This is a genomic window from Amycolatopsis sp. MJM2582 (assembly GCF_000754115.1).
GTDB lineage: Bacteria > Actinomycetota > Actinomycetes > Mycobacteriales > Pseudonocardiaceae > Amycolatopsis > Amycolatopsis japonica.
This window is the reverse complement of sequence record NZ_JPLW01000001.1, coordinates 749894-862000: the sequence shown is the minus strand read 5'-3', so window position 1 is coordinate 862000 and position 112107 is coordinate 749894. Positions and strand designations below refer to the sequence as shown.

At 68.7% G+C, this 112107-nt stretch carries 118 protein-coding genes, 3 tRNA genes and 2 pseudogenes (2 of these 123 only partly in view); 73 read left to right on the top strand and 50 right to left on the bottom strand.

Annotated features, from left to right (window positions below):
• Together ED92_RS04260 and ED92_RS04255 are read left to right on the top strand one after the other, a co-directional pair.
• Positions 1–999: the 3' portion of an ABC transporter ATP-binding protein gene (locus ED92_RS04260; RefSeq protein ID WP_037333180.1), read on the top strand. It extends 669 nt beyond the left edge of the window; 999 of the gene's 1668 nt are visible here — the last part of the coding sequence; the start codon falls outside the window, past its left edge; it ends in the stop codon at positions 997–999.
• A complete protein-coding gene (locus ED92_RS04255; protein ID WP_037333178.1) occupies positions 996–2732 on the top strand; it encodes an ABC transporter ATP-binding protein in 1737 nt (578 codons plus the stop codon). The genes ED92_RS04260 and ED92_RS04255 overlap by 4 nt, the downstream gene beginning before the upstream one ends.
• Here the strand turns inward: ED92_RS04255 and ED92_RS04250 are convergent.
• Together ED92_RS04250 and ED92_RS04245 are read right to left on the bottom strand one after the other, a co-directional pair.
• Positions 2688–3107 (bottom strand): thioesterase family protein, encoded by a 420-nt coding sequence (locus ED92_RS04250; protein WP_081975695.1) that lies wholly within the window; start codon positions 3105–3107, stop codon positions 2688–2690. The two genes, ED92_RS04255 and ED92_RS04250, sit on opposite strands and share 45 nt — an antisense overlap.
• The gene (locus ED92_RS04245; protein ID WP_037333176.1) at positions 3101–4333 is read right to left on the bottom strand and encodes a hydroxyacid-oxoacid transhydrogenase; all 1233 of its coding nucleotides are present in this window, start codon (positions 4331–4333) and stop codon (positions 3101–3103) included. The genes ED92_RS04250 and ED92_RS04245 overlap by 7 nt, the downstream gene beginning before the upstream one ends.
• Positions 4334–4504: 171 nt before the next feature.
• Here ED92_RS04245 and ED92_RS04240 point away from each other — a divergent pair, with 171 nt between their 5' ends.
• The 9 genes and pseudogenes from ED92_RS04240 (at position 4505) to ED92_RS04210 (ending at position 12888) form a co-directional block, all read left to right on the top strand.
• Positions 4505–6166 (top strand): thiamine pyrophosphate-binding protein, encoded by a 1662-nt coding sequence (locus ED92_RS04240; RefSeq protein WP_255355312.1) that lies wholly within the window; start codon positions 4505–4507, stop codon positions 6164–6166.
• A gap of 260 nt (positions 6167–6426) precedes the next feature.
• On the top strand, positions 6427–6597 hold the full coding sequence (locus ED92_RS42960; RefSeq protein WP_162836881.1) for a hypothetical protein: 171 nt from the start codon (positions 6427–6429) through the stop codon (positions 6595–6597).
• Between the two features lie 264 nt (positions 6598–6861).
• Entirely contained in the window at positions 6862–7065 is a 204-nt protein-coding gene (locus ED92_RS04235) for a cold-shock protein (protein ID WP_005163378.1), read from the top strand.
• Positions 7066–7205: 140 nt separating this feature from the next.
• Complete coding sequence (locus tag ED92_RS04230; RefSeq protein WP_052120252.1) at positions 7206–7916, top strand: hypothetical protein; 711 nt, start codon at positions 7206–7208, stop codon at positions 7914–7916.
• Between the two features lie 78 nt (positions 7917–7994).
• Positions 7995–8864: an ATP-NAD kinase gene (locus tag ED92_RS04225; RefSeq protein WP_052120249.1), complete on the top strand. Its 870-nt coding sequence runs from the start codon at positions 7995–7997 to the stop codon at positions 8862–8864.
• 76 nt (positions 8865–8940) lie between these two features.
• Positions 8941–10191 (top strand): GAF domain-containing protein, encoded by a 1251-nt coding sequence (locus ED92_RS04220; RefSeq protein WP_200882666.1) that lies wholly within the window; start codon positions 8941–8943, stop codon positions 10189–10191.
• 66 nt (positions 10192–10257) lie between these two features.
• Positions 10258–10431 (top strand): annotated as a pseudogene (locus ED92_RS41765) (response regulator transcription factor); the annotation flags it as partial.
• Positions 10432–10537: 106 nt separating this feature from the next.
• A complete protein-coding gene (locus ED92_RS04215) occupies positions 10538–11923 on the top strand; it encodes a hypothetical protein (protein WP_037333170.1) in 1386 nt (461 codons plus the stop codon).
• Complete coding sequence (locus ED92_RS04210; RefSeq protein WP_037333168.1) at positions 11923–12888, top strand: glutamate ABC transporter substrate-binding protein; 966 nt, start codon at positions 11923–11925, stop codon at positions 12886–12888. The genes ED92_RS04215 and ED92_RS04210 overlap by 1 nt, the downstream gene beginning before the upstream one ends.
• A 43-nt stretch (positions 12889–12931) precedes the next feature.
• Here ED92_RS04210 and ED92_RS04205 read toward each other — a convergent pair whose 3' ends face one another.
• The 4 genes from ED92_RS04205 to ED92_RS04190 all read right to left on the bottom strand — a co-directional run bounded on the left by ED92_RS04205 (position 12932) and on the right by ED92_RS04190 (position 16248).
• Positions 12932–14404: a PPE domain-containing protein gene (locus ED92_RS04205; protein ID WP_037333166.1), complete on the bottom strand. Its 1473-nt coding sequence runs from the start codon at positions 14402–14404 to the stop codon at positions 12932–12934.
• 20 nt (positions 14405–14424) lie between these two features.
• Positions 14425–14973, bottom strand: a complete 549-nt coding sequence (locus ED92_RS41760) for a DUF3558 family protein (RefSeq protein WP_081975694.1) — start codon at positions 14971–14973, stop codon at positions 14425–14427.
• A gap of 11 nt (positions 14974–14984) precedes the next feature.
• Positions 14985–15401, bottom strand: a complete 417-nt coding sequence (locus ED92_RS04195) for a hypothetical protein (RefSeq protein ID WP_037333162.1) — start codon at positions 15399–15401, stop codon at positions 14985–14987.
• 94 nt (positions 15402–15495) lie between these two features.
• Entirely contained in the window at positions 15496–16248 is a 753-nt protein-coding gene (locus ED92_RS04190) for an ESX secretion-associated protein EspG (RefSeq protein WP_235213188.1), read from the bottom strand.
• A 135-nt stretch (positions 16249–16383) separates the two neighbouring features.
• On the opposite strand from ED92_RS04190, the gene ED92_RS04185 reads away from it, so the two are divergent.
• The gene (locus tag ED92_RS04185) at positions 16384–19059 is read left to right on the top strand and encodes a tetratricopeptide repeat protein (protein WP_037333158.1); all 2676 of its coding nucleotides are present in this window, start codon (positions 16384–16386) and stop codon (positions 19057–19059) included.
• Between the two features lie 67 nt (positions 19060–19126).
• Here ED92_RS04185 and ED92_RS04180 read toward each other — a convergent pair whose 3' ends face one another.
• From ED92_RS04180 to ED92_RS04155, 6 genes are all read right to left on the bottom strand, one after another.
• A complete protein-coding gene (locus ED92_RS04180) occupies positions 19127–19711 on the bottom strand; it encodes a PaaI family thioesterase (protein WP_016330842.1) in 585 nt (194 codons plus the stop codon).
• A 9-nt stretch (positions 19712–19720) separates the two neighbouring features.
• On the bottom strand, positions 19721–21136 hold the full coding sequence (locus ED92_RS04175) for an MFS transporter (protein WP_037333156.1): 1416 nt from the start codon (positions 21134–21136) through the stop codon (positions 19721–19723).
• 214 nt (positions 21137–21350) lie between these two features.
• Positions 21351–21809, bottom strand: coding sequence for a hypothetical protein (locus ED92_RS04170; protein WP_235213187.1), 459 nt, complete (start codon positions 21807–21809; stop codon positions 21351–21353).
• A 4-nt stretch (positions 21810–21813) separates the two neighbouring features.
• Positions 21814–22371, bottom strand: coding sequence for a SigE family RNA polymerase sigma factor (locus tag ED92_RS04165; protein WP_037333152.1), 558 nt, complete (start codon positions 22369–22371; stop codon positions 21814–21816).
• On the bottom strand, positions 22372–22716 hold the full coding sequence (locus ED92_RS04160; RefSeq protein WP_037333150.1) for a hypothetical protein: 345 nt from the start codon (positions 22714–22716) through the stop codon (positions 22372–22374). It lies immediately after the preceding gene.
• A 124-nt stretch (positions 22717–22840) separates the two neighbouring features.
• Entirely contained in the window at positions 22841–24079 is a 1239-nt protein-coding gene (locus ED92_RS04155; protein WP_037333148.1) for an Ig-like domain-containing protein, read from the bottom strand.
• 421 nt (positions 24080–24500) lie between these two features.
• Between ED92_RS04155 and ED92_RS04150 the strand changes: the two genes are divergently transcribed.
• On the top strand, positions 24501–24704 hold the full coding sequence (locus tag ED92_RS04150; protein WP_003097368.1) for a cold-shock protein: 204 nt from the start codon (positions 24501–24503) through the stop codon (positions 24702–24704).
• 117 nt (positions 24705–24821) lie between these two features.
• Here the strand turns inward: ED92_RS04150 and ED92_RS04145 are convergent, their stop codons facing one another.
• Positions 24822–25241: a hypothetical protein gene (locus ED92_RS04145; protein WP_016330848.1), complete on the bottom strand. Its 420-nt coding sequence runs from the start codon at positions 25239–25241 to the stop codon at positions 24822–24824.
• 514 nt (positions 25242–25755) lie between these two features.
• Here ED92_RS04145 and ED92_RS04140 point away from each other — a divergent pair.
• From ED92_RS04140 to ED92_RS04120, 5 genes are all read left to right on the top strand, one after another.
• Entirely contained in the window at positions 25756–26013 is a 258-nt protein-coding gene (locus ED92_RS04140) for a hypothetical protein (RefSeq protein ID WP_020633070.1), read from the top strand.
• Positions 26014–26139: 126 nt separating this feature from the next.
• Positions 26140–26910 (top strand): hypothetical protein, encoded by a 771-nt coding sequence (locus ED92_RS04135; RefSeq protein WP_037333144.1) that lies wholly within the window; start codon positions 26140–26142, stop codon positions 26908–26910.
• 153 nt (positions 26911–27063) lie between these two features.
• Positions 27064–27136 (top strand) — tRNA-Glu (locus ED92_RS04130).
• A 28-nt stretch (positions 27137–27164) separates the two neighbouring features.
• Positions 27165–27238, top strand: a tRNA-Asp gene (locus tag ED92_RS04125).
• Positions 27239–27269: 31 nt separating this feature from the next.
• Positions 27270–27343 (top strand) — tRNA-Phe (locus ED92_RS04120).
• 523 nt (positions 27344–27866) lie between these two features.
• Here the strand turns inward: ED92_RS04120 and ED92_RS42360 are convergent.
• The gene (locus ED92_RS42360; protein ID WP_152610822.1) at positions 27867–29087 is read right to left on the bottom strand and encodes a hypothetical protein; all 1221 of its coding nucleotides are present in this window, start codon (positions 29085–29087) and stop codon (positions 27867–27869) included.
• A gap of 178 nt (positions 29088–29265) precedes the next feature.
• On the opposite strand from ED92_RS42360, the gene ED92_RS04115 reads away from it, so the two are divergent.
• Positions 29266–29826, top strand: a complete 561-nt coding sequence (locus ED92_RS04115) for an HD domain-containing protein (RefSeq protein ID WP_235213186.1) — start codon at positions 29266–29268, stop codon at positions 29824–29826.
• Here ED92_RS04115 and ED92_RS04110 read toward each other — a convergent pair.
• Together ED92_RS04110 and ED92_RS41255 are read right to left on the bottom strand one after the other, a co-directional pair.
• Positions 29817–30287: an NUDIX hydrolase gene (locus tag ED92_RS04110; RefSeq protein ID WP_037333142.1), complete on the bottom strand. Its 471-nt coding sequence runs from the start codon at positions 30285–30287 to the stop codon at positions 29817–29819. The genes ED92_RS04115 and ED92_RS04110 overlap by 10 nt on opposite strands.
• Positions 30288–30297: 10 nt before the next feature.
• On the bottom strand, positions 30298–31182 hold the full coding sequence (locus ED92_RS41255; RefSeq protein ID WP_152610821.1) for a hypothetical protein: 885 nt from the start codon (positions 31180–31182) through the stop codon (positions 30298–30300).
• 161 nt (positions 31183–31343) lie between these two features.
• Here ED92_RS41255 and ED92_RS04100 point away from each other — a divergent pair, with 161 nt between their 5' ends.
• The 8 genes from ED92_RS04100 to ED92_RS04065 all read left to right on the top strand — a co-directional run bounded on the left by ED92_RS04100 (position 31344) and on the right by ED92_RS04065 (position 38476).
• A complete protein-coding gene (locus ED92_RS04100; RefSeq protein ID WP_037333140.1) occupies positions 31344–31814 on the top strand; it encodes a hypothetical protein in 471 nt (156 codons plus the stop codon).
• 542 nt (positions 31815–32356) lie between these two features.
• Complete coding sequence (locus tag ED92_RS42870) at positions 32357–32608, top strand: AMED_5909 family protein (RefSeq protein WP_037333135.1); 252 nt, start codon at positions 32357–32359, stop codon at positions 32606–32608.
• Entirely contained in the window at positions 32601–32897 is a 297-nt protein-coding gene (locus ED92_RS41755; protein WP_161791084.1) for a helix-turn-helix domain-containing protein, read from the top strand. Before ED92_RS42870 ends, ED92_RS41755 begins: the two co-directional genes overlap by 8 nt.
• A 353-nt stretch (positions 32898–33250) precedes the next feature.
• Positions 33251–34816 (top strand): FtsK/SpoIIIE domain-containing protein, encoded by a 1566-nt coding sequence (locus ED92_RS04085; RefSeq protein WP_161791083.1) that lies wholly within the window; start codon positions 33251–33253, stop codon positions 34814–34816.
• A complete protein-coding gene (locus ED92_RS04080; protein WP_037333133.1) occupies positions 34813–36462 on the top strand; it encodes a replication initiator in 1650 nt (549 codons plus the stop codon). The genes ED92_RS04085 and ED92_RS04080 overlap by 4 nt, the downstream gene beginning before the upstream one ends.
• Before the next feature lie 12 nt (positions 36463–36474).
• On the top strand, positions 36475–36687 hold the full coding sequence (locus ED92_RS04075) for a helix-turn-helix domain-containing protein (RefSeq protein ID WP_037333131.1): 213 nt from the start codon (positions 36475–36477) through the stop codon (positions 36685–36687).
• A gap of 293 nt (positions 36688–36980) precedes the next feature.
• Positions 36981–37814, top strand: coding sequence for a site-specific integrase (locus ED92_RS04070; RefSeq protein ID WP_200882665.1), 834 nt, complete (start codon positions 36981–36983; stop codon positions 37812–37814).
• An 86-nt stretch (positions 37815–37900) separates the two neighbouring features.
• Positions 37901–38476, top strand: a complete 576-nt coding sequence (locus ED92_RS04065; protein WP_037333127.1) for a hypothetical protein — start codon at positions 37901–37903, stop codon at positions 38474–38476.
• A 248-nt stretch (positions 38477–38724) separates the two neighbouring features.
• On the opposite strand, the gene ED92_RS04060 is transcribed toward ED92_RS04065, so the two are convergent.
• A complete protein-coding gene (locus ED92_RS04060) occupies positions 38725–39504 on the bottom strand; it encodes a trypsin-like serine protease (RefSeq protein ID WP_037333125.1) in 780 nt (259 codons plus the stop codon).
• A gap of 157 nt (positions 39505–39661) precedes the next feature.
• Between ED92_RS04060 and ED92_RS04055 the strand changes: the two genes are divergently transcribed.
• Positions 39662–40483, top strand: coding sequence for an arylamine N-acetyltransferase (locus ED92_RS04055; protein ID WP_037333123.1), 822 nt, complete (start codon positions 39662–39664; stop codon positions 40481–40483).
• A gap of 4 nt (positions 40484–40487) precedes the next feature.
• Here the strand turns inward: ED92_RS04055 and ED92_RS04050 are convergent, their stop codons facing one another.
• On the bottom strand, positions 40488–40787 hold the full coding sequence (locus tag ED92_RS04050; RefSeq protein ID WP_037333121.1) for a GNAT family N-acetyltransferase: 300 nt from the start codon (positions 40785–40787) through the stop codon (positions 40488–40490).
• The gene (locus ED92_RS04045) at positions 40784–43561 is read right to left on the bottom strand and encodes an EAL domain-containing protein (RefSeq protein ID WP_037333119.1); all 2778 of its coding nucleotides are present in this window, start codon (positions 43559–43561) and stop codon (positions 40784–40786) included. The genes ED92_RS04050 and ED92_RS04045 overlap by 4 nt, the downstream gene beginning before the upstream one ends.
• 246 nt (positions 43562–43807) lie before the next feature.
• Here ED92_RS04045 and ED92_RS04040 point away from each other — a divergent pair, with 246 nt between their 5' ends.
• Positions 43808–44329, top strand: coding sequence for a hypothetical protein (locus ED92_RS04040; RefSeq protein WP_037333117.1), 522 nt, complete (start codon positions 43808–43810; stop codon positions 44327–44329).
• Here the strand turns inward: ED92_RS04040 and ED92_RS04035 are convergent.
• The gene (locus ED92_RS04035; RefSeq protein WP_037333115.1) at positions 44326–45675 is read right to left on the bottom strand and encodes a nucleobase:cation symporter-2 family protein; all 1350 of its coding nucleotides are present in this window, start codon (positions 45673–45675) and stop codon (positions 44326–44328) included. The genes ED92_RS04040 and ED92_RS04035 overlap by 4 nt on opposite strands.
• Before the next feature lie 95 nt (positions 45676–45770).
• Here ED92_RS04035 and ED92_RS04030 point away from each other — a divergent pair, with 95 nt between their 5' ends.
• Complete coding sequence (locus tag ED92_RS04030) at positions 45771–46985, top strand: NAD(P)/FAD-dependent oxidoreductase (protein WP_037333113.1); 1215 nt, start codon at positions 45771–45773, stop codon at positions 46983–46985.
• A 32-nt stretch (positions 46986–47017) separates the two neighbouring features.
• Positions 47018–47740, top strand: a complete 723-nt coding sequence (locus tag ED92_RS04025; protein ID WP_037333111.1) for a Clp protease N-terminal domain-containing protein — start codon at positions 47018–47020, stop codon at positions 47738–47740.
• Positions 47741–47786: 46 nt separating this feature from the next.
• Here ED92_RS04025 and gndA read toward each other — a convergent pair whose 3' ends face one another.
• Positions 47787–49226 (bottom strand): NADP-dependent phosphogluconate dehydrogenase, encoded by a 1440-nt coding sequence (gene gndA / locus ED92_RS04020; protein ID WP_037333109.1) that lies wholly within the window; start codon positions 49224–49226, stop codon positions 47787–47789.
• A gap of 353 nt (positions 49227–49579) precedes the next feature.
• Entirely contained in the window at positions 49580–50488 is a 909-nt protein-coding gene (locus ED92_RS04015) for an MBL fold metallo-hydrolase (RefSeq protein ID WP_037333107.1), read from the bottom strand.
• A 220-nt stretch (positions 50489–50708) separates the two neighbouring features.
• On the opposite strand from ED92_RS04015, the gene ED92_RS04010 reads away from it, so the two are divergent.
• The 3 genes from ED92_RS04010 to ED92_RS04000 are packed head-to-tail and all read left to right on the top strand — an operon-like array spanning position 50709 to position 53254.
• Complete coding sequence (locus ED92_RS04010; protein ID WP_037335949.1) at positions 50709–51566, top strand: helix-turn-helix transcriptional regulator; 858 nt, start codon at positions 50709–50711, stop codon at positions 51564–51566.
• A gap of 1 nt (position 51567) precedes the next feature.
• Positions 51568–52392 carry an SAM-dependent methyltransferase gene (locus tag ED92_RS04005; protein ID WP_037333105.1) on the top strand — a complete coding sequence of 275 codons (825 nt, stop codon included), beginning with the start codon at positions 51568–51570 and terminating at the stop codon, positions 52390–52392.
• A gap of 4 nt (positions 52393–52396) precedes the next feature.
• A complete protein-coding gene (locus tag ED92_RS04000) occupies positions 52397–53254 on the top strand; it encodes an SAM-dependent methyltransferase (protein WP_037333103.1) in 858 nt (285 codons plus the stop codon).
• Positions 53255–53260: 6 nt separating this feature from the next.
• On the opposite strand, the gene ED92_RS03995 is transcribed toward ED92_RS04000, so the two are convergent.
• Positions 53261–53530, bottom strand: a complete 270-nt coding sequence (locus ED92_RS03995; RefSeq protein WP_081975692.1) for a hypothetical protein — start codon at positions 53528–53530, stop codon at positions 53261–53263.
• The gene (locus ED92_RS03990; RefSeq protein WP_037333101.1) at positions 53527–53799 is read right to left on the bottom strand and encodes a hypothetical protein; all 273 of its coding nucleotides are present in this window, start codon (positions 53797–53799) and stop codon (positions 53527–53529) included. Before ED92_RS03990 ends, ED92_RS03995 begins: the two co-directional genes overlap by 4 nt.
• Before the next feature lie 306 nt (positions 53800–54105).
• Here ED92_RS03990 and ED92_RS03985 point away from each other — a divergent pair, with 306 nt between their 5' ends.
• Entirely contained in the window at positions 54106–54360 is a 255-nt protein-coding gene (locus ED92_RS03985; RefSeq protein WP_016330866.1) for a DUF397 domain-containing protein, read from the top strand.
• 57 nt (positions 54361–54417) lie between these two features.
• On the opposite strand, the gene ED92_RS03980 is transcribed toward ED92_RS03985, so the two are convergent.
• The 7 genes from ED92_RS03980 to ED92_RS03950 all read right to left on the bottom strand — a co-directional run bounded on the left by ED92_RS03980 (position 54418) and on the right by ED92_RS03950 (position 60835).
• Complete coding sequence (locus ED92_RS03980; RefSeq protein ID WP_037333098.1) at positions 54418–54966, bottom strand: hypothetical protein; 549 nt, start codon at positions 54964–54966, stop codon at positions 54418–54420.
• The gene (locus ED92_RS03975) at positions 54959–56089 is read right to left on the bottom strand and encodes a hypothetical protein (protein ID WP_037333096.1); all 1131 of its coding nucleotides are present in this window, start codon (positions 56087–56089) and stop codon (positions 54959–54961) included. Before ED92_RS03975 ends, ED92_RS03980 begins: the two co-directional genes overlap by 8 nt.
• Before the next feature lie 18 nt (positions 56090–56107).
• Positions 56108–56515, bottom strand: coding sequence for a FixH family protein (locus ED92_RS03970; RefSeq protein ID WP_081975691.1), 408 nt, complete (start codon positions 56513–56515; stop codon positions 56108–56110).
• Complete coding sequence (locus tag ED92_RS03965) at positions 56512–57960, bottom strand: hypothetical protein (RefSeq protein WP_052120245.1); 1449 nt, start codon at positions 57958–57960, stop codon at positions 56512–56514. Before ED92_RS03965 ends, ED92_RS03970 begins: the two co-directional genes overlap by 4 nt.
• A gap of 99 nt (positions 57961–58059) precedes the next feature.
• Positions 58060–58911, bottom strand: coding sequence for an oxygenase MpaB family protein (locus tag ED92_RS03960; RefSeq protein WP_037333090.1), 852 nt, complete (start codon positions 58909–58911; stop codon positions 58060–58062).
• Positions 58908–59456, bottom strand: a complete 549-nt coding sequence (locus ED92_RS03955; protein WP_161791086.1) for a TetR/AcrR family transcriptional regulator — start codon at positions 59454–59456, stop codon at positions 58908–58910. Before ED92_RS03955 ends, ED92_RS03960 begins: the two co-directional genes overlap by 4 nt.
• On the bottom strand, positions 59453–60835 hold the full coding sequence (locus ED92_RS03950; RefSeq protein ID WP_037333086.1) for an amidase: 1383 nt from the start codon (positions 60833–60835) through the stop codon (positions 59453–59455). The genes ED92_RS03955 and ED92_RS03950 overlap by 4 nt, the downstream gene beginning before the upstream one ends.
• Before the next feature lie 76 nt (positions 60836–60911).
• On the opposite strand from ED92_RS03950, the gene ED92_RS03945 reads away from it, so the two are divergent.
• The gene (locus tag ED92_RS03945; RefSeq protein WP_037335941.1) at positions 60912–61916 is read left to right on the top strand and encodes a D-cysteine desulfhydrase family protein; all 1005 of its coding nucleotides are present in this window, start codon (positions 60912–60914) and stop codon (positions 61914–61916) included.
• A gap of 78 nt (positions 61917–61994) precedes the next feature.
• Here ED92_RS03945 and ED92_RS41750 read toward each other — a convergent pair.
• Together ED92_RS41750 and ED92_RS03935 are read right to left on the bottom strand one after the other, a co-directional pair.
• Positions 61995–62465, bottom strand: a pseudogene (locus ED92_RS41750) (DUF998 domain-containing protein); the annotation flags it as partial.
• Between the two features lie 134 nt (positions 62466–62599).
• Entirely contained in the window at positions 62600–63373 is a 774-nt protein-coding gene (locus tag ED92_RS03935) for a protein phosphatase 2C domain-containing protein (protein ID WP_037333081.1), read from the bottom strand.
• Between the two features lie 62 nt (positions 63374–63435).
• Between ED92_RS03935 and ED92_RS03930 the strand changes: the two genes are divergently transcribed.
• Both ED92_RS03930 and ED92_RS03925 read left to right on the top strand, forming a co-directional pair.
• Positions 63436–63645, top strand: a complete 210-nt coding sequence (locus ED92_RS03930; protein WP_004559389.1) for a sigma factor-like helix-turn-helix DNA-binding protein — start codon at positions 63436–63438, stop codon at positions 63643–63645.
• On the top strand, positions 63645–64169 hold the full coding sequence (locus ED92_RS03925; protein ID WP_037333079.1) for a Clp protease N-terminal domain-containing protein: 525 nt from the start codon (positions 63645–63647) through the stop codon (positions 64167–64169). The genes ED92_RS03930 and ED92_RS03925 overlap by 1 nt, the downstream gene beginning before the upstream one ends.
• A gap of 184 nt (positions 64170–64353) precedes the next feature.
• On the opposite strand, the gene ED92_RS03920 is transcribed toward ED92_RS03925, so the two are convergent.
• Positions 64354–64986, bottom strand: coding sequence for a YitT family protein (locus ED92_RS03920; RefSeq protein WP_037333077.1), 633 nt, complete (start codon positions 64984–64986; stop codon positions 64354–64356).
• A 61-nt stretch (positions 64987–65047) separates the two neighbouring features.
• On the opposite strand from ED92_RS03920, the gene ED92_RS03915 reads away from it, so the two are divergent.
• On the top strand, positions 65048–66502 hold the full coding sequence (locus tag ED92_RS03915) for a PLP-dependent aminotransferase family protein (RefSeq protein ID WP_037333074.1): 1455 nt from the start codon (positions 65048–65050) through the stop codon (positions 66500–66502).
• A 515-nt stretch (positions 66503–67017) separates the two neighbouring features.
• Here the strand turns inward: ED92_RS03915 and ED92_RS03910 are convergent.
• Positions 67018–68085, bottom strand: a complete 1068-nt coding sequence (locus ED92_RS03910) for a hypothetical protein (RefSeq protein ID WP_037333071.1) — start codon at positions 68083–68085, stop codon at positions 67018–67020.
• A 383-nt stretch (positions 68086–68468) separates the two neighbouring features.
• Between ED92_RS03910 and ED92_RS03905 the strand changes: the two genes are divergently transcribed.
• Positions 68469–68942 (top strand): RNA polymerase sigma factor, encoded by a 474-nt coding sequence (locus ED92_RS03905; RefSeq protein ID WP_037333069.1) that lies wholly within the window; start codon positions 68469–68471, stop codon positions 68940–68942.
• A gap of 12 nt (positions 68943–68954) precedes the next feature.
• Here the strand turns inward: ED92_RS03905 and ED92_RS03900 are convergent, their stop codons facing one another.
• The gene (locus ED92_RS03900; RefSeq protein ID WP_037333067.1) at positions 68955–70118 is read right to left on the bottom strand and encodes a pyridoxal phosphate-dependent aminotransferase; all 1164 of its coding nucleotides are present in this window, start codon (positions 70116–70118) and stop codon (positions 68955–68957) included.
• A gap of 29 nt (positions 70119–70147) precedes the next feature.
• Between ED92_RS03900 and ED92_RS03895 the strand changes: the two genes are divergently transcribed.
• Entirely contained in the window at positions 70148–71446 is a 1299-nt protein-coding gene (locus ED92_RS03895) for a DUF445 domain-containing protein (protein WP_037333065.1), read from the top strand.
• Between the two features lie 175 nt (positions 71447–71621).
• Here ED92_RS03895 and ED92_RS03890 read toward each other — a convergent pair whose 3' ends face one another.
• Positions 71622–72089 carry a CGNR zinc finger domain-containing protein gene (locus ED92_RS03890; protein WP_037333063.1) on the bottom strand — a complete coding sequence of 156 codons (468 nt, stop codon included), beginning with the start codon at positions 72087–72089 and terminating at the stop codon, positions 71622–71624.
• Between the two features lie 93 nt (positions 72090–72182).
• Between ED92_RS03890 and ED92_RS03885 the strand changes: the two genes are divergently transcribed.
• Genes ED92_RS03885 through ED92_RS03875 form a run of 3 tightly spaced genes read left to right on the top strand, consistent with a single transcriptional unit; the run spans position 72183 to position 73615 of the window.
• Complete coding sequence (locus tag ED92_RS03885) at positions 72183–72551, top strand: VOC family protein (RefSeq protein ID WP_016330885.1); 369 nt, start codon at positions 72183–72185, stop codon at positions 72549–72551.
• A gap of 33 nt (positions 72552–72584) precedes the next feature.
• Complete coding sequence (locus tag ED92_RS03880) at positions 72585–72956, top strand: zf-TFIIB domain-containing protein (RefSeq protein WP_081975690.1); 372 nt, start codon at positions 72585–72587, stop codon at positions 72954–72956.
• A gap of 2 nt (positions 72957–72958) precedes the next feature.
• On the top strand, positions 72959–73615 hold the full coding sequence (locus ED92_RS03875; RefSeq protein WP_037333058.1) for an AAA family ATPase: 657 nt from the start codon (positions 72959–72961) through the stop codon (positions 73613–73615).
• Here ED92_RS03875 and ED92_RS03870 read toward each other — a convergent pair.
• Positions 73580–74710 carry a methyltransferase domain-containing protein gene (locus ED92_RS03870; protein ID WP_037333056.1) on the bottom strand — a complete coding sequence of 377 codons (1131 nt, stop codon included), beginning with the start codon at positions 74708–74710 and terminating at the stop codon, positions 73580–73582. The two genes, ED92_RS03875 and ED92_RS03870, sit on opposite strands and share 36 nt — an antisense overlap.
• Positions 74711–74861: 151 nt before the next feature.
• Here ED92_RS03870 and ED92_RS03865 point away from each other — a divergent pair, with 151 nt between their 5' ends.
• From ED92_RS03865 to ED92_RS03845, 5 genes are all read left to right on the top strand, one after another.
• Entirely contained in the window at positions 74862–75275 is a 414-nt protein-coding gene (locus ED92_RS03865; RefSeq protein ID WP_052120361.1) for a helix-turn-helix domain-containing protein, read from the top strand.
• A complete protein-coding gene (locus ED92_RS03860; RefSeq protein ID WP_037333052.1) occupies positions 75272–75946 on the top strand; it encodes a hypothetical protein in 675 nt (224 codons plus the stop codon). The genes ED92_RS03865 and ED92_RS03860 overlap by 4 nt, the downstream gene beginning before the upstream one ends.
• Positions 75947–76031: 85 nt before the next feature.
• Entirely contained in the window at positions 76032–76325 is a 294-nt protein-coding gene (locus ED92_RS03855) for a DUF2516 family protein (RefSeq protein WP_037333051.1), read from the top strand.
• 14 nt (positions 76326–76339) lie between these two features.
• The gene (locus ED92_RS03850; protein ID WP_037335938.1) at positions 76340–76894 is read left to right on the top strand and encodes a YbaK/EbsC family protein; all 555 of its coding nucleotides are present in this window, start codon (positions 76340–76342) and stop codon (positions 76892–76894) included.
• Complete coding sequence (locus ED92_RS03845) at positions 76891–78342, top strand: aromatic amino acid lyase (protein ID WP_037333049.1); 1452 nt, start codon at positions 76891–76893, stop codon at positions 78340–78342. The genes ED92_RS03850 and ED92_RS03845 overlap by 4 nt, the downstream gene beginning before the upstream one ends.
• Here ED92_RS03845 and ED92_RS03840 read toward each other — a convergent pair.
• Entirely contained in the window at positions 78281–78997 is a 717-nt protein-coding gene (locus ED92_RS03840) for an ABC transporter permease (RefSeq protein WP_037335936.1), read from the bottom strand. The two genes, ED92_RS03845 and ED92_RS03840, sit on opposite strands and share 62 nt — an antisense overlap.
• A complete protein-coding gene (locus ED92_RS03835; RefSeq protein WP_052120240.1) occupies positions 78994–79680 on the bottom strand; it encodes an ABC transporter permease in 687 nt (228 codons plus the stop codon). The genes ED92_RS03840 and ED92_RS03835 overlap by 4 nt, the downstream gene beginning before the upstream one ends.
• A gap of 173 nt (positions 79681–79853) precedes the next feature.
• On the opposite strand from ED92_RS03835, the gene ED92_RS03830 reads away from it, so the two are divergent.
• The 3 genes from ED92_RS03830 (at position 79854) to ED92_RS03820 (ending at position 82432) form a co-directional block, all read left to right on the top strand.
• Positions 79854–80750 carry an ABC transporter substrate-binding protein gene (locus tag ED92_RS03830; protein WP_081975689.1) on the top strand — a complete coding sequence of 299 codons (897 nt, stop codon included), beginning with the start codon at positions 79854–79856 and terminating at the stop codon, positions 80748–80750.
• 149 nt (positions 80751–80899) lie between these two features.
• A complete protein-coding gene (locus tag ED92_RS03825) occupies positions 80900–81334 on the top strand; it encodes an SRPBCC family protein (protein ID WP_037333043.1) in 435 nt (144 codons plus the stop codon).
• A gap of 99 nt (positions 81335–81433) precedes the next feature.
• Positions 81434–82432: an NADP-dependent oxidoreductase gene (locus tag ED92_RS03820; protein WP_037333041.1), complete on the top strand. Its 999-nt coding sequence runs from the start codon at positions 81434–81436 to the stop codon at positions 82430–82432.
• A 79-nt stretch (positions 82433–82511) separates the two neighbouring features.
• Here the strand turns inward: ED92_RS03820 and ED92_RS03815 are convergent, their stop codons facing one another.
• The 5 genes from ED92_RS03815 to ED92_RS03795 form a co-directional block, all read right to left on the bottom strand.
• Entirely contained in the window at positions 82512–83141 is a 630-nt protein-coding gene (locus ED92_RS03815) for a pyridoxamine 5'-phosphate oxidase family protein (RefSeq protein ID WP_037333039.1), read from the bottom strand.
• Between the two features lie 15 nt (positions 83142–83156).
• On the bottom strand, positions 83157–84041 hold the full coding sequence (purU, locus tag ED92_RS03810) for a formyltetrahydrofolate deformylase (protein WP_199754866.1): 885 nt from the start codon (positions 84039–84041) through the stop codon (positions 83157–83159).
• On the bottom strand, positions 84019–84678 hold the full coding sequence (locus tag ED92_RS03805) for a DedA family protein (RefSeq protein WP_037333035.1): 660 nt from the start codon (positions 84676–84678) through the stop codon (positions 84019–84021). Before ED92_RS03805 ends, purU begins: the two co-directional genes overlap by 23 nt.
• 63 nt (positions 84679–84741) lie before the next feature.
• Positions 84742–85539 carry a methylase gene (locus ED92_RS03800; RefSeq protein WP_037333033.1) on the bottom strand — a complete coding sequence of 266 codons (798 nt, stop codon included), beginning with the start codon at positions 85537–85539 and terminating at the stop codon, positions 84742–84744.
• On the bottom strand, positions 85521–86018 hold the full coding sequence (locus ED92_RS03795) for a DUF2505 domain-containing protein (protein WP_037333031.1): 498 nt from the start codon (positions 86016–86018) through the stop codon (positions 85521–85523). The genes ED92_RS03800 and ED92_RS03795 overlap by 19 nt, the downstream gene beginning before the upstream one ends.
• Positions 86019–86044: 26 nt before the next feature.
• On the opposite strand from ED92_RS03795, the gene ED92_RS03790 reads away from it, so the two are divergent.
• The 7 genes from ED92_RS03790 to ED92_RS03760 all read left to right on the top strand — a co-directional run bounded on the left by ED92_RS03790 (position 86045) and on the right by ED92_RS03760 (position 93588).
• Positions 86045–87097, top strand: coding sequence for a UDP-N-acetylmuramate dehydrogenase (locus tag ED92_RS03790; protein ID WP_037333029.1), 1053 nt, complete (start codon positions 86045–86047; stop codon positions 87095–87097).
• A 173-nt stretch (positions 87098–87270) separates the two neighbouring features.
• Positions 87271–88446, top strand: coding sequence for an Ig-like domain-containing protein (locus ED92_RS03785; protein WP_037333027.1), 1176 nt, complete (start codon positions 87271–87273; stop codon positions 88444–88446).
• Between the two features lie 52 nt (positions 88447–88498).
• The gene (locus tag ED92_RS03780; RefSeq protein WP_037333025.1) at positions 88499–89311 is read left to right on the top strand and encodes an alpha/beta fold hydrolase; all 813 of its coding nucleotides are present in this window, start codon (positions 88499–88501) and stop codon (positions 89309–89311) included.
• Between the two features lie 21 nt (positions 89312–89332).
• On the top strand, positions 89333–90637 hold the full coding sequence (mshA, locus tag ED92_RS03775; protein WP_081975688.1) for a D-inositol-3-phosphate glycosyltransferase: 1305 nt from the start codon (positions 89333–89335) through the stop codon (positions 90635–90637).
• Positions 90634–91149, top strand: a complete 516-nt coding sequence (locus ED92_RS03770) for a YbjN domain-containing protein (protein WP_037333023.1) — start codon at positions 90634–90636, stop codon at positions 91147–91149. The genes mshA and ED92_RS03770 overlap by 4 nt, the downstream gene beginning before the upstream one ends.
• A gap of 68 nt (positions 91150–91217) precedes the next feature.
• Positions 91218–92132: a DUF4349 domain-containing protein gene (locus ED92_RS03765; protein WP_037333021.1), complete on the top strand. Its 915-nt coding sequence runs from the start codon at positions 91218–91220 to the stop codon at positions 92130–92132.
• A gap of 706 nt (positions 92133–92838) precedes the next feature.
• Entirely contained in the window at positions 92839–93588 is a 750-nt protein-coding gene (locus ED92_RS03760) for a phosphoglyceromutase (RefSeq protein WP_037333019.1), read from the top strand.
• A gap of 70 nt (positions 93589–93658) precedes the next feature.
• Here the strand turns inward: ED92_RS03760 and ED92_RS03755 are convergent, their stop codons facing one another.
• Together ED92_RS03755 and ED92_RS03750 are read right to left on the bottom strand one after the other, a co-directional pair.
• Positions 93659–94576: a hypothetical protein gene (locus tag ED92_RS03755; RefSeq protein WP_037333017.1), complete on the bottom strand. Its 918-nt coding sequence runs from the start codon at positions 94574–94576 to the stop codon at positions 93659–93661.
• A complete protein-coding gene (locus ED92_RS03750; RefSeq protein WP_037333015.1) occupies positions 94573–95220 on the bottom strand; it encodes a response regulator transcription factor in 648 nt (215 codons plus the stop codon). The genes ED92_RS03755 and ED92_RS03750 overlap by 4 nt, the downstream gene beginning before the upstream one ends.
• Before the next feature lie 272 nt (positions 95221–95492).
• Here ED92_RS03750 and ED92_RS03745 point away from each other — a divergent pair, with 272 nt between their 5' ends.
• The 11 genes from ED92_RS03745 (at position 95493) to ED92_RS03700 (ending at position 106074) form a co-directional block, all read left to right on the top strand.
• Complete coding sequence (locus tag ED92_RS03745) at positions 95493–96725, top strand: cell wall metabolism sensor histidine kinase WalK (RefSeq protein WP_037333013.1); 1233 nt, start codon at positions 95493–95495, stop codon at positions 96723–96725.
• Positions 96722–97411 (top strand): response regulator transcription factor, encoded by a 690-nt coding sequence (locus ED92_RS03740; protein ID WP_005167072.1) that lies wholly within the window; start codon positions 96722–96724, stop codon positions 97409–97411. Before ED92_RS03745 ends, ED92_RS03740 begins: the two co-directional genes overlap by 4 nt.
• Before the next feature lie 317 nt (positions 97412–97728).
• Positions 97729–98718: a Ppx/GppA phosphatase family protein gene (locus tag ED92_RS03735; protein WP_037333010.1), complete on the top strand. Its 990-nt coding sequence runs from the start codon at positions 97729–97731 to the stop codon at positions 98716–98718.
• A 105-nt stretch (positions 98719–98823) separates the two neighbouring features.
• Positions 98824–100362: a hypothetical protein gene (locus ED92_RS03730; protein ID WP_037333008.1), complete on the top strand. Its 1539-nt coding sequence runs from the start codon at positions 98824–98826 to the stop codon at positions 100360–100362.
• Between the two features lie 22 nt (positions 100363–100384).
• Positions 100385–101182: a sugar phosphate isomerase/epimerase gene (locus ED92_RS03725; protein ID WP_037333006.1), complete on the top strand. Its 798-nt coding sequence runs from the start codon at positions 100385–100387 to the stop codon at positions 101180–101182.
• Positions 101183–101323: 141 nt separating this feature from the next.
• Positions 101324–102154 carry a thioesterase family protein gene (locus tag ED92_RS03720; protein ID WP_016330916.1) on the top strand — a complete coding sequence of 277 codons (831 nt, stop codon included), beginning with the start codon at positions 101324–101326 and terminating at the stop codon, positions 102152–102154.
• A 24-nt stretch (positions 102155–102178) separates the two neighbouring features.
• Positions 102179–102994 (top strand): pyrroline-5-carboxylate reductase, encoded by an 816-nt coding sequence (gene proC / locus ED92_RS03715; RefSeq protein WP_037333003.1) that lies wholly within the window; start codon positions 102179–102181, stop codon positions 102992–102994.
• A 193-nt stretch (positions 102995–103187) separates the two neighbouring features.
• Entirely contained in the window at positions 103188–103403 is a 216-nt protein-coding gene (locus tag ED92_RS03710) for a helix-turn-helix domain-containing protein (protein ID WP_016330918.1), read from the top strand.
• Between the two features lie 145 nt (positions 103404–103548).
• Positions 103549–103650, top strand: a complete 102-nt coding sequence (locus ED92_RS41745) for a 30S ribosomal protein bS22 (RefSeq protein WP_007030867.1) — start codon at positions 103549–103551, stop codon at positions 103648–103650.
• A gap of 286 nt (positions 103651–103936) precedes the next feature.
• Positions 103937–104986, top strand: coding sequence for an NAD-dependent epimerase/dehydratase family protein (locus tag ED92_RS03705; RefSeq protein ID WP_037333001.1), 1050 nt, complete (start codon positions 103937–103939; stop codon positions 104984–104986).
• Positions 104983–106074: a lysophospholipid acyltransferase family protein gene (locus ED92_RS03700; protein WP_037332999.1), complete on the top strand. Its 1092-nt coding sequence runs from the start codon at positions 104983–104985 to the stop codon at positions 106072–106074. The genes ED92_RS03705 and ED92_RS03700 overlap by 4 nt, the downstream gene beginning before the upstream one ends.
• A 74-nt stretch (positions 106075–106148) precedes the next feature.
• Here the strand turns inward: ED92_RS03700 and ED92_RS03695 are convergent, their stop codons facing one another.
• The 3 genes from ED92_RS03695 to ED92_RS03685 all read right to left on the bottom strand — a co-directional run bounded on the left by ED92_RS03695 (position 106149) and on the right by ED92_RS03685 (position 109038).
• On the bottom strand, positions 106149–107051 hold the full coding sequence (locus ED92_RS03695; RefSeq protein ID WP_016330921.1) for an HAD family phosphatase: 903 nt from the start codon (positions 107049–107051) through the stop codon (positions 106149–106151).
• Between the two features lie 96 nt (positions 107052–107147).
• A complete protein-coding gene (locus ED92_RS03690; RefSeq protein WP_037332997.1) occupies positions 107148–108230 on the bottom strand; it encodes a DUF5667 domain-containing protein in 1083 nt (360 codons plus the stop codon).
• 109 nt (positions 108231–108339) lie between these two features.
• Positions 108340–109038: a sigma-70 family RNA polymerase sigma factor gene (locus ED92_RS03685; protein ID WP_037332995.1), complete on the bottom strand. Its 699-nt coding sequence runs from the start codon at positions 109036–109038 to the stop codon at positions 108340–108342.
• 263 nt (positions 109039–109301) lie between these two features.
• On the opposite strand from ED92_RS03685, the gene ED92_RS03680 reads away from it, so the two are divergent.
• The 3 genes in view from ED92_RS03680 to ED92_RS03670 are tightly spaced (at most 58 nt apart) and all read left to right on the top strand, a layout consistent with a single transcriptional unit that may run on beyond the window.
• On the top strand, positions 109302–110816 hold the full coding sequence (locus ED92_RS03680; RefSeq protein ID WP_052120238.1) for an AMP-binding protein: 1515 nt from the start codon (positions 109302–109304) through the stop codon (positions 110814–110816).
• A 10-nt stretch (positions 110817–110826) separates the two neighbouring features.
• Positions 110827–111063: a glutaredoxin family protein gene (locus tag ED92_RS03675; RefSeq protein ID WP_037332991.1), complete on the top strand. Its 237-nt coding sequence runs from the start codon at positions 110827–110829 to the stop codon at positions 111061–111063.
• 58 nt (positions 111064–111121) lie between these two features.
• Positions 111122–112107 carry the 5' portion of a molybdopterin-dependent oxidoreductase gene (locus tag ED92_RS03670; RefSeq protein ID WP_037332990.1) on the top strand. 550 nt of this gene lie beyond the right edge of the window, so 986 of the gene's 1536 nt are visible here — the first part of the coding sequence; it begins with the start codon at positions 111122–111124; the stop codon falls past the right edge of the window.

Below are 112107 nucleotides of genomic sequence, written 5' to 3'. Positions count from 1 at the left end.
CTGAGTCTCGCCGGCCGCGGGATGTGGCGGACGCAGGCCCGGATGGTGTGGCGTTCCGGTCTGCTGCTGCCCGCGGTCGAGCTCGCGGTGCTCGCCGCCGCCGGTTTCGGGGTGTTGGAAGGCAGGCTGACCGTCGGCCAGGTCCTCGCGGCGCTCGGCTACGTCGCCCTCGGCATGGGCCTGATCACGCAGATTCCCTTGCTCACCACACTTTCCCGCGCGCGGTCGTGTGCGCGGCGGATCACCGAGGTGCTGGAAGCGCCGGTCCCCGAACCGGGCGACCTCGGCGTCGTCCCCGGGCGGGGCACGCTCGAACTGCGCGGCGTCACCGTCGAGGGCGCGTTGCGCGACGTCGACCTGCTCGTGCGGGGCGGCCGGTTCACCGCGGTCGTCGGGCGGTCCGGTTCGGGGAAGTCCGCGCTGGTCAACGTCCTCGGCGGGCTGCTGACCCCGGACGAGGGGACGGCGACGCTCGACGGCCGTCCGCTGGAGAAGCTGCGGCCGTACGAACTCCGCGCTGTGGTCGGATTCGCCTTCGAACGGCCCGCGCTGCTCGGCGCGACGATCGGCGACGCCGTCGGCTACGGCTCGTGGGCGGGTGAGGCCGCCGTGCGCGCCGCCTGCCGGTCCGCGCAGGTCGACGACCTGATCGTCCGGCTGCCGGGCGGCTACCGGACGCCGCTCAGGGAAACCCCGCTCTCCGGCGGGGAGGCGCAGCGGATCGGGCTGGCGCGCGCGATCGCGCACGCGCCGCGGGTGCTCATCCTCGACGACGCCACCGCCAGCCTCGACACGGTCACCGAAGCCGCCGTCGAGGAGGCGATCGAACGCACGCTGCCCGGCCGGACCCGGGTGGTGGTGACGCATCGCGCGGCCACCGCGTCGCGGGCGGACACGGTGGTGTGGCTGGAAGACGGCCGCGTCCGGGCGGTCGGCGCGCATGACGAACTGTGGCGGACTCCGGCTTATCGCGCGGTCTTCACCGAGGGCGCGCAATGAGCGTCTGGGGGCTCTACCGCTCGGCGCTGGCCGGGCAGTGGCGCGGCGGGCTGGTGCTGCTGGCCTGTTCCGTCCTGGAGAGCGTGCCCGCGTTCTTGTCCGGTCGCCTGGTCGAACTCGCGGTTGACGAGGGGTTTGCCGCGGATCGGCCAGGCACCGGACTGCGTTGGCTCGCGGTCTTCGGGCTGGTCGCCGTGATCGGCGCGTTCGGTTCGCGGCTGGTGTGGCATCAGCTCGGCAAGGTCGTCGAGCCGTTGCGCGACGCGCTGGTGACCGCCGTCGTGCGCGGGGTCCTGCACGATCCGGCGCCGCCGCGGAATCAGCCGGACGCCAGCGGCGTCGCCCGGATCACCCAGCACGTCGAGGTGGTGCGCGACGCCACGGCCGGGCTGCTGGTGCAGGCGCGCGGGATGATCGTGACGACGGTGGCGGCGCTGGCCGGGTTGTTCACCGTCGCCGGTTCGCTCGCGTTGATCGTCGCGATCCCGGTGGTGGTCTCGGTCCTCGTGTTCGCCTGCCTGCTCCCGTCGCTGGCGCGGCGTCAGCGCGCGCTCGCGCTGGCCGACGAGCGGACCGCCGAGGTCGCGGGCGCGTCGTTGTCCGGAATGCGCGACATCGTCGCGTGCGGCGCGGAACCCTTGGCCGCGCTGGAGCTCTACGACGCCATCGACACGCAGGCCAAGGCGGCCGTGCGGGTGGCGCGGTCCGGGGCGGCCCGGACGGTGGTGATCGCGACCGGCGGTTTCGTGCCGCTGCTCCTGGCATTGCTGGTGGCGCCGGGCATGGTCCAGGCCGGGGTGCTCACCGCCGGTGCCGCGCTGGGCGCGCTGGTCTACCTGGCGACGACGATGCAGCCGGCGTTGCGCGGGCTGGCCGCGACCGCGAGCACCGTGGTGCTGCGGCTGATCGTCGCGTTGCGGCGGCTCGCCGAAACCGCCGAGGCCGAGCCGGAGGCCGACGGGACCGCCGAACCCGACGGGACCGCGATCTACGTGCGCGACCTGACCTTCAGCTGGGGCGCGGCGGCGCAACCGGTGGTGCGCGGGCTCGATCTGCACCTGCGGCCCGGCGAGCGGCTCGCGGTGGTGGGGCCGAGCGGGATCGGCAAGTCGACCTTGGCCGGGCTCCTGACCGGCATGCTCGAACCGCAGGCGGGCCGGGTGCTGCTCGGCGGAGTTCCGGTCCGGGAGGTCCCGGCGGCACTGCGGCACCGGATGGTCGCGCTGATCCCGCAGGAGGCGTACGTCTTCGCGGGGACCGTGCGGGACAACGTCGGCTTGTTCGCGCAGACCGCGATGGACGGCGAACTCCTGGCGGCGGTGCGAGCCGTCGGCGCGGAACCGCTGGTCACGCGGCTGGGCGGGCTCGACGGCGAGATCGGGCACGGCACGCTGTCCGCCGGTGAGGCACAGCTGATCGCACTCGCCCGGGTGTACGCGAGCGACGCGACCGTCGTCATCCTCGACGAGGCGACGTCGCATCTCGACCCGCCCGCCGAAGCCCGCGCGGAACGGGCGTTCGCCGAACGGGGCGGGGTGCTGGTGGTGATCGCGCACCGGCTGACGTCGGCGCTGCGCGCGGACCGGGTCCTGGTGATGGACGGCAAGGAAACCGCCCTCGGCACCCATCTCGAACTCATGGACCGGTCCACGCGCTACGCCCAGCTCATGCACGCGTGGTCGCCGCGGCTACCCCAGCCCAGTGCGCAGTTCTTCCAGCGCGCTCCTGAGTAGACCCTCGACGGGGACCGGGCGGCGGGATTCGCGATCGACGAAGACGTGCACGAAGTGGCCTTCCGCGATCACCGTCTCCTTCGAATACATCCCGACCTCGTAGCGGACGCTGGACCGGCCGAGATGGCCCACCCGCAGGCCGACTTCGAGTTCTCCCGGGAACGACACCGAAGCGTGGTACTTGCATTGCGATTCCACGCACAACCCGATGACCTCACCGGTCTCGATGTCGAGTCCGCCGCGTTCGATCAGCCAAGTGTTGATCACGGTGTCCATCACCGAATAGTGGACGACGTTGTTGACGTGTCCGTAGACGTCGTTGTCCTTCCACCGCAACGGAACCGTCTGCCAGTGCGGATACTCGGCGTTCACCACAGCGTCACCGATTCCCGCAGGATGACGGCGAGGTCCGCTTCGGACGCCTCGCGCGGCGCCGTCGCCAGCAGCCGTTGTTGTTTCACCGTGCCGGAAACCAGTGAGTCCACATCGGACTCGGTATAGCCGACGGCGCCGATTCCGTTGGGGATCCCGATCTCCCGCATGATCTGCCCGAGCACCGCGGGCAGGTGATCCCGCAGATCGCCCGGCCATTCGTAATCCGGCGCGAGCAGCCGCGCCACCCGGATGTGCCGTTCGGGCGCGGCGTCGTAGGTGAACCGGAACGCCGCCGGCGCGGTCAGCGAGACGGCCATCCCGTGCGGCACCATCGCTTCGTCGCCCGGATACCCGGACGGATGGAAGTCCCGGACCTGCCCGGCGATCGGATACGCGTTGGCGTGCGGGATGTGCACCCCGGCGTTGCCGAAGCCGAGCCCGGCGAACGTCGCCGCGAGCGCCATCGCTTCGCGCGCCTTCATGTCGGAACCGTCCCGCACGGCCGCGGGCAACGCCCACGACAGCAGCCGCAGCGACTGCTCGGCGAACATGTCGGCCAGCGGATTCGAGCCACAGTAAGGAACCCGGTCCTCCGGCCGCTTCCGGTCGAACTCGGTGTACGGCTTGGCCGTGTAGCTTTCCGCGGCGTGGCAAAGGATGTCCATCCCGCTCGCGGCGGTCACCTCGGGTGGCTGCGAGACCGTCAGCCTCGGGTCGACCACCGCGAGGCTCGGCCGCATCCGGAGATGGCTGATGCCGCTCTTCACCCGCAGTGACAACACGTCCAGCACGCACACCGTGGTGCTCTCGGAGCCCGTCCCGGTGGTGGTCGGCACCGCGACCAGCGGTTTCAGCGGCGAGCTCGGGGCGCGGCCGCCGCCGACCGGCGCGTTGACGTAGTCCATCAGGTCGCCGTCGTTGCTGGTCAACAGGTTCACCGCTTTGGCGGTGTCGATGGCCGACCCGCCACCCACGGCGACGAAGGCGTCCCACTCGCCCTGTCCCCGGGCGAAGTCGACGGCCTTCCGCATGCTGACGTCGGTCGGCTCGACATGTACGCCGTCGAAGACGACGGCTTCGATGCCATAGGTCTCGATGCCTTCGGCGATCCGTTGTGGCCAGCCCGTCGCGGCGACACCCGCGTCGGTCAGGACGAGCACCCGGCGGGCGCCGTACTGGGTGAGGTCGTAGCCGATCTCATCGCTCGACCCGGTGCCGTACTTCAAGGCAGGCGCCCCGTAAGTGAAAACAGTTTCACGTCCGGCGGTGGCTGAGGTCACGTTTTCGTGCTCCCTTGCTCGAACACGTTCCGAATATCGGACATTCCGCCGCTCCGGGGTTGCCGGAATCGGAAGATCGCTTGACGGCACCGATCACCGCCCGCCTAAGCTCTTCTCATTAGATACCAACCGGGAGCGTCCGTCGCCCAGACGGCCGTGCGGATCCTGACCGAGGCGCAGATCCACCGCGTGTACGCGGTGGTGGGTGAGTCCTTCCTGGATCTGCTCGACGCGCTGCAACGCGAGCGCTCGATCACCTTCGTCTCGGCGAGGCACGACTCCGGCGCCGCCTTCATGGCGGAGGCCGAAGGCAAGCTCACCGAGCATCCCGCGGTCCTGCTCGCCGGCCGCGGCCCGAACGCGGCGAACCTCGCGATCGGCGTCTCCACGGCGTACCAGGACGAGAGCCCGATGGTCGTCCTCCTGGAGAACCCGCCGCAGGATCCCGGCCCGACGAGCGAGCTGCCCACCGCGGACCTGACCGCGATGTTCGAGCCGATCTCGAAGTGGACCGGCCGCGCGGAATCCCCCGACGAGGTCCCCGGCCTGCTGGTCGAGGCGCTGACCCGCTGCCGCGAGGGGCGGCCGGGCCCCACCGTCGTCGCCGTCCCCGCCGATTTCTGGGGTGTCCCGTTCGATTCGGCGAAACCGGTCGCCTCCGTGCGGCCGCCCGCCACCGGCGCGCTCGGCCGGACCGCCGAGGCGGTCGCGCAGCTGGTCGACGAGGCCCGCTACCCGGTGGTGATCGTCGGCGGCCGGGCCCGCGCGGCGCGCGACGAGCTGATCGCCGTCGCCGACGAGCTCGCGCTGCCGGTGTACAACGCGTTCCGCCGTCAGGACGCCTTCCCCGAGAACCACGCGCGCTACGCCGGCCATCTCGGCATCGGCATCCCCGCGCGGCAGCTCGACGCGCTCGAGCGCGCGGACCTCGTGCTCGCGCTGGGCACGCAGCTCGACGAGGTCACCACCCAGTCCTTCCGCTACCCGACGCCGTCGCAGACGCTGGTGCTGGTCGGCACGGGGATCGAGCCGGCGCGTCGCGGCGGACTGACCTTCCGGGTCGACTCGGAGGTCGAGCCGTTCCTGCGTGAACTGCGCAATGTCGCTTCGCCTCGGCAGCGGCGCGCATCGGCCGCGAACGCCGCGGTGCACACCTTCATGACGCCGCCCGACACCAGCGGCGCCACCCGGGTCCATCCCGCCGACGTCATCCGCGCGGTGCGCAAACTCGCGCCCGAAGACGCGATCGTGACCAGCGACGCGGGCAACTTCGCCCAGTTCATGCACCGCTACTGGTGTTTCACCGCCCCGCGCAGCCAGCTCGGGCCGAGCAACGCGGCGATGGGGTACGCGGTCCCCGCGGCGGTCGCGGCGAAACTCGCCGAACCGCGCCGCACGGTGATCGCGATGGCGGGCGACGGCGGTGCGCTGATGACCGGGCAAGAGATCGAGACCGCCGTCCGCTACCGGGTGCCGGTGACCGTCCTGGTGTTCCAGAACGGATTGCACGGCCCGCTCGCCGTGCACCAGGCGCGCAAACACGGGCGGCTGTCGGGCGTCACCGTCCCCGTCACCGACTTCGCGTCGTGGGCGCGCGGGCTCGGCGCCGCCGGGTACACCGTGGACGATCGGGAAGAGCTGGAGCCGATCATCGCGAGCGCGCTGGTGCGGCAACGGCCTTGTGTGATCGACATCCGCACGGATCCGGACGTGGTGACGCCGGACATCCGGCTGACGAGCCTGCTGGGCGCGTCGAGGCAGCAACAGGGCGGCCAGTAGGGGCCGCCACGCCGATTACCGGGCGGTACTTTTTCTCAGGGGATACACAGAAACCCTTGTGGTGCCGCCTTCACCTGCCCCAAAGGGTGGGAACGAGATGACGACTCGGCCGACTTTCGGTCGCGGACACCGGATTTTGTCGGTCGGCCGTGGCACAATCGCGGCAACACCGAGAGTCCGATATGGACCGGGGCAATGGCCGGTGGGGTTGTTGGCACGCAGTACGTACCTAGAGCGTTGTGTTGACACTGGGAGAAAACATGGCTGACGAAGCGAAGCCACAGGACAAGTCCGTTTCCGGCGTGGTGCCGGTGCTGTTCAGCGCGGACGCGGAGACCCACGACATCGCCGTCGTGGCCACGAACCGGGAGGCGTTGCGCCGCTCGCCGTTCGGCAACGAGGCGCCGCTGCGCGCGGCCAGCGGGGAATAGCCCGGCCGGTCACCCCTCCTGCCGGAGGGGTACAGTCCTGTCGAGGTGCAGTGCGGCTGCGCACACCCGGGTGATGGCGCTTGTCGGCCTGCGTGAGGTGTGCTTTACTGCACCAGGTCTCGATTTTTGTGTTCGTGTTGGTTCACGCTCGCAGAACTCAGCGGGCGTAGTGTCTCCTCGTGTTTCCGGGGAAGCAAACCGTCTGGTCATGACCCGGGCTGCCGACGTGGCTTCCTGTTTGTTTGTGTTGCATATGGAGATTTTATGACTCAGGGCACTGTGAAGTGGTTCAACTCCGAGAAGGGGTTCGGCTTCATCACTCCCGACAACGGCGGCGGCGACGTCTTCGTGCACTACAGCGAGATCAAGGGCAACGGCTTCCGTACCCTCGAGGAGAACGCCCGCGTGGAGTTCGAGATCGGGCAGGGCGCGAAGGGTCCGCAGGCCACCTCGGTCACCGTGATCTGATCCAGGTTTTCCAAGCAGGGCCGTCATCCCCTCGGGGAGGCGGCCCTGCTGCTTTTCGGGACCGAACCTGACGAAAGTCGAGGCCTCCGCCTGACTTTCGGGCGCTGTCCCGTGTCGCCCGTCCCGGCGACGATGCCGTCATGAACGGTGAAACCGGCCGATGGATCGGCGGAGTGGCCCTGATTCTCGCTCCACTCGCCTGGTTCGCGGGCCTGCTGCTGAGGCATCTGGTGCTCAAGGACTTCACGCCGGAGCAAGTCGCGTGGTTCGACGATCAGCCTTTCGCCGCGCTCGGCCAGCTGGCCGCGTATGCCGCGAATCCCGGCCTGGTGACGGCCGCGTACTCGGTCTTCCTGCTCGGCGCGGTCCTCCTGCTGCCGGCCTTCCTGATGCTGGCGAAGATCGTCGCGGAGAAGGCGCCGGCGTTGGCGGGCTGGGGATTCCTGCTCCTCGCGTTCGGTCTGGTCGCACGGGTCTACTTCGCGGGCGTCGACCTGACGGCCTTCGAGCTCGTCGACAAGCTCGGTCTGGACCAGGCGACGAAGCTCGTGATGGACGACTACGTCGACCTGTCCTACGGGTTGTGGCGGATCCCGGTCACCGCGTCGTTCGGCCAATACGCCGGAGGGCTGCTGCTGGCCATCGGGGCGTTCCGGGCAGGCACCTTCGGCACCGCGCGGGCACTGCTGTTCCTCTGGCCGTGCACCCTCTGGATGGGGGTGCTCAAGGAAAGCGAGTTCCTGAGCGTCGTCACCGCGGTGGCCCTCGGCCTGGCGCTGGTGCCGCTCGGCGTCCGTGTCCTGATGGGCGGGCGGCCCCTTGACCGAAAGCCTCGTGCCCTTTCCTGGTGATGCAACCTCGTGCAACTCTTCCCTTCGTGGCCCGGACGTCGTTTCCTTGTAGGGACTTGGCGCGGCAGCGGAGGACATGTGGGCGAAGCGGTTGCGGGGATCGTGGCGAACCCCGCTTCGGAGCGTGACATCCAGAGCCTGCGTTCGGCACTGAGGGTGGCCGGCGTCGGCCGCGTCATGGTGTGGACCGACGCGGGCAAGATCATCGGCACCGTCCGCCGGATGGTGGACGCGGGTGCGAGCGTGCTCATCTGCCTGGGCAACGAGACCATGATGCGGGCCGCGGCGGCCGCCTGTGGCGACGTCCCGCTGCTGATGCTGCCCGCCGGGGGCGCCGACGAGTCCACCGTCGCCGGGCTCGCCGCGGGGCTGGTGGCCACCCACCAGGTGGACACGGACCTGGTCACGAACCGCGCCACCGTACTCGAAGTCGTCACGAAGGCCCGGCGCGAGATCGCGCTGATCGACGTCAGCGTGTGCTCGGAGAGCCGGTGGGATCCCGCGTCGCTGACCGAGCTGTACTGCACGTTCGCGGTTCCGGACGGGGTCGGGCTGTCGAGTATCCCCGGACGGCTGTGCCCCAGCCCGAAGTCCACTGTGGACGGTGTCGCGGTCTCGCTCGGACCGGTCGACGAGACGCCGTACGTCGTGCAGGCGCCGATCGCGCCCGGCGAGGTGCGGGCGGTGGGCGTACGCGGCTGGAGCGTGCTGGAAGCCGGGGTCCGCGTCGATCTCGCCGCGGGCGGCGGCTCCATCGCGCTGGACGGCCAGCCGCATTTCGTGCTCAAGCCTGGAGAGAGCGCTTTCGTGGAGTTGAAGCCCGACGGGCCGTGGTGCGTCGACGTCCGCGCCGTGATGGCCGAGGCCACCCGGACCGGCCTGCTGCTCGGCCGCAAACCGACGGCGGCCCTTCCCACGCCCCGCCTGGCGGACGCACCCTTCCTCTAGCCCAGGTCACAGAGACCTTCCGCTCCCCGGTGCGCCCGGGCACACTGGCCTGAACAGAGCAGAAGGAGTAGGCCAGGTGCAGCTCGAGGCGGCGCTGCCGGTCGGTGCGGATCCGCGGCGGCACGCGCGTGCCCTCGCCGAAGTGCGCGAGGCCGCGCTCGCCGGGACCACGCTCCCGGGCAGGCCACGTGCGGTGATCGGCGCGTCCTGGCAGCGTATGCGGCGGCTGGGCCTGGACCCGGACCGCGGCTCGCCGACCCCTCCGCTCGCCCCGGAACAGCTGGAAGCCAGGCGTCGGGGCAGCGGTCTCGCGACCATCCTCCCCGCCCTTCGCGGCGGTCTGATCGGCCTCGCCGAGCAGGCCGCGCACATCATGGTCGTCGTCGACGCCGACGGCCGGGTGCTCTGGCGCGACGGCAGCACCGCGGTCCGCCGCCGAGCCGACGGGCTCGGTTTCGTCGAAGGGGCGGACTGGCACGAACCCGCCACGGGCACCAACGCCATCGGGACGGCGCTGGTCGCCAGGCATCCGGTGCAGGTCTACTCGGCCGAGCACTACGTCAGCAACCAGCATGACTGGACCTGCGCAGCCGCGCCACTGCACGATCCGAGGAACGGCAGGCTGCTCGGCGCCGTCGACCTCTCGGGACCGGCCTCCACCGTGCATCCGTCCACCCTCGCCCTGGTCGACGCGGTCGCGAAGCTCGCCGAAGCACATCTGCGCACCACGCATCTCTCGGATCTCGAACGGTTGCGCGGGCTGGCCACGCCCCTGCTCGCCAAGGTGAAGGGGCGGGCGGTCATCACCGACCCGCACGGCTGGATCGCGGCCTCGGCGGGGCTCGTCCCGGTCGGCCGCATCGCGCTGCCGAACGACGCCGCCCCCGGCCGCACCTGGCTGCCGACGTACGGCAACTGCCTGCTGGAGCCGCTGCCCGGCGGCTGGCTCGTCCGGCTCACCGAGGAGGAGGACGCGTCGCCGACCCGGGTCGTGCTCGATCTGAGGTCGTCGCGGGAAAGCATGCTGCGTGTCTCGGGCGCGGCAGGCACCTGGTCGCATCGGCTGAGCCCGCGGCACGCGGAGATGCTGTACGTCCTCGCGCGCCATCGTGCGGGGAGGTCGGCCTCGGAACTGTCGCTCGACCTCTTCGGCGACGCCGGGCGCACCGTCACCGTCCGCGCGGAGATGTCCAGGATGAGGCGGCATTTCGGCGGGTTCCTGCTGGCCAGGCCGTACCGGTTCGACGATGACGTCGAGGTCGTCATCGAGCGGCCCGCCGACGGCGACGTCCTGCCGCATTCCGTCGCGCCCGCCGTCCGGGCTTGAGGTCCATCCCCGCCTCCACCCGCCGGTGGTCCCGCTCCACCGCTGGGCGTGCCTAGCGTCCGTACACGTGAAGCCGAAGTGCTCGGCCTCATCGCGCGCGGGCTGTCCAATCCGGAAATCGCCGCCGAGTTGTTCATCGGCGAGGCGACCGTGAAAAGCCATATCAACCACGCCTTCGCCAAGATCGGTGTGCGCAATCGTGCGGAGGCCGTGCGGTACGGCCTGGAAAAAGGCCTTTGAACCGGCCGGGAGATCACGTGCCGATGACACACGCCGGTGTCACTGGCTGCGCTGATCCCGACTCGGATACCTTCTTTGCGGATAGAGCCAATGGGGAGGATCGGCGATGACGAGCACTGTGACCCGGCCGGGGAGCCCCGCGCCACCCCCCGCGCCGGAAGGCCGCGGCGGGATCGCCGGGCTGCTCGAGCTGCCGGGGAACGGGATCCGCGCGATCGTCCGCTCCGCGGCGACCACGCCGGGCAGGCTGTCGGTGATCGCGATCGGGCTCGTCCTGCTGTCGCTGGTCGCGGGGCTGTTCGGCACGCTGGCGGCGCAGGACAAGAAGGACACGATCAACGGCCTGATCGACCACCGCGAACCGCTGGCCGCCGCCGCGCAACAGGTCTATCGCGCGCTTTCGGACGCCGACGCGACGGCCGCCAGTTCGTTCCTCTCCATCGGCACCGAGCCGCTCCCGATGCGCCAGCGGTACGACCGCGACATCGCGGAGGCCGGCGCGGCGCTGGCGAAGGCGGCGTCGGACTCGTCCGGCGCGGGCAAGGCGGCCGAGCAGATCAACATCCTCGGCCGCGAAATCCCCGTCTACACGGGACTGATCGAGACCGCACGCGTCTACAACCGGCAGGGTTATCCCGTCGGTGCCTCGTATCTGCGCGAGGCGTCGGAACTGATGCGGGCGAAAATCCTTCCCGCCGCACAGGATCTCTACCGGACCGACACCGACCGGCTCGCCGCCGAACAGGACGACGCCACCGGATTCCCTTGGCTGGCAACGGCTTTGCTGCTCGCCCTGCTCGCCGCGCTGATCGTCACCCAGGTGCACCTGACGCGGAAGACCAACCGGTTGCTGAACGTCGGGCTCGTCGTCGCGACCGCTTCGGTGGTCCTCGCCCTGCTGTGGGGCGCGGTCGCGCTGATCGTGCAGAGCACCCTCGTCGGCAGCGGTGAGGAGGACGGCTCGCACCAGGTGGACGTGCTCGTCCGGGCCAGGATCGCGGCGCTGCAGGCGCGAGCCGACGAAACGCTGACCCTCGTCGCCCGCGGCGACGGCGCGGCGTACGAAAAGAACTTCGGTGATCTCGCCGCGCAACTCGGCGGGACGGACGGCCAAGGCGGTCTGCTGGGCGAGGCCCGCGGACTCGCGGCGGGCGGCGCGGCCGCGGAGAAGGTGGACGCGGCCATCCAGGCGGCGTCGGAATGGTTCAAGGCGCACGGCGAGGTGCGGCGGCAGGACAACGACGGCTTCTATCAGGACGCCGTCGCCACGGCCACCCGCGACGACAAGAAGGGCGGCGCGGCCGGGGCGTTCCTGCGGCTCGACGAGAACCTGGTGGCCGCGATCAACGTGGGACGGCAGGAATTCCTCGACGACACCCGCGGCGCCGATCGCGCACTGACCCTGCTCGCGCCGGGGATCGCGGTGCTGGCGGTGCTGGCGGCGGCGGGGTCGGCCTTGGGAATCCGTGAACGGCTGAGGGAGTACCGGTGATGCGGAACGGTCTGCGAACGGCCGTGCTCGGCGCGGTTTTGGTGCTGGCGACGGCTTGTGGCAGCGCGGGGGCGCCGGTCGACCCGGCACCCGTCGGCGACGTCGCGCCGCCGCAGCCCGCGAACGTCGGCGGGGCCGACAACACCGGCGGTGGCGGAACGACCGACACGAGCTGCAACCCCTTGGCCAGCCTGCGGCCGACCAATGGCACGTCGATCACCAGCGGCTCGACGATGGCGAAGATCAAGGAAAAGGGCAAACTCGTCGCGGGCGTCGACCAGACGACGTTCCTGTTCGGCTTCCGCAATCCGACGTCGGGTCAGCTCGAAGGGTTCGACATCGACATGGTCAACGAGATCGCAAAGGCGATCTTCGGCAACGCCGAAGGCCGTGTGCAGTTCCGGGCGATCCCGTCGAAACTGCGGGAAGAAGTGCTCGAGAAGAAGCAGGTCGACATCGTGGTGCGGACCTACAGCATCACCTGCAGCCGGCTGCAGAAGGTCAACTTCTCGACCGCTTATTACCAAGCGGGACAACGGATCCTGGTCGAATCCGGTTCGAAGGTCGGGCAGCTTTCGGACCTCGCCGGGCGGCGGGTGTGCGCGACCAAGACGTCGACCTCGCTGACGAAGATCGCGGCGGATCCGTCGAAGCCGGTGCCGGTGTCGGTGGACAACTGGTCGGACTGCCTGGTGATGCTGCAGCAGAAGCAGGTCGAGGCGGTGTCGACGGACGACGTCATCCTCGCCGGGATGCTCGCGCAGGACCCGACGCTGAAGATCGTGGGGGACCGGTTCACCGAGGAGAACTACGGCATCGGTATCCCGAAGGAGAACGAGGACATGGTGCGGTACGTGAACGCCGTGCTGGAGAACGTCCGCGGCGGCGCGTGGCAGGCGAGCTACGCGAAATGGATCGGGAACAAACTCGAGGGCGGGACGCCGCCGTCGCCGGTGTACAAATGAGAACGGGCCGTTCGGGATTCGCTCCCGAACGGCCCGCTTCGTCTTACGGGGCCTTGTCGCCGATCACCGGCGGCACCGGCTTCATCTCGCCGTCGTAGCCGCCGAACAAGACGTCGGCGTCTTCCTCCTGTAGGTAGTTCGGGGCCTTCTTTTCCTTGTCCTCTTCCTTCTGCCCCTTGCCACCGGGCGCGCCGGCCCCGATCGGTCCGTGCCCGCCGCTCTTGCCCGCCGCGGCCGCGCCACCCCGGGTGACGCGCTCCTCCGGCAGCTTGCCCGACCCGGACCCGCCGCCCTTGCCCGCGAGCTTCTCGGCCTCACCGGCCGAAACCTTGCCGCCCGCGAGCCGCTCGGCGACGTTGCCCGACCCGCCGTTGCGCCCGAACCCGCCGCCACTGGTCAACCGGTTCGCCGCACTGCCACCCGGCCCGCTCGTCGTCCGGCCGGGTTTGCCGCGATACTGCTCGCTGCCCAGCCGCCCGAGCCCCGTGGGACCAGGCCCGTTCATCGCCGCCAACCCCGGCCCCGGCCCCGGCCGGAACGACCCCGGCGGCCCGCTGACCGGCTGACCCGGCCCCGGCCCGCCGGTGTGCCCGCCGCCCGTGGTGATCCCGGGCCCCGGCGTCGGCCCGCTCGGACCACCCGGCACTCCCGGCCCTGGACCATTGGTGGGCCCAGGCCCCGGCCCGCCGCTGAAGCCCCTGGGCTCGGTACCCCCGGAAAACCCGGACGCCGTCGTCGACTCACCCATCTCCGGCGGCGGGGCGAAGGTGGGCTGCTTGGAATTGACGTCGTAGAGCGACTGGTCGTAGTTGTGCATCACCTGCGCGGCCTGCTGATGCGCCTGGAACGACTGCTCCTGCTTGGCCGAGATGTTGCCGACCGTGTCCACCGCGCCGGCGAGATTCCCCGTCGCGAGCTGGTTGAGGGCGTTCTTGTACTCGGCGTTGCGGTCGAAGGGGATCTCTTCGGGCATCGAGTTCTTCGCGGACGTGGCCGCGGCGGCGGACTGGGAGAAGCGGTTGGAGGCCAGGTACGCGCCGTCGCCGGCGGTGTCGGCCCACTTGCTGATGTTGGTGAAGAAATCGGTGACCGACTTGGCGCCGTCACCCTGCCAGTGCTCGCCCTCTTTGCCGATCGCGTCGCGGACGGCGTTGCTGAAGTTGTTCAGGGAGTTGCCCTGGTTGTTCCAGAGCTCGCCCTTGCGGTCAATGTCTCCAGCTTCGAGGTTTTCCGTCACCATCCGGTGGAGATCCCCGTGAGCGAAGGCCTCATAACGCTGTTCGGACGGCGCGAGACCGGTGCGGAACTGCTGTCCCTGGCTCAACGATTCCGCCTGCTCGGCGGAGTACTGGCCGGCCTGCTGCTCGGCAGTCAGTCTCGCGGTCAGGGAATTGCCGCCGGGACCGGCGTTGACCTCGTTATAGGTGTCGGAATAGCGCTTCGCCTCGTAGGTTCGCCCAGTGTTACCCAGCGCCGAAAACTTGCTGTTGAAGTCGTCTTGCCCGACATTGACCATGGTCCCTCCCCGTTCCGTAGTCAGTTGCCTTTAGGCAGTTTCGGTTCAGCCGCCTGTGCGATCTCCCGGGAAAGAGCGCAGGCCTCTTCGTTCGTGCCCTCGTTCAGGCCGGTAGAAGCCGTCAACCGGGAGCTCTGGGTGACCGCGATGGCCACAGTGCAGGATTGAGTGCCGGCATCGCCGGGGATCTCGACAGCGTCCCGGCTGCCGATCTTCGTCGGGTTCTTTGTCCCCTGGCCTGCGGACAGCTGATCCAATCCCGCCTCCGCGACGAGATAGAGCCGCGCGGAGCCGTAGCGCCTCTTACGCGTTGCGCAACCGTTGTCGCTCTCGGCTTGCTCCACTGTTGGAGGGTCGAAGCCCTTGGCGGAGGTCGTTGGTTCGAGGAGATCACAGGCTTTGAGGTCGCCGAACACATTGCCTGCAGAGGAGGATGACGAGGTCGAAGTCTTGGCCGGGCTCGGCGCCGGCGTCGCCACCCCGGAGCGCTCAGGTGAACAACCGACTGTCGCCAGAAGCAGTGCGGCAGCCAAGGGCGGCAACGCGATGAAACGTTTCTTGATGAGCATCAAATGTCTCGTCAGTCCTCGTGAAGTTGCTTGAGCTGAGCTGCGTTTTCGGTGTCTTGTTCCCGGTACTTCTTCTTCGCAGTTTCGATGGCCTCTTTGGCGCGATTGAGAACGTCACGTAAGGCGTCCAGCTGTGTCTTGGCGGACAGCTCGTCGCCGTCGGCGACCAGGACGGCATGATCGCCGACTTGCTGGGCGTAGGGGCTGTTTCCCAGCTTTGGCTTCTCGGTCAGCCGCTGAAATTCCGGCTGGTTGAAGGTCCAGTCATCGATGTAGTCATCGATCGCCTTCTTCAGCGCCTCGCCAGCCTCCTCGCTGACAGCGAACCGCCCTTCCTTGGCAGCAGTCACCATCGCGTCGGCCTGCGCCGAGAAGTCACCCAAGATGTCCGAGAAGTTGCCCGGCGGTCCGCCGGTGCCGTCCGTCATGGTCTCTCCCCTGTACCAAGTCCCGGTTACTCGTAGCGCTCGTCAGATCACGATATCAGCGGAAACGGCCCCGAAGGCCGCCTTCCGGCGAGGATCACGCGCTGCCGACGCGGGCGGCTTCGACCAGGTCATGGACCCATCGCGCCAGGTGAGAGCCACTCGTCGGGGTGAACGTGCGGCGGACTTCGCCGTCGGGGAAGCGGTCGGTGGTGAGCATGAAGCGGCCCTGAAGGCTGTCGAACCACTGGACGCTCTTCTGCTGCGGTTTGCCCCGATCGTCGCGCAGTGTGACGCTGATCGTGCCCAGCCGCGCGAGCGGGTGTTCGAAGAAGCGGGCGGCCGCGCCCAGGCGGAGGTTGTTCGGGTCCTCGTCGAACGGGTCGTCCGGTCGTTTGGCCGGGGGGAGAGTGCTGGACGTCGTCACTCGACCGGGGAACGGCGGAAGGGACGGCAGGTAGCCGAGCAGCGTCGCGACGAGCTGTTCGGGGTAGACCGGCTCGAAGAGGATGTCGAAGCCGCGCTGCTGGCTCACGATGCCCAGGCGACTGTTCCACGCACCCCGATAGAGGTATTCGGCGTCCTGCTCGACCTCGTGCGCCTCCATCGTGAGGACGAAATCCCCAGTGGCCCAGAGTCGGAGGGACTGTTCGTAGTCGCGCAGGAGTTCGCGGCCGCGGGCGAAGCCTCGGTCGGCCAGGCCCGCCCAGATCTCTTCGCAGTGCCGCTCGCGTTCGGTGATGGTGGTTCCGACGGTCGGGATCTCGAAGGGCAGCACGAATCTGCCGAGCCCGAGTTCTTCGAGTACGACGTCGAGCTGGGCCATCGACATCGAAAATGACGCAGGCACCGGTCCCTCCCCCTCATCACCTGCTGAATCGGTTCTCTCCCGCACCGTAGCGGGTTCGACCCGGCGCGGGCACGACCCGGCCGCTCACCTCTAGACTTGGGCCGACGTGGTCGCGGGGGATTTCGGGAGGTACCAGTGTCGGAAGAGCCGCGCCGTCCTCGGCACGCAGCGCCGGACGACGCCACGCCGGAGCGTGAGGCGGAGTCCGCGTCCTGGACGCCGCCGGCGCCGGTCCGCTGGGAAACGCCCGAACCGTCCATTTCCGGCAGGCTCGATCTCGCCGAGCCGTCGCGGCCCAAACCGGAGCCCCAGCCGGAGACGGACGCCGAGCGCACGATCTACCACGCGCCCGTCCAGCGTCCGCAGACTCCGCCGCGCGGCCAGCAGCGGCCGATCCCCGGCGCCGAGGACCCGACGCGTCCGCCGGGTGACATGGCCCCGGTGAGCCCGCAGACCCAGGTCGTCCGCCCCGCGTGGCAGGCACCCGCCGACGCGCCGCAGCCGACCAGCGTGCTCGCCTCGCCGGCACCGGAGACGCAGAGCATCATGCCGCCGACGCCGCGCGTCGACAGCGGACCCGGACCGTTGCCGGACCCGGGCACGGAAAGCGTCCTTCCCGAACGCTCCAGCGAAAGCCGGGGAACCGGCACCGGCACCGGATCGGGCAGTCGCGGCACCGGAACCGGGACCGGAACGGGTTCGTTCCCCGGCACCGCGCGCCGGACGTCGTCCCGCACGTCGCGCCGCGGCCGTCTCGGCGCCGGGCTCGTCGACGTCCCGCAGGTGCCGTACCGCGACCCGGCGTCCGCCGTCCTCGAGAACCCGATGGTGTCCGAGGAGAAACGCTTCTGCGGCAGCTGCAGTGCCAAGGTCGGCCGCGGCAAGGACGGCGAACCCGGCTCGCCCGAGGGCAAATGCGAGAAGTGCGGGAACCCGTTCTCCTTCGTCCCGAAGCTGCGGCCGAACGAGATCGTCGGCGGCCAGTACGAGGTGCTCGGCGCGCTCGCGTACGGCGGCCTCGGCTGGATCTACCTCGCGCAGGACCACAACGTCAGCGACCGCTGGGTGGTCCTCAAGGGCCTGATCGACACCGGTGACGCCACCGCGATGGCCGCCGCCGCCAACGAGCAGCGGTTCCTCGCCGAGGTCGAGCACCCCAACATCGTCAAGATCCACAACTTCGTGCAGCACCCGGACGGCGACACCGGCAACTCGGTCGGCTACATCGTCATGGAGTACGTCGGCGGCCAGTCACTGCGCCAGCTCGCGCTCGCGCACCACCGCGAGACGAAACGCCCCGAGCCGCTGCCGATCGGCCAGGTGATCGCCTACGGCCTCGAGATCCTGCCCGCCATGGGCTACCTGCACAGCCAGAACCTGCTGTACTGCGACCTCAAGCCCGACAACGTCATCCAGACGCACGAACAGCTCAAGCTGATCGACCTCGGCGCGGTCCGCCGCATCGACGACTACGAGAGCCCGCTGTTCTTCACCACCGGCTACAGCGCGCCCGAACTGGCGACGCACGGCGCTTCGGTGGCATCGGACCTGTACACGGTCGGCCGCACGCTCGCCGTGCTCAGCTTCGAATTCTCCGGTTACACCAGCAAGTACAAGACGACCCTGCCCGGCCCGGACGTCGTGCCGCTGTTCGCGCTCTTCGGTTCGTACTACCGCTTCCTCAAGCGCGCGACGCACACCGACCCGGACCGCCGGTTCATCGCGGCCGAGGAGATGGCCGACCAGCTGACCGGCGTGCTCCGCGAGATCATGGCGCTGGGCACCGGGAAACAGCGTCCTGGCGCGTCGACCGTCTTCGGGCCGGAGACCCGCACGTTCGGCGTCGACATGGTCGTTCCGGAACACGGCGGGAGCGTGCCGCTGCCCGATCCGGGCGAGGTGGTCGCGGGGCTGCCGATCCCGCAGGTCGACACGGACGACCCGGCGGCCGGTGTGCTGGCGTCGACGGTCGCGCTCGATCCCGCGGGCGCGATCGAGTCGCTGGCCGGGGCACCGCGCGAGTCGATCGAGGTCCGGCTGCGCATCGTCCGCGCCCGGATCGAGCTCGGTGAGCTGGTCGAGGCGCAGCGGCAGTTGCAGGCCGCGCAGTACCTCGCGATCAAGGCCGGTTTCCCGCACGACTGGCGGATCGACTGGTACCGCGGCCTGATCGAGCTCGCGGGCGGACGGTCTCGCGTCGCGCAAGTCGCGTTCGAAGCGGTGTATGACGACCTGCCCGGCGAGATCGCGCCGAAGCTCGCCTTGGCCGTCAGCGCGGAAGGGGTCGGGGACTACTTCGGCGCCGCGCGTTACTACGAGCTGGTGTGGCGAACGGACCGCTCGTACGTCAGCGCCGCCTTCGGGCTCGCTCGCGTGTACCTCGCGCAAGGCGCCAGGGCCAGCGCGATCGAGGTGCTGGAAGCCGTCCCCGCGTCGTCGTCGCATCACGTCGCCGCGCAGGTGGCCGCGATCAAGATCAAGACCAGGATCAACGGCGGCGGCAAGGATCCGGTGATGGTGTCCGAGCGCGATCTCGTCGACGCCTCGACGCGTTTGGAACGCCTGCAGCTCGACGCCGAACGCCGCACGCGTTTGTCGGCGGAGGTCCTCGAAGCGGCGTACGGCTGGCTCAATTCGCAGAACCAGCCGACGCCGGGAGCGAAGGTCCTGGGCTGTGCCTTGGAGGAACGAGACCTGCGGTTCGGGCTCGAGCGCTGCTATCGGACGTTGGCGCGGTTGGCCGGCTCGGTCGACAAACGGGTCGAACTCGTCGACAAGGCGAACGCGATCCGGCCGCGAACCCTCACCTAGCCCCGCATTTCGTCCTCTGAATGCGGTAGTTCGGTGTACGAACCACCGCATCCAGAGGACGAAATGCTCAGGGGTTGATGTCCCACTCGCGGGCGCGCTGGGCCTTTTCGTGCGCGGCGGCGAGCTTCTGCAGCGCTTCGGGATCTCCGTGGGTGCTGAAGTGCTCGAACTCGACCCGCACGAACAACGCCCGCGCGCGCACCGCGACGGGGCCGTCTTCGGCGTCCAGTCGACCGTCGGCGCTCACGTAGATCTTCCGGCCGGCGATGCCGTCCAGTTTCGTGGCGATGTACAGGGTCGAGCCGACCGGAACCGGCCGGAGGAAGTCCGTCTCCAGTTTCCCGGTGACGGCGGGACGACGCAGCAGGTTGCCGACGGTCGCGCCGAGCGCCTCGTCGAAGGCGCAAGCCAGCAGTCCGCCATGGGCGAGGCCGGGCGCACCCTGGTGGGCGGAGGTGACGGTGAACTTGGAGTACACCGTCGTCCCTTCGCCCACCGTCGAGTGCAGGTGGAGCCCGGCCTCGATCTCGTCGCCGCACCCGAAACACTCACCGAAGTGGATGCCGAGGTGGCTGCCCTGCTTGGGGGCTTCCGGGTGGACGGTCGCCGGTTCGACTTCGACCGGCGGCCACGGCTGCGAGATACGGCTCATGGAAAGACGTTAACTCGCCGGTAGCTCCGAAGCGCCGCCGGGAGTGGCCGTTTCCGGTTTCCGGCGCCGCGCGATCCGCGAATTCACGATGCCGCGCAGCGACACCCCGGCCGTTTCGGGCAGCAGCAGGATCGGGATGGCCGCGATCGCCGCCGCGCCCATCAGGTAGTACGCGGGCCACAGGTTGTCGCCGGTCGAGGTCACCAGGCTGCCGATGATGTACGACGCCGTGCCACCGAAGGCCGCGGTCGAAACGCTGTACCCGATGGAGAAACCGCCGTAGCGCTCCTGCGTCGGGAACATCGCCGGCAGCGTGGCGGCCAGCACGGCCAGGATCAGCACCAGCGGCACCGCGATCATCAGCACGCCGAGCGTGAGCTGCCAGCCGTTCTGGTCGTCCGCGGCCGCGCCCATCAGTGAGAACGCCGGGATCGGGAGCACCAGGAAGCTCGCACAACTCGCGATCAGGATGGGTTTTCGCCCGATGCGGTCGGACAGCATGCCGATCGGCACGATCAGGATCAGCATCAGTGCGATGGTCGCCAGGATGATCAGCAACGGCGCGTGCCCGCTGAAGCCGACCACGTCCTTGAGGTAGGTCTCCAGGTACGTGATCACGATGTAGTCGGCGACGTTCAGCATCACCACGATGCCGATGAGGTGCAGGATCGACGTCCAGTGCTTCTTCAGCAGCGCCCTCAGCGGCGACTTCTCGACCTGGTCCTTCTTCTCGATCTCCTGGAACAGCGGAGTGTCCTCCAGCTTGTTCCGCAGGTACAGACCGACGATGCCGAGCGGGCCCGCGATCAGGAACGGCAGGCGCCAGCCCCATTCGCGCATGGCCTCGTCGCCGAGCACCACGGTGAAGATCGTGACGAAGCCCGCGCCCATCGCGAAGCCGACGAGCGTGCCGAATTCCAGCCAGCTGCCCCAGAAACCCCGGCGCCGCGCGGGCGCGTACTCCGCGATGAACGTCGCCGCGCCGCCGTACTCACCGCCCGCCGAGAAGCCTTGGATGGTGCGCAACAGGATCAGCAGGACCGCCGCGGCCGGGCCGATCGTCGCGTAGGACGGCAACAGGCCGATGATGAACGTCGACCCGGACATCAGGATGATCGTCAGCGCGAGAACCTTCTGGCGCCCGATCTTGTCCCCCAGCGGACCGAACACGAAGCTGCCGAACGGCCGGACGATGAACGTGATCGCCAAGACCGCGAAGGTGGCCAGCGCGCCTTCGGAAGTGCTCGACGCGTTGAAGAAGACCTGTCCCAGGATGGCAGGCATGAAGCCGAAAACACCGAAGTCGTACCACTCGATGCAGTTACCCATCGCCGCTCCGGCGACGGCCTTTCTGATCTGCTCAGGTGGGGCTTCCGCCGGTTCCCCTTTTTCCTGATGTGACGCGCTCAGCGCCTCTTCGGCCATGGGTTTGACCTCCCGACCCACCCGTTTACTTACCCATCGTCGAGGGTTTGTTCCCTCGACCGTAGGGGTTCAAACGTGCGGGTTCAGCGTTTTGCAGCGGTCGAGCGAGCGCCGTTCCGCCAATACGGTGACGAACCACCAGGTGAAGCCGATGTCAGAGAATTTCCGATTACTTTGGGTCACACCTCGGGAATCGGACTTTCCGGACGCGAGATCAGCGGGTCGTGGCCGTCGTCGGAGGCTCGCTCGGCTGCTTCGTCGGGGTGGGCGCGCGATGGGGACCGGTCGTCGTCGTACGGCCGGGCGGGAGCGATTTCGGCGTCGAACGCGGCTGATCGGTCATCGGCGCGGAAGAGGGTGGGACCGGCGTTCCGGGAGTGACCTCCGCCCGCGGGGGCGACTCGGCCGGGGCGGGGGAGACCGGTGCCGGGGCGATCGTCGACAGGCCCGGCCCGGCGGGTTGGACCGGCGCGGGCCCCTCACCACCGCGACCGCCGACGGCGATCGCGCCGAACACGATCACCGCGATCGTCGCCAGCGAACTGCCCGCCACGGCCAGCCGCTTGCGTCGTCGCCGGATCCGGCCACCCCGCTCGATGATGTCCGCCGCCCGGATGCCCAGCGGGGGACCGCTCGCGCCGTGCGAAAGCACGCCTCTGATGTCCTCGTCCATCTCCTCACCTCCCATCGTCGTGCGCTCCGCTCAAGGCCAGTTCACTGAAATGCGGACCGAGCCGTTTACGCAGGGTCGCAAGCCCCCGCGCGCCCTGGCTCTTCACGTTCCCGGTGCTGCAGCCCAGCGCCGTGGCCGTCTCTTCGACGCTGAGATCCTCGAAATAGCGCAGGACAAGGACGGCCCGCTGCTTCGGGGCGATGCCGGACAAGGCGTGCCTGACCAGCATCTCCTGTTCCGTGCCGTTGCTTTCGCCCGGGACGTCGGGAAGAGCGTCCGTGAGCTTCTCCCGTTTGCGCCAGACGCGCCGATGCTCGGAGAGGAACGTCCGCAGCACGATCTTGCGCGCGTAGCCGTCGAGCGCGTCGTGCCGGGAGAGCCTCGGCCAAGCCAGGTACAGCTTCAGCAGCGCGGCCTGGGTGATGTCCTCGGCCTGATGCCAGTCGCCGCACAGGAGGTACGCGGTGGCACGCAGGCTGTGCGCGCGCTCGTCGAAGTACCGGGCGAACTCGCCGTCCCACGGCGAGCCCGTCCCGGTCTTCGACGAGCGGCTCGGCGTCACCTAGTTACCGGCTCCTTCGACGATGGCGGGGAGGTGCAGATCCCCGGTCGGCCCGGCGGGAACGGCCTTGGGCACGCGGTGCTCGCCCGGCGCGGCGACGGCGGGGGTCTGCGGGACGCTCCGCGGCGGGGCGGTGGTGGCGCGGGGCGGCTCCGCCGGACGCGTGGTGGTGGGCTCCTTGGCCGGCGGCTGGGGCGCCTGAGTGGCCGTCGGCGACGGCGCGCTCTGATCGGCCGACGCCAGCGACGTGGTCGCGAAGGCGGCGCCGCCCGCCAGCAGCAGCGCGCCGAGAGTGAGAGCGATACGAGTACGCAAGAGTGTCTCCTCGATCCGGGCGCCGCTCATTGACCGCGGCGCCTTACGTCGTTAGACATGCGTCCCGGCCCGAGCAGGGTTGCATCGACTTTCGGAACACGAACGGCCGGAGACCACAGTGGGTCTCCGGCCGCCCGGTTTCATGGAAGTCCCGTCAGCGCAGGGCAGACAAGCCCTGCCACTCCTCCCAGGAGTAGGTCCAGTCGCTGTAGTCGCGCGCCCGGTTGATCTTCTGGGTGCTGCCCTCGATCTCGACCGGGTCCCCGACCAGGGCGCCGTCCATGTACGCCTTGGCGTTCGCCGGCGCCAGGTTCACGCAGCCGTGCGAGATGTTCTTCTTGCCCTGCGCCCAGATCGAAGGCGCGTAGCCGTGGATGAACTCGCCGTTGGTCGAGAACCGCACCGCGGACGGCACGACGATGTTCTCGTAGTCGTAGCGCTCGTTGGTCATCGAGTACGTGTCGTGCTTGGACATCACCACGTGCGTGCCGCTCGGCGTGACACGGCCCGGGTCGGCGTCGAGGCCGTAACTGGCCGGGTAGTCCGCGATCTGCTGCCCGTCGCGGATCACCAGGAGCCGGTGGGTCTGGGTGTTGCCCTTGACGATCTGCGAGCGGCCGATCGTGAAGCTCGCCGAGCGGTCTTCCTTGCCGTACACACCTTCGCCGATTTTGACGCCGTAGATCTTGGCGTTGAACTTCACCGTGGTGCCGGGCTGCCAGTAGGCCTTCGGCCGCCAGTGCACCGAGGTGTCGTCGTGGACCCAGGCCCAGGAACCCTCGGTCTTCGGCGTGGTCTCGACCGACAGCGCCTTCTCGACCGAGGCCTTGTCGGTGACCTTGGTCGGGAACGTCAGCGTGATCGGCATGGCGATGCCGTACGTCTGCCCGTCGAAGACGTTGATATTCGCGCCCACCTGCTTGCGCGGCTTGACCGTGGTGAAGGCCCCGCCGATCTCGACGGGTTTGCCGTCGGTGCCGGTGGCCTTGCCGGACCACGTGTAGGACTTGCCGTAGCCGAGCTGCTCGGTGGTCGACCAGCTCTTCTTGTCCTCGGACGGCTGCCCCGCGACCTGCTTGCCGTCGGGGTTGGTCAGCACGACCTGGTCGAGCGTGCCGTCGGCGACGCTGACCTTGATGGGCTGGCCCGGCGCGACGTCCTGCGCACCCGCGGCGGGCTCGTACGTCAGCTTGGCCGGCGCGGGCGCCTTGCCGCCGGTGTCGCTGCTGATCGGCCCGCCGCCGTCCGGCCCGCTGGCCGACACGGTCGGCTCGCTGCTGCACGCCCCCAGCGTGAGAACGGCCACCAACCCCAGTGCCGCGATCGCCGCCCGGCGGCGCGCGGTTTCCGTGAACCTCAAAGCTTCCCCTTTGCTCCCCTGTACACCGACCATGACGTCCGGACAGCCCCGTAAGTTGATCCCACCGAGAGTGATGCGAGTCACAATCGAGTGGATCGTAGTTCACGATCGGGGCATGGCCGACTTCGGTCCGTGTCCGGCGATGACCTGAGGTCGGCGTGCGGCGACAGGCTAGCGAGGGGGTCCGACAGAAGCGGGATCGGTATACGACGTTCCGGTGACCTTGGTACTTGGGGGTGCCCAGAGTCCGATCACGGGCTTCAAATATGGCCAGATCCCGGTACGCTGCCATCAGGCCGTCGTTTTGCGTGTTCGTGGCTTCACACTCGCGGAACTTCTGACGCGAGCCATGAGCCGGTGACGCGCTCTTCGCTCGACTCGTTGGAACCGCCCGGGACGGTCTGGGTGTCGCTTCGGAGGCACTCGAAGCGGATGTGCAACGAGGAGTACAGCGGTGGCGCAAGGCACTGTGAAGTGGTTCAACGCGGAGAAGGGCTTCGGCTTCATCGCGCAGGATGGCGGCGAGGGCGACGTCTTCGTTCACTACTCGGAGATCGAGGGTCGCGGTTTCCGCACGCTCGAGGAGAACCAGCGAGTGGAGTTCGAGGTCGGTCAGGGTCAGAAGGGCCCGCAGGCCCAGAAGGTCCGCGCGATCTGAGTCCGCCCTTCAGGCGTTGCTCAGACTGATCGGAAAAGCCCCCGGCGATCTCGCCGGGGGCTTTTCCCTTTGCCGCTCAAGCTTCTTCTGATGTGCTGTTCCGTTCCGGGCGAGGAGTCACCGGGGGACGGGCTGCTCCCACGCGTTGGCGTCGAAGCGGAATTCGTCGGTGTGGGCTTCCTCGTGGCGGCGCTGCTGGGCCGAGTTGGCCTGCGACTCCCACGAAAGACGTTCGAGGATCCACTCCTGCGCCAGCGCCTGCGGCGACAGATTGCGCTCGGCCGCGGCGTCCTTGAGCTGTTCGCAGGCGATGAGGTTCATCCGCAGCTGGAAGACCTGCGCTTCGCCGAAACGCTTGCCGGTGCCGGTGCTCTCCGGGTCGTTTTCCGGGGCGAGGGCACGAAGGTAGCTGGTGAGCTCCGTGTCTTCGACGACCGCTTCGGCCTCCTTGGTGGGGGAGTTGCGGTGACGACCGGGGTTGACCGGCTTCAGGTTCGTGCGGCTGCCGCTACGACGGCTGAGGGAAGGAAGGGGCACCGGGCCACGATAACGGTTCGGTCTCGGCAAACCAACCACAGTGAGCCACGACACACCCAATTTCTTGTCTCGAATGGCCCAGCACCGACAGGAAAACCTTTTCTCGTGATCACAAACCGCAACCGGAAGAGGAAAGACCAACGGAACCGGGCCTGGGCTGCCAACCGCCGCCGCAAGGAACCTGGGGTCTGGGGGTGGCCCCCAGAAAACGGAGCGACCCCCGCGCCAGGGGGAGGAACGCGGGGGTCGGAGGGGATCTCCACAGGCGCTGACCGGGGGTGTGTCAGCAAATCGATTGTTGCACGGTTTCCTGAGAAGGGCGAGTGGGCGCGGGCAGAATTCCGGTCAGGCGGCCACCTCTGGTTCGCCTGTGGTTCATGTGGCGCGGGGATGCGCGTGATCGCTCTGCGTTGTGCGGAGCGTGGTGACAGGTTCACTCTCCGGGGGGCTGTGTGTCGCGGCCGGCTCTGGCTAGCCTCGCGGCCAAGCTGTTCGTTGGCCGTCTGGAGGAACCATGGGTGGGTCTGTGGAAGTGCGACAGTTCCTCCTTCGGTACGAAGGTGCCGATGGGGGAAGCTCGACGACGTTGGCCGGTGGTCTGCCGGCACAGCGCACGGGTCAGGGGGATGCCCAGCGGGTGTCCGACGACCAGGTGCGGCGTGCCCGGCTGGCGGTGGCCAACGGGGCGCTGGGCGTCGATGACTGTGTCCAGTTGCTGGACATGCTGGGGTTGACGCTGGACGAGGACGGGCAGGCGCCCGTCCAGCGCTGAGTTCGTTCGTTCACGAGGCCCGGTCGCGCGGGGTGTGCCGCGCGACCGGGCCTTCGTTCGTCCTCGACGGCTTCCCGGCAGTTGTGTAACACTGTTATCAAACAACTGACGGGAAGGTGTGGCGACATGGCCGACGAAGCGGCGATCGTGGTGGCGCGGGAGATCCGGGGTCCGGTGCAGGTGCTGGGCGGGAAGTTCATGACCTCGCCGGAGCTCGCCGAGGTCGAGGCGGAGGCGGGGCTGTCTCCGCGGTCGCTGTACCTCCGAGGCCGGTCCGCGGTGCTGGGCGACCCGCCGCCGAGGGTGGTCTCGGAGCTGTTCGGCATCTTCCCGTCCTGGCTCTTCGAGTTCGCCCTTCCGCCCGCGACGGCGGCGCTCGACGCGGCCTCCGCGGTCCGTGCCTACTCGCGGTCATCGGCGAACTGGGGGCGCGTCAACCTTTCGGGTGCCGACGCCCCTGGCCGTTCGGCGGAGCTGCTGTTCCGTCTCGTGGACGCCGCGGACGCGAGCGGTCTCGCGTTGTTCGCCGGCTGGCAACGCGCCGAACGTCCGGCGGACGACGTCGAGCGGCTGGCGTTCGCGCTCATGGTCTTCCGCGAGTTCCGTGGCGGCATCCACTTCGCGGCCCTTCGCGCGGTGGGCCTGACGGTGCCCGAGGCGGTCGTCGCGGATCCGGAAGGCGGCCGTGGCCGTCTCCTGCGCACCGCGTGGTCCGAGGAGGCCGCCGACGGGCTGATCGCCGCGGCGGAGGCGAAGGGCGATCTGCGGCAGCGGTGGCGGCAGGCGGAAGACCTGACCGATCGGCGCGTGGCCGAACTCCTCGCCGTCACTCTGACGGGCGACGAGCAGGAGGAGCTTCTGCGCCGTCTTGGAGCCCTTCGGGTCGCCTCGCCCTGATATCCTGAACTCGCCGCGTTCTCGCAGGTCCCAGCCCTGTGAACAACTAGAGGACCCCCTGTGCGGGAGCCGAAACAGGGGTGTCCTATAGTTATGTTCGCTCCCGGGGACACCGGAGAGCGCGGGTCGGTCGGTTCGCCGAAACCGAACCGGGCTCCCATCGTCCAGCGGCCTAGGACTCCGCCCTTTCAAGGCGGCAACGCGGGTTCGAATCCCGTTGGGAGTACGCAGTACAGTTACAAAGCAGTATGCAAGGCCCTGTGGCGCAGTTGGTTAGCGCGTCGCCCTGTCACGGCGAAGGTCGCGGGTTCGAGTCCCGTCAGGGTCGCAAGATCGTTCGGCTCCTCGCCGGCGTTCCCGGCCAGGTAGCTCAGTTGGTACGAGCGTCCGCCTGAAAAGCGGAAGGTCGCCGGTTCGACCCCGGCCCTGGCCACCGCTCTCAGAACCGCCTTGATCCAGGTCAAGGCGGTTTTTTCATGTCCGGGGTCGATCTTGAGTCTGTCCACTGTTGACCGTGGTTGACCCGCTTTGGCCGCCGCTTGTCGCACGTATGTTGCACGCCTCGGGGCTGCTGTCGCTCGCTGAGGGCTTCGCGTGCCTGTTCGCCCCGTTTCCCTCGCCCCTGCCATCTCTAGCGCCGGTTCGGTCGCGTCAAGGCACGCTTTCCCGCCTTGATGCGGGCGGGCCGGTGTTAGACGCTGAGAAGCGAGGGACCTCCTGGTGACCACTGCGCGTCGGCTGGGTGGGTCGGGTGATCTCGCCGTGTGGCTCCTGGGTCTCCGTCGTCGTTGGCGGCGCGCTGCGGGTGCTGCCCTGCGGCGGGCTCGCCCGGCGGCGCCTGCCGGAGCGGAGCGGGAGGCCGGCGTCGCCTCCTGGGCGTAGCCCGCCGGACGGGTGGTGACCCACGCGCCGCCAACGGCGGCGCCTTGATCCCATAGAGCTAAGTTCGGCAGTGATTAGAGAGCCCCACCGATGACCCCACCGATGACAGCAGCCGCTGCGCTAGCGCTCGTCGCTATCGCGATTACTCGGCTGTCGAACCGATCGCCCAAGTTCTCCAGTGAGGATCGAAGGAGGTCGAGGTTTAGTGACTCGACGACCGTTGCGTCGTCCTGTAGATCCCGCGTGAACATTCCTGCGGTGTGTCTCGCTTCAGACCTTCGGTCAAGGCGCTTCGTAGATTCCTGCCACTCTCTGATGAGTAGTTCGAGCTGCGATAGGGCGAGCCACGTTCCAGTCAGGTATTCTCTCTGCATCCCCCGTTCGAAGCGGTATTTCCAAGCCTCCCGTGGTCTCTTATGCCAGGCCTTCCGTTTTCTAATGGCTTGCGTGAAGTTGAGCTCTAGTAGCTTCCCCAGGCCTGACCGGGTTGTATTTTCCAGCTCGCGAATTCGCTGTGCGCAATTTTTTGAAATTGCAAAGTCTAAACTGTCTTGGTCGAAAGTCGAAAACAAGCTGGCGGCAACATCGTGGATCTCTGTCCTGCCTTCAACTTTTACGCCAATATACGGAGTGTGGATGCTTGTGTCCTTGAACTCCAGGCTGTGTTCCGTGTTTTCCAGTGCAAGTATTGATAGATCCCTGTGCCAGAACTGAAACGAGCATCCAGGGCTACAGCTTTGGATGTGCGAGCTTAGCTTCGCTCTGGTGACCGCGTGCTCGATCACCTCGATCGCTGCATGCCCGCCAGCTTGGCTCCTGCGCGCTTCGCTATGTGATTCCCAGATTGTCAGTGCTGTTATGCCGTCCCAAACAACGTGGTACTCCTCGGAGGGGAATTTTCGACTGTCTTTGAATGCGGGCTGATTCTTGAAGGGAACCCGAATCTGAAATTCTAGAGGTTCGTTGAACTGAAATATGTTCATTCGGTCGTTGTTGAATAGATCTTCGCTCGTGACGATCTTGGAATTCTTGTGAAAGTGATACTTGCCTGACCATTCAGGTCTAAACTTGTGCGGTAGAACCTTAATTACTCTCACGTCTTTTTCGAGTGCAGATTTCAAGCTGCGTAAGCGCGAAGCGGGAGATCTTTCATCCGACTCGGGAATTTCTAGCATTAAGGTCGCCATGCGCGCGACAAAGTACCGCTTGTTGGTATCGACCACTGTAACGAGGTCTTCGTTGGCGGTCTCGTTCAGAGTGCTGCTATCGTGACTCCCGTTCGAGGATTCTTTCATTGTGCGCCTTCCGAGCCGCATCGTTTGTGTCGTATGAGAGTCGAGGCGAGGGCGGCATCTGTTACTCCTGTGTCGTCGACGTTGTTCAAGTATTACTTGATCATGTAGAAGCTTGTCAGTGCTCCAGCTAACGTCCGACCACTGGGCGGCGGTTTGAGGTCGTCGATAGCGTGGGCGCGTGAGATTGACGATGTGGGCCAGCGAGCTTGCAAGCGAATGTCTCAGTCGACCGCTTCCGCGTCGGCTGACGCATGTCCTGGGGGTCCGCGAGCGGCTATCGCAGACGAAGGATCTGTTCTCGGCTGATGAGGCGGACCTGCTCGCTGCGGCTGGGCTGGTTCACGACATCGGGTATGCGGAGAGACTGGCGGTTACAGGACTGCACGCGTTGGACGGTGCACGGTATCTGCGGGAGGTCGAGGCTCCGGAGCGATTGTGCGCGTTGGTGGCACACCATTCAGCGGCGTACTTGGAGGCAGGCCTGCGGGGCCTGGGCGACGAGCTAGCCGAGTGGGCCGACGAGCGGACGCCGCTCAGGGACGCTCTGTGGTGGGCGGACATGACCACGTCGCCGGATGGTGAAGTCGTCACCTTCGAAGAGCGAGCGGCAGAGATTCAGCAGCGGTACGGACCGGATGACGTTGTGTCGACGTTCATTCAGCTAGCGCGGCCGGAGTTGGCGGGTGCGGTCGAGCGGACAGAAGCCCGGTTGCGGGCTGCGGGCATCGATTATGTGTAGAACGGCTGGTCAGAACCCTCGAAGCCGCGGGCGATCCTGAGCCGGATGGCGGGATGGATATTGAGGCCGTCCAGCCTGGCTGGTTCGACCCACAGAACCTCTTTGCTCTCGTTGCTCGTACGCAGGTCGCCGGACACGGGGCGGGCGCGGAAGCAGAGCGAGAACTCTTGGCGGACCTCGCCGTCGTCGTACTCGATGACGTAGTCGGGGTCGGAGAAGATCCCGATGAAGCCAGTGACGTCGACGGTCAGACCGGTCTCTTCCTCGACCTCGCGGACCACGGCCTGGGCCACCGTCTCGCCGAACTCCTGTCCGCCGCCGGGGATGGCGTAGCGGTCGTTGTCGGTGCGCCGGATCATCAGCAGCCGGCCAGCCTCGTCCAGGATGAACGCGCTGACGGCGACCCGCAGTGAGTTCGCCTCCGGCGCTTTCGGTTCGTGGTAGTGGTCTCGGCGTGCCATAGCTCCTTGCCTACCAGGTCAGCGGCTTGGCGGCAGCCCAGACAGTCTCGAAGCTCTCCATGTATGTCTCGAACATGTCGCCCTTCGGCGTCTGGCGGAGGTGTAGCGCGGGGGCGTGTGCTCCTGGAAGGCCGTACACGTGGGTGTTGATGACCATCTCGTCGTCGAATCGGAACACCGAGTTGTACAGCGTGGTGGTGTGCAGCCGCGCCTCTACGCCGGGTACGCCATCGAGCGGGCGCAGAAACGCCAGCGCGTTGCGGATGCGAGCGGAAACGGTGCGTGCGTCGAGCCGTTCTTCTTCGCTGCGTTTGGTGGCCTCGTCCGCGTCGGGATCGCCGAACAGAAGCCGAATTTTGGCCCCATCACTGGCTTTCTGCTTGATCTGCTTCGCAAACGTCGGTCGTTCAACGAGGAACAAGGCGGCCAGGCAAAGAATGTCGATGCGTTCCCCGCTGTCGTCCAGCAGCCGAGTCCACAGGTCGGCAGGGATCGCGCTCCGGTGCGGGAAGACTTCGACGACTTCCAGGTTGCCGCGCGGTTCCATCGCGGAGCTTGGCGGATTAATGGCTTGGCTCGTCGGCGACGCAGTTGGTTCGGGAACGAACTCGATTCCACCGTCGTGAAACTCGAAGAGTTGTTCGGCTTGCCAGCCGGGAAGCATGGCTTCGAGGATTCGGCAGTGGTCGGCGTAGGGCAGGCCGACGAGTTCGCCGGATAGCCATCGGTAGAACTGGGCTTTGCTGGGGAAGCTGCCCCTGAGGTTCTTGTCGACCTTCTCGGCCACCTTGTCGTACTCGCGGCAGAACGCGCGGTAGCTCTGCAAGTGTCGTCCTCTGAGCAGGACTTTGAGGACGATCGGCCGAGTTTCCTGAGCTGTGGTGTCGGGGCTCATGAGACCAAGCTAGCACGGGAGACGAGACAAGACGAGACAAGGTGAGTGCGAGACGCTGTGAGGCGAGACCGAGACGGTGTCGTGACGGGACACTCATTTGGCCGATTGTTGTAGGTACGCCGGTAAAGGCGTATCCGACAAGCGGGAAGGTTCACTACGACATGGCGATCGAAAAGGGTATCCGATTCAGCGTTGACCACGATGACGCGTTTCCGCAGGGTCTTGTGATGGTGGGCGAAGTGTCGCCGGACAACGAATACCAGTCGCGTGAGGAGAGGGCGCAGGGGCGGCCGACGAGGCAGCGGGTGGACGAGGTGACCGGGAAGCGGCAGTGGAAGTTCATGGCGACCGACCCCGGTGAGACGAAGGCGAAGCGGGCTTCGTTCGAGATCACGTTGCTGGCCGATGTGCAGCCGGTGCCGACGACGGCTGAGGTGATGCCGGGAATGCGCCCGGTGGAGCTGGACGGGCTGACCGCAGAGCCCAGGGTGACCGGGCAGGGTGAGTACAAGTACCTGTCCTACGTGTTCCGCGCTACCGGATTCAAGGCCGTGGGTAGCGGCACGGGCTCGACCTCAGGAGGGAAGGCAGCCCGGTCGACGGCGGGTGAGTCCTCGGCCAAGGCCGCGTGACGGCACTGACTTCTAGAGGGAAGTGGTGTCGTGACGTCGAAAAAGCAGGTGTCCGCGTGGGAGTCGGCGTACCGCGTTTATCGGGACGCGGCGGACGTGGATGCACGGTCGCGGGGCGCGAATCCGGTTGTTGCGCGAGAGATGGCGGCGGCGTCGCGGTTGGTCGCTCAGGCATGGCGAGCGCTGGGCAGTGATCCCGACCTGCCGTGGTGGGTGGTCGCCGCCGTGGGGTCCGCCGCGCAAGCCTTCGAGGACCAGGCACGGCAGTGGGAACGCAAGGCGGGAGGTGACGAGTATGCGGGAGGGGTTCGGCCCAACGTGGGTGATCAGCCCGTGGGACGACGTGACGGTGGAGGAGACTGGTTCGGGTCCGGGGTCGCCCCCGGCGCTGGTGCTGTCGGGCACAGCGGGATCGCTGACGATCCGTCCTCCCGAACATCGGGGCGACTGGCTGAGCCGAGCCGTCTTCCTTCGCCGACTCCGCGATTGCGCGGACGAACTGGCGGCACTGCTCGAAAGCCGCGCACGGACCGGGGCTTGTGATGACGACTCCGGGCAGGAATGAGCCGCAAACACTCAAGGATGCGCACGACGTTGCGGCAGCGACTCGCCCGCTGCCAGGGGCAAGCCTGACGACGTGGCTGAAATGGCGGCAGGCCAACGCCAAAATGTATCGCGCGGTGTCCGATGTGGACCGTTTTCATCATCACGAGATTCGGTACTGGGTCGCGCACGAGGACGGCAAGGCGGAAGAACTGGCCGCGAGGATTCGGGCGGAGAAATCGGATGCCTAGCAGCGTGCAGGAATGGGGAGGCAACGGCGACGGCTCGATGCTGGACGGCAAGACGGCGGCGCAATGGTTGCGGCGGGCACGTCGATTTCGGCGACTGACCCAAGCTCAACTGGCCGCGCGATCCGGCATCAGCCCTCGGCACCTCGGCCAACTGGAGCGGGGCGAACGGTCGTTGACCACGGTGACTATAGCGGTCCGCCTGGCGGATGGCCTAGACCTCGCACGGGAGCACGTGTGGTTGGTCGCGCTTCGGGAGTTCGAACGCAAGGAGCGTGCACAAAAGAACTGATCAGATAGGCGAGAACTGAAGATCGACGATTTTCGCACGTGGGGACGTGCGGCGTATAAACGCGTCCTCACGTGGCTAAAAGTGTCCCTTAAAACGCAGAACCGGCCCTTGGCTACCAACCTGTTCCGGTTCTGCGCCTGTCCACTGGAGCAGTGAACAATGACGAAGATAAATGACGGCACACAGTGCGAGTCAACGGGGGTCACCCGAACGCGCTGTCCGGAATGTAAGAAGTTTGCTCGGCTGCTGCCGGGTGAGGAGAAGTGCGCCCCGTGTCTGGGGATGCTGCCGTTGTCGATCGTGGTTCCCGCTGCTGGTCTGCGGGGTGGTCGGTGATGAATACGCAGGAGGTCATGACCACGCTCGCGGTCGGTGGCGGGCTGGCGGTGGTGTTGTGGGTGCTGGCCAAGGTCGGCCGTGTGCTGGCGAGTGTGTTCGAGGCGCTGGCCGCGTTGGCGGTGCTCGGTGTGGCGTTGTGGGGTCTGCTGCGGGCGGTCGGCTGGATTGTTCGGCAACTCGTCGGGCACTGGCGTACCTGCCTGGCGCTGCTGGGTTTGTGGGCCTGGTGCACGGTGCTGGGCTGGGTGTCCCTCGTCGTCACGGTCGGCGTGCTGGCGGCGGTGCTGCTGGTGTGGTGGCGACTGGACGAGGTCGGCTATGACCTGTGGTGCGGCCGGTGGCTGCGGGCGTGGTGGCTGCGCTGGGCGCTCTACGGGCGGAAGCTGGCGGGTTGGCTGCATGCCTGCGGGCTGACGGTGCGCGATGACGCGATCCCGGTCGACGTGACGGTGAACCTGGTGTCTCGTCGGCGCAAGCGTGAGGCGGTCGCGAAGGCGCGTCAGGCGTCCGGGGTGGCGGTGCCGAAGCTGCTGTCGGTCCGCTCCGGTCCGTCGTGGGATGAGGTTCGGGTCCGGTTGGTCCCTGGGCAGAAGCCGGAAGACTTCGATGAGGTCGCGCGGGAGTTGGCGGTGGCACGGAAGGTCGCGCGGTGTCAGGTGCGGGAGCTTGAGCCGGATGTGGTGTCCATCGACTTCATGCGCCGCGATCTGCTCGACGCGGCGGTGACGTGCCTGCCGGTCCCGGAGATGGTCTCCGTGGACGGCTCGGGAGTGGATCTGCGGGCGGTCTATGCGGGGTCGACCGAGTACGGGACCTCGTGGACGTTGCCTCTGGTCGGTGGTGGGGCGCACACGCTCGTGGCTGGTGCGTCGGGGTCGGGGAAGGGCTCGGTCCTGTGGGCTCCGCTGGTGTCGGCTGCGGCACCGATCCGCGCCGGTCTCATCCGCGTGTCCGGGATCGACCCGAAAGCGGTGGAACTCGCCTACGGTCGCGGGATCTTCGCTCGCTACGGCGTGTCCGGCAAGGAAGCCCTGGACGTCCTCGACGCGCTGATCGAGGAGCTGGAGAACCGGAAGCGCGTCTTCGCCGGGAACACTCGTCAGGTCCCGGTCTCGACGGAGTATCCGGTGGAGCTGCTGGAGTTCGACGAGATCGGCGCTCTGACCCGCTACACCGATCGGAAGACCCGTGACGCGATCGTGGAACGGGTGGCGATCCTGACCACGCAGGGGCGGGCGCTCGGGTTCGCGGTCCGGGGCTATGTCCAGGAACCGACCAAGGAAACGGTTCCGGTGCGGGAGCTGTTCACTCGCCGTATCTGCCTGCGGGTGACCGCGAAGAGTCAGGTCCCGATGGTCCTCGGGGACGGCGCGTACGAGCGTGGGGCGTGGGCGAACCGGATTCCGGAGTCGGCGGCCGGTGTCGGCTACGTCTGGGGCGAGGGCATCCGCGAACCGCTGCGGGTCCGGGCGGGTTGGGTTCCGGACCAGACCATCAAGCATCTGGAGCACTACGTCACCAACGGCGGTGCCTCGGTCATCCACCTGTCAGACCGGCGCGGCGAGAGGGGGACGGCATGACCACGACAGATTCGCAGGTCGGAGCAGGTCCGGCCTCCCCGCCGGCCACGAATGGACGAATCCGCGGTGCCTTGTCGGCGGAGGTCGTGAAGGCCACCGCGGAAAAGCACGGCGTGTGTGTGCGGCCCTTCACGATGGAAATGGGAGACACCGAAACCGGCGAGATCCGCTACGTCCCGGTGCCGTGCGGGTCGACGGTCGAATCCGTGTGCCTTCCTTGTGCTCGCAAGGCAAAGGCGCTTCGTCAGGCGCAGTGCCGTGAGGGCTGGCACATGACCGAGGAACCCGTCATCGAACGGGAAGTGCCGTCGAAGACGCAAACGGAGCTGGTGGCGTTCCGGGCTGATCTGGCGGTGGCCTATCGGGATGCGCTGGCGGTCGGTGACGAGGTCGAGATGGAGGAGCTGCGGGCAGAGGTCGCCTCGGTGGACGAGGAGCTGCGAGCGTCCGGGATGACGGGTCGCCTGCCCGCTCTCGACGTTCCGGAGAAGCGTCCGGTGAAGCGGTCGACCAAGCGGCGGCAGGACGCGCCGAACTTGCCACGCCGCAAGGTCAGCAAGACCACCGTGGGCCGTGAGTTCGCGGGGAAGTTCCGGCCGTCGATGTTCGTCACGCTCACCTGCGACACCTACGGCCCGGTCCGGTCCGACGGTTCGCCGGTGAACCCGTCGACGTATGACTACCGGCGGGCTGCTCGGGACGCGGTGCACTTCTCGGCGCTGGTGGACAGGTGGTGGCAGAACCTGCGGCGCGTGGTCGGCTGGGACGTGCAGTACTTCGCCACCGTGGAACCCCAACGGCGGGCGGCTCCGCACCTGCACACCGCCCTACGCGGCTCCATCTCCCACGAAGTCATCCGGATGGTCACCGAGGCCACCTATCACCAGGTGTGGTGGCCGGAGCATGACGAGATCGTCTACACGGACCGGGAACCGTTGTGGGACATGCGTTCCCGGACGTTCGTGGACCCGGACACTCGGGAAGCGCTGCCGTCGTGGGATGAGGCCGTGGAGGCGGTGGAGGAACCGGCGCATGTGGTCACGTTCGGCCGTCAGGTGCACTCCAAGGGGATCTTGGGCGGTACCGAGGAATCCGGGCGTCACATCGGCTACCTCACCAAGTACCTGACCAAGTCCACCGGCGAGGTGGTCGACGCTGACACCCCGGCCCAGCAGGATCACCACGACCGTCTTCACGCGGAACTGGCGGTGACCCCGTGTTCGCCTCGGTGCGCGGTGTGGCTGCTGTACGGCATCAACCCCAAGGGAGCCAACGGAAAGACCGTTCCCGGTCACTGCAAGGGACGCGCTCATCGTCGAACGACGCTCGGGCTACCGGGGCGGCGGGTGCTGGTGTCGCGGAAGTGGTCGGGCAAGACCGTGACCGATCACAAGGCAGACCGGAAGGGCTTCGTCCTGGACGCGCTGGCCGCTGTCGGCATCACCAAGGAACAACCCGAACCGGACCGGTTCGTCTGGCGCAAGGTCGAACCTGGAGACACCCACTGCCCACCACGGGACCACCTGGTGATGCGCGCCATCTCCGAACGGATCACCTGGAAGGCCGAGTACGACCGGGCGCTACTCGCGGCACAGGGGCCACCCGGTGAAGGTCCGGAAACTTCGGCAACTCGGCAAGCGGCCTAGGAAGGGGGAGACGTGGAGAAGAACTATCTGACAGTCGATGAAGCGGCTGAGTACCTGAACACGGGCGTCCGGTTCGTGCGGCGGCTGATCGCGGAACGGCGGATCGCTTTCCACAAGGTCGGCGTTCACGTTCGGCTGGCGGTCGCTGATCTGGACGCGTTCGTGATGGCGGGACGCGTCGAGCCGGTACGGGTGAGCTGGTCCGCTGGTCGGGCGGTGGCGTGATGGCGAAGAAGCGGAGGCGGTTCGGGTCGGTTCGGAAGCTGCCTTCCGGCCGGTTTCAGGCGTCGTTCCTCGGTCCGAACGGTGTGCGCCAGTACGCGCCGGACACGTTCCGGACCAGGACCGACGCTGATCGATGGCTGGTCGGCGTAGAGGCGGACATCAACAAGGGTGCCTGGCTGGACGACAAGCTAGGACGAGAAACGTTCGGCAACTACGCGGGTGCTTACCTGCGCGACAGTCCGAACATCGGGGACAGGTGGGAGGAGACGTGTCGGCGGAACATGCGCCTTCACATGACTGAGCTGCTGGATCTCCCGTTGATCGCGATCACCCCACCGGTGGTGCGGAGCTGGTACGCCAAGGCCCTGCTCGGGGAGGGCGGGAAGACGTCGATCGGGCAGTCGTACCGCTTCCTCCGTGCCGTGATGAACTCGGCCAAGAGGGACGGGGCGATCGTGATCAACCCCTGCCAGATTCCCGGTGCGGGCTCCGACAAGGCCAAAGAGCGGGGCATCGCCACCCCTGGGCAGATCGTCGACCTTGTCGAGGCGATCACTCCTCGCTACCGGGCGGCTGTGCTGCTGGCGGCCTGGTGCGGCCTTCGTCGCGGTGAGGTCTGCGGCCTGCGGACGGCTGACGTGGACCTCGTGGACGGTGTCGTGTGGGTCCGGAAGAACCGGGTGGAGCTTCTGGAGAGTCCGAAGAAGTACGACAAGGACCCCAAGACGGACGCGGGGCGTCGGCCGGTGTCGGTCCCTCCGCACGTCATGCCGTACCTGCGGGATCACATGAAGGAGTGGGCGGGGCGGGATCGGTTCTTCGTCGGCAGGGACGGGCAGCCGATGCGAGGGAACGCGGTCTATCAGGCGTTCGTCCGGGCGCGGGTGAAGGTCGGCGTGGATGTGAGCTATCACGACCTGCGGCACACGGGCCAGACACTCGCGGCGAGTGCGGGTGCGACGCTGGCTGACCTCAAGAAGCGGCTCGGGCACGCGTCGGCGGCTGCGTCCCTCCGGTATCTCCACGCGGTCGAAGGGCGAGACAAGGAGGTAGCCGACCAACTGAGCAAGCTCGCCGCGCACGGGAACGCTGCCAAGCTGCCCAAGACGATCATCGTGAAGCACTGAGGGCGAACAGTCTCTTGAAGATCAATTCCCGGTGTCGTTTTGGCGACTCGGCAAACACGCTCGATCTTCAGGGCGACTTGGGAGGCATGAAGACGGACGTGCCGTTGTGGGTAGCGCTGCTGGTTCCCGCTGGCGCTTTCCTGGGCATCCTGGTGGGTCAGTGGTTGACTTCCCGCCGGGATGCCCTTGGGCGCCGAGAGCAGCGGAAGCTAGCCAGGACGGAGACCTATACCGAGTTCTACCAGTCCGTGGTCAAACTGGTTGATTGCGTCGAACACGCGCGCCGCGACAAGCTCGCTGCATCTGGGCAGGCTGTCATACGCAAGTACTTCATTCTGAGTATCGCCGCCTCACGGTCTGTGGACTCAGTCGCTGCGGACCTTGCCATCAAGGCGGGGTCGCTGACACCTGATCAGGATCTCTCTGATGCCGAGATAGAGGCTTTAGAGGAGGACCTGTCCGAGATGGCCGCTGTGGTCTTGGAACGGATGAAGGCCGACCTGGATGGCGAACGTCGGGGGTGGGTGTATCCGCTGTGCGGGTGGGTCAGGTATCCCGCTCTGTCGGCTCGCAGGTTGACCCTTCGGGTACAGGACCGGTGGGGAGCTTTCAAGACGGAGCTTCAGAACGAATCCGAGGCACGTCCGGTCGTCGAAGGGTAGAGAAGCACGATGTTGCACGGGGGTTGCACGCGGCACTGGTGCAACCCCCGTGACCTGCGGAAACGTCTGTGCCTGAAAAGCGGAAGGTCGCCGGTTCGACCCCGGCCCTGGCCACCGCTCTCAGAACCGCCTCGATGCACATCGAGGCGGTTTTTTCATGCCTGGGGCCGATTGCACGGCAAAGCGCGGTGGCGTCCGATGTCGCAGGAGCATCGGGCGCCACCGCGCGGTGCGGTGTCCTGGGTGTCCTACTTACCGGTCTGCTGCTTGATCCAGTCGGTGAACGCGGTCACGTCGGTGTAGATGCCCGGCATCTCCGGGCAGCTGGCGGTCTGGCCGCGGCTGGTGGCGCCGACCAGCGTCCACTTGTCGCCGGCCTTCACGACGGCGGGGCCGCCCGAGTCGCCGTAGCAGGCGCTGGCCTTGCCGCCCTGGTTGTCCATGCACAGCTCGCTCTCCGCGTCGTAGGCCCCGGAGCCGGAACAGCCGGAGTCTTCGGCGATCTTGGTGTCGAGCTGCTGGAGGACCACCGGTGCCTCACCACAACCGCGCGTGGGGCAGGTCAGACCCCAGCCGATCTCGCGCACGTCGGTACCCGCCTGCGGCGACTGACCGATCTCGATCGGCGCCGCCTCCGCGGCCTTGGTCAGGTGCACCAGGGCGATGTCGTACGGGCCGGAGCCGTCGTACTTCTCGTGGACCACGAACTTGTCGACCTCGGCGACCTCGCCGCCCTTGGTGTGGTCGGTGGTGTTGATGCGGTACTGCCAGTTCGACGGCTGCTCGCCCTCGACGCAGTGCGCGGCGGTCACCAGCCACTCCGGCGCGATCAGCGACGCGCCGCAGTTGTGGTCACCGCTCTTGGTCTGCATGGACGCCATGAAGGTGTAGGTCTCGGTCGCGTCCACACCACCCACGATCAGCGGCTGAACGCCCGAGGGCGGTTCGGCGGCGGAAGCCGGCATCGCCAACCCGAGTACGGCGGCCGCTCCGGTCAGCAGACCGGCGACGAGGGAACGAGTCCTCATCTGCTTTCTCCTTCCACACCGGTGTGTTTCACCGGTTCACTCCGGAAGGGTGGCCAATCGTCACTCGTTCGTGGAAGTGACGAAAGTCGGTGGCCGTTGCCAGTTACCAGTTGGCCGATCTTGACTTCGAGTTAGGTGGAGGTGTCAATCTCGAGGCATGACAATCACAGCTGAGCAGGTCGACGAATGGACCGTCGGCACCCTCGACCTCGACGCGTACCTCGGCCGGATCGGTCAGAGTCGCGCGACGCCCTCGGCCGCAGCGTTGCGTGAACTGGCAAAGGCGCACATCCTCGCCGTTCCGTTCGAGAACGTCGACGTCGTTTTGGGGCAGCACAAGGGAATCGCGCTCGAAGACGTGATCGGCAAACTCGTCGGCCGTAGTCGTGGCGGCTATTGCTACGAGCACGGAAGCCTTTTCGCCGCGGCCGCCGAGCAACTCGGCTATTCCGTGCGCCGCCTGGTCGCGCGCGTGCAGCCGCAGAAGAACGGCCCGTACACGCATATGACGCTCGCGGTCGAGGCGGACGGCGTGCAGCACCTGGTCGACGTGGGCTTCGGTGCCGGGATGCTGGTGCCGATGCCGCTGGTCGACGGCGCGGTCGTGGATCAGGCCGGCTGGCCGCACCGGCTCGTCGCCGACGGAGACTGGTGGCGCCTGCAGAAGAAGGAAGGCGAAGACTGGACCGACCTGCACGCCTTCACGCTCACGCCGATGCACCGGATCGACTACGAGGTCTACCACCACTACACGTCGACACATCCGCGGTCGCCGTTCACCGGGCAGCTGGTGGTCATGCGGCTGGAGGAAGGGCTCAGCCGCAAACTGGTCGGCGAGGAGTTCATCGTCGAACGTCCGGACGGGACCAAGGAGACCACCAAGATCCCGCCGGAGCGGCTCGACGCGACACTGCGCGAACTGGACGTCGTCCTCACCGAGGACGAGCTCGCGAAACTGCTGAAGATCTACCCGGGCTGAGACCTCAGAGCTCGAATTCGGCGCGCTTGTCCTCGGGGACGAGGTCCTCGTACTCGCGGTGTTTCGCGATGAAGGAACGCACGTACGGGCAGTAGGGCAGGACGGACCTGCCCTGCGCCCGGACGTCGTCGAGCGCGGCGGTCACGAGCTTGCCCGCCAGGCCCTGGCCCGCGAAGTCGTCCGAGATTTCGGTGTGCAGGAACAGGATCGCGTCGGTGCGCGTGCGGGTTTCCAGGAACCCGGCGGTTTTCCCGTCCACGACGATGTCGTAGCGGTCTTCTCCGGCTTTGATCTCGACACTCATCCAGCTGCTCCGAAAAGTTCGTCCGGCGGCGCGGGGCGACCGAGATGGAAGCCCTGCGCCTGGTCACAGTGCAGCTCACGCAGGACCGCGAGCTGCTCTTCGTCTTCGACACCTTCGGCGACGACGATCAGGTCGACGGCGTGCGCCATCGCGATGATGCTCTTGACGATCGCGGCCGCGTCCCGCGATTCCGCGATGCCGATGACGAAGGTGCGATCGATCTTGAGCGTATCCAACGGGAGCCGTTGCAGCTGGGCGAGCGACGAGTAGCCGGTGCCGAAATCGTCGATCGCCAGCGAGACACCGAGATCGCGCAACGACGTCAGGACCTCGGCGGCCGCGGCCTGGTCCCGCATCAGCGCGCTCTCGGTGACCTCGAGGGTCAGCGCGTGCGGCGGCAGGCCGGTCGTCTTCAGCGCGTCCTGCACCCCGGCCACCAGATGCGGATCGTCCAGCTGCCGGGCCGACAGGTTGACCTTGAGGTTCAGGTCGATGCCGAGCTGCTCGCGCCGCCTGGCGATCTCGCGGGTGGTCGTGCGCAGGACGTACTTGCCGATCAGGTTGATGAGGTCGCTTTCCTCGGCCAGCGGGATGAACTCGGCGGGCGAGATCGTGCCGTGCGCGGGATGTTTCCAGCGCAGCAACGCTTCCACGGCGACCATCTCGCCGGATTCGATGTCCACGACCGGCTGATACGCCGTCCAGAGTTCCTCGTTCTGCAGGGCGTCGCGCAGGTCCTGCTCCATGCGCAGCCGCCGCTGCATCCGCTCGCGCAGCTCGACGTCGAAGAACTCGTAACGCGCCCGGCCGAGCGTTTTCGCTTGGTACATCGCGACATCCGCGTCGCGCAGCAGATCTTCGGCGGTCCGGGTGTCGTCGTTGGCCGCGGTGACGATGCCGATACTGGCGTCGATGTGCAGCTGCCTGCCGTTGACGGTGATCGGCTCGGTCAGTGCCTCACGCAGATGTTCCGCCAGTGCCTTGATCTCGTCCGGTTCGGTGATCTCCGCGGTGACGACGACGAATTCGTCGCCGCCGAGCCTGCCGACGAGATCGTTCTCGCCGATGCCCCGGCGCAGACGTTCGCCCGCGATACGGAGCACCTTGTCGCCGACGGAATGCCCGAGGGAATCGTTGATCACCTTGAACTTGTCGAGGTCGATGAACAGCAGCGTGGTCAGCTCGGCACGCCCGGCGCCGGACAGCGCCTCGGCGAGACTGTCCAGCACCAGCGTGCGGTTCGCGAGTTCGGTGAGCGGGTCGTGCGTCGCCTCGTGGGCGAGCCGTTCGCCGATGGCGCGGCGTTCGGTGATGTCGGTGAACGAGGCGACCACCGCCTGGACCGACGGGTCTTCCGGGGTCAGCAGCCGCGAGGTCAGCGAGATCCAGACGTCGTCGCCCGCCGGCCTCCGCAGCCGCAGTACGAGACCGGTCAGCGTGGCCCCGGTGCGCCGGGTCACCACCGATGGCATCCGGGCGGGCGGGATGCGGCCCTGTTCGTCGTACAGCTCCAGCGTCACGCACGGGACACCGATGAGGTCGTCGTGGTCGACGCCGATGATCCGGCACGCCGCGGGGTTGGCCGATTCGATGAGTCCGCCAGGGCCGATCACGACCACGCCTTCGTCGAGCGACGCGACCACCGTGCTGTAGTGCTGTTCTGCCCGTCGGCGGGCCGTTTCGTCGGCGCAGACGAGGACGAAACCGTCGTTCATCTCGGCGGCGGAGATGCGGATGGCCAGTGTCGAACCGTTGCGGTGGCGGTGCGTCGTCCGCATGACGCCGCCCCGGCGCAGCACCGTTTCCGGGTCGAGCGCGGCGCCGACGAGCTCGCTCACCGTGCCGCCGATCGCCTCGCCCGCCGTCCAGCCGTAGACGTTCTCGGCGGCGGGGTTCCAGCTGGTCACCACGCCGCTGCCGTTGGTCGCGATGATCGCGTCGCTGACGTGGCTGATCAGCGCGGCCTGGTAGCGCAGCGTCGCTTCGGCGGCCTTCTGCGCGCTGATGTCGCGCATGATGACCTGGAACGCGGGCCTGCCTTCCCAGGTCGTGCGCACGGAAATGCTCTGGACCAGGTACTTCGTGCCGTCGAGGCGGAGCATGACGGTGTCGGCGGGAACGGTCGACGCACCTTGGCGGTGCAGTGACGCGATCCGGTCCAGGAGGGCCGGAAGCGATTCGTCGGCCACGAAGTCCATGATCGGCCGCCCGATCAGCTCGGCGGTCGAGGACGCGCCGAGCGCGGTGAGGGCCGCTCGGTTGACGTAGGTGACAACGCCGGCTTCGTGGACACAGACCGCGTCGGGGCTGAGTTCGACCAAAAGCCGGTAGCGGTCAGTGAGATCTTCGAGGGCCTGCCGGTTCTCGCGGACGTCGGTCACGTCGGTGGCGATGCCGAGCAGCCCCGACGAGCCGTTGTCGTCGCCGATGGTGCGGGCGCGCAGCCGGACCCAGCGGATCTCGCCTGCCGGGTTCCGGAACGACTGCTCGAGTTCGAACTCGCGCCAAGGCGGGGAGGTGCGGGTGCCGGCGGTCAGCGGGGCCACCAGATCGGCGAGCCTGGACTCGATCTCGGCTTCGGTGAGCGCGCCTCCGCCCAGGAGGTTCTCGAGTCCGGGCAGCCAGGACAGGGTCTCGGCCTCGAAGTCGTACGACCAGATGGCGGCGTGGTCGCCCGCGAGGCCGAGATCGCCGAGCGGCTCGTTTCCGAGCGGCGCGCCTGCCGGACGACCGGAATTCCCGGCCCCGGGCACGGCGAGGGCGTCAGCCTCCATGATCCGTCCGAACCCCCTCTTCCGGTGCTGGCACCGTCGATTACACCACCCGCGGAGGGCGCTGTATACGCGAGCCGAAGGCGGGCCACCGCCGATATGCGCGGGAGCAGATGAATACACGCTGTGTGACTGGCCTACGCTGGCGTGTTCCATCGGGTGAATAATTTTTGGTTAACTTCACCCATTCGGCGGTGAGTTGCGGTAAAACTACTCCTCGCTCGTTCCCGGTGCGAAAGGTTTCAGCTGGTGGATGACGACGATGTTTCGGTCGCCGACCTGCTTATTCGTGAGGGCTGGGACGACCACGAGGAGTCACGGGCAAAGTCACGCTGGAGAGTTATCGCGGTGGTGATCGCCGTGGTCGTCGCCTGCGGTGCGGCCGCCGTTCTCGTCGGGTTCGACGCGGATCCCGAACAGAATGCGGCACCGAACCCGATCAGCGTCATCGAGATGCCGAAGCGGCCTTCGGAAAACAGGGGGGCCGACGCGACTTCGGCCGTTCCGTCCACCGAGACGGTCGAAACCGGGGACGGCGGGACGTCGACGCGGCCCAGCAAGACGACGTCCAGCCGCCGTACGTCGAGTTCGGCCGCGCAGACGTCCGACTCGCCGGACCCGGCCACGCCGACTTCGTCGAACGAGCCCGCGGATCCGCCGCGGACCACCGGGTCCACGGTCGTTCCGCAGCCGCCCAACCCGACTCCGCCGCCGCCCTCGACGACGCCGACCGAAGAGTGCAATCTGTGGCCGAAGTGGCTCTTCTGTTAGGGCGCTTGCAGTAGGTCGGGATCTCGGCGTTTGCCGAGGTGGTTGAACAGCAGGTTGAGGGTGAACGCGACGATCGCGGCGACCGTGATCGGGCTGCCGCAGATGGTCTGCAACCACGGCGGGAAGTGCTGGAAGAAGATCGAATTCCCGAACTGGTTCGTGGCGAAAGCGGGCAGCAGGCCCACCCCGACCGACACCGCGACGATGAAGGTGTTGTGGTTGCCGGAGAACTCCACCTTCTTCAGGTTCTGCACGCCGACCGCGGCGACCATCGCGAACATGACCACCGCGACCGCGCCGATCACCGGCTCCGGCACGGCGGCGACGAAGGCGCCGACCTTCGGCACCAGGCCCATCAGCACGAGCAGGCCGCCCGCCATCGCGACCACCCACCGGCTGCGCACCCCGGTCATCTGCACGAGGCCGACGTTCTGCGCGAAAGCCGTGTCCGGGAACGAGTTCATCGCGCCGCCGAGGATGGCCGAGAGACCATCGGTGGCGAGACCGCGCGCGAGATCGGAGTCCGTCGCCGGCCGGCCGGTGATCTCCCCGACGGCGACCAGGTCCGCGGTGGATTCGGTGTAGGTCACCAGCATCACGACGCACATCGAGAGCACGGCCGCGATCGGGAAGGTCGGCGGGCCGAAATGGAACGGCGACGCCAGGCCGAACCAGTCGGCGTCGGCGATGCCCTTGAAGCTCACCAGTCCCATCGGGATCGCCGCGACCAGGCCGATCAACAGCGCCAGCAGCGGGCCGATCTGGCTCGCGAATCCGCGCAGTACCCGGGTGAACAGGACGATCACCGCGATCACGCCGAACGCCAGCGCGATGTTGGCGGGTTTCGCGTACTCCGGCGATCCGGTGTCGTGGCCGGCGATCAGGCCGACGCCCGGCCCGATGAGCGAGATGCCGATGACCATGAGCAGCGTGCCCGAAACCAGCGGCGGGAAGAACCGGATCATCTTCGCGAAGGGTTTGGCGATGAGCAGGCCGAACACCCCCGACGCGATCATCGCGCCGTAGACGGCCTGCATGCCGTACTGGGACGCGATCATGATCATCGGGTTGACCACGGTGAACGTCGCGCCCGCCACCACCGGCAGCCGGATGCCGAAGATCCGCCCGATCCCGACCGCCTGTATCAGCGTCGCGATACCCGCGACCAGCAGATCCGCGTTGACCAGCAACGCGATCGTCGCCGCGTCCAGTTTCAGCGCGCTGCCCACGACGAGCGGGACGGCCACGGAGCCCGCGTACATGATCGTCATGTGCTGGAGGCCGAGCAAGGTCAGCTTCGGCAGCGGCGGGCGGGCGTCCACCGGGTGGACCTCGGGACGGCTCATGGGCATGACCGTAGCGCGTCCGCCGTGGGCGGATCACGTGTCGAAAGGGCCAGAGCTGTGTTGAATGGAGGTCGGGCACAACGGAAGGAGCGCCGATGGAGACCGTCCTCGTCGTAGGGGCCGGGCAGAGCGGGTTCGGGGTGGCGACCTCGCTGCGGGACAAGGGGTTCGGCGGGCGGGTGGTGCTGATCGGTGACGAACCCGGGCTGCCGTACCAACGGCCTCCGTTGTCGAAGGGCTATCTCGCCGGGACCGCGGGCGACGCCCAGCTGCGTCTGCGGCCCGAAGACTTCTTCGCGGAGAAGAACATCGAGCTGATCCCGGGCCGCGTCGCGTCGGTGGATCGCGACGGGGCGAAGGTGGTGCTCGAAGACGGGAGCGCTCACGAGTACGACCATCTGGTGCTGGCGACAGGATCGGTCAACCGGGTCCTGCCGGCTCCCGGGTCCACTTTGGATGGTGTGTTCACCTTGCGCACCAAGGACGAGGCCGATGTGTTGCGGGCCGCGCTGGAAAGCGCGGAGAACGTGGTCGTGGTCGGGGGCGGGTTCATCGGGCTGGAGTTCGCCGCGCACGCCGGGCGGCCTGTGACGATCGTCGAGGCGCAGGACAGGCTGATGGCCCGCGTCGCGACTCCGGAGGTCTCGGCGTACTTCGCCGCTCTGCACGAAGAGGCCGGCCACACGATCCTGCTCGGCAAGGGGGTCGCCGCGCTGCGCGGCGAGGGCCGGGTGGCCGAGGTCGAATTGAGTGACGGCAGCCTGCTGCCCGCCGATCTGGTGCTGGTCGGGGTCGGGGTCGAGCCGCGGACACGGCTCGCCGAAGGGGCGGGCCTCGCCGTGGCCAACGGTGTCGTCGTCGACGAACACCTGCGCACGAGCGACCCGAAGATCTCGGCGGTCGGGGACTGCGCGAACTTCCCGTGTGTCCAGGCGGGGACGGCCACGCGGCTGGAGTCGGTGCAGAACGCCGTCGACCAGGCGCGGGCGGTGGCCGCCGTCATCGCCGGCGAACCCGCGCCCTACGACAGCCTGCCGTGGTTCTGGACCGACCAGCTCGGCGCGAAACTGCAGATCGCCGGGATCCTGACCGGGGCGGAGAAGACCGTCGTGACCGGGGATCGGGAGGGCGGGAAGTTCTCGGTGCTGTCGTTCCGTGACGGTGTGCTCGCCGGGGTCGAGTCGGTGAACCGGCCGCCGGACCACATCGCCGCGCGCCGCCTGTTCGCCGCGGATCCGGCGCCGCGATTCGAGACGCTGGAGGCCAACGGCTTCGACCTCAAGGCGACCTTCGCGTCAACCCGTGGTTGACGATTGGTGAGCGTCAACCTAGAGTTGACGGCATGACGAATCCAGTCCGGCTCGACGACCTCATCTCCCACATCAAGCAGCAGCATCCCGACGGCGACGTGCTCGGCCAGCTGTCCGACGCGGTCTTCCTCGGCGAGCACCTCGGCGAAGTGGCCGACCATCTGATCGGCCACTTCGTCGACCAGGCGCGGCGTTCCGGCGCGTCCTGGACCGAAATCGGCAAGAACATGGGCGTTTCCAAGCAAGCGGCGCAGAAGCGCTTCGTCGAGTCCAGCGGCTCGTCGCTGGAAGACCTGGTGAAGGTGTTCAGCCGCTACACCGACCGGGCGCGGCACGTCGTCGTCGCGTCGCGGGACGCCGCGGTGTCGGCGAAGAGCCCGCAGATCGAGCCCGTGCACCTGGTCCTCGGGCTGCTCTCCGAACCGGCCGCGCTCGCCGCCGGGGCGATCGTGGCACAGAAGGTGACTCTCGAAGCCGTCCGCGAGGCCGCGGAGGCGAAGCTGCCGGAACCCGCCGCCGAACCGGTGGAAGCGGCGAAGATGGCGTTCGGCGCGCAGGCCAAGAAAGCGCTGGAGCTGACCATGCGGGAGTCGCTGCGGCTCGGGCACAACTACATCGGCACCGAGCACATCCTGCTGGCGTTGTTCGAACTCGGCGACGATTTGCTGACGGGGCTCGGCCTCACGAAGGAGAACACCGAAGCGGTGATCGTGCGGGCGCTGGCGGAGATCGTCGCTGCACGCGGGGAGGGGTGAAAGCGTCCTTCACCGCGTCAGACGCGGTGAAGGACGCTTTCGTTTGTCAGGCGGGGGATTCCGGGCGACCGTCGGCGGCCCAGGCGGTGTGGAACGAACCTTCGCGGTCGACGCGGCGGTACGTGTGGGCGCCGAAGTAGTCCCGCTGGCCCTGCACCAGCGCGGCGGGGAGCCGCTCCGCGCGCAGACCGTCGTAGTAGGCCAGCGCGGTCGAGAAGCCCGGGGTCGGGATGCCCAGCCGCACCGCGGTCGAGATCACCGAACGCCAGGAGTCCTGGGCGTCCTCGACGGCCTTGCGGAAGCCGCCCGAAGTCAGCAGCGTCGGCAGCGCGGGCTCTTCGGCGTACGCGGCCGTGATGTCGTTCAGGAACTTCGCGCGGATGATGCAGCCGCCGCGCCAGATGGACGCGACCTTGCCGAGATCGATGTCCCAGCCGTATTCGGCGCCACCCGCCTGGATCTGGTTGAAGCCTTGGGCGTACGCCACCACCTTCGACGCGTACAACGCCTGCTCGACGTCGTCCGCGAAAGTGTCCAAAGCGGACCCCGTCAGCGGGGCGCGCGAGGGACCGCCGAGACCGCGCGAGGCCTCACGCAGGTTCGACGAACCGGACAGTGAGCGGGCGAAGACGGCTTCGGCGATGCCGCTGATCGGCACGCCGAGGTCCAGTCCGATTTGGACGGTCCAGCGGCCGGTGCCCTTCTGCTCGGCCTGGTCCGCCACGATGTCGACGAACGGCTTGCCGGACGCGGCGTCGGTGTGGGCCAGCACCTGCGAGGTGATCTCGATCAGGTACGAATCGAGCCGCCCCGAGTTCCAGGTGCGGAAGACCTCGGCGATCTCGGCGGGGGAGTAGCCGCCCGCGCCGCGCAGGAGGTCGAACGATTCGGCGATCAGCTGCATGTCGGCGTACTCGATGCCGTTGTGCACCATCTTCACGAAATGCCCGGCGCCGTCCGCGCCCACGTGCGTGCAGCAGGGCTCGCCGTCGACCTTCGCCGAGATGTCCTCGAACAGCGGCCCGAGCGACTCGTACGACTCCTTGGACCCGCCCGGCATGATGCTCGGCCCGTGCAGCGCGCCCTCCTCGCCGCCGGACACACCGGTGCCGACGAAGTGGATGCCCTTCTCACGCAGCGCGGCCTCGCGGCGCCGGGTGTCCGCGAAATGCGCGTTGCCCGCGTCGACGATCACATCGCCCTTCTCGAGGAGCGGGACGAATTCGTCGATCACGGCGTCCGTCGGCGCGCCGGCCTTGACCATGATCACGACCTGGCGCGGACGCTCCAGCGCGTCGACGAAGTCCTGCGCCGAATACGCCGGGATGAAGTCGCCCTCGTCGCCGAACTGCTCGACCAGTTCCTTCGTCCGCTGCTCGGAGCGGTTGTGCAGGGCCACCGTGTGCCCGTGCCTCGCGAGGTTCCTGGCCAGGTTGCGGCCCATGACCGCCAGGCCGGTGACCCCGATGCTCGCCTTCTTGCTCATCCGCACCCTTCCGCTTCGATTCCCGTGCCGAGCCTATCCCCGATGAGGGATACGGCGCCGGGGCGAGAAGGGATCAACCGGGAGTTGTCCACAACCGGGCCCACCTGTGGACAACTCGGCTCGCGCGGTCCGACGCGGCGCTTGCGGCGGTACGCTGGGATCGGGGTCGCCCCCCAGGGACGGGTGGGGGCTGCTTGTGGGGCACTGGGCGGGATTTCGGTGTCTTGAAGGGAGCCTTTGGGACGTTGGATGTCTCGAAGGTGGCCTTCGGGACGTGCGGGGACGCGGGTAGCGGCCGGGCGGGTTGCGAAAGTGGCTTTCGCAACACCCGCCGCAGGAGAGAGCTGGGCTAGTCAGGAGAAGCACCGGATGGGCGCACCGTTGAAGGTGACCATGTCCGCCAGCGCCGCCCCCAGATCGATCGCCCCGCCCCACGCCAAGCCGTCCAGTTCGGCATAAGCCCGGTGCAGGTTCGCCGGAAGCCGTTCCTGTTCGGACAGTGTCTCGTAAGGCCCCAGATCCGCTTCGCGAGCGGCCTGCAGGGGCGTCAGCCCGGCGGCCTTCCCGTGCGACGCGAGTTTCTGCAGGAAAGCCAGGTATCCGTCGACGACGTCGATCGTCTCGGGGCCGCACACCGGGCCGTGGCCCGGCACGATCGTCTCCGGCTCCAGCGAGCGGACCAGCTCCAGCGCCTTCCGCCACCCGGCGGGTGAGCCCATCAGCGCGAACGGGCTGCCGCCGTTGAAGATCAGGTCGCCGGCGAACAGCACCCGCCGCTCCGGCAGCCAGACGAGTACGTCGTTGGTGGTGTGCGCGGCGTGCCCGGGGTGGATCAGCTCCAGCCGGACGTCGCCGGCGTGAACGGTCAGCCGGTCGTCGAACAGCACCTCGGGCGGCCGCAGCTCCAGATGGCCCCAGTCGTTCCCGGTGAACGAGTTCTCGTACGTGTTGATCCCGGTCGCGACCATCACCTCGCGCGTCTTCCGGTGCCCGACGATCGTCGCGCCGGCCGCCAGGTAGTTGCCGTTCGTGTGGTCGCCGTGATGATGCGTGTTGACCACAGTGGTCACCGGCGCCCCGGCGGTCGACTCCGCCGTCGCCAGCAGCGCCCTGGTGCGCCGTTCGGTCGAACAGGTGTCGATCACCACCGTGTGATCGCCCGCGGCGACGAAGCCGCAGTTGTTGATCCACCACGAGCCGTCGGGCTGGACGTACCCGAACACACCATCGGTGACCTGCCTGGCGAAGGGGGATTGGTCCACTCGGTCACTATGCCCGACCACCGTGCCCGAAATGTGACGAGATCGCTCCGCCACCAGGGTGACGTACCAGGTGACTGGTGTTTTCGGCCGTTTCCTGGAACGCTGCGCAATGTCATCATCGAACCCCGCAAGGTGAAGTACCCTGGGTGGGTTCGAGTATTCGCGCGCAGGACGGCGGGCAGCCGCGGTCCTGGTCTATGTGGTCCGGGAGAGCAAGGCGATGGCCAGCACCGTCACCTCGCGCCGGAAGCAGCTCGGGAACGAGCTCCGGCATGCCCGCAACGCCGCGCGGATGACACAGCAGCAGGTCGCCGAAGTGCTCGGCTGCACCCAGGGCAAGGTCAACAAGATCGAGTCCGGTGCCGTCGGGGTCAAACTCGGGGATGTGCGATCGATGCTGAACGCGTTCGGGATCAACGGCGACGAGGCCGACACGTTGATGAACCTGGCCCGCGCCGCGGCCGGGCAGCGCGGCCACTGGTCCGGCTACCGATCCGTGGTTCCGCACTGGTTCCGCACCTTCACCGACCTCGAACCCGCGGCCGCGGAGATCCTCACCTGGCACGGCGAGCGCATCCCCGGCCCGCTGCAGTCCGAGCACTACATGCTCAAGCAGTTCACCGAAGCCGGCGCCACCGACGTCACATCGCTGGTCCGCAACCGCTTGGACCGCAAGGCCGTCTTCGAGCAGCAACAACCGCCGTACTACCGGTTCATCATCAGCGAGGGCGCCTTGCGCCGCGCTCCCGGCGGCTCCGCCCCGGCGGTGATGCTGGACCAGGTCGAACATCTGTTGGCATTGGACAAGCATCCGCGCGTGTACGTGCACGTGCTGCCGTTCGGCGCGCGGCTCGCCGCCGTGCCCAACGACTTCACCATCATGCGTTTCCCGGACCGCACCAGGGATTTCGTCTACATCGAACATTCGGCGGGCGGGTTGTACCTCGACGACGTCAAGGACTTCAACATCTTCGTGGACTCTTGGGACAGATTGCGCGGCGCCGCGCTGGAGCGCCAGGAGACCCGGCAGTTCCTCAAGGAACTCGCCGAGCTGTACAGAACACAGATGCAAGCCTGAGATGGACCCTCGGTTCCTCCCCGAAGGCGTCGATCTCGAGCGGCCCAACGCCGCCCGGATCTACGACTGGGCGCTCGGCGGGACCGCGAACTGGGCGGTGGACCGGGAATTCGGCGAACAGCTGGTCAAGACCTTCCCGCTCATCCGCGCCCTCGCCAGGGCCAACCGCGCCTTCCTCGGCCGCGCGGTGCGGCATTGCGCCGAACACGGCGTGAACCAGTTCCTCGATCTCGGTTCCGGCGTGCCGACGGTCGGCAACGTCCACGAGATCGCCGGTGAGGCCGACGGCGACAGCCGGTGCGTGTACGTCGACAACGAGCCGGTCGCCGTAGCGCACGCCCGCATCCTGCTGGAGAAGAACGGCGACCCCGCCAGGCACGCGGTGATCGGCGGAGATCTGCGCGAGGCGGACGAAGTCTGGGAACACGCCTTCGACACCGGCGTGCTCGACCCGGCGAAACCGGTCGCCCTGCTCACCGTCGCGGTCCTGCATTTCGTGCCGGGCCCCGCGCTCGGCGACGTCATCGCGCGCTACCGGAGGCTCCTGCCCGCCGGTTCCTTCTACGTCCTTTCCCACGTCACGATGTCCGGCGTGGAGGGTGACGAGCTGGCCCAGATCCAGCGCGTCGTGAAGCAGTACGAACAGTCGAGCACGCCCGCGTCCTTCCGCGACAAGGAAGAGATCCTCGGTTTCTTCGGGGATTTCGACCTCGTGGCACCGGGTCTGGTCCCGGTCGGCGCATGGCGGCTGGACGACCCCCGCTCGCCTGCGCTTAACTGCGCCATCGGCGGGGTCGCCCGCAAACCGGTTCCTGACGAGGTGTGACGGAATGACGACGCAGCACGACCCCATCGACCCGGTGGCTCCCGAGGGGGTCGATCTCGAACGCCCCAACGTGGCCAGGGTGTACGACTGGTTCCTCGGCGGTTCGGCCAACTGGGCCGTCGACCGCGAGTTCGGCTCGCAGGTGCTCAAGCAGTTCCCCGAGGTCAAGACGTTCGCCCGCGTCGGCCGCGACTTCCTCGGCCGCGGCGTGGGATACCTGGCCCGCCAAGGGATCACGCAGTTCCTCGACATCGGTTCCGGCGTGCCCACCGTCGGCAACGTCCACCAGATCGCGAGCGCGATCAACCCGGACAGCCGGGTCGTCTACGTCGACATCGAACCGGTCGCCGTCGCGCATTCCCAGCTGCTGCTGGAACGTGAAGGCCTGCTCGGCAGGCACGCGGTGCTGCAGGGCGACGTCCGGGATCCCTCCGACATCTGGAAACGCGCCCTCGAGACCGGGGTGATCGATCCGCGCCAGCCGATCGGGCTGGTCCTGGTCGGCTTGCTGTACTTCCTCGGCCCGGAGGAGCCCGTCCACGAGATGGTCCAGCGCTATCTCGATTTCCTGCCGTCGGGGTCGTACTTCCTGTCCTCGCATCTGACCGAGGACGGCGTCACGCGCAAGGAAGGCGACAACCGGGAGAACGTCCAGGAGCTGTACAAGAAGACCAGCGCGCCGTTCCACCTGCGGTCCCGCGCGGAGTTCACCGCGTTCTTCGACGGGCTGGAGCTGGTCGAGCCGGGTATCGACTGGATGGCCACCTGGCATCTCGACGAGGCGGATTCCCGTGCCAGCGACCGGTTCGCGGACGACCCGACGGTCACCGGAGGACTCGGCGGCTTGGGCCGCAAGCCCTGATTCTCGTCAGGCCCGGCCGGTCAGATGCCCGATCAGGGGCGTCAGTTCGAACTGACCTTCGAGCGGCCGGCCGGTCCTGATCAGGTCCCGGTGCGCGCCCGGCGAATCGACTTCGGAATTCCACGGCGGCTGCTTGCGCAGCGGCGCCTGGATGAGGCTGAACCCGAACCGCCGGCGCAGTTCCAGTCCGATGGTGTGGTGGTGCTTCGCCGAGGCCAGGCGTTCGTCCTCACGGCGGAACAGCAGCGTGGTGAGGCGGACGGCCACGGCGGTCACACCCCCCGGCTCGGACGCGGCAGTCGCGTCTGGTCGGCCGAACCGGCGAGACCGAGGCAACGCTCACAGGGCATCCCCGAACCGACGGGGACCCATTCCAGGTGGTCGTAAGGCATCGCCGCGCCACAGCGGGCGTGCAGGAACTCGGGGTGCGATCCCCCGGAGTGCAAGTCGAAAAGATGCGCGGAGCGGCGGCTTTCGCCCGCCGTCCCGGCCATGAGCCTGCCGACGGCGAGTACCGTCGCCGGCATGGTGTCCTGAATGATCACGCTGATCCTCCCCCACGAGGTCGGCGGTGGGTGGTCATGCGCCGCGGGACCGGTGTCCCCGCTGGTCACCTGCCGTCGATGGCCTGCCGGAACGGTGAAACGCACTGCGAGCGATTCACCAACAACCGAGCCCCGGCCGCTGCGATTAATCCTACTCCTGGAATAATCTTCATGTCGAGGGTGGGCGGAGTTGATCACCCACTTGGCCGTGCGGGATAGTCCCGTTGAGGCAGGGAGAAGCCGGGACCGTGACGGTTCGCGCAGGTCGCGACCCGCACCCCCGACCGACGTTCGGAGGTACGACCAATGGCCGATTATCCATCGGCGGCGGATTACGATCCGACCACGGCCGTGTCGCTGTTCGACGACTCCGCGTGGGAGAAGTCCTTCGCGAGCGAGCCCAACGGGGGGAACTGCGTCGAGGTCAACCTCGCCCGCGAAGGCCTGGTGGGGGTCCGTGACACCAAATTGGCCAATAGTCCCGTCTTCGTCTTCGATTCCGGTGAGTGGAACGCCTTTCTCAAGGCGGTCAAGGCCGGACAGTTCGATTTGAGCCCATGACGAAAGGCTCGCGCGTCCACCGGGACACGCGAGCCATCCGATCTTCGTCACTTCGAGTCACACCGTCGCGGGAAGTCCGTTCCCGCGCAGCCGGGATTTCGTGCGCCGCCAGGCGACGGCGATCAGGACGGCGAGGACGATCAGCGGGATCAGGCTGATCGACCAGCTCACCGCCATCGGCGGCCCCGGCTGTTCGAGCACCGCCAGATCACGGAGTTCTCCCGCGCCCTTGCCCGCGGGCCCGTCGATCTCGAACCGGAACGTCCACGAGCCCTGTGTCTGCAGGGCCCGGATGTCCAGTCCCCACACCTCCAGTTTCCGCGGATGTTTCGCCAGCGGCTGGGGACGGCCCAGCCGCCCGGTCTCCGGATTGAGGAACGCGAGCGTCCCCGACTTCCCGGCGATCCCGTCGTCCGGGATGAACGTGAAGTCCAGTGATTGCATGGCGCGCAACGGCCACGTGCTGAAGCCGACGGTCATCCCGTACGGTCCGACCTGGACCCGTTCGGTGTGGACGATGTTCACCGGTTCGTAGGCGTTCGCCGCGGGCGTGGTCGCGAACAGCAACCCGATCGCCGCCGCCAAAGCCAGCAATGTCTTACGCATGCGCGTTCTCCCCCTTCGCCGGGGCCAGCAGCCTCAGCATCCCGCCGAACCGCCACCCGGCGAAGCCGCCGAGCAGCCCGACCACCGCGCCGGCGGCACCGGTGGCGAACACGACCGCCCACGGCATCCGGTCGGAGCCGTAGACGATCGCGTTCTGGATCGGCATGCTCGCGCCGACGAGCAGTCCGCCGATCACGCCTGCCAGCACCGAAACCCGGCCCGCCGTCCAGCGGCGTGAGAGCAGGTACACCGCTTCGAGTACGGCCGCGATCGGCAGCAGCGCCATCGGCATCATCGAAGGCATCGCGGGAACGCCGTCGATGTAGTCGCGCATCGGCAGGCCGACCGCGCTCGCGTACGCCTCGGCGGCCCACGGCGAGAACCACCAGGTGATCGCCTGGATGACCGCCAGCGCCGCGGCGACCCGGACCGCGCCGCCCGGCCGTCCCCAGAACCCGGCGCCTGCCGAGACCAGCAGCACCGAAAGCAGCGCGATGCCGACGGAGACGACGTCGAGCCCGTCGACGTCGATCTGCTGCAGCCCCAGCACGGTCACCGTGCTGAACGCGATCAGCACACCGAGGCTGCCGACCACACCGACGGTCCCCCAGCGGTGTTCCCGCGCGGCCGCGAACACCATGACCGTGCCGATGATGCTCAGCGTGATCGACAGCAGCAGCCCGATATGCGGCGGCGAGTCGATCACCGCGTCGAAGCCGTACAGGCCGTGCCACCACTGATCCCACAGGCCGTACAACAGGAACATCGCCGCGCCCGTCCCGGTCACCAGGTAGCCGGCCGGTGCGGCGAAGATCTTGCCGAAGACGTTGATCGCGCGGCCGCCGACCCGCGCGTCGACCGGACGTCCCGCCCGGCGCGCGGCCGTGGTCATCAGCACGACCACGAGGCTCGCGAGCCCGGAGATCGCGCTGCCCGAATACAGGAACAGATGCGGCATCGTGAAGAACGTGTCCGGGCCGACGTCGCCGTGCCACTGGATGTCCCAGGTCAGCCCGACCAGTGAGATCACCGACCCGGCCAGCACCGTGGCCGCCGGTACGAGACCGGTGCGTTCACTGCGCGCCACCGGGACGGCCCTCGCCCCTCCCGCGGTGAGATCCATACCCCCGACCTCCCTCTCTTACTTGACCAGCAAAGGAAAAACGTGCTGCGTGGCACCGGACGGCCCGCGCAGTGAAACGGTGATCTCCCATTGCCCCGACATCGGCAGCAGGACGTCGCCGGTGCGGAACCGGCCCGGCCCTTCCGCGATCGCGGGCGACGGCGCGAGCGCGTGCCCCATCTGGGGCATCACGGGTTCGAGCGTGACGACGTCCGGCGTGGCACCGGAGACGGTCAACGCGAAGACATTGCCGCCCTGGTGCGGATCTTCGACCGACATCTGCACCGTGTACGGGCCCTGCGTCGAACGCTGCACCTGCGCCCCGCCGCTGCTCGGCCAAACCAGCCAGGCCACGATCGCCACCGCGAGCACGGCGACCACGGAGATCAGCAGCACCGGTTTTCGTCTGTCCACTGTGGAACTCACTGAGGTGCTCCTTCCGTCGGGACGTCGATCTCCACGGGCACGGTCAGCACCGTGTAGTCGCGTTCGGCCTGCAGCCAGACGCGGTACTTGCCGGGCGCGGCGAAGGTGTAGGTGAACGGGACGTCGGGGCCGTACGCGGCGACCGTTTCATCGGGTTTACCCGGCATCCCCGGCGACTGCGGGATCATCGAGTGCACGTGGGCCCAGGTCGGCGCGGCAGCGGCATCCGCGCCGACCCGGTGGTCGCCGGTGATCGGGCCGACGACGATGAGGTGGCCGAGCATGCCCAGCCAGGGTTGGAGATCGGCCTTCCCGAACCGCGCGGTGATCGTGGTCGGCGTTCCCGGCCGGATCTCGACGTCGACCGGATTCCCTTGTACCACTCGTTTTCCGGCTCCGGTGGGCACGGGTTCGGCGGGGGAGTCCGCTCCGGCCGCGACACCCAGTGTGGTGCGGAGGAGTTGCACGCCGCCGCCTCGCCGGGCGAGTTCCGCGGCGACGGCGTAGGTCCCGGCCTCGGGCGGGGTGAACTTCACCCGGTAGTCGCCGGGTCCGACGCGCACCGGATGCAGATGCCAGAGCCTGCCCGTCGGCGAGATGACGACGAGATGGATCAAAGCGTTGTCGTGCACCAGAAGGTCGTCGACGGGGCGGCCGGTCGAGCCGTCGGCGAGGGCGAGGCGCACCTCGGCGAGCGCGCCGGCTCGCGCGTTCGGTGACCGCACGGCCAGATTCACCGGCGGCCGCGAGAAGTTCACTGTGGACATCTGGGCGTTCGCGTACGGGTCTTGGATGTTGTCGATCGTCGGATCCAGGGCCGTACCGGGTGCGGGCGGCGGCGGAGTGGACGCCGACAGCATCGCGCCGGTGATCGCGACCGCGAGCGCGGCGACCATCCCGCCGGCGGGGATCAGCGCGAGTTGTGGCCGCCGGACGCGCAGCGCGACGACGAGACCGAGCACGAGGAACACGCCCGCGGCGACGAAGCCGCCGAAGGTGGCCTTCTCCCACGGAGGGATGACCCTGGCCGGGACGATGAACGGGATCGACGCGGTGTCCGTCCCGTCGTCCAGGCCGAGCTCCCACGGGCCCGGCTGATCGACCCGCAGCTGTGCCGCATGGGCGCCGGGTTTCCCGTCCAGCCGCACCGTGGTTTCGGAAAACGTGGTCCCGGCGGTGGACGCGCGCAGTTTCAGCGTTCCCGGCGCGCTTCCGGTGTGCGTCACGACGTCGACGTGCAGCGGCCCGGGCGCGATGTCCATCCGCCGCAGGATGACCGTGAGATCCCGGGTGCCGAGCGTCTGCGCGACCTGGACGTCCGCGCCGCTCGACACGCCGTCCGCCCGCGCGGTGCCGGACAGCAGAACGGATGCCAGCGCGCAGAGCACGAGTGCGCGGGCGATGACCATCGGCGCCGTGTGCCGCCCCCTCGGTGAATTCCCCATCCCGGCTGAACTTAACGACGACGGCCCTGGAAAGCGTCACAGCGCCGGGTGAATCGGGGTCCCCCGTACAGGGGACTTCGCCCCTTACTCCGGTGGGGGTCAGCCCCCGAGGAAACGATATGCGCGTGGATGCGCCCGGAACCAGACGTTGAGCCTCCCGATCCGTCGCACGAGCGAAGACCGCAACGTCACCGGCACCAGGCCGCCGAAGAACCGTACCGCGCGACGGAATCGGTCGAATCGGCGCTGGTCACGGTCAGTCCACTGTAGACCCAGGCGGTCTCGCAGTGCGGGTGGCAGCGTGGCGCGGATGACGAACATCTGTCCCCGATGCTGCCACCGTTGAAGCCGGACCCACCGTTTGTCGGGCAGCCATCGCCACGGTTTCTTCACCGTCCGGATCGTTTCGAACAATGTCGAAATCGTTTCGTTCGGGCCGAAACCGTCGATCATGTCCGCGTAATACCGCTCGAATTCGGGCCACGTCGGCGGCAGGTCTTGTTCGCGCAGGCCGAGGAGCCGCCCGACGTCGCACATCTGCGCGTAGTATTCGTCTACTTCGGACGGAGTCATCGGCGTGCCGTAGAACCTTTGTGTGTCAACGGGAACCATGACGAGCGTGGCGTGCACCCAGGCGTACGCGTGCGGGTTCAGCGCGCTGTAGCGGCGGCCGTCGTCGACGCCGGTGAACGACCGGTGCAGCGCGCGCAGCCGGTCCGCCTCGTAGCGCGCGCCCTCCGGGCCACCGTAGATGTAGATGGACAGCGACGCGGCCGTGCGCATCAGCCGGGTCCACGGATCCTCGACGTAGTCGGAATGATCCCGCACCCCGGCCGCGACCACCGGATGCGCGACCTGCAACACCAGCACCTGACCGGCCAGCAGCCCGGCCCGGAAGTCGCCGAAGTACTTCCACGCCGCCGTCCCCTTGACGATCGGCGGACCGGTCATGACGCGCCGCGGACGAGCATCATCAGCGACTGCGCCACTCCGACGCCGTCGTCTCCCGTGGCCAGCCTGCGCAGCTGCAGGCCGGCGATCAGCGCGACGACCGGACCGGTCAGCCGTTCCGGCGACGGCACGCCGAGCGTTTTCAGGATCACCAGCGCGAGTTCGTCGTACGCGGCGAAGCAGCGGGCGGCCGCGTCCTGGAGCCCGGGGTCGCGGGCGGCCTGCAGGTACAGCTCGTGCGCGCCGAGTTCGTCGGTGCCGAACGGCAGCTGCGCGATGACCTGCTCGACCACCGACGCGGCCTGCTCGACACTCAACCCCTGCTCGCGGTACGTGTCGACGAACCCGGTCAGCTTCGTGGTCTCTTCTTCGACGAACAGCAGCATCGCCTCGCGCAGCAAGGCGGTCTGACTGGGGAAGTGGTAGGTCAGCGTGCCGAGCGAGACACCGGCCGCGGTCGCGATCCGGCGGTTGGTCAGCCCGCCGACACCCTGCTCCCCGACCACCTTGAGGGCGGCGTGGAGGATGGCCTCGCGGGTGTTCACCAAGCGGTCTCGGGTTTGCGGTCCTGCCACCGTTCGACCTCTTCCAGTTGCGCGGCCAGCGAGATGAGCCGTTCCTCGGCGTGCGAGGGGCCGAGCAGCTGACCGCCGAGCGGCAGGCCTTCCGGGCTCAGCCCGGCGGGGACGTTGACCCCCGGCCAGCCCAGCACGTTCCACGGCCAAGCGTAGGGGCACGCGGCGATCATGGCCTGGTCGGTCTGCCAGCCGGACAGCCGGTCGAAGCTGCCGATCCGCGGAGGCGGGGTGGCGGTGGTGGGCGTGAGCACGACGTCCACCCGCCCGAACACCGAGCCGATCTGCCGTTGCAGCAACGGTTCCGTGGCGCGGGCGAGCCGCAGCGCCGGACCGGCCAGTGCCGAACCCTGCCGTGCGTTGGCGCGCGTGCGCGGGTCGAGCCGCGCCTGGTCCGGGACGCGACGGGACCAGTCACGCACGCCGACGAGCGAACGTGGCAGGAAGGTGAGGCCGATCAGCCGGTAGTCGGGTTCGATCTCGACGATCTCGTGACCGAGTTCGGCGAACCGCTCCGCGAGCCGGACGACGGCCGCGTGCGCCTGCGGATCGAGTTTGGTCTTCGTCGCGGTGAACGGGATCCGCGTGGACAGCCCGATCCGCATCCGGCCCGGTTCGCGGCGGGCGGCCGCCTGGAACGCGGTGCCGGTGCCGGCGGCGACGTCCAGCAGGAGGGCCGCGTCGGCGACGGTGCGCGCGAGCGGGCCGACCACGGTCAGGCCGTGGAAGAGTTCGCGTTCGGTCGGGACGCGGCCGCGCTGCGGTTTGATGCCGACCAGATCGGTCCACGCGGCCGGGATCCGGATCGACCCCGCCCCGTCGGAACCCAGCGCGGCGGCGATCACCCCCGACGCGATGGCCGCCGCCGCGCCGCCCGAGGAACCGCCCGGCGTGCGCTCGGTGTCCCACGGATTGCGGGTCGCGCCGAACGCGGGGCCTTCGGTGAACGGCCATTGGCCGAGTTCCGGGGTGTTGGTCTTGCCGATGAGCACCGCGCCCGCCTCGCGGAGCGCGGCGACGGGCGGGGAATCCGTTGTCGCGACGGAGAAATCGCCCTCGCAACCGAACGCCGTCGGCAGTCCCGTGACGTCGAGGTCGTCCTTGATCGCGGTCGGGACGCCGAGCAGGGGAGCGGATTCACCGGCAGCGAGCCGTCGATCGGCTTCCTCGGCCTCGCGAAGGGCTTCCTCGGCGCGAAGGCATTTGAAGGCGTTGAGAACGGGCTGGCTGGCTTCGGCCTTTTCGAGCGCTTGCCGGGTGAGTTCGACGGACGTGACGGCGCCGCTGGCGAGCATCGACGCCTGTTCGGCGAGGCCGGTGAACGCGAGGTCGGCCTTCGAGGTGGTCATGGGTTCCCCCTGCAGGTTCTCGTTCGTTCAAACGAACGATACCACCGGGTAGTCTCGGTGTGGTTACGTGAAGTTCATGAACCTCGATCGCTTCCCCCGCGTCGACCTCGGCGGCTATCCGACGCCGCTGCATCCCGCACCCCGGCTGGGCGAGGCCCTGGGCCTGCCGAATCTGCTGCTCAAACGGGATGACGTGCATCCGCTCGGCGTCGGCGGCAACAAGCTGCGCAAACTCGAGTTCCTGCTCGGCGCGGCGGTCGAGAACGGCGCCGACACGGTGATCACCTTCGGCGCGCTACAGACCAACCACGGCCGCCAGACGGCCGCTGCCTGCGCGAAGCTCGGGTTGCGGTGCGAGCTCGTGCTGACGGCGAAGGTGCCTCGCGACGGTGACGCGTACGAAAAGTCCGGCAACGTCTCCCTCGACCATCTCTTCGGCGCGAACGTGCACATCTGCCGCGACGGCGAGGAGACCGGAAGGACCTACGACCGGCTGATCACCGAGGCCGCGGCCGAGGGGCGTCAGGTGGCGACGTTCCCGGTCGGCGGCTCCGACGGGGTCGGCGCACTCGGTTACGTCGCGGCCGCGCGGGAGATCGCCGGGCAGCTCGCCGAGCTGGGGATCACCAAGGCGAGGCTGGTCGCGCCGCACGCCAGCGGCGGGACCTCCGCGGGGCTCGTCGTCGGGACCGCGGACCTCGACTGGCTGACCCTGGACATCGCCTGCGTCAGCCATCCGGTCGACGAAGCCCTCGACAACCTGGCCGATCTCACCATCGCCGCCGCTGCGCTGCTCGGCACCGAGCCGCCGTCACTCGACGGTCTGCGCGTCGACGACCGCACGATCGGCCCCGGCTACGGGATCCCGACCGGCGAGACGTGGGACGCGGTGCGGCTTTTCGGCCGCACGGAAGGAATCGCGCTCGATCCCGTGTACACCGGCAAAGTGGGTGCCGCGCTGATCCGCTGGGCCGCCGAAGGCCATTTCGCGCCCGACGAGCACGTTGTCTTCCTGCACACGGGCGGGCTGCCCGGTCTCTACGGGTACGCCCCGGAATTCGCCGACGCGGTGCGCCGCTGACGCGACCTTCAGCATCCCGGCGATCAGGATCACGTGTGCCACCAAGGAAACCCGCTGCATGACCCCGACCGGTGCGATATCGGTCAGCGTCTTGAAGAACGGGATGCCGGCCAGGCGCACGAAGATGAAGCTGAGCCCGAAGACGACGAGACCGGCCGCGCTGCCCCAGGCCAGGCGCCCGATGAGCCTGGCCGCCGGGGTGCCGCGCAGGTTGTCGCGCAAGGTGAAGCCGGCGGCGGGCAGGCTGAGGAACGCGATGAGGCACGCGTACAGGTGGATCTCGCCACTGACCGGATCCGGGAATTCGGGGTAGCTCGCCGGGAAGATCGCGGCCGCCGCCAGCCCGAGCGACCACAGTACGAACAGCAGTTTCGTGGTGCGGCTGAGCGGGATCCCGGCCGCGGCCAGCGCGCCGAGCGCGGTGAGCGAGCCGATCGACAGGGAGAGCACGCTGGCGCCGAGCATGCCGGTGCCGCGGTCGACGTAGGCGTAGCTGGACAGCGTGTCGAACACCGGATCGCGTGAACTGATCAGATGTAGCACGACCATGGTGAACAGTGCCCAGCCGATGGCCGCGCCCGACGCGATCAGCCAGGGTCTCGTCCGCGATCTCTCCCCAGGGAACGTCATGCGTCCAGCCTGCTCGCGCGGACGCGGCTTTCCGATCCGGGAAGCCCCCGGTTTTACCCTGGGGCTACCCCGAAGTCGACCAGTACCAGTAGCTGGTCATCGTGCCTTTTCGCGCGGGGCCAGCGCTCGCCGTCGGGGTCCTGTTTCTCCGCCGTGCGCACCGCGTCGAGGACGGCGTCGGGGCCACGCTCCCGGCTGATGGTGAGCACTTCCGGCCAGTCGAACAGGCCGTACTCGTCGACGCCGATCGCGACGCCGTCGGTCGCCAGCAGCAGGGCGTCGACCTCCGAACGCGGCCAACTGCGGCGGACGGCCTCGGCGGCGGCCTTGGGGTCCGCTTCGGCGACCCAGAAGCCGTCCGGAGCGTTGCGTTTCGCGCGGACGTCGGCGCCGGTGCGGAGCTGGCCGCTTTCGCGCAGCGAGACGAGCCTGTCGTCGGTGAGCGGGTCGGCGCCGGAAGGACCGAAGGCGACGATGGGGCTGTCGGCGAGCACCAGCCCGTCGACGGTGTCGTCCGTCCAGCGCGCGATCGCGACCGTGCTCGACGGCGAGCGTCCCGGTTCGAGGCCCTCGCGGCGGGCGACGTCGGCGATCGACTCGGCCAGCAGGACCGCGAGATCGGCCTGGGGTTCCGCGGTCAGCGCCCGCGACAGACTGTGCACGAGCAGGCTCGCGTACCAGCCGCCGGACGGCAGATCCGGCCTCGGCGCCGTCGCCCCGTCGAGCACCACCACGGCGTTGCCGAGGACGGCGACGTGGTCTTCGGTCGGGCGCGTCGATCCGTCCGCGCCTACTCCGTCCCTTTCCGCCACTGAGATTTCGGCCATGTCCCCGACCCTAACTGTCAACCGAGGTTGACACCTGCGAGATGTCAACGTAGGTTGACGTCATGACCGAAGCGACAGATCTGGCCGCGCGAGCCGGCGACCGCGATCCCCGGGTGGGATTGCGCGCCGTCGCCGCCTTGCGCCGGCTGTTGGAACAACTCGAGGCCGTGCAGGTCCGCAGCGCGCGGGTGCACGGCTGGTCCTGGCAGGAGATCGCGGCCGAGCTGGGGGTCAGCAGGCAAGCGGTGCACAAGAAGTACGGGAGGCACTGATGTTCGAACGTTTCACGCCCGAACTGCGCGAGGTCGTCGTCGGCGCCCAGCGGGTGGCGTCGGACGAGACGTCCGCGAACGTCGACGCGCTGCACCTGCTGACGTCGCTGGCCAGGGGTACCGGCGTGCTGACCGCGCTGGGCTGCCCGGCGGACGAACTGGCCGACGACCTCCGGCGCGTCCGCCGCCGGGGCGGGATCAGCGACGCCGATGTCGAAGCGCTGAGCGGGTTCGGCATCGACGTCGAGCACATCGTCGAGCGGGTCGAGCAGACCCACGGCCCGGGAGCGCTGACCGGTGGACAGCGCTCGGGACGCGGTCACCGGCCGTTCACACCCGACGCGAAGAAGGTACTGGAGAAGAGCCTTCGCGAAGCCGTCGATGTCGGCAGCAAGCGCATCGAGGGGGAGCACCTGCTGCTCGCGCTGACGGCCGTTCCCGGCGTGGCCGCCGACGTACTCGCGCAGCGGGGCATCGACTACCTCGCCGTCCGCCGCCTCCTTGAGCGGCGCGAGGCGAGCTGATCACCTCGCGCCGCCGTCGCTCTTGCTCGCCCGGCGCTTTCGCGTGACCGGATGGACGACACGGGTGATCCGACGGACGACACGTGTGACTGGATGGACGACACGCTCGCGGCCAGGGCTATGGCGAGAGACGTCCGCCCGATCACGCGTGTCGTCCATCCCGACACGTGTGTCGTCCGTCCAGTCACGCGTGCGCGCGTTCCCGCCACACGACGTACGGCAGGAAAGCCTGGGTCAGCGGGCCGATGGCGAGCGCGTAGAGGACCGTGCCGACGCCGACCGTGCCGCCGAGCAGCCAGCCCGCGGCCAGCACGGTGATCTCGATGAGGGTCCGGACGAGGCGGATCGACTTGCCTGTCCGGGCCGAGAGGCCGGTCATCAGCCCGTCGCGGGGGCCGGGGCCGAGCCGCGCGCCGACGTAGATCGCGGCGGCGAGACCGTTGAGCACGACTCCGGCGACCAGGTTGAAGATCTGCCAGCCGAGCACGTCCTGATCCGGCAGGAAGACCCGCACGAGGTCGACGGTGAGCGAAATGACCACGACGTTGGCCGCGGTCCCGATCCCGGGCCGCTGCCGCAGCGGGATCCACAGCAGGAGAACGAGGACCGACGCGATCGCGGTGACCGTGCCGAACGAGAGACCGGTGATCTTCATCAGGCCTTCGTGGAGCACGTCCCACGGGTCGAGGCCGAGTCCCGACCTGGTCAGCATGGCCATGCTGCCGCCGTAGAGGGCGAGCCCGCCGACGAGCTGGAGCGAACGGCGGGTGGTGTCCTGGGAGATGCCGACAGGTTTGAGGTCGAGTTTGAGTGCCACGAGTGCACCATCAGGGGTAAGTGGCTACCTTGACCATGACCAATCTGGAACAATTGGCCTTATGGAACCGCTGATCCCGCTGACTGGACGCGTTTCGGGTCCGAAATTGGCCATCTTGCTGGGAAGTTGGCGGCAGAGTGGTTCTCGACACGGTGCCGCGGATCTGGCGGCCGCCGTCGAGCTGCTGGTCCTCGACGGCAGGCTGCCGCTCGGCACGAAACTGCCCGCCGAACGGGAGCTCGCCGAAGCGCTGGACGTCAGCCGCACCCTGATCGGAGCAGCGCTGGACAAACTGCGCGCCGACGGCCTGGTCGCGAGCCGTCGCGGGGCGGGTTCGTGGATCGCGGCCCCCGGCGGCCGCGGCCGGAGCGCGATCCTGCCGACCGGCGAGGACCTCATCGACCTCGCCCAGGCCTGCCCGCCCGCCGTCGCGGGCCTGGTCCCGGCCGTCGATGCCGCGCGAAAGGCGCTGGTGGACTACCTCGGTGAGAACGGCTATCAGGTGCGTGGCCTGCGGATCCTGCGTGAGCGGATCGCCCGCCGCTACACCGAACGCGGCCTGCCGACCAACGCCGACCAGGTGATGGTCACCAACGGCGCGCATCACGCGTTCGTGCAGGTCCTGCGCATGCTGGCGGGTCCGGGCGACCGGGTACTCGTCGAGCAGCCGACGTACCCGAACTCGCTGGAAGCCATCGGCGCGGCCCACGCGATCGGGGTACCGGTGCCGTTGGATCCGGTCACCGGATGGGACGTCGTCGGGATCGAAGCCGCGCTGCGGCAGTCCGCGCCGAGGCTCGCGTACTTCGTCGCGGACTTCCAGAACCCGACCGGCCTGCGCATGAACGCCGCCGGCCGGGAACGCCTCGCGGCCGCGCTGAACCGCGCTCGGACCCCGGCGATCATCGACGAAACGCTGGTCGAGCTGGACCTCGAAGGCGATCCGGTGGACGGGCCGCCGCCGCTGGGCGCGTTCATGGGCGATCTCGGCATCACGATCGGCTCGGCGGCCAAATCGCACTGGGCGGGCCTGCGGCTCGGCTGGATCCGCGCCTCCGAGGACATCATCGGGCGGCTGGTCGCCGCCCGGTTCGCCGTCGACTTGGGGTCGCCGGTGTTCGAGCAGCTCGTCCTCGCGGAACTGCTCGACGACGGCGGGGCCGCGCTGGCGCATCGTCGTCAGGAGACGCTGGCCCTGCGCGACGCGCTGACCGGGGCGCTCAACTGGTACTGCCCGGAGTGGACGTTCACCGTCCCGCCCGGCGGGCTCTCGCTGTGGTGCCGTCTGCCGGAGCCGATGAGCACGCGGCTGGCCGTCGCGGCGGCGGGACACGGGGTGCAGGTGGCGCCGGGCTCGCGGTTCGGTGTCCACGGTGGACTGGAGCGCTGGCTGCGGCTGCCGTACGCGCTTCCGGCCGAGACGCTCTTCGAGGCCGTACGCCGTCTCGGCGCGGCGGCCGCTTCGGTCGCCGCGACCCCCGCCGTCGTCGCCCCGGTCGCCGTCCAGGTCACCTGACCCCGGCATTTCGTCCTCTGGATGCGTTCCTTGCGCGTGCAACTACCGCATTCAGAGGACGAAACGCGGGCCGGAAACGGAAATAGCCGGTGCGCCGGCGGGGCGGCCGATGCTCCAGGGAGGGCATCGGCGCCGCACGACCAGCGCACCGGCTATCCGGCCCGCCCCGAGGCCGAAACCTCGCAGGCGGGCACCGCGGCGGTTACCCGGCACAGCCCCTCGACGTGCCGGGAACCGCCCGCGGTTCAGGCGGACTTCGAGCTTGGCCGGCTCCTGCTCGGCGCGGTGAGCAGAAGCCCCCGGAGTCCACCCGGTGCTGGTCCCGGCGCCGCAGGGGCAGCGCGGCGCCGGGGCCGGGATCCGAACCGGCCGGGCGCGGTCGGCCGTTCGGAAAGACTTTGGGGTTGCCTGAAAAAGGGGCAGGCGAAAGCGGCTTTTGCCAGAGGATTCAGCAGCCGTCGAAACCAGAAGTTGATCTTGGTTTGGACGTGGTTCTCCCCGGCGACCCGGTCAGGTCAGTCGGGGGAGGTGGCGGGAAGCGCGGCTTCCCGGCCGGTGCGCTCGCCTTCGTGATCGCAGCCGGTTCCGAGGAGTTTCAGCTGCGTGGCGGGGATTCCGGAGTCGAGCACGGCGAGCGGCCCGCGGCCGCCGCCGGTGTTGTCGTGTCCGGGCTGGGCGGTCGTCGTGGGCGCGACCGGCGCCACCGGGGCGTTCGGCAGGCCACCGCCGCCGCCCGAGCCGCCGCCGTCCCGTGACGCGTGCGTGTCGGACTCGGCGGGCGCGGACGGAGCGGGCTTGGCGTCGTACTGGATCCGGACGGGCAGCGTGACGCGGTGGTTCTGGCTCGCCGCGACCGGAACGGGGGTCTCGGCGGGGACGAGCGGACGCGGCTCCGGCGTGGCGGGCGCTTCCGGCGTGACGGCCTTCGCCGGGACGGCGATGGTGACCGAGCCGCTCGCCGATTCACCCGAGCCGCCGCCGAAGACGGGGTCGAGCATGTCGCCGGTGCCCGGCAGGATCGAGGGGGCGCCCCCGGTGCAGCACGGATTCGGCGTGACGATCGGCGCGACGACCTGGTCGCCGATTCCGTCGACGACACCGACGACCCCGCCGACGGTTTCGACGACGCCGCCGACCGTGGTCGTGACGACGTTCAGCACGCCGCCGATGAGGCCGCCCAGCAAACCGTTCGACGCCTGGGGCTTCGCGGTCTTCGTTTCCGGCTCCGGAGAAGTGGTCTTCTCGACGGAACTCGTACTCGAAACGGTCTCTTCCTCCACAGAGGCCTCGGGCTCCTCGCTCACAACGGGAGCGGGCTCCTTCGAGGTTTCGGTGGGCTCAGCGGATTTCGTGGGTTCGGTCGCGGCGGAGTCCGAAGTGGACTCGTTCGGAGTAGTCGATTTCCCGGATCCCGCTTCGTCCGCGGGCTGGACCACGGAGGTCTCCGGTGTCACGGGAAGCTGTTCGTCGGCCGAAGCCGGGGTGCTCAAAACGGCGCCGAGGAGCCAGCCGGTGAGCGCGAGCCCACCCGCGAAAAGAATTCGCATGCCGGTCTTGCGGGAGGTGAGGTCGTGACGGCGCACGACTGCCGCACCATTCACAGCAATCACCACCGTCCGCGCCTGAAACCCACGTTTTCCGCGTGAGTTCGATCTTTCTTGGGGTCTCTTCCGGTCAGGTCGCAGTTCCCCCGGGGCTGCACCAGTTTTAGCACCGGAGGGGAGTGTTTCACCTCAGCCGCCGTCGATCCAGCCCGTTAGGCGGAACGACGCAACCGGCTCCGGTGCCTGGAGTACCGAAGTTGATCACTCTCGGTATGTGCCCGGCGGCCATCCGGGGACGGGTGGAACTACTCAAATCCTCGGTGACCTGACCTTTTCCGGATCCCGAATGCGGTGTGTGCCGTCGAAGTCGCGTTCGGTGATCGGCGCGGCGGACGCAAGCCGCCGGGAGGGGAGGGTCCGGGATGTGGGACGTGAACGCCGTGTCGGCGGCGGTGCTCAAGGCGCTGAAGGCCTACCGGCTGAGCGAAGCCGACGCCAAGGACATCTGTCAGGAGGCTTGGCTGGAACTGCTTCGCGTGCCCGGCGCGCTACGCGACGAAGCGAAGCTCGGGGCTTGGCTGACGACCACGGCTCGGCGTCGCGCGCTCCGGATGATCACCAGGAACAGACGCGAAACGCCGCGTCCGCTGCCCGGCGCGGAGACGACCCCGGAGGCCGAGGTCGTCCGCGCCGAACGGGACCGCGCGCTCTGGGCGGCGGTCGATCGCCTGCCGGATTCGCATCGGCGGCTCGTGGGGCTCCTCGCGCACCGGCCGGAGCTGTCCTACGCCCAGATCGCGGGGGAGCTGGGCATCAGTCCGGCCAGTGTCGGCAGGATTCGAAGACGGTGTTTGGACCGGCTCAGACGGGCACTCGAAAAAGGCGGCTGGGCGTGAACATCGGACGGGTCACCGGAGTTTGCGCAACCGGGTGACGGCTTCGTCGATGACCTCGTTGCGTTTGCAGAACGCGAAGCGCAGAAGGTGTTTCCACTCTTCCGGGTGATCGGTGAACACCTTTACGGGCACGGCCGCCACGCCCACCCGTTCGGGGAGCTCCCAGGCCAGCTCCGCGGCGTCGTCGAAGCCGAGCGGGCGGACGTCGACGCAGACGAAGTACGTCCCGGCGGTCGGCCGCACCGCGAACCCCGCCTCCGCGAGCCCGGCCGCGAGCCGGTCCCGTTTGTCCTGGAGGCTCGTGCGCAACTCCTCGGCCCACGGCAGTTCGTGGTCCAGCGCGTGGGCGACAGCGGGCTGGAACGGGCCGCCCGAGACGAAGGTGATGAACTGCTTCGCCGCCTTCACCGCCGCGACCAGTTCGGGGCTCGCGCAGACCCAGCCGATCTTCCAGCCGGTGCAGTTGAACGTCTTGCCGGCGCTGGAGATCGACACGGTGCGATCGCGCATACCGGGGAAGGTCGCCAGCGGGAGATGCTCGGCGTCGTCGAACACCAGATGCTCGTACACCTCGTCGGTGATCGCGATCAGGTCGTGTTCCACGCAGAGCGCGGCGACGGCCTCCAGTTCGGCGCGCGTGAACACCGTGCCGGTCGGGTTGTGCGGGGAGTTGATCAGGATCGCCCTGGTCCGGCCGGTCACCGCGGCGCGCAGGCCCTCGACGTCGAGCGCGAACCGGCCGTCGCGTTCCACCAGCCCGACGACGCGCCGCTCGGCGCCCGCCATGGCGACCGCGGCCGCGTACGAGTCGTAGTACGGCTCGATGACGATCACCTCGTCACCCGCCTGCGTGAGCGCGATCAGCGACGCCGCGATGGCCTCGGTGGCACCGGCGGTGACCAGGATCTCGGTGTCGCGGTCGTACTCGACGCCGTAGCGGAGCCGGTGCCGCGCGATCGCCGCGCGCAGTTCGGGCCGGCCGGGACCCGGCGGATACTGGTTCGCACCCCCGAACAGCGCGTTCTTGGCGGCGTCGAGCATTCCGGCGGGACCGTCGGTGTCGGGGAAACCCTGGCCGAGGTTGACGGCTTCGTGGCGGACGGCGAGTGCCGTCATCTCCGCGAAGATGGTCGACGTGAAGGGCTGGAGGCGGGGTACGAGGACAGGTTCGCGCACGATCAGCCATCCTCACGGACAATGGCGGTGTGGAGCAACTGACGCCCGCCAAGGTGACCCCAGCCGATCCGCCCGGTGGAACCGCCGCCGAGGAGGAGAAGCGCCGCGGCCTGCGCAAGATGAAGACGGTCGCGCTGTCGTTCCTGCTCGGCGCGACGGTGATCTTCCTGCTGACCAGCTGGGCCGAGGCCGCAGGCTGGCCCGCGTGGGTCGGCTACGTCCGCGCGGCCGCCGAGGCCGGGATGGTCGGCGCGCTCGCCGACTGGTTCGCGGTGACGGCGCTGTTCCGGCATCCGCTGGGGATCAAGATCCCGCACACCGCGATCATCCCGAACAAGAAGGACGCGCTGGGCAGCAGCCTCGGTGACTTCGTCGGCTCGAACTTCCTGTCCGAGTCCGTGGTCCGCGAGAAACTGAGCCGGGTCGAGGTCTCGAAGCGGCTCGGCGGCTGGCTCTCGCAGCCCGTCAACGCCGAACGCGTCACGTCCGAGCTGGCCACCGTCGTCCGGGCGGCGGTCAAGGTGCTCCGCGACGAGGACGTCCAGGCGATCATGGAACAGGCCGTGGTCAAGCGGATCGTGGACAAGCCGTGGGGTCCGCCGCTCGGCAAGATCCTGGAGGGCGTGTTCGCCGACGGGGCGCACCACAAGCTGGTGGATCTGATGTGCGACCGCGGCTACGAGTGGGTGCGGGACAACCACTCGACGATGCTGCGCGTGGTCTCGGACCGGGCGCCGAGCTGGTCGCCGAAATTCGTCGACGAGATGCTCGCGGACAAGGTCTACGGCGAGGTGCTGTCGTTCGTCTGGGCGGTGAAGACCGACGTCAACCACCCCATGCGGCTGGCACTGGACAAGTTCCTCGGCGAGTTCGCCCAGGATCTGCAGACCGACCCCGAGGTGATGGCGCGCGCCGAGCAGGTCAAATCCCAGATGCTGGGGCACGACGAGGTGCAGAAGCTGATCGGTTCGGCGTGGGCGGCGGCGAAGGAGATGCTGCTCAACGCCGCCGAAGACCCGTCGAGCGAGCTGCGGCGCCGCGTGCGCACGGGCCTCGAGACGCTCGGGGAGCGGCTGGTCTCCGACGACCACATCCGGTCCAAAGTGGACACCTGGGTGGAGGGCGCGGCGGCCTACGTCGTCACCCACTACTCCAAGGAGATCACCACGATCATCACGGACACGGTGGAGCGCTGGGACGCCGAGGAGACGTCGCGCAAGATCGAGCTCCAGGTGGGCCGGGATCTGCAGTTCATCCGGATCAACGGCACGGTGGTCGGCGCGCTCGCCGGCCTGGTCATCTACACGGTCGCGCAGTTGCTGTTCTGAGCGCTACGCGTATACCACACTCCGGAGGCCGCACCGGGAGTTGTCCACAGGAAGTGGAGTCATCCCCAGGGTTATCCACAGCTTTTCACGTTTTTGGCCTAACGGTGTGCACAACCCCTGGGGGTAACTCGGGGGTGGGTGACACCAGAAGTTGTGGTCGTTCGGGTCGTGACGCTCAGGTCGAGACGTCCGCCGTCCGCGCCCGCCAGGCCCGCGCCTTCTCCCGGTTCCCGCAGGCCCGCATCGAGCACCACGTCCTCGACCGGTTCCGCGATTCGTCGTAGAACGCCCACAGGCAGTCGTCCGCCGGGCAGATCTTGAGCCGGATCCATTCGCCGAGCACGGTCAGCCGGGTCGACGCCGCCAGCACCGCCTCGCAGACCGTTTCCGAGACCAGGAGCGGGCCTTCGGTGCCGAGGACGATCTCCGCCGGGGCGCGCAGGCCGAGCCGGGGGAGTCGCGGATCGCCGATCGCGGCGCGCAGTGCGTCCCGCGTTTCGCGCGCGGCCGCGGGGGTATCCGCCCGCAGCCGGTGATCGCGGGCCCAACGTTGCCAGGACTCCAGCTCGTCCAGGAGGTCGGTGCCGCGTTCGACGTTCACCGTGTTCAGAAACTCGACCACCAGGGACGCGTCGGTGTTCACCCCGCCCAGTGTACGGGCGAGACCGGTTGTCATCGGCTTTGATAACCCTCATACTCGGTTCACTGGTTACTCGATCTTTCTGGAGGCTGAACCATGGGTGCGGTACCGACCTTCGGCGCGGTGGCGCTCGACTGCCCGGATCCGGTCGCGCTGGCGGAGTTCTACCGCGAGCTGCTCGACTGGAAGGCGGCCGAAGTCGCCGAAGACGGCCATTGGGTGACCCTGCGGAACCCGGAGGGCGGCGCGCGGTTCTCGTTCCAGCGCGTGCCGGACTACCGGCCGCCCGCGTGGCCGTCCGCCGAGAACCCGCAGCAGGCCCATATCGACCTCGACGTCACCGACATGGAGGCCGCCCACGAGCGCGCGCTGGCCATCGGCGCGAAGCTGCTCGACGACTCGCCGGAGACCTTCCGGGTCTACGCGGATCCGGTCGGGCACCCGTTTTGTCTGTGCGCCTGCTGACCTCGCGGGCGAAAAATGCGTAATCTCTGATACGTGATTTGTCCGAAGTGCCAGAACGCCATGAAGACCGTCGACAAGAACGGCATCCACATCGACCAGTGCCAGGGATGCCGCGGCATCTTCCTGGACCGGGGTGAGCTGGAAGCCATCACCAACGCCGAAACCTCGTACTACGGCGGGCACCAGCCCCCGCCGTATCAGGGAGGCGGGCACGCGCCGGCGCCGCATTACGGCCGTCCGGACTCGCCGCGCCCGCACCGTGGGGGTTACGCCGACTCGCCGAAGGGCTACCGGGGTGGGTACTCGGACTCGCCCAAGGGGTACCGCGGCGGATACGCGGACTCTCCGCACGGCTACGGCCACAAGCGTCGTAAGGGTGGCTTCCTCGAGGGCCTCTTCGACTGACCGTGGTCCTCGATCTCAAGATCTGCCCGGCCTGCGGTGATCGCGCCGAACGGCCACGAGTCGAGAGCGGGCTGCTGGTGTGCGCGGTGTGCGCGCACCGGTGGCCGTTCCGGCGGCTCCCGCTCTTCGCACTGACCGGGCCGAGCGGCGCGGGCAAGTCGACGGTCGGTCCGCTCCTGGCGCGACGGCTCGGCGATCTCGCGCTCGTGGTCGAACAGGACGTGCTGTGGACCGGGGCGTTGCGGGACGACGTCCCCGGCCATCCCGCGTTCCGCTCGACCTGGCTGCGGATGGCGGCGATGCTGCACCAGAACGGGCGGCCGGTCGTCCTGTGCGGCACGGTCGCGCCGCCCGAGTTCGAGCGGTTGCCCGAGCGCGTCTTCTTCTCCGACATCCACTACCTGGCGCTCGTCAGCGAGCCCGACGCGCTGCGCAAGCGTTTGCTCGCACGGCCCGCCTGGCGCGAGTGGGACGAGGAGCGCGTCGAAGAGATGCTGGAGTTCAACGCGTGGTTGCAAGCGGAAGCATCCGCGATGGAGCCGCCGGTCGAGCTGTTCGACACCACCCACGTCCCGGTCGAAGACGCCGTCGACCGCGTCGAGAAGTGGGTGCGCGGCCTGCTTTCAGGGGCTCAACGGCCAACTGCGGCCCTCGGGTGAATCCAGCCAGATCACCTGTTCCTCCCCGTCGAGGCTGAGCCCGAAACGGTCCCGCCCGGGCTCGCCGAGGTCGAGCCATTCCTCGTACGCGGCTTCGACGACCTCCCAGAGCCTTCGCGGGCCGCCTTCGGCCACCTCGAACCCGTCGCCCGCCTGCCGATGGCGCATCCATGAGCCGTCCGGATGAACCAAGGCGGTGCTCTGGCCGTCCCGCGAGGCCGTCACGCCCGGAAGACAGAGCCCGGCGAAGAACTCGAAACGGCTGCGAACCTCGGTGAGCACCCTCATCGGCAGCCGGGTCGGCCGCCAGGTGACGTCGCCGTCCGGCATCCTCGACTGCTTGAACCGGTGCGCGCGAAGCGGCATGAAGCGCCCGTCGCGCGCGAGCACCCGCCCGTGTCCCGTCGCGCCTTCGCCCGCGACGATCCGGACGAGCCCGCCGCCGATCGGCCGGTTCAGCGTGGTGACGATCAGCCCGCCGGGCATCGTCTGCGCCAGCCACGCGGGCGGGATCGACGACACCGAACAGGTGCAGATCACCCGGTCGTAGAGCACTCCCGCCGGGAAGCCCTCGGCGCCGTCGGCCGCCGCGCACGAAGGCACGTAGCCGATTTCCGCGAGCCGTTTGCGCGCGGCGTCGACGAGTTCCGGATCGATGTCCACTGTGTACACGAGCCCGGCGCCGAGCCGATGGCACAGCAACGCGGTGTTGTACCCGGTGCCCGTGCCGATCTCCAGTACGCGATTCCCGTCGGCGACCCGGAGCTCTTCGAGCATGATCGCCATGATCGACGGCTGGCTGGACGAACTCGTCGGCGTTCCCGGCTGCGCGCCGAGATACCGCGCCCGTTCCCAAAGCCCCGAATCGTCGTCCAGTTGCACGACCAGCACGTCGGGGGAGTAGACGCGGTCGAGCCACTCGTCGTCGCCGTGCTCGACCGCGGCCCAGCCGTTCGCCGCCGGGACGAAGAACCGCGGCAGGAAGACGTGTCTCGGCACGGCGCGGAACGCGGTCATCCAGCGCGCGTCGTGCAGCACGCCCTCGGCGAGCAGATGCTCGACGAGGCGCCGCCGCAGCCGCGTGGCGTTCGACATCCCTCCACGGTAGCCGGGTGAGCACCAACACACCCGATGGTTGCAAGCAGAGTGCTTGCAATTGCTAGCACTCGGGCGTAGCGTTGATGACGTCGCGAGGAGGTGACCGATGTCAGACACCGACCGGGATCAGCCCACATCGGGCGGACCGATGGAGAAGGTCGCGGACATCGCTTCCGACATCGGCGAGTACATCCGCCAGCAGCGCAGCAACGCGAAGATCTCCTTGCGGCAGCTGTCGAAACTCGCCGGCGTGTCCAATCCGTACCTGAGCCAGATCGAGCGCGGGGTCCGCAAACCCAGCGCGGAGATCCTGCAGCAGATCGCCAAGGGCCTGCGTATTTCGGCCGAGGCGCTCTACGTGCAAGCGGGAATCCTCGATCTGCCGATGGGCGGCCCGGTCGGCGACGCGATCCGCGCCGACACCGAGCTGACCGAGCGGCAGAAGCAGGTCCTGCTCGACGTCTACGAATCGTTCCGCCGCGAGAACGCCGCCGCGAAACCCGAGCAGGCGGCCCAGGCGAAAACCGAAGACCAAGTCGAAGAAACCAAGGAGTCAGCATGACCACGGCCACCAAGACCGAACGCAAGCACACCGCCCTCGACCAGGTCCGCACGCCGCTGCTGGCCGCCCTGGGGGCCGGCAACCTGGCCGGACAGGCCGTCGTCGACGCCGTGTCGAAGGCCAAGGAGAAGGTCGTCGAGGGCAGCGAGACCGCCCGCAAGAACATCGAAGAGCTCCCGCACGACGTCGAGGGCCTCCGCGAGAAGCTGGACCCGGCCGAGCTGCGCAAGGTCATCGACGAGTACACCGAGGCCGCGCTGAAGCTGTACAACAAGCTGGCCGAGTCCGGTGAGCAGGCGTGGGACAAGATCGCCGCGCAGCCGCAGGTCAAGAAGGCCATCGAGCAGCTCGAGGACGCGATCAGCACCGCGCAGGACCGCGTCGAGGGTGCGACCACCGACGCCCGCGAGCGCATCGACACCGTGCTCGGCAAGGTCACCAAGGGCACCCGCTCGGTCGGTGAGAAGACCGCCCGCAAGGTGACCGAGGTCGCCGGCGAGATCGCCGACGAGGTCGAGGAGATCGGCGACGACCTCGCGCACGAGACCCGCTCGGCTTCGCGCAAGGTCGCCAACAAGACCGCGCCGAAGACCACGACCACCGCGCGCCGCGCCACCACCAGCCCGGCCGCCAAGAAGCCGGCCACCGCGCCGAAGACCACCGAGAAGTAAGGTCCGCGTGAATTCCAGGGCCCCTGGCACCCGCTTCGGTGCCGGGGGCCCGGGTCATTCGCCCGGTTTGACGTAAGCTGAGGTCGTGTTCGTTGCCAACTGGATCCTCATCGCCATCCATTGGGGCGGCGCGCTGACGGGGCTGTTCGCGTTCGTGCACGCGCTGTTGCAGCGTGCGGACGCGTATTCGGCCGCCGATCGGAAGACCAAACCCATCTGGATGCTCATCACCGGTGGGGCCACCGTGGTGCTGACGTTCTTCCAGTTCTACGGCGGCGGCATGATCCTGTGGCTGCCCGCGCTGGTCGCGGTCCTGGTCTACCTCGTGGACGTCCGCCCCAAGCTCATCGAGGTCCAGCGCGGCGGCCGCAACTGGTGATTAGGGTGGGCGGTGTGACTGACTGGACCATCGCCGGAAGCCTCACCGTCGTCCCCGCCCTCACCCGCACTGATCTGCTCGCCGAGCCCGTCGCGAAGGCACTCGCCGCCCTGCCCGATCCGGACGCCGTCGGCGTCGTCGAGATCGACGCCGAGCTGGCCGACACCGCCGCCTTCTGCGAGGCCTACGGCTCACCGCTCTCCGCGTCCGCGAACTGCGTCGTCGTCGCCGGCAAACGCGCCGGTGAGGTCCGTTTCGCCGCCGCGATGATCCTCGCCACCACCCGCGCCGACGTGAACGGCGTGATCAAACGCCGTCTCGACGTGCGCAAGGCCTCCTTCGCCCCGATGGACGAGGCCGTCTCGCTCACCGGAATGGAGTACGGCGGCATCACACCGGTCGGCCTGCCCGCGGAGTGGCCGATCCTGGTCGACCAGCGCGTCGCCGACGAACCCGAACTGGTCATCGGCAGCGGTATCCGCGGCGGCAAGCTGCTGATCCCGGGCTCCGTCCTCGCGTCCCTGCCCGGCGCCGAGGTGATCGACGGGCTCGCGCGCCCCGTCGAGTGAGGCTGTCCACAAAGGACTTTTCGCTGGCCTCCGCCTTCGAGGCAGAGGTCCTCGAGATCGACCCGGCGTTGCTGGCGAGGCTCGGCGAAAACCGCGCCCGAGTCCTCGCCGCGCTGGACGAGCGCCCCGTCTACGGCGTGAACACCGGTATGGGGCGGCTCGCGGGGGTCGCCGCGCCCGCGTCGAACGCGCACCAGCGGAATCTGCTGATCGGCCGTGCCGTCGGCGGCCCGCCGTGGCTCTCGGCCGACGAGGTGCGGTGGCTGCTGCTGGTGCGCCTGCGGGATCTGCTCGCCCTCGAAGCGGGCGCCGGTCCGGAGCTCGTGACGTTTCTCGTCGACCGGCTGAACGAGGGGTTCACCCCCGCCGTGCCGCGGACGGGGCTGGGCAGCGCCGGCGAGATCATCCCGCTGGCGCATGCCTTTCAGACCTTCCTCGGCGTCGGGACCGTGCTGGTGGACGGCGTCGAGACACCCGCGTCGGAGGTGCTGGCGGAGCCGTACGAGCCAGGTCTCAAGGAGGCCGCGACCCTCATCCAGGGCTCGCCGCTGGCGGAGACGCTCGCCGCCTTCGGGCGGGCCGAGGCCCGGCGGGTGGTGGATCTCCAGACGCTGGCCGCCGCGATCGCGATCGACGTTCTCGGTGCGCCACAAGGGGTCTATCGTCCCGCACTGGCCGGAGACGATCAGGTGCTGCGTTCGGTCCTGCGTGAAGTGAGCGGCCTGATCCGAGGTGCCGTCGAACGGCCGGTCGTGCAGGCGCCCGTCTCCGTGCGGGTGGCTCCGCGCGCGCTCGCTCATCTGACGCGGGTCACCGCCGAGCTGGGCGAAGTGCTCGGGCGCTCCATGCCGACCGATTCGCCCGTCTTCCTCGACGGCGAATTCGTGTCCACGACCGGGTTCCACGCCGTGGAACTCGGGCTGCGGATGGACGCGGTGACGGCGGCACTGGTGCATCTCGGCGAAGTGAGCGTGCAGCGGACGCACCGGTTGCTCGACGAGCGGTTCAGCGGTCTTCCCGCGCAGCTCGCGGTGGAACCGGGGCCACAGGCTGGGCTCGTCCCGCTGCACAAACGCGCGGTGGGGGAGCTGCACGCGCTGCGGCGGCTGGCCATGCCCGCGACCTTGGGTTCCGTCGACACGTCGGGTGGGCAGGAGGACGTGCAGGCGTTCGCCTGGGCGGCGGGGAACCAGCTCCGTGACGCTTGCGCGCGGATGTTCACCATCACCGCCTGCGAGTTGATCACGGGTTCGCAGGCGCGGTGGCTGGCGTCCGGGGACGGGGCGCCGGAGCTGCGCGCGACCTACGAGCGGCTGCGGGAGCTCGTGCCGCCCGTCGAGGAGGACCGGGCGCTGGGCCCGGCGGTCACGACGGTGGTTTCGGCGCTCAGGAACGGGTTTCCGCGCGGGACTGGATCGCCAGCCCGCGAGGGGTCACCCAACGCGTGACGAGCGCGAAAACCCCTTCGCACACCAAAGCCAGTACGACGACCGCGATACCGCCCGCCAGGATCTCGCCGTGGCCGGGCTCCCCGAGCGCGAAACCGTCCACAATGTACCGTCCGAGTCCGCCGCCGTCGTTGACGATCGCGCCGATCGCGACCGTCGCGACCAGTTGCAGGAACGCGACGCGGGCACCCGCGAGGATGACCGGTGACGCGAGCGGCAACTCCAGGCGCAGCATGATCTGCCACTCGCGGTAGCCGGTTCCGCGCGCGGCGTCGACGGTTTCCTGCTCCAGCTGGATGACACCCGCGTAGGTGTTGGTGAACAACGGCGGCAGCGCCAACGCCACCAGCGCGAGCATCAACGGCCAGAAGCTCGTGTCGACTTCGAGCCGGGAAGCCAGGAACCAGAACAGGATCACCAGCCCGAAGCTGGGGATCGCGCGGCCGATGTTCACCGCGCTGGTCGCGAGGAACTGCGCGCGGCGGTAGTGCGCCAGCCACAACGCGGGCGGGATCGTCAGCACGGCCGAGATCGCCAGTGCCAGCAAGGAGAACTGGAGGTGTTCGACCGTCCGGTACGGCACGCCCGCCGGATCGGTCCAGCTCCAGCGGTTCGGTTCGCCGAACCATGCGATGGTCTGATCGATGATGCTCATCGCGACGCCGCCTTCCGCGACCACGGCGCGAGCGCGCGCCCACCGAGCCACAGCAGCAGATCCACCACCACGGCCAGTACCACGGAAAGCCCGACGCCGACGATGATCGACGTCGGATTCGGTGTCGCGGTCTGGATGCCGTTGCGGATGAAGTACCCCAAGCCGCCCTTGCCGAGCATGGAGGTCACCGTCACGAGCCCGATCGTGGTCACCGCCGCGACCCGCAGGCCCGCGATCACCACCGGCAGCGCGAGCGGGAGTTCGACCTGCCACAGCAATCGCGAACGGGTGAAACCCATGCCTATCGCGGCTTCGCGGACTTCCTTGGGGACCTGTTCGACGCCGGTGACGATGTTGCGGATCAGGATGAGCAACGTATACGTCGCCAACGGGATCACCGCTGTGGTGAAGGACGTCAGACCGGTGAAGGGAACCAAAACGGCGAAGGCGCCGAGACTCGGGATGACGTACAGCGAACCGGCCGTGCTCAACGCGACGACGTAGAACCACCGGCGACGCAGCGAAATCGCGGAAACACCGATCGACACCACCAGTCCGATGGCGAGCGCCGCCGCGGTCAGGACGATGTGCTCACCCAGCCGTTCGAAGATCTCGTCGAGATGGCGGTCCACCCAGCGCCACTCGAAGAGCGGCCGTCCGCCCTGGGAGGGTACGGGGAACACGGAGGAGGCTCGCACCGGCCGACCTTACCCCGTTCGGGGCGCCGGATTCCGTTCTCTGGGAGCGCAAGGGGTGCAACTCTCAAAATGTGGATTCTGTCGTGACCCGGAGATACGGTTCATTCCTCTGAACGAGTCATAGGAGTGTGCACGTGCGCTGGACACGGAATGTTCGAGTGGGCGCGGTGCTCGCCGCCGCCATCCTCGGTATGACCGCCTGTGGGGGCGGAGACGACGCGGCGGCCCCGGCCGCGCAGAGCAAGGGCGGGACGCCGATCGTGGTCGCCTCCTTCAACTTCACCGACAGTGTGATCCTCGCCGAGCTGTACGCGAACGCGTTGGAGGCCAAGGGTTACCCGATCACCCGCAAGCTCAACGTCGCTTCGCGCGAGCTCATCTACCCGGCACTGAAATCCGGCGAACTCCAGTTCATCCCGGAGTACCAGGGCGCCGCCATCACCACCGGATACGGCAAGGAAGCCCCGAAGGACGCGGCGGGCGAGCACGAGCAGCTCAAGAAGTTGTTCGAGCCGGACGGCATCGGCCTGCTGGACTACTCCCCGGCGGAGAACAAGAACACCTACATCGTGAAGGCCGACCTCGCCAAGGAGAAGGGGCTGGCGAAGATCAGCGACCTGTCCAAGGTCGACAACGTCGTCGTCGCGGGCGCTCCGGAGTGCGCGGAGCGGCTTCCCTGCTTCAAGGGCTTCACGGACGTCTACAAGCTGAAGGCCACGTTCCAGACCGTGCAGGAGGCGGGCCCGCGCGTCGAACAGCTGCGGTCCGGCAAGGTCACCGTCATCCCGGTCGACTCGGTGAGCCCGCTCGTCGGCGACCCGCAGTTCGTCGCGCTGGAGGACGACCTCGCCATCGTGCCGACCGAGAACGTCGTGCCCGCGGTGAACAAGAAGGTCCTCGACGAGCGCGGCGCCGACTTCGCGGCCGCCGTCAACGCCGTGAGCAAAGCCCTCGACACCGTGCAGCTGCGTGAGCTGAACAAGCGCGTCGACTCGGACGGCGAGAAGCCGGGCGACGTCGCGAAGGACTGGCTGAAGGAGAAGTCGCTCATCTAGTCCCCTTCACGTGCCATGAAAGGTCCTTTCCTTGCGAAATTTGCGAGGAAAGGACCTTTCCTTGCATCCGGGCAGGGGGTGCGCGTTCCCGCTGCGAGCAGCGGTGGAATCGTGGACGCTGTCTTGCCATACGGGTGAAAGGGAGTGGGATGGGAAAGGTCACGGCCGTCGCGGAGCGCACCATCGAGGCGCCGGCGGACAAGGTCAGGGCGCTCGTCGCGGACTACGCCGAAACCCGGCCGAAGCTGCTGACGGAGCACTACCGCGACTACGAGGTCACGGAAGGCGGCGTCGGCGCGGGCACGAAGGCGCGCTGGAAGCTGCAGGCCACGTCGAAGCGCGTGCGTGACGTCGCCGCGACGGTGACCGAGCCGTCCGAAGGCACCCTCGTCGAGACCGACGCGAACTCCAGCATGGTCACCACCTGGACCGTCCGCGAGGTGCCGGGCGGCAGCCTCGTCCGCATCGAGACCACCTGGGACGGCGCGGGCGGCATCGGCGGCTTCTTCGAGAAGACCTTCGCGCCCGGTGGGCTCAAGCGGATCTACGAGGGCGTGCTCGGCAAGCTCGCCGAGGTCGTGTAGCCCTCGCCACAATCGGAATGGGCGCCCCGGTTGGCTCGTTGTACCCGTCGTGAATACGGGGCGACCGCCCCGCTTCGGCAACAGACTTGGAGTTACCTCGTGAACGCAACCGAGATCCGGCTCGCCTCCCGTCCGCACGGTGTTCCGACGCTGGAGAATTTCGAGATCGCCGACGTCGAGATCCCGGTGCCGGGCGAGGGGCAGATCCTGGTCCGCAACCAGGTGCTGAGCGTGGATCCGTACATGCGCGGCCGGATGAGCAGCGCGAAGTCCTACGCCGAGCCGTACGAGGTCGGCAAGGTCATGCACGGCGGCGCCGTCGGCGAGGTGCTCGAGTCCACCGTGGACGATTTCAAGCCCGGTGACATCGTGCTGCACGGTCTCGGCTGGCGCTCGCACGCCGTCGTCGCCGCGAAGCACGCGGTGAAGGTCGACCCGGAGGCCGCCCCGATCACGGCGTACCTCGGCGTTCTCGGCATGACCGGGCTCACCGCGTACGCTGGGCTGCTGGAGGTCGCGGAGTTCAAGGAGGGCGACACCGTCTTCGTGTCCGGCGCGGCGGGCGCCGTCGGGTCCGTCGTCGGCCAGCTGGCGAAGCTGAAGGGCGCGAAGCGGGTCATCGGCAGCGCGGGCACCGACGACAAGGTCAAATGGCTGACCGACGAGCTGGGCTTCGACGCGGCGTTCAACTACAAGGACGCCCCGGTGATCGAGCAGCTGCGCGCGGCGGCGCCCGAAGGCATCGACGTGTACTTCGACAACGTCGGCGGCGAGCACCTCGAAGCGGCCATCGACTCGATCAACCTGCACGGCCGCATGGCGATCTGCGGGATGATCTCGGTCTACAACAACACCGAACCGGCCGCGGCGCCGCGCAATCTCGCGTCGATCATCGCGAAGCGGTTCACCATGCGCGGCATGCTGGTCGGCGACCACTACGCGCTGCAGCCGCAGTTCGTGCAGGAGGTCGCTCCGCTGGTCGCCTCCGGGCGGCTGAAGTACTCGGAGACCATTGTGGACGGTATCCGCAACGCGCCGCAGGCGTTCCTGGACCTGTTGGGCGGGGCGAACACCGGCAAGATGCTGGTCCGCGTCTGACCCGCCTCCCGCTGGATGTCATGAAAGGGCCGTTCAGGACATTTTTCGTCCTGAACGGCCCTTTCATGACATCTGGGGCTCAGTACTGGGTCGTGAGCGCGCCTTCGGTCAGCGCCGCATCGAGCGCCTCCGCCGACACGTCCAGCTTCATCTGGTCACGGAAGATCTGGCCCGCGGTCGGCAGGCTCGACCGCTCCGGCCACGTCTCCGGCTTCCACAGCGACGACCGCAGGAAAGCCTTGGCGCAGTGCATGTACAGCTCTTCGACCTCGACCAGGATCGCCAGCGCCGGCCGCTTCCCCTTGACCACGAGGTCGTCGAAGAACGGCGCGTCCGCGACCAGTTTCGCGCGGCCGTTGATCCGCAGGGTCTCGTTCATCCCCGGGATCAGGAACAGCAGGCCGGCGTGCGGGTTTTCGAGGATGTTGGTCTGACTGTCGAGCAGTTTGTTGCCCGGCCGGTCCGCCAGCGCCAGCGTCTTGTCGTCGAGCACCTTCACGGAACCGGCGGGGTCGCCGCGCGGCGAGACGTCACAGGTCCCGTCGGACGACGCCGTCGCCAGCAGGTAGAACGGCGAGTGCTCGATCAGCGTGCGCGCGTGCGGATCGAGGAAGGGGATGATCTTCCCCTTGGTCCGCTCGGCCGGGTGGCCGAGGTGCTCACGCAGCGCTTCGAGCGTCTCGATCGCCTTGATCTCTGAGGTCCCCATAGCGACAGTGAACCACTAGAAGACGACAGTCCGGTTCCCGTGCACCAGCACGCGGCCCTCCAGATGCCACCGGAGCCCGCGCGCCAGCGTCACCTTCTCGATGTCGCGGCCCTTGCGGACCATGTCCTCGACTGAGTCGCCGTGGTCGACGCGGATGACGTCCTGGTCGACGATCGGTCCCGCGTCGAGGTCGGCGGTGACGTAGTGGCAGGTCGCGCCGATGAGCTTCACCCCGCGCGCGTGGGCCTGGTGGTACGGCCGCGCGCCGACGAACGACGGCAGGAAGCTGTGGTGGATGTTGAGCGCCCGCCCGGCCCACGCCTCGCACAGCTCCGGCGGCAGGACCTGCATGAACCGGGCGAGGACCACGGCGTGCGGGTCGTGCTCGTCGACGAGTTTCCGTACTTCGGCGAACGCCGGCGCCTTGGCGGCCGGGTCGCCGGCGGGGAACGGGACGTGGTGGAACGGGATGCCGTGGGCGCGGGTGATGTCGCCCAGCGACGCGTGGTTGCCGATGACGGCGGCGACGTCGACGTCCAGTTCCCCGGACGCGACCCGGCCGAGCAGGTCGTAGAGGCAGTGCCCGGCCTTGGAGACGAGGATCACCGCGCGGCGGCGCTCGCCGGTGTCGCTGACCTGCCAGCTCGATTCGCTCGAAAGCGACTCCGCGACCTCGGCGAAGCGCGTGCGCAGTTCGGCGGCGTCGAACGGGAGCGAATCGGCGCGGACGACCTGGCGGGTGAAGAACCAGCCGGTGTCCGGGTCGGTGTGATACGCCGCTTCGACGATCCACCCGCCGTGCTCGGCGAGGAAACCCGAGATACGGGCGATGATGCCCGTGCGGTCCGGGCAGCCGAAGGAGATCACATAGCGACGTTCAGGGTTCGACACGCACACCATTGTCGCTGGTCCCGGCCGCCGCGCGGCGCCGGGTCAGTATCCGGACGCGGACCCGCCGCCCGATCTCGATCGCCGCGACCAGCAGCAGGCCGAGTGTGAAGGACAGCAGAAGGCCCTTCTCCGGTTCGTCCGCGAAGGCCGCTCCGCCGACTAGTCCGATCAGGACGCTGTACACCGCCCAGATGCCCGCGCCGAGGGCGTCGAGCGGGACGAATTTGCGTGGCGGGTAGCCGAGGCTGCCGTTGGCGAGCCCGCTCGCGACGCGGCCGCCGGGCAGGTAGCGGGCGGCGAGGATCAGCAGGACCGCGTTGCGCCGCACCTGGATCTTCGCCCATTCGTAGCGCCGGATCCCGTCCGGACCGCGCTGCAGGCGGGCGAGCGCCCGCGGGCCCGCGGCGGCGCCGACGGTGTAGCCGAGGCAGTCGCCCAGCCAGGCCCCGAGTGCGGCGATCAGCGCGAGCAGCGCCAGCTGGGCGAAGTCCGTGCCGATCAACACGGCGACGGTGATGACGGTGGTCTCGCTCGGCATGAACGGCAGGAGCGCGTCCAACCCGGACACGAGGAACACGATCACCCACAGCCAGGGCGATCCGAGCGTGCCCTCGAGCAGCCCGGTGACGTACTCCAGCAGTTCCACGGTTCCATGGTGATCACCGCAGGTCGCTTTGGGGTGACGGAGCGGGGTTCGACCGGTGAATTCCTAGTCAGGGGCCACCGAGGACCACGGCACCGTGAGTTCACCCAGCCGCCACCGCGACGGCCGGTTCAGCACCGGCCAGCCCCGGGCGGTGAGCAGATGGACGGCGTGCGCCCAGCGGGCACGGACGCCGAAGTTCTGGTGCGGCGCCGCCGTCGCCCAGCAAGTATCCAAAGTGGACAGTAGTTCGTGGATGCGTTCGCCGGGAACGTTGCGGTGGATCAGGATCTTGGGTAGTCGTTCGGCCACTGTGGACGGACGTTCCAGGCTGGCGAGATGTACTGACAGGGTCAGGGTGCGCGGTCCGTCGTGTCCGACGGCGACCCAGGTGCTCAGTCGCCCGATCTCGTCGCAGGTGCCTTCGACGAGGAGCCCGCCCGGCGTCATCGCGTCCAGCATGAGCGACCAGGCGCCCGGGACCTCGGCTTCGTCGTACTGCCGCAGGACGTTGAACGCGCGCACCACCACCGGCCGCGCCCCGGCCAGTTCGAAACCGCCGCGCCGGAAGTCCAGCCAGGGCTTGTCGACGGCGGACTGCGCGACGGCGACCCGTTCGGCGTCCAGCTCCAGGCCCAGCACGCGGACGTCACGGCGGACCGTGCGCAGCCAGCGCGCCATCTCGACCGTGGTCACCGGTGAGGCGCCGTAGCCGAGGTCCACCACGAGCGGTTCGTCGGCGCGGTGCAGCAGCCGCGTCACGCCCGGATCGCTCGCGAGCCACCGGTCCACCCGCCGGAGCCGGTTGGGGTTGGTCGTGCCCCGTGTCGGTGCCCCGACCGGTTTCAGCGCTCGGCCAGCCATTTCGCGACGAATTCCGCCTCGCGCTCCAGCAGCTTGGTGACCTGTTCGGCGATCACGCCCTCCAGCTTTCCGCCGACGAACGGGATCCGCACCTTGACCTGGCCGCTGTTGACCAGTGTCGTGCGCTCGCCTTCGGCGGTCAGCGACGTCTTCGCGGTGATCTCGCCCGGCACGCCCGAGACCGCCGCCGTCGCGGTGCCGGTGTAGCCGTTCCCGGCCGCCTTCCAGCTCTGCTCGCGCTCGACGATCAGGTCGCCCCGGTGCAGCGTCCGCACGGCCGACGGGAGCTTGTCCGAGCTGATGCCCTGACGCAGCTTGTAGCGCACTCCGTCCTCGGCCGGGACGTACTCCAGCAGTTCCGCGTCGTCGCCGCCGATCTGCTCCAGCCGCGCCCGCAGCGCCGCCTCGCCGGCGACCGCGTCGAACGTGGTCGCGAGGTCTGCGGAGAACGCTGAGCGGTGCTCGATACGGGAGGCCATGGCGCCAGACAGTACCGTTCACGGGCGTGAGCACTGCCGAAACTCCCACCCTCGCCGACCACACCACGTTGCGCCTCGGCGGTCCGGCCCGGCGTTATGCCGAGGCGAAGACCGTGCGGGCCCTGGTTGACGCGGTCCGCGACGCCGACGAAGCGGGCGAGCCGATCCTGCTGCTCGGCGGCGGTTCGAACCTCGTCGTCGCCGACGACGGTTTCGAGGGCACGGTGCTGAAGGTCGGCAACACCGGCTGGACACGTGACGGAGATCTCGTCGAGGTCGCGGCGGGCGAGAACTGGGACGGTTTCGTCGCGGGCCTGGTCGGCGAGGGCGTCGGCGGGCTCGAATGCCTCTCCGGGATCCCCGGTTCGGTCGGCGCGACGCCGATCCAGAACGTCGGCGCGTACGGCTGCGAGGTGGCCGAATCCCTGGTCTCGGTCGATCTCTACGACCGCGCCACCCGCGAGATCCGCACGCTGACCGCTGAAGAGCTCGGCTTCGGGTATCGCACGTCGATCCTGAAGGGGACCGATGCGGGCGTCGTGCTCACAGTGCGTTTCAAGGTCAGCGAAGACGGCCTCTCCGCCCCGATCCGCTACGCCGAACTAGCCCGCACGCTCGGCGTCGAGATCGGTGACCGGGTCCCGGCCGCCGAAGCACGCGAAGCGGTCCTCGGGCTGCGTCGCGGCAAAGGCATGGTCCTGGACGCCGACGACCACGACACCTGGAGCGCGGGCTCGTTCTTCACCAACCCGATCATCGGCGAGGCGCGGCTGGCGAAGGTGCTGGCGGGCATCGTGGACGTCGTCGGGGAGGACGTGCGCGTGCCGCAGTACCCGGGGCCCGGCGGTACGAAGCTGTCCGCGGCCTGGCTGATCGAGCGGGCCGGGTTCGCGAAGGGCCACGAAGGGCCTGGAGGCCGGGTCTCGCTGTCGACGAAGCACACGCTGGCGCTCACGAACCGGGGCAAGGCGTCGACTGAGGACCTTCTCGATCTGGCGCGCGAAGTGCGCGACGGCGTCGAGGCTCGCTTCGGCGTTTCGCTGCACCCTGAACCCCTGCTCATCAACTGCGCGCTTTGAGCCAAAGACCGCATTCAGAGGACTAAATGCGGGCGGGTGAACAACCCGGCACCACCCTCGTGCGTCTATCCCTCTGAGGGGCGAGGGTGAGTTCCGTCGCCGCGGGTAACGTCGAAGGGGTTCCCGGCGCTGAGCGGGTAGAAGCTCGCGGGGATCTTCATGGGAGGTACACGGTGATCGAACGGCGCACGGTGTTCAAGGCCGCGCTCGCCGCGGGCGCGGCCATGCTGGCCGCCGCCTGCTCCAGCGAAGAAGGCGGCAACGCCAAGCCGGAAGGCAGTGGCGGCGGGGAACAGGGTGCCGCCCCGGTCGCGAAGATCACCGCCGAACCCGCCGCCGACGCCAAGGACGCGTCCGTGGTGACGCCGGTCGTGGTGAAGGTCGCCGACGGCAAGCTCACCGAGGTCAAGGTCACCGGGGACGGCGGCAAGGACGTCAAGGGCGAACTGTCCGCCGACGGGCTCACCTGGACCAGCACCGAGGTCCTCGGCTACGGCAAGACGTACACGTACGCCGCGAAGGCCACCGGCAGCGACAACAAGCCCGCCGAGTTCAAGGGCTCGTTCAGCACGGTCAAGCCCGCCAAGGAGGTTCGCGCCACGCTGAACCCGACCGACGACGCCGAGGTCGGCGTCGCGATGCCGATCAGCGTGAAGTTCGCGTCCCCGGTCAAGGACAAGGCGGCCGCCGAGAAGGCGCTCAAGGTGAAGACCGACAAGGACGTCGAGGGCTCCTGGGGCTGGCTGTCGGACACCCAGGTCGACTGGCGGCCGAAGGAGTACTGGCCCGCGAACATCAAGGTCAACGTCGAGGCGAAGCTCTACGGCGTCGCGCTCGGCGGCGGCGCGTACGGCAAGGCCGACGTGACCACCGAGTTCAAGATCGGCCGCAACCAGGTGGTCAAGATCCACACCCCGGACCACGTGATGAAGGTCTACCGAGGCGGCGCGGAATCGGCGAGCTACCCGTGCTCGAACGGGCTCGACGGCGACGTCCAGCGCAACACCCCCAACGGCACGTTCATCGTGATGACGAAGGAGCCGATGGCGCGGTTCGACAACGCGCGCTACGGCTACACCAACGTCAACAAGAAGTGGTCCTGCCGGATCTCGAACAACGGCGAGTACATCCACGAGAACCAGGACAACGCGGCGAACATCGGCAAGGCCAACACCTCGCACGGCTGCGTGAACCTGCTCGAAGCGGACGCCAAGAAGTACTTCGACTCGGCGATGATCGGCGACCCGGTCGAGATCACCGGTTCGAAACTGGGCAGCCCGACCAAATCGGACGTCAAGAACTGGTTCTACGACTGGAAGTCCTGGAAGGCCCTCTCGGCGGTCAAGTAGCCGTTCGGCCTCGTGAGTCCCCTGCACGCCGGAACCTCATAGGCTGGCGTGCATGAAGACCGAGGTAGTCGGCTACGGCGGGACCCGCATCGGTTTGTGGGTCGAGGGCGCCGAGAACACCCGCCCGATCGTGTTCGTGCACGGCTGGGCCCAGTCGAGTCGGGCGTGGGCGCCGCAGCTGGCCGATCCCGCGCTCAGCGAGCGGTTCCGCCTGGTCGCGATGGATCTGCGCGGACACGGGGACTCCGAAGTGCCCTCCGCCGGCTACGACGATCCCCGGGTCTGGGCGGAGGATCTCGCCTCCGTTCTCGACTTCGCGGGCGACGACGCGATCGTCGTCGGCTGGTCTTACGGCGGGCTGGTCATCACCGACTACCTCCGGGTGCACGGCTCTTCGCGGCTCGCCGGCATCGTTTTTGTGGGCGCTATCACAGAAATCGGCAAGAACCGCCCCGGCGGCAAGGTCGGGCCCGCGATGCGCGACGCCATCCCGGCGGTCCTTTCGGACGATCCGGCGGTCGCGATTCCCGCGTTGGTGCAGTTCAGCGGGCGGATGACGGCCGCCCCGGTGTCCGGCACGCTCACTCAATCGCTTCTCGGCGCCTGCCTTTCCACGCCGCCCGCGGTGCGCTCCGCGCTGTTCCGGCGTGACGTCGGGAGCGAGGACGTGCTTCGTGATCTGGACAAACCGGCACTTATCGTCCATGGTCTCGCGGACGCTGTGATCGATCCGACGTCCGCGGAATACGCGGCGGGGAAGATTCAGGGGGCCGTCGTGCGTTGGCTACCTGAGGTGGGGCATCTGCCGTTCGCCGAAGCGGCGGACGAGTTCGGTGAACTGCTGCGCGGGTTCGCCGATCAGTAGGACTTCGGGAGTGTTGACCAGGTGACGATCCCTCTGCACGGGTTCGACGCCGCGCCCAGGCGCGTCGCGGTGCTGTCGTTGCACACTTCTCCGCTGGAGCAGCCGGGTACCGGCGACGCCGGCGGCATGAACGTCTACGTGAGCCAGACGGCCACCGAGATGGCCCGCCGGGGCGTCGAGGTCGAGGTGTTCACACGGGCCACGTCCTCGGATCAGCCCCCGGTCGCCGAACTGGCGCCCGGCGTGCTGGTCCGGCACATCCCGGCCGGGCCGTTCGAGCCGCTGGGACGCGACGAGCTGCCCGCGCAGCTGTGCGCCTTCACAGCAGGGGTGCTGCGGGCCGAGGCGTTCCACGAACCGGGCTACTACGACCTCATCCATTCGCATTACTGGCTCTCCGGCCAGGCGGGCTGGCTCGCCCGCGATCGCTGGGGCGTGCCGCTGGTGCACACCGCGCACACCCTCGCCAAGGTCAAGAACGCCGCACTGGCCGAGGGCGACACCCCCGAGCCGCGCACCCGCGTGATCGGCGAGGAGCAGGTCGTCGAGGAGGCGGACTGCCTGGTCGCGAACACCCGCGTCGAGGCGCGCGAGCTGATCGAGCTGTACGACGCCGACCCGCACGCCGTGCACGCCATCCCGCCCGGCGTCGACCTCGACCGCTTCACCCCCGGCTCCCAGGCCGCCGCGCGCCGGGCGCTGGGCCTCCCGGCCGACGCGATCGTGCTGGCCTTCGCGGGCCGGATCCAGCCGTTGAAGGCGCCGGACGTCCTCCTGCTGGCCGCGGCCGAAATGCTGCGTGAACGGCCGGAGCTGGCTTCGCGGCTGGTGGTGCTGATCGTCGGCGGCCCGTCCGGGACCGGACTGGAGCAGCCGCAGGCCCTGCGCGAACTGGCCGTTTCCCTCGGGATCGAGGCGCAGACCCGGTTCATGCCGCCGCAGCCGGGCCAGTCGCTGGTCAACGTCTACCGGGCGGCCGACCTCGTCGCCGTGCCGAGCTATAACGAGTCGTTCGGGCTGGTCGCGCTCGAAGCGCAGGCGTGCGGGACGCCGGTGATCGCGGCGGAGGTCGGCGGGCTGCCGGTCGCCGTCCCGCACGGCGTCTCCGGGCTGCTCGTGCCGTCGCACGACGCGAAGGACTGGTCGGGCGCGCTCGCGAACGTCGCGTTGCGGCCCGATTGGCGTGCCGAGCTTTCGGCCAACGCCGTCGTCCACGCGCGACGCTTCTCCTGGCGCCGGACGACGGACCGCCTGCTGGACACGTACGCTCAAGCGACCGGCGCGTTCCGGCGTGCCCTCGAACAGCGCGCGGAGGTGGCGGTTTGACGCTCGACGAGACCTTGCGGTCCTCTTTGGACAATGCGGGCCTGGAATATCAAAGGCGTGGCGAGGGAAGGTACTTCGTCACGTTGCCCGGCACCAAGAAACTGCAGACCAACTGCTGGCTGGTCGCCGGTGACCACGCTTTCGCCGTCGAAGCCTTCGTCTGCCGCCGTCCCGACGAGTCCCATGAGGACGTTTACCGCTTTCTGTTGCGCCGCAACGCGAAACTGTACGGCGTGCACTACACGGTGGACGCGATCGGCGACATCTACCTGGTCGGCCGGTTCGGTTTGGACACGGTCACCGAAGCCGAATTGGACAAGATCCTCGGGCAGGTGCTGGAGGCCGCCGACGGCGACTTCAACACGCTGCTGGAACTCGGATTCGCCGAATCGATCAAACGCGAATGGGACTGGCGCGTCTCGCGCGGCGAGTCGCTGGCGAACCTGCAGGCGTTCAAACATCTCGTCGAGCCTTCGAACGGGCACGAACCCGGAGCCTTGACCGACTCGTGACCCGGACGGTGCAACGGCACCGTCGTCCGTTCCGTCTCTTTCCGCAGCACTGGAGGGAGACGGTTTTGATGCACAAACGAGTGAGATGGGTCGCGGCCGCCGGCATCGTGCTGGCGCTGGCGGGCTGTTCGGCGAACGATTCCGGCGGTGAGTCGGCCGCGATGCCGATGTCGGCGGATACCAAGCAGGCGGCACCCAAAGAAGGGGTGCCGAACAAGGAAGCGACCGACAGCAAGGCGGGTTCGGGCAAGGCCCCGGCGCCCGCGGGACAGCCAGGGGTCGCCGACCGCAAGCTGGTGCGCACGGCGAACCTGGAACTCACCGCCCCGAACGTCGCCGACGTGATCTCGCAGGTACGCGTCATCACCCAGGGCGCCGCGGGCTACACCGGGCAGGAAAGCACCCAGGAGAAGCGCGCGTCGGTCAACGTCATCGTGCCCTCCGAGCGCCTCGACGGCGTGCTGGACCAGCTCGGGAAGCTGGGGAAGCAGGTCCGGCGCGAGGTCACCGCGACGGACGTGACCGAGCAGATGGTCGACGTCGAATCGCGGCTGGCCACCCAGCGCGCCAGTGTCGAGCGCATCCGCGCGCTGCTCGCGAGGGCGACGTCGGTTTCGGAGATCGCCTCGGTGGAGAGCGAGCTGACGAGCCGGGAGGCCGAGCTCGAGTCGCTCCAGAAGCGGCGCGAAAGCCTGGCGGGCAGTGTCGCCATGTCGACGATTTCGTTGCAGGTGAAGGCGGAGACGGTCGCGGCGTCGGAGGAGTCCCGCAGCGGTTTCCTCGGCGGGCTGGCCGGCGGCTGGGACGCCTTCCTGACCTTCGGCGGCGGCCTGCTGACCGCGATCGGTGCGATGGCGCCGTTCCTGCTGGTCTTCGGTGTTCCCGTGGCCGCGCTGGTGTGGTGGTTGCGCAAGCGGCGCCGTCCGGCGGAACCCGCGATGGCGACCGCTTCGGATCTGCCGTCCGCGCCCCCGCTCGACTGAGCCGACCAAGCCCCCCGGTGACCGTTCGGGGCTGGATGGACGACACGCGTGATCCGGCGGACGACACGCGTGATCCGGCGGACGACACGCGTGATCTGGCGGACGACACGCGTGACTGGATGGACGACACGACCCCGGCTGGTGTTCCGCCACGAGTCGTCCGCTCAATCACGTGTGTCGTCCATTCCGACACGCGTGTCGTCCGTTCAGTCACACGAAACCGCCGCCCCGGCGCCGGCAGTGGATACCTGCCACGAACGAGGGCCCGGAAGATGAACAGGCGGGACGGCTCGAGGGAGGGGGGAGTCGCGATCTCGAGCCGCCCCGCTGAAGTTCCCGCCAAGGTGGACCCGGTGACGAGGGGGATGCCAACGGGGCCGGCGGGCGCCGCGACTCGGCAGGGGGGAGACGAGTCGCGGTCGTCACCCGCGTCGAGCCGGGGAGTGCGTGGAATCCGGCCGCGCGGGACGTAGTCAACCTGTCAGATCTCCACCTGTAATCACAAGACTACCGGTTACTCCGTTCGAGTGAACTTCGAAAACCGGGATAACGGAGTGCAGCCTGATTTCCAGGGAACGGGACTTGTTGGCAACCCGTCTTCTGGACGGGTGAAGGTGTTACTCGCGGGTAACGCACTCTCTGTAGAAATAAAGCCAAGCGCAGCCCTCTGACCGGCGCTTCCGCTCCCTCTGGCAGGCTGAACCCCATGGCTGAGCTTGGGACTCTGGTGCTGCTGCGTCACGGGCAGAGCACGTGGAACGCCGAAAACCTGTTCACCGGCTGGGTGGACGTGCCGCTGTCGGAGCAGGGCGAGCAGGAGGCGCGCAAGGGCGGGCAGCTGCTCGCGGAGTCCGGCCTGCTGCCGGACGTCGTGCACACCTCGCTGATGCGCCGCGCGATCTCGACCGCCAACCTGGCGCTCGACGCCGCCGACCGGCACTGGATCCCCGTGAAGCGCGACTGGCGCCTCAACGAGCGCCACTACGGCGCGCTGCAGGGCAAGAACAAGAAGCAGACGCTCGACGAGTTCGGCGAGGAGCAGTTCATGCTCTGGCGCCGCTCCTACGACACCCCGCCGCCCCCGATCGACCCGGCCGACGAGTTCAGCCAGGTGGGCGACGCGCGCTACGCAGACCTCGGCGACGCCACCCCGCTGACCGAATGCCTCAAGGACGTCGTCGCGCGGCTGCTGCCGTACTGGGAGTCCGAGATCGTGCCGGATCTGCGCGCGGGCAAGACCGTGCTGGTCGCCGCGCACGGGAACTCGCTGCGGGCGCTGGTGAAGCACCTCGACGGCATCTCCGACGACGCGATCGCCGGGCTCAACATCCCGACCGGCATCCCGCTGCGCTACGACCTCACCGAAGACCTCAAGCCGGTCACCGTCGGCGGCACCTACCTGGATCCGGAGGCCGCCAAGGAAGCCGCGGCCGCCGTGGCGAACCAGGGCCGCTAGACCCCACGCATTTCGTCCTCTGGATGCGGTAGTTCGCTCTCGAACCACCGCGTTCAGAGGACGAATTGCGTCAGGGGAGGGCTTGGACCGACTCGATGCCGGCCGCCTTCCACCCCTCGGGCAGGTGCTGGAGGCGCAGGACGAGCGGCAGGTACCGCTTCGACGCCTGCCCGGCCGCGTCCGTGACGTCCGACGTCGCGAAGAGCAGCACGCTCGCCTTGTCGTCCACGACCTCCATGACCGCCGCGGCCGGGTTCGGCGCCAGCGACGCCTTCGTGCCGCCGGACCGGATCTGGTTCAGCCGAGCCGCCTTGTCCTGCTGGAACTGGGTCAGCAACTGCCCGGTCGACACGGACTCGTAGCGGGCGTACGTGCCTTCGGGGTCGGCCGGATTCACGTTCAGCAGGGCTTCCGCGGCGCGCAGGGCACCGTCCCGCGCGGAATCCCGCACCCTCGCGAACACCCGGTCACCCGCGCCCGGCTTCTCCGCCGCGAGCGGGGAGTCCGCCGGATTCACCTTGACCTCGCCGATCCGCCAGCGATCACCCTCGCGGACGGTCGCGAGCAGCACCGACGCGATGCCCTTGCTGGTGGCACCGGCCCTGGTGCTGCTCTGGTCCAGGACGGTCAGCACCCGCGCCTTGTCCGGCGTCTGCTCGACCGCCGCCGACACGATCACCTTGGTCACGAGCTTGACCGGCTCAGCCGACTTCCGGACCTCGGCGAACAGTTTCGCCAGCTCGTCGCGCGCGCCCGGCGTCACGTTGTCGGCGAGTGCCTTCTCGTAGGCGGGCACGGCCGTGCTGTCGTAGGAGAACACGGCTTCGGCGGCCGTCTTCACCGCCGTCAGCACGGACGCCGTCTTCGCCGGATCGACCAGCGCGAGGTTCGCGGGCGGGGTCTCCGGTTCGGGCCGGGCGGTGCCGGAGATCGTGGTGGTGCAGCCCGCGAGCGCGAGCAGCACGGCCAATCCCGCCCAGCGCTTCACAGCAGGCCGAGTTCCCGTGCCCGGGCGTCGACCTGCAGACGCGACGTCACGCCGAGCGCGACCAGCAACTCCGAGACGCGACGCTGATAGGTGCGCACGCCCATGCCGAGGGTCTTCGCGGCCTTCTCGTCCTTGCAGCCGGTGGTCAGGAACTCGAGGATTTGCGGTGCCTCCATCCGGATGTCGGCGAACCGCGCGTCGAACGTCTCCAGGGTGGTGGACGCGAGCCAGGCGGTTTCGAACAGCGACAGAATGCCCTGCACCAGCTCCGGGCGCGAGATGACGCTGTACGAGCGCACCGCCTTGCCCTCGTCGCCCGCCATGATCGCGACCCGCTCGTCGAGCAGGATCGTCTCGTTGATCTCCTCGGTGCCGATCCGGATCTGCGCGCCGAGACCGGACAGCCGGTGCAGATGCTGCGCGGTCTGCTCGTTCAGCAGGACGCCGGGGCGGTACAGCTTGCGGATCCGCTTGTCGCGCACCAGCCGTTCGCCCTGGCGCGTGAGCGACGGCCGCGAAAGCGCCCAGGTGTAGAGGTCGTCGGCCGCGCACGCGATGTCGGTCGCCGCGACGAACAGATGAGCCGTCCGGTCGAACAGCTCTTCTTCTCCGCGAATCAGGGAGATGTCACTGACGAGTTCCACGGCGACAGTCTTCCAACAATCCCCGGGGGCCGTGACGGGAACGTCGCTATTCACCGGTGAACGATCACGACGAAAGTCGGGATCCGGGCATCACGCGGCGACGATGTCCCCGGTTCGGGTGACCCGCCTCACCCAGGAGATCTCGGCGAGGGATCGGCCACGTGAACGGCGGCTGACCTGCAGGCGAACAGGGTGTCCCCAGGTGTCATAGGCATCACGAGTACGCGGCCGGGACTAGGCCAAAAGACTACCCACGCGCTTACGATTCCCCTGTGACCACGCCTGTTGCACTCGCCCTGGCCGTCGGCGGACTGATCGTCGGTGTGGTTTTCGGCTTCCTGATCGCGAGGGGCCGCGCCCGCCGCGAGGAGCGGCGACCGACCGGTCCCACCGTGGCCGAACTGCTCGAACGCCTCGTGCGGTCCAGCAACAACGGCGTCGTCGTCCTCAACAAGTTCGGCGACATGGTCCTGCACAACCCGCGTGCCTACGAACTCGGCCTGGTGAAGGTCAACCAGGCCGATCCGCGGGCCCGCAAGGCCGCCGAGCAGGTGGTCGAGACCGACGAGCCGATGGAGATCGACCTTTCCCCGCTGGAGGCGAGGGGCCGTCAGCCCGAGGCCGTCCTCGGCGAGGTCCGCCCGCTCGGCGACGGGTTCACCGTGGTCGAGGCCGTCGACCACTCCGAGGCGATCCGGCTCGAAGCCGTCCGGCGTGACTTCGTCGCGAACGTGAGCCACGAGCTGAAGACGCCGGTGGGCGCGATCGCGCTGCTGACCGAGGCCGTTCTCGACGCCGCGGAGGACACCGAGGAGGTCCGGCGCTTCGGCGGCAAGATCCTCCGCGAGTCGACCCGGCTCGGCCAGCTCGTCACCGAGCTGATCGCGCTGTCGCGGCTGCAGGGCGCCGAGCGGCTGCCCGACCTCAACGTCGTCGAGGTCGACGCCGTGGTCCGCGAGGCGCTCGGCCGGACGACGCTTTCGGCGGAATCCGCCGAGATCACCATCACCACCGACGCGGCCAGCGGCCTGCTCATCGAGGGCGACCGGACGCTGATGGTCACCGCGCTGTCGAACCTGCTGGAGAACGCCGTCGCGTACTCGCCGGCGGGCAGCCCGGTGTCGATCAGCAGGCGCCTGGTCGACGGCAAGGTCGAGATCGCGGTGACCGACCGCGGCATCGGGATCGCCGAGGACGAGCAGCAGCGCGTCTTCGAGCGCTTCTACCGCGCGGACAAGGCGCGGTCGCGGGCGACCGGCGGCACCGGGCTGGGCCTGGCGATCGTCAAGCACGTGGCCGCGAACCACGGCGGTTCGGTCGGCCTGTGGAGCCGTCCCGGCACCGGGTCGACCTTCACCCTGCGGATCCCCGCGCACATCCCCGCCGAACCGGCCGCGCCCGTGAAACAGGCTCCGCCGGCGTCCCGGCCGGAGAAGACCCCCGAGCGGACACCCCGTCTCGTGGCAACAGGGCAAGAAAGCCCCGACCATGGAGGAAACCTGTGACGAGGGTTCTCATCGTCGAGGACGAAGAGTCGTTCGCCGACCCGCTCGCGTTCTTGCTCCGCAAAGAGGGCTTCACCGCCGCCGTCGCCGTGACGGGGCAGCAGGCGCTCGAGGAGTTCGACCGCAACGGCGCCGACATCGTCCTGCTCGATCTCATGCTCCCCGGTATGAGCGGCACCGACGTCTGCAAGCAGCTCAGGCAGCGTTCCGCGGTACCGGTGATCATGGTGACCGCGCGTGACAGCGAGATCGACAAGGTCGTCGGGCTGGAACTCGGCGCCGACGACTACGTCACCAAGCCGTACTCGGCCCGTGAGCTCATCGCGCGGGTGCGGGCGGTGCTGCGCCGCGGCGGTGAGCCGGGCTCCGAAGGCGACCTCGCCCCGCTCGTGCTGACCGCCGGGCCGGTGCGGATGGACGTCGAGCGGCACGTGGTGACCGTCGACGGCCAGGAGGTCTCCTTGCCGCTCAAGGAGTTCGACCTGCTCGAGTACCTGCTGCGCAACGTGGGCCGCGTGCTCACCCGCGGGCAGCTGATCGACCGGGTGTGGGGCGCGGACTACGTCGGCGACACCAAGACGCTCGACGTCCACGTGAAGCGGCTGCGGTCGAAGATCGAGCCGGACCCGGGCTCGCCCCGGCACCTGGTCACCGTGCGCGGCTTGGGCTACAAGTTCGAGACGTGAGCTGAAGGGGACTTTCCCGGCATAAGACGCGGTGAAGGACACCTTCGAGGTGAAAGCGCCCGATTCAGGCGTTTTGCGAAGGGGTCGTGAGTGTTTTTGGTCGTTCTAACGACCAAAAACACTCACGACCCCAATCGAAAACCGTGCGAATAGGTATCAAACGGACATTTGCCTTACTCGGAACCGGTCGCTGCAAGATCGCGACTGCCTCCGCCGATGGGTCGACCAGGCGCGGAGGCCTTCGCCCGGAGCTCCTGCGATACAGATCACGGTTACGGTTTCGTGACCTGACGTGGGGGCGGGTACCGTAGACGCTCGTGCGCCTAGGGGTACTCGACGTCGGTTCCAACACCGTCCACCTGCTCGTGGTCGACGCCCACCGTGGCGCCCACCCGACCCCGATGCATTCCGAAAAGGCCGTCCTCCGCCTCGCCGAGCAGATCACCCGCAACGGCGACCTGAGCCGCGCGGGCGCGGACAGCCTCGTACGCGCTGTCGAGTCGGCGAAGGCGGCCGCGGCCAGGCTGGGCTGCGAAGAGGTCATGGCGTTCGCCACCTCCGCGGTCCGCGAAGCCAAGAACGCCCCGAAGGTGCTGGCGAAGGTCCAGGAGCAGACCGGCGTCGAACTGAAGGTGCTCTCCGGGATCGACGAGTCCCGGCTCACCTTCCTCGCCGTCCGCCGCTGGTTCGGCTGGTCGGCGGGCAAACTGCTCGTGCTCGACATCGGCGGCGGCTCGCTCGAGATCGCGATGGGCCGCGACGAGGAGCCGGACCTGGCCGAATCGCTGCCCCTGGGCGCGGGCCGGACCACGCGGACGCGGTTCCAGCACGACCCGCCGTCCCGTTCGGAGCTCATCGCGACTTCGGTGTGGCTCGAAGAACAACTCGCCCCGCTCGCGAAGAAGGTCGCCAAATTGGGTGAACCCGATCGTGTCGTGGCGACCTCGAAGACGTTCCGGTCACTCGCCCGGTTGACCGGAGCGGCGCCGTCGGCCAGCGGGCCGCATGTGCGCCGTACCCTGACCGACACCGCGTTGCGCCAGCTCATCGCGTTCATCTCCCGGATGACCGCCCAGGACCTGGCCCAACTCGAGGGGGTCAGCGCGAGCAGGTCGCATCAGCTGGTGGCCGGCGCGCTCGTCGCACAAGCCACCATGCGGGCGCTTTCCCTGGAAGAACTGGAGATCTGTCCGTGGGCGCTGCGAGAAGGTGTCATCCTTCGACGGCTGGACCATTCGAACGGTGCGGACGAGACTGTGGGCGGCAGCGCCCGACTGGACTTAGTCGACGGAGAACGGGCACGGTGAAGAGGTGACGGAAATGCGGATGACGGTGGATAGCGCGCGCGACGCCGCCGATGCCCCGTCGCGTGCCGGTTCACAACGGCTGGAGCGCGCATTGGACAGCACGGTATGACGGACGAGACAGAGAGCGGCCAGCCACAGAAGACCGTGGCGGAGCTGCTGGCGCAGCACGGAGCCCAGCCCGAAGGCGGGCGCCGCAGGCGACGCCGCGCGGCCGACGACGAGGACGAGGCTCCCGAGCCCACTCGCGGACGGCGCGCGCCGTCGGTGAGCGACACCGCGCCGCAGGCGATCATCGACAGGGTGTCGGGTGACACCCCGCCGCCCGCCAACCGTCCTCCGCGCCGCGCGCGCCCGCAAGACTCCGGAGCGCGTCCGCTCCCGCAGCCGCAGCAGGATTCCGCGCCGCTGCCGGTGCCGCCGAACGTCGCGTCGACCCCGACCCGGCAGACGCCGCCGGTGCGCCCGCCTCAGGAGCAGAGCGGCTATCAGCAGCGTCCGCCGCAGCAATCCGGGCAATTCGTGCGGCCGACGCCGCCGCCGCAGGAGCAGAGCGGTTACCAGCAGCGTCCGCCGCAGCAGTCTGGTCAGTTCGTGCGGCCGACACCGCCGCAGGAGCAGTCCGGCTATCAGCAGCGTCCGCCGGATTCCGAGGGGCTGCCCCCGCGCGGCCGTCCGCGTCCGCCTGGCCCGGAGGAGACCCGCGGCGCGGTGCCGCCGGTCCGCCGCCGTCCCGAACCGCCCGCCGGGCCCCCGTCGTCGGGGCTTTCGGCGAGACTCGACGGTGGCCTCGACGCCCCGGCCGAAGACGTCCAGGACCCGCCCGGCCCGATGGCCAGTGGCGCTTTCGCGACGCCGCCCGCCCAGCCGGCGCGGCGCCGTCGTCCGGCGGCCCGCCCGCCGCAGCCGAAGGCCGAGCCGAGCACCGAGCAGTTCGCCGCGGTCGGCGAAGAGGCCGTGCCCGAACCCGAGGCCCCCGTGGAACCGGCGGCGCCGCCCGCGGGGCTCGCCGGATGGCGCAAACGCAGGCAGAAGGTGCAGTCCGAGGACACCGAAATCGGCGGCATCCCGCCGGTGCCGCCCCCGGTCGCGCCCGTCGAGCCGGACCCCGAACCCGAACCGGACCCGTTCGACGCAGGCCCCCCGACCATGGGCCACCCCGCGCCGATGCCGTTCGTGCCGCCGCACTCCCTCGACGACCGTGACCGTCAGGACAACCTCGACGAGTACGAGCGCGAGTTCGCCGACCCGGCGTATCCGGACGGCGGCCCGGACTTCGAGCGTGACGACTACGGCTACCGCGCCGACGAGTACGAGGACGACTACGACGACGACCAGGCCGAGGAGGTCGTCGACGAGCCCGCGGCGCCCGCCGAAAAGGTCTCGCCGGGGAAGCAGTGGCTGGCGCTGGCCGGTCAGCTCGCCCTCGGCGTCGTCGGTGGTGCCGCGGTGTGGCTGGGCTTCAACTGGCTGTGGGTGAACCTTCCCGCCGCCGCGCTGGTCGCCGCGTTGCTGGTGATCGTCGCGCTGGTGTGGATCGTCCGGAAGATCCGCAAGGCGGAGGATCTGCAGACCCTGGTGCTCGCGGTGCTGGTCGGACTGGTGGTGACGGTCTCACCGGCCGCACTCCTGCTGGTCGCCCGTTAGCGGCCTCGGGAAGAATGCCGGAATGGTTCAGCAGGTTCCGGTAGGCCTCTCGACGGCGTCCGTCTGGCCGTTGCGGGCGGGAGTGGCGTTCGAGCTGGCCGCCGACCTCGGCTACGACGGGGTCGAGGTGATGGTCTGGGCCGATCCGGTCAGCCAGGACGTCTCCGCGTTGCGCCGGTGGTCGCGGCGCACCGGGGTGCCGGTGCTGTCGATCCACTCGCCTTCGTTGCTGATCACCCAGCGCGTGTGGTCGCCGGATCCCGTGGTGCGCCTGCGGATGTCGGTGGAAGCCGCGCAGGAACTGGGTGCGCGCACGGTCGTGGTGCATCCGCCGTTCCGGTGGCAGCGCCGCTACGGCGACGCGTTCGGAGACCTCGTCGACGAGCTCGAAGAAGCCAGCGGCATCGAGATCGCGGTGGAGAACATGTTCAAGGTCCGCCCGCCCGGTGGCTCGCGGACGTCGCGGGTGTCGGCGTTCCGGCCGTCGATCGACCCTACGGACGTAGGGTTTCGCCACTACACGCTCGACCTGTCCCATACAGCGGCAGCCGGGATGGACGCCCTCGCGCTCGCCGATCGGATGGGTCCCGGGCTCGCGCACGTCCATCTGGCGGACGGCACGGGGCTCCCGAAGGACGAGCACCTGGTGCCCGGACGCGGTATCGAACCCTGCGCCGAACTGCTGGAAAAGCTCGTGAGCAGCGATTTCTCCGGACAGGTCGTGCTGGAGATCAACACCCGGCGGTCGCCGAGCGCGGCGCAGCGGTCGCGGGACCTCGCGGAGTCACTCTTGTTCGCGAGGCTGCACCTAGGTCAGTGACAAAGATCGTCTCCAGGTGCGGAGATTCATTCCTCCCTGCGCCCGAGGCGCTGGTACACGTAAAGTTCCGACCGTGAACCAGCTGCGCTTGTTGATCTCCCGCACCCCGATGGATCGGCTCGTGGCCTGGGTCAGTGCTCGGTGAGCGCGACCGACGAAACGAGCACCTCCTTCGACGAGGCATGCGCGACGAGATCACTGGGTGACGGCACGTTCACGGCGGTACTCCGTACCGAATGGTCGATCGGTGGACACCCCCACGGCGGCTTCCTGATGGCCCTGATGGCCCGGGCCGCCCTGTCGTTCCTCCACGAACGCGGAGAGCCGCCGTCCGAGCCGCTCGCGATCAGCGCGGAGTTCCTGCATCCGCCCGCGGTGGGACCGGTGCTGCTGCGTATGGACGTCCGGAAGGTCGGCAGGCGCGCCTCGGTCGTCGGGGTCCTGCTGGAGCAGCGGGGCCGCAGCTGCGTCGAGGCCAGAGTGACCACCGGACGGCTGCCGATGCGGCGGCCGGAGTGGACCGACGTCCCGGCCATGGCCGCGGAGCCGCCGCCCGGCGCGGTGCCCGTGACCGGCGAGACCTCCGAAGGCCTCTTCAACCTCGCGAAGGGCTGCGAAGTCCGGCTCGACCCGGCGAGTGTCGGCTACCTGCACGGCCGGATCGGCGACCCGCCGAGGATGCGGCTGTGGGTCCGGCCCCGGCACGGGCTCGCGGACCCGTACTTCGCCCTGCTCGCGAGCGACGTGAACCCGCCGGTGGTCTACAACCTCGGCCGGGTCGGCTGGGCGCCCACCGTGCAGCTGACCGCGTTGCTGCGCACCCGGCCGGCGCCGGGCTGGCTGCGGGTGATCGTCCAGAGCCAGTCGGTGCACGAGGCCTGGTTCGACTCGGACGCCCTCGTGGTCGACTCCCAGGGCAGGCTGGTCTGCCAGGCGCGGCAGCTGGCGCTTGCCCCGGCGCCTGGAGCCTGACGGCCGTTTGGCACGCTGAAGCGCATGAGCGTGATCGCGGTTCTGGGTGCCGGGAAGATCGGGGAGGCCCTGCTCTCGGGCCTGCTGCAGGGTGGGCACAGCCCGGACGACCTCCTGTTCACCGAGCGGTATCCGGCGCGCGCGGCCGAGCTGACCGAGCGTTACGGCGTGCACGGGGTCAGCGTCGCCGACGCCGCCCGCCGGGCCGACGTGCTGGTCGTCGCGGTCAAACCGCAGGACATCGAGCCGGTGCTGGACGAGCTCGCGCCGCTGCTCGGCGAGGAGTCCCTGGTGGTCTCGCTGTGCGCGGGCCTGCCGACCGCCCTGTACGAGCGCAGGCTGGCCGACGGCGTCCCGGTGGTGCGGGTCATGCCGAACACCCCGATGCTCGTCGGAGAGGCGATGAGCGCGGTCTCCGCGGGCGCGCACGCGACCGCCGAGCACATCGCGGTGGTGAAGGACCTGCTCTCGCATGTCGGGCAGGTCGTCGAGGTGCCCGAGTCGCAGCAGGACGCGGTCACGGCGCTGTCCGGCTCCGGGCCCGCGTACTTCTTCTACCTGGTCGAGGCCATGATCGACGCCGGGATCCTGCTCGGCCTGCCGCGGGCGCTCGCCGGGCAGCTGATCATCCAGTCGGCGGTCGGGGCGGCGAAGATGCTCGCCGAGTCCGACGAACACCCGGTGCTGCTGCGGGAAGCCGTCACCTCGCCCGCCGGGACCACCATCAACGCCATCCGCGAGCTGGAGAAGCACGGCGTCCGCGCGGCGCTGCTGGCCGCCATCGAGGCCGCGAAGGACCGCTCGACCGAGCTGGGCCGCGCCCACGAACCCCGCGTTTAGTCCTCTGGATGCGGTGGTTCGACGTCGAACCACCGCATCCAGAGGACGAAATGCGTAGTCGGACGGGCCCATCCCGGTGACTCGCGTCGCTTTAGCCACACGTGTCCCGCTACTCTCAGGAGAGCACGTGCGTGTCGATACCACAGGTGGGGAAGCCTCGTGGCGCGACACGTGTCGAAGGACACGGTGAATCATGCCGCCGAACAAGAAGGATGATCTGCCCTCAGTTGGCCAGGTCCAGTTCCTGACGGTCGCCGAGGTGGCCACGCTGATGCGGGTCTCCAAGATGACCGTCTACCGCCTCGTTCACTCGGGCGAGCTGCCCGCGGTGCGCGTCGGGAAGTCGTTCAGAGTGCCCGAAAAGGCCGTACACGAGTATCTGCAAGGCGCGTACTTCGACGTGGGCTGAGGCTCGGTCCACGGAGCACAACGTGCCCGCCCGAGGGCGTCTTCCGGGGCGCGAGTACCCTGGAAGACCGCTCGTGCCTGTGCGCTCCACCCGTTGGACGCTGCGCCGGGCAGCGTGACCGACGACGAAGGAAGGAGCGCTCACGATGGGCTCTGTGATCAAGAAGCGCCGTAAGCGCATGTCGAAGAAGAAGCACCGCAAGTTGCTGCGCCGGACGCGCGTTCAGCGTAGGAAGGCCGGCAAGTAAGACACAGCCGGTGAGTGGCCCGTCCAGTTTCTGGACGGGCCATTCCCATTTCGTGGGCGGTTTCCGCCCATTCGAGTGAGACGTGGATCCCCTCTGCGAGCAGCGGGTTAATAGCATGTAAGCGCTGACTCGACTACCCCTAATGAGCGGTAACATCTCAAGGGCAGCCGCGCGATGCTTCCCATGAGTGCAGGTTCGCGCACACACGGTCGATGGACCAGCGCTCAAGGTCATCAGGACCCCGTGATCGAAAGTCCGAGAACCGCCCAAAGCCGCAGGGAGTCCTATGCCGTCGAACATCGTGCTCGTGACCGGGGTCGGGGGAGACCTTGGCGGGAAACTGCTCGCCAGACTCGGCAACAATCCGGGGTTCGAGCGGGTGATCGGCGTGGACACCACGCCCCCGCAGAAGTCGGTACTGCAGCGCATGGGGCACGCCGAGTACGTCCGCGCCGACATCCGCAATCCGCTGATCGCCAAGGTGATCAGCACGGCCAAGGTCGACACCGTGGTGCACGCCTCGTGCACCGCGCATCCGGCGGGCCCGGCTCGCCGGACGGCGATCAAAGAGGTCAACGTCATCGGCACGATGCGGCTGCTGGCGGCCTGCCAGCGTTCGCCGCTCGTGCGCAAGCTCGTGGTGAAGTCGACGGCCGCCGTCTACGGCGCCGGCGCGCGCTCGCAGGCCGTCTTCACCGAGGATTCGGAGCTCATCCCCACCTCGGCCAGCGGCTACGCGAAGGACGCCGTCGAGATGGAGGGGTACGTCCGCGGGCTCATGCGCCGCCGTCCCGACATCACGACGACGCTGCTCCGGTTCGCCAACATCATCAGCCCGGAGATCGACACGGTGCTCTCGCGCTACTTCGCGCTGCCTGTCGTCCCGACCGTCTTCGGCTACGACGCGCGCATCCAGCTGCTCCACGCCTCGGACGCGCTGACCGTCTTCGAACAGGCGACGCTGAACGACAAACCCGGCGTGTTCAACGTCGGTTCGGAGGGGGTGCTCACCCTCTCGCAGGCGATCCGGCGAGCCGGGCGGGTCGAGCTGCCGATGCCCAGCGGCGTCGTGCCGTCGGTCGGCAAGGTGCTGCGCGGAGCGCGGGTGGTCGACTTCTCCGCCGACCAGGTCCGGCTGCTGAACTTCGGCCGCGTCGTGGACATCACGAAGCTCAAGAAGGACTTCGGCTACACCCCGCGGTGGACGACGCGGGAAGCGTTCGACGACTACATCACCGGCCGCGGGCTCCGGCCCGTGGTGGACGGCGGCAAGCTCGCCGGATTCGCGGGCAAGGTGCTGGTGGCCGCGGCGACCGGACAGGCGGCGCACCGGTGAGCAGGCCACACGAGAACTCTCACGAAGGCGAGGCGGAAAACGTGAGCGGCGCTGAAGCGCAGGTCATCCCGTTGCACGGCCCCGGCCGAGAGAAGCCGGACCCGGCCGCCCAGGCGGAACGGGATCTTCGCGAGTCGGAAGAAGCTCAGGAGCATCTGGACTCCGAACGCCGGGCCGACGCGCCCGTCGTCGAGTTCCCCGGGGCGGCGCGGGTCTCGCCCGCCCGGACGAGGCCCGCCGACGCGGACCTCCTCCCGGACTCGCTCAGGACGGCGTTGGCGTTCGTGCGTGACCGGCTGAACGGTGACTACACCGTCGACGAGTTCGGCTTCGACGCCGAGCTCACCGAGACGCTGCTGTTGCCGCCGCTGCGCGCGCTGTACGAGAAGTGGTTCCGCGTCGACACGTTCGGCGTCGAGAACCTGCCCGCCGACGGCGGCGCGCTGCTGGTGTCGAACCACTCCGGCACGGTGCCGCTCGACGCGTTGATGACCGCCGTCGCCGTGCACGACCACGTCCCCGGCGGCAGGCATCTGCGCGGCCTCGGCGCGGATCTGGTGTTCCAGCTGCCGCTGATCGGCTCCTTCGCCCGCAAGTCCGGGCAGACGCTCGCCTGCAACGCCGACGCGGAACGCCTGCTGCGCAAGGGAGAACTCGTCGGCGTCTGGCCGGAAGGGTTCAAGGGGATCGGGAAGCCGTTCTCGTCGCGGTACAAGTTGCAGCGGTTCGGCCGCGGCGGTTTCGTCTCCGCCGCGCTGCGGACCGGGGCGCCGATCATCCCCGTGTCCGTCATCGGCGCCGAGGAGATCTACCCGAAGATCGGGGACATCAAGCTGCTCGCGCGGGTGCTCGGCCTGCCGTACTTCCCGGTGACGCCGCTCTTCCCACTGCTCGGCCCGCTCGGCGCGATCCCGCTGCCGACGAAGTGGAGCATCGAGTTCGGCGAGCCCATCCGCACGGACACCTACGACGCGGACGCCGTGGACGACCCGATGCTCGTGTTCACGCTGACCGACCAGGTGCGGGAGTCGATCCAGCAGTCGCTGTACAAACGCCTCTCGCAGCGGAAGAGCGTCTTCAAGGGCTAGCCCACCCCCTGCGTTTAGTCCTCTGGATGCGGTAGTTGCACGCGCAAGGACCGCATTCAGAGGACTAAACGCGGTCAGCGCTTGCGGTAGGCCATGCCCGCGGCGACGGCACCGGCCACGGCACCGACGCCCAGCACCGAGGGCACGCCGATCTTCGCGGCCTTCCGCCCGGTCCGGAAGTCACGGATCTCCCAGCCACGTGCCCGCGCGACGTCGCGAAGTCCACCGTCGGGGTTCACCGCGACCGCGGTCCCGACGACCGACAGCATCGGGACGTCGTTCTGCGAGTCCGAATACGCCGTGCAGCGCTTGAGGTTCAGCCCTTCGCGTGACGCCAGCGCCCGCACGGCGTGGGCTTTCGCGCGGCCGTGCAGCAGGTCGCCGACGAGACGGCCGGTGTAGACGCCGTCCTTGGTCTCCGCGACGGTGCCCAGTGCGCCGGTGAGGCCGAGGCGCCGCGAGATGATGGCCGCGAGTTCGATCGGGGTCGCGGTGACCAGCCAGACCCGCTGTCCGGCGTCGAGGTGCATCTGCGCGAGCGCCCTCGTGCCGGACCAGATCTTGTCCGCCATCAGCTCGTCGTAGATCTCTTCGCTGATGTCGGTCAGTTCCTGCACGGTGCGACCGGCCACAAAGGACAGTGCGCGCTCGCGGTGGGTTTTGATGTCCTCCTTGTTCTCCCGGCCGCCGAGCCGGAATTTCACCTGCTGCCAGACGAATCCGGCCAGATCGGCGGACGTGAAGAACTTGCGCGCCGCGAGCCCGCGGGCGAAGTAGAAGATCGACGCGCCCATCATCATGGTGTTGTCGACGTCGAAGAACGCGGCCGCCGTCAGGTCCGGCGGAGCGGGCGGCGCGGGCGGTTCGAGGGCTTCGGCGGACGCGGTCGCCATGGCGGCCTCGGCCGACGCCTCGCCCGCGAGCTCGGCCAGCCGTTCGAGCTCTTGACTCTTATCCCTGCCCCGCCAAACTGACACGCACACCGCCTCCGGAATCCCAGGTGCCTGTGCACAGCGTAGCGAGCGGCCGACCACGCTGTCCCGGGTGTGGCGCCTGCCTCACGTGACACCGAGTCAGCCGATGATTATCGGCGGTAACCCCGGGATGAGCGGTGGAATCGAAACCAGCGGCGGCGGTGGCGTGGTGGTCGTCGGCGGCAACGTCCTCGTCGTCGGGCCGGGCGTGGCCACGACGGGCGGCGGCGTGCCTCCCGACGGCGGGGCGAGCGGTCCGGTCGGGGCCGCGGTGTCCACACCGGACGAAGGCGGCACCGAGGTCGGTGTCGGCGTCACGGACGGAGCGGACGACGGCGGGGAAGACGTCACCGGCGGAAGGACCGCGTCGGGGGAGTCGGGGTTGCGGACGCAGTCACCGGCGGCCGGGACCGCGCCCAGCTCGTCGGAAGAGCCCGTGGTGATCGTGTAGCAGACCAGGCGCGAGCCGAGATCCGTCGTGCGCTCCTGGACCTTGTCGAGCAGGGCGCGGGCCGCGGAGAACTTGTCGCGCGCCTCGGTGGGGGCGAGGTCGATCTGGAGGCCGAGCCGGTCGGATTGCTGCCGTGCCCACGAGCGGAGCTCGGTCAGCCGGGTCTGGCCACCCTGATCGGTGACGAGCGCCGTCAGCTGCGAGACGCCGGCGCGGAGATCGGTCTCGAAATCGGCGAGTCCGGTGAAATACGCGGCGGTGGGCGCGCCCTGGCGGGTCAGCTCGTCCAGTTCGCCGACGCGGTTCGCGGCGAACTCCAGATGCTTCTTCGCCTTGTCCTGCTCGTCGAAGGTGAGCCCGAGCGAGGCCGATTCACCCGCTCGTTTGATGCCGTAGAGCGGATCGCCCGGCAACGCGTCCTTGGACAGCAACAGGGTGATCCCGCCGAGTGCCAGCACGAGCGCGACGGCGGCCGCGGCGAGATTGGCGACGGCGTGACCACGTCGCTTCGGCGCGGCTTCGGCTTCGGCGAGGCGTCCGGCGATCTCGTCGCGGATCCGCTGCCGGGTCTCCGCGTCGGGGGCGCCGCCGGCGCCGAGTTCGCGCAAGCCGCCGACGAGCGCGAGTTCGTGCGCGAACTCGTCGTCGTCCGGGGATTCGGTGCCGTCGACAAGGTCGGCGAAGCGGTCACCGTCCGCCCGCTCCCGCGCGAACCATCCCGGCACGCCCACGGCGAAGTCTCCATCTGCTCAGCCCGGTCCTGACACCGGTCTGGCAGTGAAAACGAGCGGGGACGCCCAAGGGTTACGGCAAGGCCGGGTGAGGCATAAATATGGGACTTTAACGCAATCCGGTGGGCAGAAGTTGTGCCAAACGGCGTACCGCGCGGTGCTGAAGGGCCTTGATGGCACCCTCGTTGCGCTTCATGATCGCGGCGGTCTCGGCGACCGAAAGCCCCTGCATGAACCGCAGCACGATGCATTCGCGCTGATCCTCGCCGAGTTCGGCGACGCACCGCAGCAGTTCGGCGCGGGTGGCGCGGCTGATGGCCTGCTGTTCCGGGCCCGCGACGGCCTGCACGCCGACGTTCCCGATCGGCGCCCCGTTGGGCTCGGCGACCTCGTCGGTGACGACCTCGAGCCGGAACCGGCTCGACTTCACGTGGTCGAGGATGATGTTGCGCGCGATGGTGACGAACCAGGCGCCGACGTCACGCCCCTGGTAACTCACCGAGGTGATGCGGCGCAGCGCGCGGAGGAACGTCTCGCTGGTGACGTCTTCGGCCAGGTCCCGGTCGCCGAGGCGGAACAGGACGTACCGGTAGACGACGTCCACATAGCGGTCGTAGAGCCGCCCGAACGCGGAGGTGTCGCCGTCCTGCGCGGCGCTGACCAGCTCCCAGGCTTCGGCCTTCGCGGCTTCGGCGGCATCTGTGCCTTCTTCGACCTTGGGCCTGGCCGAAGGCGCCGCGGGGAAACCGCTCCGGCGGAGGATGTGGCCCGCCAGCATCGAGACGGGATGGGGTGCGGGAAGAGTCACGGTCCACCTCCCGTTCCGGACAGGGAGCACCGGCCCGCATGTCCCACCGCCGCGTGGGCCTGCAAGATCTGCACGTCCGGACTCCCTTTCTCACCATCGAGTGATCAACACCACTCGACGACGCACAGCAGCATACGTGTAGTTACCGCGAAGTAGGTAGCGGTGCCGGGGTTACGGAACTGCGACGAAAGCGAGTGACCCCCATGACGGTGGCCGGGATGACAAACTGGCAACGCCGTTCACCCCAGGGAAGAGGTTCGCAGTTGAGCGCGGAGCAGGTTGCCGATGCAAGTGTGCCCACTTTGCTCTCCGAGGCCGCCCGTCAGTGGCCGGGCAAGGCGGCCGTCCAGGAGACCGGCGGAGGCGTCGCGCTGACCTGGGCGCAACTCGACAACGCCGCCCACACGCTGGCCCGCGCCCTGCTCGACGCGGGAATCGAGCGCGGCGACCGGGTGGCGTTGCGGCTGCCGACGTCGGCCGCGTTCGCCGTCTCGCTGTTCGGGGCGCTCCGGGCGGGCGCGGTGGTCGTCCCGATCTCGCCGCAGGGGCCGGCCGCGGAGCTGAACGGACTGCTGGAGCACAGCGGCGCACGGCTCGTCCTCGAACGTGAACCCACCGAGGAACTCCCCGACGGGGTGACAAGCCTCTCACCGGCTGTTACCTCGGATGGAGCAGCCGAACCGGTCGGCGCCTCCGGTGCCGGTGAGGACATAGCGGTCATCTCGTACACCTCCGGCACGACCGGCCCGCCGCGCGGCGTGATGCTGTCGCACCGGGCGCTGCTGGCGAACCTCGACCAGCTGAGCCGGATCACCCCGGCGCCGCTCGTCCACGGCGACCGCGTGCTCATCACCATCCCGCTGTTCCACGTCTACGGCCTCGGCCCCGGCCTGCTGCAAACCACGGCGGTCGGCGCGACGGCGATCCTGTCCGAACGTTTCCTCGCCGAACGCACCCTGGCCGACTGCACCGAGTACCGGGTGACGTCGATCGCCGGCGTGCCCGCGATGTACGCCGAATTCGCCGCGATGGACCCCGAGGAACTCGGGCAGGGCCTGTCCACCGTCCGGCGGATGACCTCGGGTGCGGCACCGCTGCACCCCAAGATTCTCACCGCCCTCCGCGGCGCCACCGGACTCGACGTCTACGAGGGCTACGGCCTCACCGAATGCGCGCCCGTGGTCACCACGACCCTGGTCACCGGCTATCCGAAGCCCGGTTCGGTCGGGCGGCCGCTGCCCGGCGTCGAGCTCCGGCTCGTCGACAGCGACGGCGACGCGGAGCCTGTCCCGCTGGACCCGGACGACCTCGGCGACGCCTTCGACGAGGACGGCGGCACCGGCCTGGTGTCGATCCGCGGCGCGAACCTGTTCTCCGGCTACTGGCCCGACGGCTCGCACGGGCCCGACGAGGACGGCTGGTTCCGCACCGGCGACGTCGGCTACCTCGACACCGACGGCGACCTGCACCTGGTGGACCGCGCCAACGACCTGATCATCGTCAACGGTTTCAACGTCTTCCCGCACGAGGTCGAGAACGTGATCTCGATGCTGGACGAGGTCGTCGAAGCCGGTGTCGTCGGCGTCGTCGACGAGCGGACCGGTGAGGCGGTGAAGGCCGTCGTCGTCCCCGCGCCCGGCGCTTCGTTGTCGGAACAGCAGGTCGTCGAGCACTGCGCCGAGCATCTGGCCGGGTACAAGGTGCCGCACACCGTCGAGTTCGCCGAGTCGCTGCCTCATTCGGCCACCGGGAAGCTGCGCAGGATGCGCCTCAGGTAAGGATGAGGGCATGGCCCACCACGTCACCGTCATGACCCGCACGGGCTGCCACCTGTGCGAGGTCGCGGAACAGGACATCGAGCGGATCTGCGGCGAGCTGGGCGTCGCCTGGTCGGCCGAGGACGTCGACAGCGACCCCGAATGGCGGGCCGAATACGGCGACCGCGTGCCGGTGATCCTCGTCGACGACGCCGAGCACGGCTACTGGCGCGTCGAAGAGGACAGGCTCCGGAAAGCCTTGGCGTAACACACTCGTAAGGGGCGATCGGCCACCCCGAAGGCCGATTCGCTCCGAAGATGGAGTCGTGGACGACGAACGCAGGCTCACCTTCCCGCAAGCCGCGCTGACCGGGCTCCTGTCCCTGGTGGCGGCCCTCGGCGTGGGACATCTCGTCGCGGGGTTCGTCGGCTACACGGCCTCGCCGTTCGTCGCCGTCGCGAACTTCGTCATCGACCACAGCCCGCACGCGGTCGTCGCCTGGGCCGAGCGGACGCTGGAGACCTGGGACAAACCCGTCCTCAAGATCGGCCTGGCCGTGGTGCTGGTGCTGTTCGCGCTGCTCGCCGGGCAGCTCTCGCGTCGTACGCCGTTGCCGGGACAGGTGATCGTCGGCGTCCTCGGCGCGGCAGGCGTCGCCGCGGTCTTCGTGCGCACCGATCTCGGGCAGATCGCGCTGCTGGCGCCGGTGATCGCCACCGTCGTCGCGCTGATCGTGTTCACCCGGCTGCATTCGTTCTTCCGCCCGAAGGTGTTCTTCGACGAGCGTGAAGGCGAAGGACCGGACCGGCGCAGGGTGCTGATCACCGGCGCGTCCGTCGCGGCGGGCGCCGGCGTCGCCGCGCTGACCGGCCAGATCGTCGGGACGAGGAAGAACGCGGAGGAGTCGCGGGCTGCCGTCGGCAGGCTCGTCGCGGCGAGGACCGCGCCGCCGATCCCGCCCGACGCGGATTTCGAGAAGCTCGGCACCCCGCCGTACATCACTCCTTCGAAGGATTTCTATCGGATCGACACGGCGCTGGTGGTCCCGCAGGTCCGCACCGAGGACTGGAGCCTGCAGATCCGCGGGATGGTCGAGCGCGAAGTCACCTATCGGTATGAAGATCTCCGCTCGCGACCGCTGATCGAACGCGACGTCACCCTGTGCTGTGTCTCCAACGAGGTCGGCGGCCCGTACATCTCCAACGCGCGCTGGATCGGCATCGACCTGCGGGATCTGCTGAACGAGGCGGGTGTGAAACCCGGCGCCGAGCAGATGTTCGCGACCAGCGTCGACGGCTGGACCTGCGGAAC

Excerpts from the sequence above, each read along its gene's own strand:
- ED92_RS04255 (WP_037333178.1), top strand. The coding sequence starts at position 996 with ATGAGCGTCTGGGGGCTCTACCGCTCGGCGCTGGCCGGGCAGTGGCGC.
- ED92_RS42960 (WP_162836881.1), top strand. The coding sequence starts at position 6,427 with ATGGCTGACGAAGCGAAGCCACAGGACAAGTCCGTTTCCGGCGTGGTG.
- ED92_RS04235 (WP_005163378.1), top strand. The coding sequence starts at position 6,862 with ATGACTCAGGGCACTGTGAAGTGGTTCAACTCCGAGAAGGGGTTCGGC.
- ED92_RS04230 (WP_052120252.1), top strand. The coding sequence starts at position 7,206 with ATGAACGGTGAAACCGGCCGATGGATCGGCGGAGTGGCCCTGATTCTC.
- ED92_RS04215 (WP_037333170.1), top strand. The coding sequence starts at position 10,538 with ATGACGAGCACTGTGACCCGGCCGGGGAGCCCCGCGCCACCCCCCGCG.
- ED92_RS04210 (WP_037333168.1), top strand. The coding sequence starts at position 11,923 with ATGCGGAACGGTCTGCGAACGGCCGTGCTCGGCGCGGTTTTGGTGCTG.
- ED92_RS04205 (WP_037333166.1), bottom strand. The coding sequence starts at position 14,404 with ATGGTCAATGTCGGGCAAGACGACTTCAACAGCAAGTTTTCGGCGCTG.
- ED92_RS41760 (WP_081975694.1), bottom strand. The coding sequence starts at position 14,973 with ATGCTCATCAAGAAACGTTTCATCGCGTTGCCGCCCTTGGCTGCCGCA.
- ED92_RS04195 (WP_037333162.1), bottom strand. The coding sequence starts at position 15,401 with ATGACGGACGGCACCGGCGGACCGCCGGGCAACTTCTCGGACATCTTG.
- ED92_RS04180 (WP_016330842.1), bottom strand. The coding sequence starts at position 19,711 with ATGAGCCGTATCTCGCAGCCGTGGCCGCCGGTCGAAGTCGAACCGGCG.
- ED92_RS04175 (WP_037333156.1), bottom strand. The coding sequence starts at position 21,136 with ATGGCCGAAGAGGCGCTGAGCGCGTCACATCAGGAAAAAGGGGAACCG.
- ED92_RS04170 (WP_235213187.1), bottom strand. The coding sequence starts at position 21,809 with ATGGACGAGGACATCAGAGGCGTGCTTTCGCACGGCGCGAGCGGTCCC.
- ED92_RS04160 (WP_037333150.1), bottom strand. The coding sequence starts at position 22,716 with ATGAGCGGCGCCCGGATCGAGGAGACACTCTTGCGTACTCGTATCGCT.
- ED92_RS04155 (WP_037333148.1), bottom strand. The coding sequence starts at position 24,079 with ATGGTCGGTGTACAGGGGAGCAAAGGGGAAGCTTTGAGGTTCACGGAA.
- ED92_RS04140 (WP_020633070.1), top strand. The coding sequence starts at position 25,756 with ATGGGTGGGTCTGTGGAAGTGCGACAGTTCCTCCTTCGGTACGAAGGT.
- ED92_RS04135 (WP_037333144.1), top strand. The coding sequence starts at position 26,140 with ATGGCCGACGAAGCGGCGATCGTGGTGGCGCGGGAGATCCGGGGTCCG.
- ED92_RS42360 (WP_152610822.1), bottom strand. The coding sequence starts at position 29,087 with ATGAAAGAATCCTCGAACGGGAGTCACGATAGCAGCACTCTGAACGAG.
- ED92_RS04110 (WP_037333142.1), bottom strand. The coding sequence starts at position 30,287 with ATGGCACGCCGAGACCACTACCACGAACCGAAAGCGCCGGAGGCGAAC.
- ED92_RS41255 (WP_152610821.1), bottom strand. The coding sequence starts at position 31,182 with ATGAGCCCCGACACCACAGCTCAGGAAACTCGGCCGATCGTCCTCAAA.
- ED92_RS04100 (WP_037333140.1), top strand. The coding sequence starts at position 31,344 with ATGGCGATCGAAAAGGGTATCCGATTCAGCGTTGACCACGATGACGCG.
- ED92_RS42870 (WP_037333135.1), top strand. The coding sequence starts at position 32,357 with ATGACGACTCCGGGCAGGAATGAGCCGCAAACACTCAAGGATGCGCAC.
- ED92_RS41755 (WP_161791084.1), top strand. The coding sequence starts at position 32,601 with ATGCCTAGCAGCGTGCAGGAATGGGGAGGCAACGGCGACGGCTCGATG.
- ED92_RS04085 (WP_161791083.1), top strand. The coding sequence starts at position 33,251 with ATGACCACGCTCGCGGTCGGTGGCGGGCTGGCGGTGGTGTTGTGGGTG.
- ED92_RS04080 (WP_037333133.1), top strand. The coding sequence starts at position 34,813 with ATGACCACGACAGATTCGCAGGTCGGAGCAGGTCCGGCCTCCCCGCCG.
- ED92_RS04070 (WP_200882665.1), top strand. The coding sequence starts at position 36,981 with ATGACTGAGCTGCTGGATCTCCCGTTGATCGCGATCACCCCACCGGTG.
- ED92_RS04065 (WP_037333127.1), top strand. The coding sequence starts at position 37,901 with ATGAAGACGGACGTGCCGTTGTGGGTAGCGCTGCTGGTTCCCGCTGGC.
- ED92_RS04060 (WP_037333125.1), bottom strand. The coding sequence starts at position 39,504 with ATGAGGACTCGTTCCCTCGTCGCCGGTCTGCTGACCGGAGCGGCCGCC.
- ED92_RS04055 (WP_037333123.1), top strand. The coding sequence starts at position 39,662 with ATGACAATCACAGCTGAGCAGGTCGACGAATGGACCGTCGGCACCCTC.
- ED92_RS04050 (WP_037333121.1), bottom strand. The coding sequence starts at position 40,787 with ATGAGTGTCGAGATCAAAGCCGGAGAAGACCGCTACGACATCGTCGTG.
- ED92_RS04045 (WP_037333119.1), bottom strand. The coding sequence starts at position 43,561 with ATGGAGGCTGACGCCCTCGCCGTGCCCGGGGCCGGGAATTCCGGTCGT.
- ED92_RS04035 (WP_037333115.1), bottom strand. The coding sequence starts at position 45,675 with ATGAGCCGTCCCGAGGTCCACCCGGTGGACGCCCGCCCGCCGCTGCCG.
- ED92_RS04030 (WP_037333113.1), top strand. The coding sequence starts at position 45,771 with ATGGAGACCGTCCTCGTCGTAGGGGCCGGGCAGAGCGGGTTCGGGGTG.
- ED92_RS04025 (WP_037333111.1), top strand. The coding sequence starts at position 47,018 with ATGACGAATCCAGTCCGGCTCGACGACCTCATCTCCCACATCAAGCAG.
- gndA (WP_037333109.1), bottom strand. The coding sequence starts at position 49,226 with ATGAGCAAGAAGGCGAGCATCGGGGTCACCGGCCTGGCGGTCATGGGC.
- ED92_RS04010 (WP_037335949.1), top strand. The coding sequence starts at position 50,709 with ATGGCCAGCACCGTCACCTCGCGCCGGAAGCAGCTCGGGAACGAGCTC.
- ED92_RS04005 (WP_037333105.1), top strand. The coding sequence starts at position 51,568 with ATGGACCCTCGGTTCCTCCCCGAAGGCGTCGATCTCGAGCGGCCCAAC.
- ED92_RS04000 (WP_037333103.1), top strand. The coding sequence starts at position 52,397 with ATGACGACGCAGCACGACCCCATCGACCCGGTGGCTCCCGAGGGGGTC.
- ED92_RS03985 (WP_016330866.1), top strand. The coding sequence starts at position 54,106 with ATGGCCGATTATCCATCGGCGGCGGATTACGATCCGACCACGGCCGTG.
- ED92_RS03980 (WP_037333098.1), bottom strand. The coding sequence starts at position 54,966 with ATGCGTAAGACATTGCTGGCTTTGGCGGCGGCGATCGGGTTGCTGTTC.
- ED92_RS03975 (WP_037333096.1), bottom strand. The coding sequence starts at position 56,089 with ATGGATCTCACCGCGGGAGGGGCGAGGGCCGTCCCGGTGGCGCGCAGT.
- ED92_RS03965 (WP_052120245.1), bottom strand. The coding sequence starts at position 57,960 with ATGGGGAATTCACCGAGGGGGCGGCACACGGCGCCGATGGTCATCGCC.
- ED92_RS03960 (WP_037333090.1), bottom strand. The coding sequence starts at position 58,911 with ATGACCGGTCCGCCGATCGTCAAGGGGACGGCGGCGTGGAAGTACTTC.
- ED92_RS03950 (WP_037333086.1), bottom strand. The coding sequence starts at position 60,835 with ATGACCACCTCGAAGGCCGACCTCGCGTTCACCGGCCTCGCCGAACAG.
- ED92_RS03945 (WP_037335941.1), top strand. The coding sequence starts at position 60,912 with ATGAACCTCGATCGCTTCCCCCGCGTCGACCTCGGCGGCTATCCGACG.
- ED92_RS03935 (WP_037333081.1), bottom strand. The coding sequence starts at position 63,373 with ATGGCCGAAATCTCAGTGGCGGAAAGGGACGGAGTAGGCGCGGACGGA.
- ED92_RS03930 (WP_004559389.1), top strand. The coding sequence starts at position 63,436 with ATGACCGAAGCGACAGATCTGGCCGCGCGAGCCGGCGACCGCGATCCC.
- ED92_RS03925 (WP_037333079.1), top strand. The coding sequence starts at position 63,645 with ATGTTCGAACGTTTCACGCCCGAACTGCGCGAGGTCGTCGTCGGCGCC.
- ED92_RS03915 (WP_037333074.1), top strand. The coding sequence starts at position 65,048 with ATGGAACCGCTGATCCCGCTGACTGGACGCGTTTCGGGTCCGAAATTG.
- ED92_RS03905 (WP_037333069.1), top strand. The coding sequence starts at position 68,469 with ATGTGGGACGTGAACGCCGTGTCGGCGGCGGTGCTCAAGGCGCTGAAG.
- ED92_RS03885 (WP_016330885.1), top strand. The coding sequence starts at position 72,183 with ATGGGTGCGGTACCGACCTTCGGCGCGGTGGCGCTCGACTGCCCGGAT.
- ED92_RS03870 (WP_037333056.1), bottom strand. The coding sequence starts at position 74,710 with ATGTCGAACGCCACGCGGCTGCGGCGGCGCCTCGTCGAGCATCTGCTC.
- ED92_RS03865 (WP_052120361.1), top strand. The coding sequence starts at position 74,862 with ATGGAGAAGGTCGCGGACATCGCTTCCGACATCGGCGAGTACATCCGC.
- ED92_RS03860 (WP_037333052.1), top strand. The coding sequence starts at position 75,272 with ATGACCACGGCCACCAAGACCGAACGCAAGCACACCGCCCTCGACCAG.
- ED92_RS03840 (WP_037335936.1), bottom strand. The coding sequence starts at position 78,997 with ATGAGCATCATCGATCAGACCATCGCATGGTTCGGCGAACCGAACCGC.
- ED92_RS03825 (WP_037333043.1), top strand. The coding sequence starts at position 80,900 with ATGGGAAAGGTCACGGCCGTCGCGGAGCGCACCATCGAGGCGCCGGCG.
- ED92_RS03815 (WP_037333039.1), bottom strand. The coding sequence starts at position 83,141 with ATGGGGACCTCAGAGATCAAGGCGATCGAGACGCTCGAAGCGCTGCGT.
- purU (WP_199754866.1), bottom strand. The coding sequence starts at position 84,041 with ATGGTGTGCGTGTCGAACCCTGAACGTCGCTATGTGATCTCCTTCGGC.
- ED92_RS03800 (WP_037333033.1), bottom strand. The coding sequence starts at position 85,539 with ATGGCTGGCCGAGCGCTGAAACCGGTCGGGGCACCGACACGGGGCACG.
- ED92_RS03795 (WP_037333031.1), bottom strand. The coding sequence starts at position 86,018 with ATGGCCTCCCGTATCGAGCACCGCTCAGCGTTCTCCGCAGACCTCGCG.
- ED92_RS03780 (WP_037333025.1), top strand. The coding sequence starts at position 88,499 with ATGAAGACCGAGGTAGTCGGCTACGGCGGGACCCGCATCGGTTTGTGG.
- ED92_RS03765 (WP_037333021.1), top strand. The coding sequence starts at position 91,218 with ATGCACAAACGAGTGAGATGGGTCGCGGCCGCCGGCATCGTGCTGGCG.
- ED92_RS03760 (WP_037333019.1), top strand. The coding sequence starts at position 92,839 with ATGGCTGAGCTTGGGACTCTGGTGCTGCTGCGTCACGGGCAGAGCACG.
- ED92_RS03730 (WP_037333008.1), top strand. The coding sequence starts at position 98,824 with ATGACGGACGAGACAGAGAGCGGCCAGCCACAGAAGACCGTGGCGGAG.
- ED92_RS03725 (WP_037333006.1), top strand. The coding sequence starts at position 100,385 with ATGGTTCAGCAGGTTCCGGTAGGCCTCTCGACGGCGTCCGTCTGGCCG.
- proC (WP_037333003.1), top strand. The coding sequence starts at position 102,179 with ATGAGCGTGATCGCGGTTCTGGGTGCCGGGAAGATCGGGGAGGCCCTG.
- ED92_RS03710 (WP_016330918.1), top strand. The coding sequence starts at position 103,188 with ATGCCGCCGAACAAGAAGGATGATCTGCCCTCAGTTGGCCAGGTCCAG.
- ED92_RS41745 (WP_007030867.1), top strand. The coding sequence starts at position 103,549 with ATGGGCTCTGTGATCAAGAAGCGCCGTAAGCGCATGTCGAAGAAGAAG.
- ED92_RS03705 (WP_037333001.1), top strand. The coding sequence starts at position 103,937 with ATGCCGTCGAACATCGTGCTCGTGACCGGGGTCGGGGGAGACCTTGGC.
- ED92_RS03675 (WP_037332991.1), top strand. The coding sequence starts at position 110,827 with ATGGCCCACCACGTCACCGTCATGACCCGCACGGGCTGCCACCTGTGC.